Here is a 115,343-nt window from a genome sequence, read left to right on the forward strand (position 1 = left end):
AGCTTCTTCGTCACCGGAAATTCCGGATGGACCATGGGCAGCCTCACCATCGGCAGCAATGCGGGGGCGGCGGGCCATTCGGCGATCTTCGATGAGTTCAAGATCGGCACGGAGTGGGCGGACATGCTGTCCACCATCCCGGAACCGGGAACGGGTGCGCTCGCCTTCGTTTCGCTGCTCTTCGCGTGCCGCCGCCGCCGTTGATCCGCACAAAATCCTCAAATGGATTGCACGGCGGGAATTCCCCGCTATCCGGGAACGCGTGTCCGAGCTTACCGGTGCCATCATCCTGCCCCTCATCGGCGCGGCGCTGCATCCTTTCCTGGGGGTGTTCATCCAGCGTTGCTCGCGGGGCGGGCTGGGGCTGACGCTGATCGTCGCGGTTTCCAACCTCATCACCGCCGCCATCTTCGCCACCTACCTGAAGCCGCAGGGCGGATGGGCGCTCCATGGAAAGGACTGGCTGGCGGTGCTGAACGGCATCCTCTTCTTCATGGGCCAGTGGTTTTCCGCCCGTTCCCTGAAGGGCGGCGACCTGGCCGTCCACTCCTCCGCGATGGGGGTGAAGCTGATCATCGTGGCGGCGCTGGCGACCGCCGTGGGCCTGGAAACCTCCCGCCCGTTCCTGATCCCCGCGGCGGTCATGGCGTGCGTCTCCGTCTATATGGTGGCGGGCGGCACACTGGCGGGCTGGCGGGAACACGGTTCCACCGTGGGCTTCACGCTGCTGGCGTGCGTCTTTTTCGGCATCAATGACTTCATGACCGGCTGGCAGGCCCACCACATCGGCGGACCGCGGTGGCTGGTCATCCTTTTCGCCACGGGCGGGGCGCTGTCGCTGGGGCTGCTGTCGTTCCGCATCCCGCAGGTGAAGGCGCTGGCCCACAGCGGGAACGTGAAGTGGTTCCTGGTCGCGGCGGGGGCCACGCTCGGGGTGCAGGCGCTCATCGTGAACATCGCCTTCAGCGAGTTCCGCCAGCCGACGCTCAGCAACGTGGCCTACAGCACCCGCGGGGTGATGGCCGTCATTTTCCTGTGGTGCCTGGGCCAGCGGAAGACCGGCGGCCTGTTCGCCAAGCAGATCGCGGGGGCCGTGCTGATGGTCATCGCGCTGGTGCTGGCCCTGCAAAAATAACTTTCCGGCGGCCACGCTTGCTTTGCGGTGGATGAGGTGCGAGGAAGTTGCAGGTATTCAAACGGATGATTGATTCCACGAAACCGCAGCGTGCCGTTCCGGAGCGCTACCTGTTGCTGTTGCTCGCGTGCGTGCAGTTCACGCACATCATGGATTTCATGGTGATCATGCCGCTGGGGCCGCAGCTCATGCGGGAGCTGCACATTTCCCCGGCGGAGTTCGGCAACATCATCTCCGCCTTCGCCATCACGGCGGGCATCGTCGGGCTGGCGGTGGCCCCTTTCACCGACCGGTTCGACCGCCGGCACACGCTGCTGTTCTGCTATGCGGGCTTCACGCTGGGGACGCTGGCGTGCGGGTTCTCCCAGACGCCGCAGATGCTGATGCTTTCGCGCGCCGTCTGCGGGGCCTTCGGTGGCGTCAGCAGCGCCACCATCATGGCCATCGTCGCGGATGTGGTGCCAGCGGAACGCCGGGCGCGCGGGATGGGCATCATCATGACCGCCTTTTCCGCAGCGGCGGCGCTGGGCGTGCCGCTGGGGCTGAAGATGGCGCAGCTCTGGAAATGGGAGGCTCCTTTCCTGGTCATCGCCGGGCTGGCCGCCGTGGTGTGGGTGATGCTGTTCCGCATCCTGCCGCCGGTGCGCGGCCACCTCCAGGCCAGCCGCAGCGCGAAGCCGGGCCATGATTTCCTGCTGCTGATCCGCGACAGGAACGCATGGATGGGCCTGGTGCTGATGATGGCCGCCGTCGCCGGGCATTTCATGATCATCCCCTACCTGTCGCCCTACCTGGTCGGAAATGTGGGTCTGGCGGAAAAGAACCTGTTCCTGGTCTATCTGGTGGGCGGCGTGGTGACCATCTTCACCGGCCCGCTGGTGGGGAAACTGGCGGACCAACATGGACGGTACAAGGTGTTCATCGTGATGGTGGTGTTCGCCTGCGCCATCATCTTCCACCTCACCACCTCCGGGCCGCTGCCGCTGTGGCATGTGCTGCTGAACGCGGCGATCTTCTTCATCTTCGCCAGCGGACGCTTCGTCCCGGCGCAGGCGGTCATTTCGCTGGCGGTGCCGTCTTCCCGCCGCGGAGCCTACATGAGCCTGGTCTCCTGCACGCGGGATCTGGCGTCCGGGGTGACCGCCGCCATCGGCGGCCTGATCGTGACCACCGGTGCGGGCGGGCAGCTCCTGCACTTCAACCGGCTGGGCTTGATCGCCATCGGCATGAGCCTTTTCAGCCTGGTGATCTTCCGGTTGGTCCGCTCCGCGGAATGACCCGTTTGCGCATCCGCCGATCACGGCGAAACTCCCGCCATGAATCCAGCTCCCATCGACCCCCGTACCACCATCGGCCACGTCCACCTGAAGGTCTCCGACATCGAGCGGTCGCTCGCCTTCTACTGCGGCGTCCTGGGCTTCCGGGTCACCCAGCAGTATGGGAAAGGCGCGGCCTTCATCGCGGCGGGCGGCTACCACCACCACATCGGCCTCAACACATGGCAGAGCCTGAACGGCCAGCCGCCGCCTCCGCATGCCACCGGCCTGTTCCACCTGGCCATCCTCTACCCGGACCGGCCGTCGCTGGCGGATGCCCTGCGCCGGTTGGCCGAGGCCGGTATCACCATCGACGGAGCCAGCGACCACGGGGTGAGCGAGGCCATCTACCTCCGCGATCCGGATGAAAACGGCGTCGAGCTTTACCGCGACCGCCCACAGGAGGAATGGCCGTTCACCCCGGAAGGCGAACTGGCGATGGACACGAGGCCGCTCGATCTGGCGGCATTGCTGGCGGAGGCACCCTGATGGGTCGTGCGAAATGCACAGGATGATATTTGCAATACGTCAAAAAATCGCATTTTATGGTCAGGAACCAGGAACTCCGGAATGGCTCATCCCTGATAATGATGATGTTACAACTAGTGGCATTCCATCTGCGAAAGGGAGAGGAACATCTCCGGCCCGCCGGTAGTCCAATCGAGAAACCATCATGAAAACCTCCAGAATCATCCTCTCCGTCATCACGCTGGGAGCAGCCGGACTGCTCACCTCCTGCGTTGATCCCTACTACACCGGCGGGACCACCACGACCACCACCGTCACCCAATACCGCCCGGGCTACATGGTTGATACCCTGCCCGGTGGCTACCGGACCGAGGTGATCGGCGGCGTGAGCTACTACCGTCACAACGACGTCTATTACCGTCCGCAGGGCCGCCGCTACGTGGTGGTGGATCGTCCGGGCGGCTATAACCGTGGACCGGGCCGCTACGATCACCGCGACCGTTATGACCACCGTGACCGCTACGACCGCGGGCCGGGCCGCTATGATCCCCGGGGTCCACGCGGTGGCCATACCACCGTGATCCGCACCCTTCCCAGCGGCGCCCGCGTGGTCACCCACCGGGGCCAGCGCTACTACGAGTCCCGCGGCACCTACTACCGCCCCGCCAGCGGTGGCTACATCATCGTCGGCAGCCCGTTCTGAACCGACCTCCCGACGATCCGGCAAAGCGGCCCATCACCCCGATGGGCCGCTCCCTTTTATTCCTGAAACATCCATCCGCGCTACGCGTAACTCTCCGTCCAATCCATGAAACTCACGCTCCTCAGCACCTCCCTCGCCACCCTCCTGCTCGCAGGTTCCTCTTTCGCGGCGGAAGCCGTGTCCATCTTCGACGGCAAGACCCTCGACGGCTGGAAGCAGAACAACGGCACCGCCAAGTATGAGGTCGTCGATGGCACCATCGTCGGCACCACCGCGGAAGGCAGCCCGAATTCCTTCCTCTCCACCGAAAAGCACTACGGAGACTTCGAACTGGAGTTCGAGGTGAAGGTGGATGACAAGCTCAACTCCGGCGTGATGCTCCGCTCCCAGACGAAGGACGGGAAGCCGGACGGACGGGTGAACGGCCCGCAGGTCGAGATCGAGGCCAGCGGCGAGAAAGGCGCGGAAGCCGGTTACATCTACGGCGAGGCCATCGGCGGCTGGATGACCCCGAAGGAAAAGCTGGTCCCGCACAAGAAGTTCAAGGACGGCGAGTGGAACCACTACAAGATCATCGCCAAAGGCCCGCGCATCCAGGTCTGGATCAACGGCGAGGCCGTCGAGGACCTCACGGACGAGAAGGTCTTCGCCAGCCACCCGAAAGGCTTCATCAGCCTCCAGGTCCACGGCATCAAGAAAGGCACCGGCCCTTACAAGGTGGCGTTCAGGAAGATCACGATCAAGGAGCTGTGAATGGGTAAGGAGGGAGGACACTCTTGTCCTCCGGCGGCATTGGCGAAATAAGTGCCTTTGCTTCGTTTCCCGTTGCAGCCGGAGGACAGGAGTGTCCTCCCTCCTTACTGGCTCCTTACCGGCTCAGAGCGTCTTCAGATACGCGATGCTCTGCTTGATGCTGGCGAGGGCGTCCGGGGACTGGTCCTGCTCGACGTGGCAGTGCTTGATGCCGGCCTTTTCCGCCGCCACCAGGATCGGCTCGGTCTTGATGATGCCGTTGCCGAGTTCCTTGAAGGCATCCTTCGGCACGCTGCCGAATTCCGGGGTCTTGATGCCTTCCTTGAGGTCCTTGAGGTGAAGCTGCTCCACCCGGCCCGCGAGCCTGGCGATGAGGTCGGTCGGCTCGATGCCGCCGAGTTTCACCCAGAAGAGATCCAGCTCGAACTTCATGTCCTTGGAGAACTCCTCGGTGAAGATGTCGAAGCCGCTCTTTCCGCCTTCCAACGGCTGGAACTCGAAACTATGGTTGTGGTAGCAGAGCTGGATGCCCGCTTCCTTGGCCTTGGCGGCCGCCTTGTTGAGGTTGCCCGCCACGCGCTTGTAGTCGTCCAGCGTCTTGCGGTCACCGTCGTGGAGGTAGGGGACGACGAGATGGCTCAGGCCGAGGCCTTTGGCCTTTTCCACGATCTTCAGGAAGTCGGAGAAGCTGTCGTCCTTCGGCTTGGTGGCGGATTCCCATTGGAAGTGGGTGGAGTTGATCTTCAGGCCGACATCCTGTGAGCCCTTGATGAGCGCGTCGGCGTCCGGGAAGCCGAACGGCTCGACCTGCTTGTAGCCCGCATCGGCGACGGCCTTCAGCGTGGCGGCGGTGTCCGCCTTCAACTCATTGCGGAGGGTGTAGAGCTGGATGCCGATGTTATCCCGATAGACCGCGCCACCTTCCAGCGCGAAGAGTCTCTGGGTCTGCAGGGCGAGGGTGGCGGCAAGGCCGGTGTAGAGGAAGTTGCGGCGGTTCATCGGGGAAACGATGCGCCCGTCACCCACCCCGCGCAAGCGATCTGCAAAGAAAAGCGCGGGGACCGTCCGGCCCCCGCGCTGTCTCCGGTCATGCGTGACCGTCCGGATCAGTCGTCATGGTCAAGCCCGGCGAAGCCGTCGAGCGTCTTCGGCACGAGAACCTTGTCGATCGCGTGGAAGACGCCGTTGGTGGCGACCACATCGGTGCTGACCACCTTGGAGTCATCCAGCTCGATCTTCTTGCCACCGTCATCGACGTCGACCTTCACCTTGTCGCCGCTGAGGGTCTTCACATCACCATCCTTGAGGCTGGAGGAGAGGAACTGTCCGGGGATGACGTGATAGGTCACCAGCGTGCGGAGCTTTTCCTTGTTCTCCGGCAGCAGAAGCTTGTCGAGCGCGCCGGAAGGCAGCTTGCCGAAGGCTTCGTCCGTGGCACCGAAGACGGTGAACGGGCCGCTGCCGCTGAGGGTTTCCTCAAGTTCGGCTGCCTTCACCAGCTTGGCGAGGATGGAGAAAGTCACGCCGTCATGGATGACGGAGGCAACACTGCCGGGAGCAGGGATTTTTTCCTCCGTGGCGGCTTTCTTGTCAGCTTTGTCCTCGTTCTGGGCGAAGGCCGCAGGAGTGACAGCGGACAGCGCGAGGACGAGCATCATTTTTGGGATCGTGTGCGTTTTCATCGGTTGTGAGATGGGTGGTTGCAGGGTCCGCCGTGTGGGGCGTCCCTGTCCTTTTCCATCGCACTGTCCGTGCCAGCGGCCTCCCCGCCGACCTAACCCGTTGATTTTCCAATGCCGGCCATGGATACCAAATGGAACGCGCTGCCACTCGGCCGGTGCAGATCCGCCCGGGATGGTGCAGGATGCCCGCAGTTGGGGCCGGGGAAAGACGGCGACCGGTGATCGCCGCCACGCGGCTATTGCAGCTCGATACGGTCGCAGAGCTTCATGCGGGTGGCCTCACCCGCTTCCGGGATGTCCTGCATCTTCTCCGTCCAGTGGACGCGGATCTTCCTGCCTTTGGCGGCGTCCCCATCCTTGAGGAGCTGCTCCAGAGGGGCGTCCGGTTTCAGGACGAAATAGGTCTCGATGCTGCCGTCCACCTGCTTGAGGTCCAGGTGGAGGTAGTCGCCCTGCTCCGTTCCGGCGAAGATCCCGTCGGAATAGCCCGCGCCGAAGACCGTCCCGGCCGGAGCCTTCGCCCCGTCCGCCTCACCCATCACTCCGGCATAGGCGGTGGAGCCCTCGATCCGCTCGATCAGATCGTCCGACATGGCCGTCAGCGCGGCCTCCATATCCGTGAAGTTCTTCTCCCCTTTCGCCACCGGCTTCTTGTCCGGGCCGATGTAGAGGACGAGGGCGCCATCGGTGAAATCGAACTTCTCCTCCACCAGCGACGCCGGTTTCCCGTCCTTCGCCTCATCCGCGAGGGTGGCGTGGGCGTATTTCAGCTCCCCCTCCGCATTGTAGTAGAAGTCCCTGGTCAGCACCCCGCCGTCGCCCTTCTGGCTGGCCTTGATGCGGCGCAGGACACCTTCGGAAAGCCAGGCCTTCACCTGGAACTCATCGCCGTCCTTCGGTTCATAGATGTGTTCGAGCGACTTGTATCCTCCGAGGTCGCGGTTCACCTCCGCCAGCACCTTGGCGGAGTCCCCTTCCTGTGCGGGGACTATGGCGAGGAGACCCAGGAACATTCCGGCGACGGCGGCTGGCAGCTTCATACCAGCAACCCTAAGGAGGGTGGACATTGCGGGCAAGCCGCTATGTCCTCCCTCCTTACACCCTCCTCACTTCGCCACCGTATGCTCGACTTCCGGCAGGGGCGGCAGCGGGCGCTGCGGCAGCCAGCCGAGTTCCTGGAAGAAGCGGCTGGAGTGGATGAGGTAGCTCTGGAAATGGGGATCGGTCTTCCGCCGCTCGAACAACTTGTGCTCCTTGCCCGCGTAGGTGAGCAGCTCCACGGAGACGCCGGCTTTTTTCATGCGCCCGAGAAAGGCGGTGTTGCTGGCGGGAGGTGAGACGGGGTCCAGCTTGCCGACGAGGATGAGGGTCTTCGGAAAGGTGGCGTCCGCCATGGTGGCGGGGGAGAATTTCAGCGGATCCATGCCCGCTTTTTTGCAACTCCCGATGCCGCCGCCCCAGCCCCCGCTGAGGTCGAAGGCCGGATAGAGCAGGACCAGCGCGTCCGCCTTCGGCGAAACCTTGAGGTCGTCCTTCGGGTCATCGTAGCCGGGGATGGTGTTCAGGGCCGCGGCGAGGTGTCCGCCCGCGGAGCCACCACCGGCTGCGATGCGCTGCGGGTCCATGCCGAACTCCGCCGCGTGGGCGCGGAAGAAACGCATGGCGGACTTCGCATCGGCCAGGCACTCGCCCGGGGACTTCGCCACGGAGTATTTGCCTTTCTTGCCCTGGCCCAGCAGGCGGTAGCGGATGGTCGCGCAGACCATGCCCTGACGGGAAAGGTGGAGGCTTTCGAAGGCATGGACGGACGGCTCCCCGCCGACCCAACCGCCGCCGTGGATGAACAGGACGCCGGGGCGGAGTTTGCCATCGGCTGCGGGTTTATCCGGCAGAAAGACGTGCATCTCCAGGTCGAGGCCATCGACGGTTTTGTAGGTGAGCACCTTGCTCGCCTTCGCCAGAGCCTCCTGCGGGGTTTCCGGCAGCGCGTCGATCGCCGCGGGGATCGGCACGGTGGTGGCCCCGGCGGCGGGTGCCTTCGCCAGCAGCGGTTGCAGGGCGTCGAAGAATTTCGCGCCCATCTTCTCCGCTCCGGAGGCGCTGGGGTGGACCATGTCCTGGATGGTGTCCGTCTTCCAGTCGAAGCCGGTTTCCTGGTCAACTACGGTGACCTTGAGCTTCTCAGCGAGCTTCGCGATCTCCTTGTTCAGCTCCGGGATGTATTCGTACTTCGGCAGCTTGCCGCTGGGGATGACCTTGGCCAGCAGGATGATCACCTGCGGGTTGTCCTTGCGGGCGAGCGTGATCATTTCCTCCGCCGTGCGGATGATGCCGGGGATGGGCTTTTCCTCCACGGTGTGGTTGTGGCCGGAGTGGATGATGACGACGTCCGCCGGGTGCGCGGCGTGGAATTTCCCGTACTCCACGGCGACCTGCTCGATGCTCTTGCCGCCGTAGCCGCCATGGGCCAGCCCGGCCTTGTCCTTTTTCGGGCCGACGAAGACGACGGGGATGCCCGCCTTGTCCAGCTTCTCCGCCAGCACATGCCGGTACACCTTGAAGGTGCTGCCGCCCTCCGTGATGGAGTCGCCGAGGCAGAGGATGCGGGGCTGGGAAAACGCCTGCGAAGCGAAGGTGGCGACGACAAGGACAAGGAGGCGGATCGATCTCATGGAAAAGCTACTCTCCGATACGGAGCTGGAAAAATTTCTTTCCATCACTGAACGGGTCGGAGCCACGGACGGGAATGCCGATGTGGCGGAAATCTCCGGCGGCCTGGAACAAGGAGGGCGACGCCAGGGCGGGAACGCGCTGCCAGCCGGTGAGATTGTCCGACTCCCAAACTTCCATCTTCATGCCGTTGGCCCGCTGGTGGCGGCGGAGGAGGAAATAGAGCTTCCCGTCCTGGGACAGCAGCCGGGGGCGGGCGTCCGGTCCTGCCGCGCCGGAGAAAAACTCCACCAGGTTGGCCACGCCGTCGCCATCCGGGTCCGCACCGGGGCCGGAGATCTGCGGGTCCGCCAGTTGGGCGGCATCGAACCGGGAGAACCTCCATGCGTCGAACGGCGGGTCCACCAGCTTCACGGTGGCGGAGATGTCCGTGCCGAGGAAATAACCGGAGGAAGGGTTGATGGTGACGGTGACCGTCCGTTCCCCGGAGGGGACCGCCACCGCCGGGGAACCAACGGGCACCACCAGCTCCCCAACGCCCGCCGGGATGGTGACGGAGGAGGGAAATGACGGCGACAACTCCGCCGGGGAAGCCGTGCCGCCCCGGGTGAGGTCCACCACCAGCGGAGCGTCCAGCGTGCCGTTCCGGGAGACGATGAACTCCGCCGGGACGCGCCCGCCGCGCATGGTGGATGGGATGAGCGGGGTGACGCTGACGATGTTGTCCGGGCCGGGCATCACCCAGCGGGCGGCGTCCGCGATGACATACTCATCGGCTCCGGTGGTCTCGATGAGGAGGCTGCCGGAATTCGAACTGCCCGCATTGAACTGGAAGCTCCCCATACTCACCCAGGTGTTGCTGTTCTGTTCCTGGTCGATGCGGACGAAATGGCTGCCGCCGTTGTGGAAGACGGTCACGGGCACGTTCTTCGCCCGGTTGGCCTGGGCGGGCCAGCGGAGATAGACGGTGTAGCTCCCGGAGGCGGGCAGGTTCGGGACGAAGCGCACGGATTTCGTACCCTGCCCGGTGTTGCCGTCGGTCAGGTAGTCCTTTCCATAGTAGCCGGACTGGGAGGTGCTCTCCGTCCACTGGCCGATCTTGATCGCGTTGTCGTCGGCGTTGTCAACGATGGTGCCGGTGCCCGCGCCGCCGTCGGAACCGGTGGTGAGCGCCTGCCTGTCCGCACGCATCTTCACCACCAGCTTCGCGTAGGGGACCTGCTGGACGGTGAGGCCATCGTCGATGGCGATGGATGCGGCGGTGGCGGAGGACTGGCCCAACCCCATGAACACCGGCTCCATGCGGATGGAGCCGAACGCCATGTGGGAGGAGGACAGGCACCAGGGGACGAGGAGGTTCTCGCACTCCCCCTGCTTCGGCACGATGGAGCGGTAGGAGATGGGGTAGGGCCCGTTGGTGCGGTCCTGGACGTCGCCCTCGTTGCGGACGAAACCGTTCGCGTTCACGTAGCGCTGCACATGGTGGGAGTCCATGGTGTAGGCGGCCATGCCGACGGAGTCCGGGGCGACCTCCGTGCCACGGCAGTTCTTCGTGCTCATGACGTAGTCGGAGACCATCCGCCGCGCCTCGCGCACGTAGAGCTGGTAGGGCCAGTTGCCGTTGTCGGTGAACTCATCCTTCGGCAGGCCCCAGGTGGGGTAGAGACCGTCGGGGTGGCGGGCGCGCACCCGCGGGTGGTTCTGCAGCGTCCAGATGAGTCCGCGCTGCCAGTTCTCATGCTCCTTCGCCAGCGCGGTCCGCTGGGCGTGGTTCAGGGTGGCCCAGTTCCAGCCCGGCCCGTAGTTCCGCCCGATGTAGTCGGTGGAGACGGCACCCGTATTGTTGGAGTCCGTCTTGCGGTTGGGCATGAGGTCCAGCTTGAAGAAATTGTTGCCCTGCCCGGCCTCCACGGCCCGCAGGAGCAACTCGTAGTTGGCGGCGTCATACCCGGGTGGCTGCGCCACCATCACGCGGTTGTCCGCGCGGTCGGTGAGGCACATGCGGAAGCAATACGCCTGCAGCCGGTGGTCCGCCGTGCCGTTCGTGGCGACGGATGGCTCGATGCCTGGCAGCAGTCCGCTGGCGGGGTTCCCGGCGATCCGGTAGGCGCTGATGCTGGCGAGGTTGTTGGTGAAGTTGTGGCTGCCTTTCCCCACCTGCACGCCGCTGTTATCCTCCCCGTAAACCGCGTTCGCCTCCCGGCCGATGAACCAGCTCACCCCCGCCCCGGCCATCACGTCCCCTTCGTAGGATGCGTCGATGAACATCTTCCCGCGATAGGTTTCCCCACCCTCCATGCGGAGGCCGGTGATGCGCAGGCCATCCATGACCACGCCGTCATCCAGGTCCAGCAGGCCGGTGAAGACGGGCACGTTCCACTCCGACAACATCTCGTTGAACACGGCCTCCGCCACCTTCGGCTCGAAGATGGAGGCGACCTGCGTGGTGTGGTTGAATGCCGCCGTCCCCTGGCCGCTCAGGTTCCGGATGGAGGTCCAGTTTGGCTGCTGGGAGTAGTGCACGTACACCCGGTGGTAGAAGTCCCGGCTGAGGCCACCGAGGATGGCCGTGCTCCCCAGGTCCGTCCAGCCGAGGCCGCTGGAGGTGAGGCCGCCGAGGTGCGCGGTGGGGGAAACCAGCACGACCTTCTTCCCCATCTTCGCGGCCTGGACCGCGGCGGTGATGCCGCCGGAGGTGCCTCCGTACACGACGATGTCGAACTCATCCGGATGCGCGGAAAGCGCACCATGGATGAGCGGGAACAGGAGCGCGGCGAGCGCCCCGGCCCGGCCGGTGGGTTTCATAGGGGTTTTGGGTTTTCCGGCGGGATGGGTTTTTTGCCGGAATCCGGGGATTCTCCGCGAGCGGAGCCGCGGTTCAATGAAAATGTTCCGCCGAAAGTCACGGCGCGCCCGGCGGTCGCGGCCGTTTTTTCACAGCGGCTGCCAGGAATGCCTGGCCCAGAAGGCGCGCAGCTCATCCACGGAACCGTTGAAGGCGTTGTGCTCCAGCGGACGGTCCATGGTGCCGAAATACTCCGGTGCCCTCCATGGGCCGTGGTTGTAGTGCTTCGAGTTCGACCGGCCCCGGCCCCACTCGACGCCACCATACTGCCACATCGCCCACTCATCCCAGATGCCATAGGCTTTCATGAGATCCCTCGGCGTGCGGAAGCCGTTGGTGTGGTTGTAGAGGGCGATCCAATACGGGCACTGGCGGATGCGGCGTTTCTCGGCGGCGCTGGCATTGCTGAGCGTCGCCCGCAGGCCGCCGCTGTTCTCCAGATAGATGACGGGCAGCACGCCGGTTAGCTGCTCGATGCGGTCGATGAAACGCACGATGTCCGACGCGCTGGACTTCGTGTCGAAGTCGCCCACCAGCAGGATCTTCCGGCCCTGAAGCCCGCGCTGCGCGGCGATTTCCCGCAGGCGGCTGACGTAGCGGTCCGCCTGCCACACGGGGTCGCTGGTCTTCAGGACGAAGTAGTAGGTGCCCAGCATCATGCCCTCACGGTTCGCGGCGCTGAGGAAGTCGGCGCATTTCTCGTCGATCAGCGTGCCCTTTCCGGTGCGGGCGATGAGGCCGTGCGAGCCGTTCCGCCGCAGCGCGGAGACGTCATGCGGCGAGTAGGAATCCCCCGCCCGCTGCTTTTCCTTCGGGTCGAAGCTGGAGACGTTCACCACCTTCGGCGCGTCCAGCAGCGCCACGTTGCCGTAGCCGCCGCCACCGCAACTGTTGAGGACAAAGGGGACCAGCGGAACCAGCGCGAGGAGGAGACGTTTCAGCACGGTTCCAACCAAACGGAGCGTCCACCGGAAAGCAAGCGATCCTTCCAAGACACCCAGGGCCATCTCATTTCAGGCGTTGCCAGAGGAAGCAGGTGGATCACCACTGATTTCACTGATTTACTGATTCAGAATCCGGCAATATGGCGGAAGAACGTCCATCCCTCCCTTTCTTCAATCAGTAAATCAGTGAAATCAGTGGTGAATTTTTCCAAATTTCGGGTGGAGCGTCCGAAATGAGGTGGCTCTTCCAAGACACCGCTCACCGCTTCAGGTCCACGATCACCCCTGGCGGCGCCTCCGGCGGGCGGGATGCCTCCAGCCGCGCCCTCACGATCTCGTCCCTCTCGATCCCCCGCACCGTCGTTTCCGCCTGCACCTCCAGCAGGTGGTGCGCCCAGCGGCTGATGAAATACTGGCACAGCATCCACACCCCGGCCCCCAGCATGACGAGCAGCACCAGCCAGGAAATCCAGCCCGCCGCCAACGGCAGCCACTTTCCGGAAAAGCCTTCTCCGAGCTTCACACCGAGGGAGGCGGCACCGGCCAGGATCATCCAGCCCTTGTAGCCGGGGTCGGCCGCTCTCACGGAGTATGCCAGACCGATCGCAACCGTCAGGAAATTCACCGCGATCCAGCCGTTGATCAGCCCGAGGGGCGCGAGCACGAAGTACCATATGACCCCGGAGCCTCCGGTGCTCCCGGAAGCCAGGAATGACGCGATCACGGCCAGCACGCCGACGATGCAGCCGGTCCAGATGGCACTGGCGAAGTAAAGGAGACGCTTGAAGATCGAGCCGACGGCCCCTCCGAAAACATCCAGCGGATCAAAGCTCATTTCCGGAAATCAGGTGGCGTGCATCACGACCGGCGGCGTCCCAGCAGGAGGAGCGCACCAAACGCTCCCAGCACCGCCGCGGCCGGTTCCGGGATGGCGGTGAACGAGACATCATCGATGCCCACGGCGGCGCGGCGGTTGCCGCCGGTGCTGTTATCCGTCCAGCGGAGCCACAGCTCCTGGCCCTGTCCCCATGAGATGCCCGTCACATCGGAGGCCAGCACCACGCGGCCGGCGGTGTTCCCGTTGATCGCGCGCGACGACCCGCCGGAGGGCTCGGTCACCGGTGCGGTGAAGGTCAGCGCGGAAACGGAAGTCCAGCCGGAGGTCGCGCTGAGCGATCCGGTCCCCGCCGCGAAAATCTGGTAGTCGAAGGTGAGGCCGTCCGCGATCTCCCCGACGATGGCCCGCCATTGCTCACCGGCATACTGGAGGTTGAACGCGCTGATAATGCCCGACGTGTCGTTGGAGATGCTCACCCCGTAGCTGATCGCGGAGGTGCCGGAATTGTGGTTCTGTGAACCGAGGGCACGGTCGATATTACCGCTTGGCCCCAGGCTCTGGATGGTTCCGACGGCTGCGGTTCCTCCCGTGCTGACGGTGTAACTGCTGAAAGAGGCGACCGGAGTGGGAATCCGGGAGACGGCATACCAACCGGGAATGGTCGAGTTGTCCGCCCACGCGACCGGGTCGGTGCCGCTGCTGGCCAGCGTGTTGAAGTTCTCCGTCAGCGTGGAGCCGTAGGTGGCATAGCTGATCGCGGCCTGGAGGGGAGTTGCCGACAATGCCAGCAACGCAGTCCGTAAAAGAAAGTCCTTGGGTTTCATCGCAACCAGACCCCTACAACGGAAGTCGTCCCCAAAGCACGGAAAAAATGACAGCGGCCCCCGTGGGGGAGGCCACTGCCCGGTGTGGATCACCGCGCGGCTCCGCCCCCCGCAGGAACCTGTGGCAACGACTCCCCGATCATCTCACCCCAGTGCTGGAGGAAGAATTTCTTCTCCTGGGTGAGCAACCGGTCCGAGCGTCCGAGGATGGGACGGAGCGAGGTGGTCATCTGGAGGGTGACCAGCGCGAAGATGGCCCCCCAGATGAACAGCGGCCCGCTCTGGGAACCGCCGGTCTGGCGGATGGCGGTGAGGAGGAACTTCAGCGCGAAGAAGAGGGAGATGATCCACGCGCCGATGGCCAGGAAGCCCATGAAGCCGAAGGAGTCTGTCGATTCCGCGAAGATCCACACCGCGGGCGAGCAACCGAGCAGCAGCAGCCCGGCGATGGCCAATGACCCGGCGAGGCAGGCCGACAGTTGGGAAAGCGACGCCCGTGCGCCCGCCAGGGTGGCGAAGATGTAGAGGCTGGGGAAGCAGATGGCACCGGAGATGAGCATGCCCGCGGCGATCTTCAACGGAGCGGCCCAGAGTTGTTCGTGCTTCGCGAAGCAACCGAGCACCACGCCAAAGACCAGGCACGACACCAGCATGATGAGCGTGAACTTTCCACCCGCCCCGTGGCCGGGTGTGGCGAGGCGGTCCATCAGCTCGTGCGGCCGGCGGAGCAGTCCCTCGACCAGGTGCTTGAGATCGAGGTGTGCCGGGAAGGCGGCCTCATCGGGGGCTTGCGGCGTGGCATGGGGGATTTCGGGTGGCGTGTTCATGGTCGTTTCTTTCGTTGGTGGAGATGGGTGGCGGCGGCGGCCAGCGACAGGAGGGCGAGGAGGCACAGGACCTGGATCTGGTGGCCGTCCGTGATGCGGCCGAAGGAAGCCCACACGGCCTCATAGAAATTCCCGCGCATGGGCTCCGGCCTGAGGAAGGCGACGTCCAGTGACGGCGAGCCGAAGAACGGCCGCAGGATCCAGGAGAACTGCGCGCCGAGGAAGGCGTTGCCGCCCAGCCAGGCGCAGAGGGTCAGCAGGGCGGCCCTGCGGGTGGGCGCGTGGTGTCCCAGCATGCGATGGAGGTGGATGTTCGCGGAAGCTCCGGCAAAGGCGATCAACGCGGTGTGGGTGAGCAGGTAGGCCGCGTGGGAGATCTCCGCGGCGGGAGAGGTGGGCGGCGGGGCGTTCCACGCCAGCAGGAACGTCACCGGCGCGAGCGAGCCGAGGACCAGCGCCGCCAGCGCGAACGATGACAGCAGCGCGAACAGCGACTGGCGGAAACCGAGGCCGCTGCCGAGCAACATGCCCAGCAGGCCGTTGAGCAGCCCGTTGCAGAGAAGCGTCAGCCCCACCAGCAGCGGCAGCTTCACCGCCACGTAGAGACCCATCACCGGGGAGCGCCAGAAGCCGACGGTGAAGCCATACAACATCAGCCCGCAACAGGCGGTGAGGGCGACCGTCCCGGCCTTTCTTGAGGAGAGGTCATCGAGCCAATGGGTGTCAGGCTGGATCAGCGGCCGCAGGTTCATGGCGAACATCCCATGCCCTCACCGTGAAGGGAGGATGTCGCTTCTGTGATCTTCGCGTGAAATCAGCAGCGGGGAAGAGAAAGACCCCACCACTCAGGGTAATCCAAATCCCACGGTGGAGCCTCCGAAATGAAAAAGGCACCGTCGCTCCGTTTTCCGGAACAGCGGTGCCTTTGTGAAACGTGGGCCGTATCAGGCGACCAGCGCCTTCAGCCTGCGGCAGACTTCCTCCACGTTCGCACGGGAGTTGAAGGCGGAGATGCGGAAGTAGCCCTCACCGGCGGAGCCGAAGCCGGAGCCGGGGGTGATGACGACCTGGGCCTCGCCGAGCATCTTGTCGAACATGTCCCAGGAAGTCAGACCGGCGGGGCAGCCGACCCAGACATACGGGGCGTTCTCACCACCGAAGACCGGCAGGCCTGCGGCGGCGGCGGCTTCGCGGAGGAGTTTCGCGTTGCCCATGTAGTGGGAGATCAGCTCGTTGACCTGCTGCTTGCCTTCTTCCGAGAAGACGGCGGCGGCGGCCTTCTGGACCGGGTAGCTGGCACCGTTGAACTTGGTGCTGTGGCGGCGGGACCATAGCTGGTGCAGCGGCACGCGCTGGCCGTCGTCCGTCTTTCCGGAAACGGTCTTCGGGATCACGATGTAGGCGCAGCGCACGCCGGTGAAGCCGCCGTTTTTCGAGAAGGAACGGAACTCGATGGCGACGTCCTTCGCGCCTTCGATCTCGAAGATGGAACGCGGGATGGCGGGGTCCTGGATGAACGCCTCATAGGCGGCGTCGAAGAGGATGATGGCGTCGTTCTTCTTCGCGTAGGCCACCCATGCCTCGAGCTGCGCGCGGGTCGCGACGGCACCGGTCGGGTTGTTGGGGAAGCAGAGGTAGATGAGGTCCGCCTTCTCCGAGGGGACGTCCGCGACGAAGTTGTTGCCCGCGTTGCACGGCAGGTAGAGCAGGCCCGCGTAGGCGCCCTTGTCATCCGCGTCGCCGGTGTTGCCGGCCATGACGTTGGTATCGACATAGACCGGATAGACCGGGTCGGTGATGGCGATGACGTTGCCCTTGCCAAAGATGTCGAGGATGTTGCCGGTGTCGCACTTCGAGCCGTCGGAAATGAACACCTCATCCGCGGAGATGCCGAGGCCGGAGAACTGGTTGTCCACGATGGCCTGGCGGAGGAACTCGTAGCCCTGCTCCGGGCCGTAGCCTTTGAAGGAGTCGCGGCTGGCAAGCTCATCCACGCCTTCGTGCATGGCCTTCACGACGGCGGAAGGGAGGGCCTCCGTCACGTCACCGATGCCGCAGCGGATGATCCGCGCCGCCTTGTCCGGATTCGCCTCGGTGTAGGCCTTCACCCGACGGGCGATTTCGGGGAAAAGGTAACCCGCCTTCAGTTTCAGGAAATTCGCATTGATGGTTGCCATGGCGGCGGAGGTTTAGCCGCCCGCCCGGCACCGTGCAATCGTTTCGTTGGGGGGGAAATGTGGCTGGGGCGTCCCGCCCCAATGGAGCGCAGCGACATGGCGGCCCTGATTCAAATCTACCTTTGGCCGCAACCCGTTGCAGGGGCATCTTGCCCCTGGCATTCCGGTGGGTCCGCTGTCTTCCGTGGCAGGTGGTTGGGATGCGGGCCTGATTCTTCGCGGAAGACAGAGGCGGGACGCCCCTGCAACGGCCTGGGCCAAGATGGCCCAGCCACATTTCGAAGACTCAGAACGAGAACAGCACCTTCCCGTCGCGGCCGGGCTCGTCCAGGCGGGAGAGGGCTTTCGGAAAATCCCCGAGGGAGAAAAGGGAATCGACCTTCTGGACGATGCCGCCCGCCTTCACCTTCTCCGCCAGGGTTCCATAGACCTCCCGGATCTGCTCAGCGGACGCGCCTTCCAGCCACTTGGTGATCCACAGACCGCGCACGGCGATGTCGCGGAAGATGAGGAGACCGTTGGGCACGGTGACGGGACGCCGCCCCATCGCGCCGTAGGTGATGTGGGAGGCACCCTCCCGCAGGAGCTTCAGCAGGCCCAGCGCACTGTCACCGCCGACGGCGTTGAAGGCCAGCGCGGCGCGTGCTCCGCCGAGCAGCTCGCGGGCGGAGGCGCGGCCCGCATCGTCATCGGTGAAAACGGCATCCCCGCCGAGCGTCTTCAGCTCGTCCACCAACTCCGGCCGCCGGACAAAGGACACCGTGCGGATGCCGGAGTCCCGCGCGAGCTGGATGACGCAGCGCCCCACGGCGGAGTTCCCCGCGTTCTGGACGATCCATTCCCCATCCTCCACCAGGCCGAAGCCGCGCAGCAGCCGCCACGCGGTCGCCGGGTTCACCTTGAGCATGGCCGCCTGCACCGGATCGATGCCTGCCGGGAGCTTGAAAAGCGTAGCCGCCGGGACGGTGGTGTGGGTCGCCCAGGTGGCGGAGCGTTTCAGGAAAATGACGGGGTCCCCTGCGGAAAAACCTTCCGCCGCGCTGTCCTCCACCACGCCGAATCCCTCGATGCCGGGTGTGGCGGGCAGCTCCGGCTTCACGCCGTAGGTGCCCTCGATGGTGTTGAGGTCCGCCGGGTTAAGCGGCGCGGCGACCATGCGCACGAGCACCTCCCCGGGCGCGGGTTCATTGGGTGTGAAATTCTCCAGCTCCAGGACATCCGCGGGCTTTCCCGTGGTGCGGAAGATCAGGCGTGTGCCGCTTTCGGTCATGCCCCAATGTGGAATCCCCGCACGGCTTTGCAACCCTTCCCCCGCCCGACCGCCGGTCGCGCCGGAAGCCCGCTCACTTCGACATGCCGGAGATGGTGGAGAAGATGGCGTTGATCATCAGGTAGGCCATGGTGCCGATGAGACCGGCCATGATGATGAGGACGGTGGGCATGATGAGCGCCATGATGCGCTGCAGGTCCTTGTCCAGTTCCTTGTCGTAGCGTTCCGCGGCGCGGCGCAGGGAAAGGTCGATCTTTCCGGTCTGCTCTCCGACGGCGATCATGTCGATGAGCAGCGGCGGGAACGCACCGGAGCGGATCATCGACTTTGAGAAAGACCGTCCGTCGCCCACCTGGTCGATGACGGTGTTGAGGTAGCCGCGCAGGGAACGGTTCTGGGTGGCGTCACGGGACAACTCCAGCGCCCGGTGCAGGGGCAGGCCGTTGCCGACGAGGTTGGCCATGGTTTCCAGAAACTGGACGTAGAAGCGGCTGGAAATGACCGGGCCGACGAGGGGCAGCCGCAGCTTGATGCGGTCCCACGCGGGCTTGTTCGCCTCGTTGTCCTTCCACGCCTTGAAGAAGAAGCCCACGGCGATCATGCCGATCAGCATGGCCAGCCACCACTTCTTGAGGAACTCCGACGCGCCGATGAGGATGACCGCGCCGATGGGGATCTTCCCGCCCGGGGTGCTCTCGATCAGCTCCGTGAGCTGCGGGATGAGGATGGTGACGAAGACGATGGACACGCCGATGCCCGCGAGGACGAGGAAGGCGGGGTAGATCATCGCGAGGATGAGCCGGGCCTGGAGTTCCGCCAGCGTCTTGAGGTAGTGGGCCTGCCGCTTGAGGATGTCATCCAGCGCGCCGGACGCCTCCCCCGCGGCGGCGAGGGAGCAGTAGAGCGGGCCGAAGGAGGGGCTGGCCTTTTTCAAAGCCACGGAGAAATTCACGCCGTCCCGGACGATCTGGCGGATCTTGAAGGAGACGGCCTTCAGGTTGCCCAGCTCCTGGCGGCCTTCCATGGACTTCAGGGCGGGTTCCAGTTGCAGGCCTGCGCCCAGCATGTCGGACAGTTCCTCGGTGAAGAGGATGACCTCCTGGCGCTTCAGCTTCACCGGGCCGTCGGGGATCTTTTCCTCCGCGTCCGGCTTCGCGGCAGTCTGGCGCAACGGGGGTGCCTCCTCCTTCGCTTTCTTGCCCTTGGCCTTTGAAGCGGATGGAGCGGCGGCGGCGGACTCCCGCAGGTTCACCGGCTGCAGGCCCTTCTTGTCCAGCAGGCGCAGCGCCTCCGGACGGTCGGTCGCATCGATCTCGCCGGTGGTGACGGAACCGTTGGCGGCGAGGGCTTTGTAGGCGAAGACTGGCATCGGTGGATGAAGTTATTCGGCCCCTCCGAGATCCGACGATGTGACGGAGATGACCTCCTCGATGGTGGTGTCCCCTTGCATCACCTTGTGCCAGCCGTAGCTGCGCATGGGGATGTAGCCGTCCCTCACGGCCTGGGCACGCAGGTCGTTGGACGGCGCGCTGTGGGCGACGAGCTCCTGCATCTGCTGGGTGAGCAGGATGACTTCGTAAATGGCGAGCCGTCCCGCGAAGCCGGTGGCGCGGCAGCGGTCGCAGCCACCCGGGCGCGCGCTGTAGGCCTGGCCGTGGAGGTTCAGCGGGATGCCCAGCTCCGTCTTGTCCTCGTCCGTGACCTCGCGCGGCAGCTTGCAGTTCGGGCACAGGCGGCGGACCAGACGCTGGGCGAGGAAGGCACGGACGGCGGCGGAAACGAGGAACGGCTCCACGCCCATATCGACCAGACGGGAAATGCCGCCGAGCGCGTCGTTCGTGTGCAGGGTGGAGAAAACCAAGTGACCGGTGAGGGACGCCCGGATGGCGATTTCCGCCGTCTCCAGGTCCCGGATTTCCCCGATCATGACGATGTTCGGGTCCGCCCGCAGGATCGACCGCAGCGCGGTGGCGAAGGTCAGGCCGATCTCCGACTTCACGGCGATCTGCATCACCCCGGACAGCTTGTTTTCCACCGGGTCCTCCACCGTGACGATCCGCCGCTCCGGGTGGTTCACCTCGCTGAGGAAGGAGTAAAGGGAGGTCGATTTACCGGAACCCGTGGGACCGGTGATGAGGATGATGCCGTTGGGCAGGTGAAGCAGTTGCTCGATCTTGCGCCGCACGAACGGCTCCATGCCCAGCTTCTCCAGGTTGAACTTCTGCTGGTTGAGCAGACGCAGGGAAACGCTCTCCCCCTCCACCGTCGGCACCGTCGCCACCCGGACGTCGATGGTCTGGCCCTCGAACTGGAGGTTGATCCGGCCGTCCTGCGGGATGCGCCGCTCCGCAATGTCCAGCCGCGACATGATCTTCAGACGGGCGATCACGGAACTCTGCAGCGCCTTGATGTTCTCCGGCACCGTCACCTCGATCAGCCGCCCGTCGATGCGATAGCGGATGCGCAGGTTGTTGGCCAGCGGCTCCACGTGGATGTCCGTCGCGCGCTGGTCCAGCGCCTCCCGGATGATCTGGTTGACGAACTTGACCACGCTGGCCTCCTCGTCGTCGTCATTGTCGATGACGTTCGCCTCGTCCTCGTTGTCGGTGATGTTCTCGTAGTCGAAGTCCCGGCCCTCCAGGATCTGCTCGAACGTGTCCGCGCCCACCCCGTAGAGGCGGCGCAGCGCCTCGTGCAGCCGCCGCCGGGACGCCATGCACCAGTCGATGGGCAGGTCCAGCTCCTGCGCCACCGCCTGCCGGGCGACGAGGTTGAAAGGATCGAAAGTCGCCAGTTTCAGCCGCCGGTGCGCGCCCTCACCCGTGATCTCCACGGGCAGAAGCCGGTGCCGCAGGGCGATCCTCGGGCCGCACGCCTCCCGCAGCGGCAGCGTCACCTCCGTGATGGGGATGCTGTCCAGCCACTCGATGCCCAGCTCCCGGGCCAGCTCGCCCAGGTATTTTTCCTCATCCACCAGCCCCGCATCCAGCACGTCGTCAATCGGAGAACGCTGGCGCTGAACGGCTTCCTTCAGCACCTCCGCGAGGGCGGGCAGGTCTTCGCAACCGGTGCGGCGGGCGGGTTCGATCAAAAGCTGGCTCATGCGGTGGATGCAGTCTCACCTGAAACGCCGCCGGGATGCAACCTTGTCGGTGGAATGTGGAAGAGTGCCGAGTGAGCGGTGATCAGAATGGAGCGGAGCGACATGGACGCCAGCGAAGCGGCGCCCGAAGGGATTCGCCGGGAGGCGAAGTCAAATCAGTGAAAGAGGGCCGGCCCCAGTCGGATCATCCGCGCTTCCGCCGCAGGCAGAGCGGCGCGGCAAGGCCGAGCAGGACTGCGGCGACGGGTTCGGGAATCGCTTCCAGATTGACGTCGAAGTTCTGGATGCGGGCGGCGTTGGCGGTCTTGTCGGTTTCGAAGTAGAATCCGACCTCCGTCACATTGGCGATGATACCGTCGCTGACGATGTTGGCGGCGACCAGCGATCCGGAGTCCACCTTGATGCCGGCGGCCGGATTGTAGGCGAACCAGTTCAGGGCCGTGGGTGTGGGTGTGAAGGTGGTGCTGCCGCCGTTGAAGACCTGCTGGGAGACGTAGTAGCTGCCACCGGTGCGGATCACCATCCGTCCGCTGTCGGTCGCGGACTGGGAGGCGTAGGTGGTGGTGGTGAGGGTCACGTTGGTGGCGGAGGTGAAGCCGACATTGCCGGTGTTCAGTCCGTTGAGGAAATCCGCCTGCTTCCAGAGGACCAGGAAGCCGGTGTTGTTGGCGACGCCGTCGATGAGGTCGGATGACTTCAGGGAGATCACATCTCCGCTGGCCGCGTTGTTGATGCTGCTTTGGATGACGCTGGTGCCGCTGAAAGTCTCGATCTTTCCGTAGAGATTGGCACTGGGCTGGCTGGCGGAGTAGCTGGGGATGGAGAAAGCGTCGGGGCTGCCATCGGTGAATCCTCCGGTGTTGTTGAACGTCCGGTTGGCGGTGACGTAGGCCGTCCCGCCCCAGTTGACCGCCAAGGCGGCCCGCGCGGTGCCGCAACAGATGCAGAGCGAAAACAGGAGTAAGGGAAAGCGGGCGCTGAGAGGGGATTTCAGGGCTTTCATGACCAGTTACTCTGGAAAGGCCGGGAGGTCATAGCAAGGGGATTTCCGCCACTTCCCGCTGGCACTTTCATCCCGCAGGGGGTTTCATGCCGGTGTGTCCTATCTGGAAATCCGCGACCTCCACACGCACTTCAGCCGCAGCACCGGGCCGTGGTTCGCCCGCACGAAGCAGGAGGTGAGGGCGGTGGACGGCGTGAGCCTGGAGGTGCAGCAGGGGGAGATCCTCGGGCTGGTGGGTGAGTCCGGCTGCGGGAAGTCCACGCTTTCACGCACGCTCATGCAGCTCATCCCGGCGACGTCCGGCTCCGTCATCCTGAACGGGGAGAACCTGTCCCAGCTCCCGAAGGCCGTGGTCCGCCGCCGCAGGCTGGACTTCCAGATGATCTTCCAGGACCCGTATGCCTCGCTCAATCCGCGGATGACGGTTTATTCCACGCTGGCGGAGGCGGTGCTCCAGCGGCACCCCGGGCTGAAAGGAAAGCCGGAGCTGCGCAAACGGGTGGAGGAACTGATGGCCACCGTGGGACTCGACGCGCGGGTGATGAAAAAATACCCGCACGAATTTTCCGGCGGCCAGCGCCAGCGCATCGCCATCGCCCGTGCCCTCGCCCCGGAGCCGAAGCTGGTCATCGCGGACGAGCCGGTGTCCGCGCTGGATGTCTCCATCCAGTCGCAGATCCTCAACCTGATCAAAAAGCTGCAGCGCGACCTGGGCCTGACCATGATCTTCATTTCACACGACCTCGGCGTGGTCCACTATCTGGCGGACCGCATCGCCGTGATGTATCAGGGGAAGATCGTCGAGACCGGCGGCGCGGAGGAGGTCTTCCACCAGCCGAAGGAGGCCTACACGCAGCGGCTGTTGTCATCGATTCCGCGGCTGGCGGTGTGAACGGAGCGCGGACTTCAGTCCGCTTGGCTTCGCAATGTCGGTTTCTACTGGGACCGCGGGATTCATCCCGCTTGGCTTCGCATGCTGGCTGGATTCCCCGGGGCGGACTGAAGTCCGCGCTCCATCCTGTCACCCACCTCGGGCCCAGGACATGGTGGCTTGAAAGTACGCCGGAAATGGCGTGTATTCTCGGGTCATGAACCCGTCCCCGTCCCTCCGCAGCACCCGCATCGAGCTTCCGGGCGCGGGCATGAGCCGCCGCCGGTTCCTGCGCGCGTCGGGGGTGGCGATGACCTTGCCTTTCCTCGAAAGCCTGCTGCCAAGGGCGCTGGCGGCGGAGACTCCGAACGCATCGCCGGACGGGGTGAAGCGGTTCGTCGCCATCGGCGCGCCGTTGGGATTCCACACGCCGTTCCTTTTCCCGGAGACGGCGGGCACGGACTACAAGCCGGTGAAATACCTGGAACCGCTGCAGGACCACCGGGACAAGTTCACCGTCATCTCCGGCCTCATGCACCCGGATGTGGACGGCGGGCACGCGGCGGAGGCCAGTTTCCTCACCGGTGCGCCGCATCCGTCCGCGCCCAGCTTCCGCAACACCATCTCCGTGGACCAGTATGCGGCGGAAACCATCGGCCACCTGACGCGATACCCCTCGCTGAGCCTGTCCGCCACCAGCGGCAACAGCCTTTCCATCTCCCGCTCCGGGGTGAAGGTGCCACCGGATGTCAGCCCGTCCCGCCTTTACGAAAAACTGTTCCTCGAAGGCTCCGCGAAGGAAAAGGAAAAGCAGGTCAAGCGCCTCCAGGACGGCCGCAGCGTCATGGACCTGGTGATGGATGACGTGAAGCACGTCCAGCGCAAGGTCGGCCGCGACGACCACGAGACTCTGGACCAGTACCTCACCAGCGTCCGGGATTTCGAGCAACGCATGGTCGCCGCCGAAGAGTGGACGAACAAACCGAAGCCGAAGGTCGATGTGCCGAAACCGAAGGACATCGAGGACCGCGCGGACTTCGTCGGCAAGATGCGGCTGATGTATGACCTCATGTTCCTGGCACTGAGCACGGACTCCACCCGCCTCATCACCTTCGTCGGGGCCGGTGGCAATGAAGTCGTCACGCTGGAGGGCGTGGACGACGGCTGGCACAACCTGAGCCACCACGGCAAAGATCCGGAAAAGATCGACATGCTCGCCATCATCGAGCGGGAGGAGTTCGTCCTCTTCGCCGAGTTCATTGGCAAGATGAAGGCGTTCCAGGAAGGCCGGCACTCGCTGCTGGACCAGACCGCCATCGTCATCGGTTCCAGCCTCGGCAACGCGTCCAGCCACAACAATTCCAACCTGCCCATCGTCCTCGCGGGCGGCGGCTTCAAGCACGGCCAGCACCTCGCCTTCGGGGAGAAGGGCGGCCCGCCGCTCTCCAACCTGTTCGTTTCCTGCCTCCAGCACATGGGGCTGGAAGCGGAGAGCTTCTCCTCCGGAAACGGCAGGCTGGCGGGGATCTGAGGCAGATCTTCCGCAGTGAAGGGGACTTCATGGTGAGGCAGCCTTTTTGACCACGGATTGAAGGATTGAACGGATTACACGGATTCAGAGAGAAACGTAGAATCTGGATCCGTGAAATCCGTATAATCCGTGGTTCCAGAAAGGCGGTTTTCCCATCATGCCGCATTCATGGTGGAGCACGCCATGACCGGGCATGCCCACTCACAGGTTGAGCAACCAGCCGATGAGCAGGATCTGTGGCGTGGCGATGAGCGGCAGCGCCAGCGCGATCTTCCATGACTTCGTGGTTTCACGCAGCACCAGCATCTCCGTGTAGTCCGTGGCGGCTCCGGCCATCAGGAACGTGAATGCATTTCCCGGTGCGGCGGCCCGCGCCATCAGGTCCGCCGCGATGGGGCTGGAGCCTTCCGAGCAGACCTCGATGACCGTCGTGGCCAGCAGCGTCAGGAACAGCCCCAGCAACGTCGGGCCGAAGTAGTGGGAGAACAGGTCGTCCGGCACGAAGGCGCGGATGATGCCCGCCAGCACGATGCCGAAGAAGATCCAGCGCAGGATCATGGTGGAATCGCGGAAGCCGTCCACGACCATGCCACGGATGTTCGACGGTGTCGGCTTCACCGCGCGTCCGGCGTCACGCAGCGCGCTGCGCAGGCGGAAGTCATCCGGCAGCGTGAACGCGTTCGGGTTGGCGGGGAGCTTGCCCGCCTTCACCAGACGGTCGGCGGTCCAGCCGGTGATGACACCGATGACCATGGACAGCAGGATGAACAGCAGCATCCACTTCCAGCCGATCATCGCCGCGAGGATCAGCGTCACGGATAGCGAATTCCACGGGCTGGAAATGAGGAAGGCCATGGTCTGGCCGGTGGACGCGCCTTTCTTGTAAAGCTGCGCCGCGATCATCAGCACACCATGGTTGCATAGGTCCAGCAGCGTGCCCGCGAGCACCGCGCGGATGGTGCCCGTCAGCGTCCCGCCCTTGCCCAGCAGGCTGGCGATGATCTCACGCGGGATGCGGCCGATCACCCCCACGGCGATGATGCCGACGAGGATGCCCCACCATGCCTTTGACAGGAACTCGAAGCTGGCGTGGGAAAATTTGTGCCACCACACCGGGCCGCCGCTGACGAAGTGGCCCGCCAGTCCCGCCACCAGCAGGATGAGGGAACCCCACAGCAGCCAGTCGATCCGGCGCTTCGGCGCGCAGCAGTCCGCGGTCTCCGCGGCGGGTGCTTCATCGTGGCAGGAGGGCGCCACGGACGGTTCCGGCGGAGTGGCGGAGCAGCAGCTCCTTTTCTCCGGTTCGGGCTTCGGTGTGCAGCAGGACATGGCTTCGGGAAATGGGAGAGGGGTTCAGGAAAGGCGGCGCTTGTAGAGCGTGACGATCTCCTCCAGCCGGGTTTCGAGCTGGCGGGGGTCCGCAGCGGCATCCGTCACACAGTGACGGACGTGGTCCTCCAGCAGCTTCGCCTCCAGGGCGCGCAACGCGGAGTGGACCGCCGTGATGGTGTGCAGGATCTCCGGGCAGTCCCGGTCCTCCTCGATCATGCGGGCGATGCCCTGCGTCTGCCCTGCGATCTTCTTCACACGGGCCAGCAGCGGTGCTTTGTCAGAACAGTTGCGGTGCATGCTTATACCTATAGGGGGTATGGGTAGAAATGCAAATGGATATTTTTCCACCCATCCGCCGGGCCGTGCGGGGCCTCTCAGTCGAAGCGGTTCCGCAGCAACCGCAGGGCATTGAGGATGACCAGCAGCGTCGCCCCCGTATCGGCCAGGATGGCCAGCCACAGCCCGGTCATGTCGAGGAAGGCGAGGATGAGGAAGACCGCCTTGATCCCCAGGGCGAAGGCGATGTTGAAATGAATGACCTTCAGCGTGCGGCGGCCGAGCAGGACCGCATCCGCCACACGGTTGAGGTCGTCTTTCATCAGCGTGATGTCGGAGGTCTCGATGGCGGTGTCGCTGCCGATGCCTCCCATGGCGATGCCCACGGAGGCGATGGCGAGGGCGGGCGCGTCATTCACCCCGTCGCCGATCATGCCGGCGTGGCCGTGGGTGGCCACCAGTTCGCGGATCTTCACCACTTTGTCTTCCGGCATCAGGTCGCCATAGGCACGGTCGATGCCCGCCTCCGCCGCGATGGCGTCCGCCGTCCGCTGGTTGTCCCCGCTCAGCATCACGACCTCCGCGACACCGGCGCGGTGCAGCCGCCTCACGGCGTCGGCCGCTTCCGGCCTCACCTGGTCCGCGATGGCGATGATGCCGAGCAACTCTCCGGCGCATCCTCCGTGCGGGGCATGGCCGATGACCGCCAGCGAGCGTCCCTTTGCCTCGATCCCCGCGAGTTGTTCCTCCACCTCCGGACCGCAGAGGCCGGTTTCGTGGGTGAGCCTGTGGTTGCCGATGAAATGGGGATGCCCGCCGATGCTGGCGGTCGCGCCCCGGCCGGTGACGGACTGGTAGTCGCCGGCAGCCTCGAAGGACAGGTTCCGCTCCCGGGCCGCCGCCACCACCGCCATGGCGAGCGGGTGGGAGGAGTGGGTGTCGATCGCCGCGGCGCGCCGCAGGACTTCATCGGCGGGGAGGCCGGAAAGCGGGATCACCTCCACGACCTCCGGCCTGCCCCGGGTGATGGTGCCGGTCTTGTCCACCGCCAGCGCCCGCAGCTTGCCGACGGTTTCCAGATGCAGTCCGCCCTTTACCAGCACACCGCGCCGCGCCAGCGCGGTGATGCCGGAAACGATGCTGACGGGAGTGGCGATGACCAGCGCGCAGGGGCAGGCGATGACCAGCAGCACCAGCGAGCGGTAGATCCACGGGCCGAACGGCTGGCCGGAGACAAGGGGCGGCACCAGCGCGACCAGCACCGCCATCACGAAAACCAGCGGGGTGTAGATGGCCGCGAAACGGTCCACGAACCGCTGGGTCGGCGGGCGTTCCTCCTCCGCCTCACCCACCAGCCTGATGATGCGGGAAAGGGTCGAGTCGGATGCGGTCCTGGTGACTTTCACCACCAGCGAGCCTTCGCCATTCACGGTGCCTGCGAAGACCGGGTCACCCGGAGCCTTGTCCACCGGCACGGACTCCCCGGTGATGGGTGCCTGGTTGATGGAGGAACGGCCGGAAAGGATCTCACCATCCAGAGGGACCCTCTGGCCGTTCCGGATGAGGATCTCGGTTCCCGCAGCCACATCGGTGACGGGTGTTTCGGATTCCGTGCCATCGGGGTTCCTCACCACCGCCGTTTCCGGGGAGAGATCGAGCAACGAGTTCACGGACCGCCTTGCCCGGTCCGCCGCCCATGACTCCAGCAGTTCCGAGAGCGAGAAAAGGAACACCACGCTGGCTCCCTCCAGCCGTTCGCCGAGAATCCACGCCCCCGCGACGGCTGCGGTCATCAGCACATTGATGTCCAGTCTCAGCCTGAGCAGGGACTTCACGGCGAGTGGCACCACCAGGATGCCTCCGGCCACCGTAGCGATCCCGTAAAGGATGGCCGTCACCAGTGGCGGCGGACCGAACGCCCAGTCCACCACCATGCCAGCGCCGATCAGCAGGCCGGACAGGATCACCAGCCAGAGGGCCATGGCATTTGACTCCGGGTGTTCATGCCCATGTGTGGCACCGCCGCCTTCATGGTGGTCATGTCCGTGGTCGTGATGTTTTTCGTCGGGAGTGTGGCAATGGCAGGACATGGCTTGTGGATGGACGGTTGGGAAAAGGGCGGAAATGGATGCGCAACGGAGCGTTCATCTCGGACAAAGCGCCGTTAGCCGATTCCGCCGGTTTGTGGAATGATCTGAATCACGCGGGACGGCTGTCGCAGGCTCCCCGCAACATATACTCACTGGTGCTATGGGTTGCGCCTGTGATTCAAACCAGGCCTGAAGTGGCGGGATCCGCTTCAGGCCTTTTTGTATGGTGGAGGCTGGAAGTTCATCGCTGCCGCGTTACGGTAGGGTGCCTGGGCATTGCGCCAGCTTATGGAGTGCGGCGGCCCTCCGCCGCTTTGGGGGTGGATGGCACCTGCCGGACGATGTGGGGAAAATCACCACGCCCCAACTTGCGGATGGCATCTTCACTTCAGGGAAAATCCCGCCCGCGACTGATGGCGGCAGAAGACTGCCGCACTCCATGACGCTGCCGCGCCTATGGAATGCCACAGCCACTTTCCGTCTCCCGCTCAATGCAGGTGCAGCGTCAGACGCTCGGTCACGGTTTTCGCGTCAGGAGCAACCTTGATCTGCAGGACGATGTCCACGTGCTCGCCTTCCGGGATTTCCTTGTCGGAAATGAGGGCGTTCGCGTTTTCACCCTCACCTTTGGCAAAGGTCAGACGCGTGGGGTTGGCGCGGTCGCCGCTGATGGCGGTGACCACCTGCTTGTCCGGCGCGACGACCTTGTTGTCGTCATCGACGAAGACGATCTTCGCCTTGCGGTCCTTGGTGATGACCAGCTCCGCGTGCGGCTCCACGGAGTGGATGAGGATGCCGCCGTTCGGGCCTTTCTTGTTCTTGTCCTCATCTCCGTCGTGGTCGGCGTGGTCGTGCTTGTGTTCCTTTTCAGCGGCGGTCACATGGGGGACGGCGGCCAGTGCGGTGAGGGCGATCAGTGCGGTGATGATGTTGTTGGTTTTCATGCGATGGTTGGTTGTGGGTTGATGGTTGGTGTTGGATTCGGTGAAGCGTGCGCCGCGATGGCGGCCTGGGATGCCTTCCTGCCCAGCAGGCGGAAGAGGGCGGGCGTGACGGCGAAGTCGAGCAAGGTGGAGGACACCAGGCCACCGACGATGCAGACGGCGACGGGGTGCAGGATCTCCTTGCCCGGCTCCCCGGCGGCCAGCACCAGCGGGATCAGCGCGATGCCTGCGGCGAGCGCGGTCATGGTGACCGGCACCAGCCGTTCCAGCGTCCCGCGCTCGATCATCTTGCGGCTGAAGGTTTCCCCCTCATGCGTCATCAGGTGCAGGTAGTGGGAGATCATCATGATCCCGTTCCGCGCGGCGATGCCGCACACGGCGATGAAGCCGACCAGCGTGGCGATGCTGATGTTGCCCACCAGCAGCCACGTCAGCGCCAGGCTGCCCATCAGTGCGAGGGGAAGATTCACCATCACCTGCAGCGCCAGCGCGAGGCTGCGGAAGTAGGAGAACAGCAGGATGATGATGATGCCGAGCACCCCGGCGAACAGCAGGGCGATCCGCGTGGTGGCCGCCTTCTGCGCCTGGAAGTCGCCCTCGTAGCTGATGAACGTGCCCGTCGGCAGCTTCACCTGGGCGGTGACCTTTTCCTGGAGCTGCCGCACCAGCTCGCCCGCATCCGGACGAGTCGGCTTGATGGAGACGACGTAGCGCCGCTGCGTGTTCTCGCGGAAGACGGAGGACGGTCCTTTCGCCTCGCGGATCTCCGCCACCAGCCGCAGCGGGATCGACTTTCCGCCCTGCGTGTCGATGGGCAGTTCGCGGATGCGTTCCGGATGCTCCCGCCATTCCTCCGGCAGGCGGATGGCCAGGTCGATGATGCGCGGCCCATCACGGAGCTGCGCCACCGCCTCCCCGCCCATCAGGGTGGAAAGCGTCTCGTTCAGCTCGCCGGGGGTGACGCCGTAGGCCAGCGCGCGCTCCCGGTTCACCTCGATCCGGAGCTGCGGGATGGGCGCCTGCTGATCCAGCTTCGCGTCCTCCAGTCCGGGGATGGTCTTGGCGATCTTCTGGATCTGCTCGCCGACGTTCTGGTTGGTCTCGAAGTCGGGGCCGAAGACCTTGATCGCGATGGGTGCGGTCACGCCGCTGAGCAGGTGGCTGATGCGGTGGGACAGCGGGCCGGAAAGCACGCTGAAGGAGCCGGGCACCTGCCGCACCTTCTGGCGGATGTCCTCCAGGATCTCCTCGCGGGATCGCTCGGAAACGCCGGTCTTGAAATCCACGTCGAACTCCGCGTTGGAGATGGGCACCACGTGGTCGCTGCGTTCCGCCCGCCCGATGCGGCGACCGATGTGGTTGATCTCCGGCACCGTGCGGAGCTGCTTTTCGATGGAGGCGGCCAGACGTTCCATCTCCATCAGCGAGGTGCCGGGGGCCGCGCCCGTGGTGACGATCACGGTTTCCTCGTTGAAGGCCGGGAGGAAGTCCTTGCCCATCTTCGGATAGAGCGTGAGGGAAAGCCCCAGCAGGATGACCACGGGAATCAGCACCAGCACCGGCTGGTCCAGGCTGGCCTTCAGCAGGGTGTGCTTCACCAGCCACTTCATGCCACGGGTGACGGGACCGTCGTGGTGCTTCGCCTTCTCCTCGTCACCGGGCTTGCGCTTCCGCCAGCCGAGCAGGAACGAACACAGCACCGGAATGGCCGTCAGCGAAACGATGAACGACGCGATCATGCTGATGATGGTCGCGATGGCGATGGGGCCGAACAGGCGTCCCTCCACCCCGCTCAGGCCGAGCAGCGGCACGAACACCAGGATGATGAGGACGGTGGCGTAGAAGATGGAGTTCCTCACCTCGCCGGAGGCGGCGGCGATCACTTCGATCTTCGGCAGCGGATCGGCCAGCACCGCGTTTTCCTTCAGCCGCCGGAACACATTCTCCACGTCCACGATGGCGTCGTCCACCACCATGCCGATGGCGACCGCCAGCCCGCCCAGCGTCATGCTGTTCATGCTGAGGCCCATCAGTTGGAACGTGATCAGCGTGACGGCGAAGCTCAGTGGCATCGCCATCAGCGTGATGAACGTCGTGCGGAAGTTCAGCAGGAACAGGAACAGGACGACGATGACCATGATCACCGCCTCGAAGAAGGCCTTCACCAGGTTGTCCATCGCGCGGTCGATGAAGTCGCCCTGGCGGAAAAGCACGGTGGCCTCCACGCCGGGTGGCAGCGTCTTCTGGACTTCCGCGATGGCGGTCTCGATCTGCCCGGTGAGCTTCAGCGTGTCGAAGCCGGGTGCCTTCGTGACGCTCATGATGACCCCGGGGTCGCCGTTGACGTGGGCATTGCCACGCATCGGCTCCGTGTCCCAGGCGACGGTGGCGACGTCACCGATGCTGATCGGCTGGTCCTTCACCGTCTTCACCGGTGTCTTCGCGATGTCACCGAGGTCGGTGGTCATCGCCAGATTGCGGACCATGATTTCCTGGGAGAAGGAACTGAGGAAGCCGCCGGTGGTGGTGGTGGCGGCCTTCTTCGCCGCGTCCCGCAGTTCGTCCAGCGTCACGCCGTATGCCTGCATCTTCCACAGGTCCGGCTGGATCTGCGCCTGCTTCACGCCGCCGCCCATGTTGAGCACTTCGGCGATGCCGGGGATCGACTGGATGCGCCGCCGGACGTTCCAGTCCGCGATGGAGCGGACCTCCATCGGCTCCACCTTGCCATCCGTGCTGCGGATGCCGACAAGGAGGATCTCCCCCATCAGCGACGCGACCGGCGTGAGGTACGGCTCGGTTCCTTCCGGCAGCGTCTCGCGGACGGACTGCAACCTTTCCTGCACGAACTGGCGGGCCTGGTAGATGTCGGTCCCCCAGTCGAACTCCGCGAAGACCAGTGACAAGGCGATGTCCGACTGCGAGCGCAGCCGGTTCAGCCCGGCGATGCCGGTGAGGGAGCTTTCGATGGGCTGGGTGACCAGCGCCTCGACTTCCTCCGGAGCCAGCCCGGGAGCCTCGATCAGGATGGTGACCGTGGGCTTGGTCAGGTCCGGCAGCACTTCCAGCGGCAGCTTCGTGGACGAGCGGTATCCCATGACCAGCACCAGGATGCACAGGCCGATGATGACCGCGCGGTGCCGCAGGGAAAAACGGATCAGTTTTTCGAGCATGGGTCAGGCTTCCGTTGATGGGTTCCCGCGGCGGATGAAAAGGACGGCGACGAGCGCCAGCGCGAGCACCGCGGTGGTGCCCATGAAGATGCGCTCGCGCAGCGGGCTGGCCTCATGGTCGTGGTCATGTCCGTGGTCGTCGGCGGAGGCATCGCCCTTGTCGCGGGCGGCCTTCTGCTCCGCGCTCATTTCGGACCCGTCTTCGTTGTGTTCGTGGCCGTGGGCGGCATCCAGCGCTTCCTTCAGCGAGACACCGGAGCCGCTGCCGACGAAGCCCAGCGCATACGATCCGCGCGTGACGACGAGGTCCCCGGGGAACACCCCGGAAAGGATCTCCACCTGCGTGCCGTTCGTGCGCCCCGTCCTCACCGCGGAGCGGACGAAGGCGTTCGGGATGTTGAAGTCCTTCAGGAACACATGGCGGTTCGACGGGTCGCCTTGCACCGCCTCCTTCGGGATGGTCAGCACGTTTTCATGGCGCGCGGTGATGATCTCGAACTCCGCGCGCATGCCGGGGCGCAGGCGGTTGTCCGGGTTCTTCACCAGGAAGATCGCGTCGATGGTCGCGCGCTCGCGGTCGGCGGTCGTGCCGAAGCGGACGAGCTTCCCCTCCAGCGGCTGGTCGCCCAGCGCGGAGATGCGGATGATGGCGGTGGTGCCGGGCGGCAGCTTCGACGTCTGGTGCTCCGGCACGCGGGCGATGGCGTGGACGTCCGTCAGGTCGGAGATGTCGAGCAGCTCCTTTTCCGGCTCCACCGGCTCGCCCAGCCGCACGTGGGACTCCACCACCAGTCCGGAGATGGGGGCCTTCAGCTCGATGGTGGGCGGCGGGTCGCCGGGCTGGCGGCTCTCCACGCGGGCGATGGTCTGGCCTGCGGTGACCATGTCGCCCTCGCGGGCTTCCAGGCCCACCACGCGGCCAGGGATGCGGCTGCTGAGGACGGCGTGCTTTTCCGGGATCTCCTCGATCCGGCCGAGCGCGAAGGTGGTTTCCTCAAAGACGGATTCGGACGCTTCGACGGTTTCGATGCCGAGCGACTGCACGCCCGTCTCATCGAGCATGACAGGTTTCTCCGCAGCGTGGGCGGCGGTGAGGAAGGAAAGGAGGCTGGCGGTGGCCAGCGTGAGTGATTTGAAATTCATGGAAATGGAGTGGTTCAGAAGTTGCCCAGCGCGGCCTGGTGGCGGGCGCGGGCGAGGTGGAAATCACGCAGCGCGTCGAGCCGGGTGGACTCGAGCTGGAGGCGCTGTGCGCGGGACTTGAGGACGGTCTGGAAGTCAGCCTGGCCATCGCGCCATGCCGCCTCCGTGTCCGTGGCCTGCTTGGTCGCCAGTGGCAGGAGCTGGCTGTCGATCTCGCGGATCAGCTTCGCCCACTCCGCCATTTCGGAACGTGCGCCGCCCGCCTCATGGCGGATGCTTTCCGCCAGTGCGCGCGTCTCCAGTTGCTTCCGCCGGTGGGTGACCTCCGCCGCCTCGATGTTGCCTTCGTTCTTGTTCCAGAACGGCAGCGGGATCTTCAGCCGCAGACCGACGACGGCCTCGTTCTCATAACCCTCCGGGGCGTCCTCCGTGCGTTCGGCGGAGAAAAACGCGCCGCCCTCGAAGTCCTCGCGCCGCTTCGCTTTCTCCAGCCCGATGGACTGTTCCGCGATGTCCGCCTCCACCTTGGAAAGCTGGAAGTCCGCACGGCGGGACGGGTCCGCTCCGGTGCCCGGCAGGGCGGGGGACGCCAGCGTGCCGGAAACGACCAGCCCTTCATCCGGGCGGATGCCCAGCAGCGGCTTCAGCTCCGCCAGCGCGGATGCTTCCTTCGCATCGAGCTGCCTCGCCTCCGTGTCCGCCTGCATGGCCTCCACCCGCGCCTGTCCGGCGTCGAGCAGGGAACCCTCGCCCTTCTCCGCGGCGGTGCGGATGCTTTCCGCCAGCTCCTTCGTCAGGCCGGACTGCCGGTTGAGCAGGTCTTTCCGCAGGCGGATGGCCAGCACCTCGATCAGCGCGCGGTTCGCGTCGGAGACCAGCTTCTGCTCCACCTGGCGGACTTCCAGCTCGGCGGCTTTCAGCTCGGTGACGGAGATGCCTTTCTCGCGGCGCAGCCGGTCGGTGACCGGAAACCTCTGCGAGATGCCGATCTCGACGCCGCCCTCGCGGAAGTCGCGGCTGTGCTGGAGGGACGTTTCGAGCTGCGGGTTGTCGAGCCGTCCGGCCTGCTTCATGCGGCCGACCGCTTCCGCGATGCGCAGCCGCGCCGCGGCCAGGTCCGGGTTCTGGGCACGGATCCGTTTCGGGATGGTGTCCGGGGTGACGACGACGGCCGGCGCGGCATGGAGCGCCGGGACCATGAGGAGTGAGGCCGCGCACAGCGCGGTGAAATGGGAAAACATAGGGGTGTTGTCTGACGGTTGGGCAGGCGGGAACACGGAGGTTCCTGCGGGGGGCATCCGGCGGAAATGGCCGGGCCACGGTGGGAGCGGGGCGTGCGGAATGGGCACGCCGCTCCCGGGAGGGATCGTCAGATCAACGGTGGCTTGTCCAGCGACTGGAACGGGCCTTCCGGCGGCCGCTCGCTCTCATGCCGGATCACGCTCCGGGAAAATTCCGGCACCGTCAGCCGGTGGAAAACATCCTGGTCCAGGCCGAGCGGGAGATGGTGCAGGCAGGTGCCGCAATGATGGTGGTGGTCCGGCGGGCACGTGTCATCGTGCGTGTGCCCGTGATGGTGGTCATGGCCGTGGCCGTCATCATGGCCGGAGCAGTCGTGGTGCTCGTGCATGCAGACCGGCTCCTGGCCGTGCGCGGCAAGCACACGCGTCCCCAGCCCGGCAATGAAGCCGATGACCAGGAACCATGTCAGGAAAGTGCGCACGCTGGATTCCGACGTAACCGTGTTGCGGATTTATTCAAGAAATTTCAGTTATCCCAAGTATCTTGCGATTGCAACGGAGTAGCGGAGTAGCGGAGTAGCGGAGTAGCGGAGTAGCGGAGTAGCGGAGTAGCGGAGTAGCGGAGTAGCGGAGTAGCGGAGTAGCGGAGTAGCGGAGTAGCGGAGTAGCGGCATAGCTGCGCCATGACGGTTGGGGAGATCCACCCGATCTCACAGACCCGCATGGAAAAGACGCCATCCATGATAACCGGAATCACGGAATGGCACCCATCCGCTCCGCCGTAGTGGCGCAGTCATTACGCTACGTCAGGGTGAGCCGCAGCGATGGCTGCTAAAGATCTAACAAAGATTTATCTCGACGAGTTAGGGGAGATACACCATGTAGATTCCCCATATCTTATGTTGAACCCCCGTATTAAGTATCTCGCCCTCATCTTTCCCTTCCTGCTTACCTCCTGTCCTTGGACCAGTGAAGAACTGGATGAATACCGGCAGGCAGAAGCGGCCCGCAACAAAGAAAGTGTCGCCAATCAGCAAAAGTCCGCTCCGGCGAACAATCCCTTGGACGGACCGTCCGACAGCGGCGGCGCGGGATCAAGCGGTCATCGTTCGCCCGGATCCACCAGCACCTCCAGTGGATCCGGCTCTGTAGGGCCCATGGGCGGCGCGGATTGACAGATGGCTTCCAGAGTCAGTAGCGGCATGGCTGCGCCATGACGGCTGGGGAGATCAACCTCCTCCCCACGGCTCCCTCCGCACGGGAAAGACGCCATCAACGGCGAACCGGAATCGTGGCATGCCCCCCCATCCACTCCGCCGCAATGGCTGTGCCATTACGGAGGGGTGCAGCGATGGCCGCTATACTTTTCACGGATATGCCCTAGTGTCCTCCCATATGATCCGTTTCCTGCTTTCCTCCATCGCCTGTGCCATCGCTTTCACCTCCTGCGGTCCGCTGGATGATGGAGATCCGCTGGACGGAGCTCCCGGCAACGATGGCGCGTCGCTCCACCTCCGCTCCACACCTGAGGAAAGCAGCGTCAACCGCTCCATCGGGGTCGAAGGTCGCTACGACCGCTACTCCCGTTAGCAGTCGGTTGAGGGATCGCGGCTTCCAGCCGGGCCAGGGTCCACTCTGAAACCGGCCCCATAAGCCGATCACCGGCAAGGCCTTCCGCGCAGGCTCCCGCGCAACACCGCCGGGACACCGATGCGACGGCAGGCTGTGGGACGGGGCAGCCACGCTTGCCGGAGAATCGGCCATCATTGGCATGTCCCATGCTCATGGTTGTCAGTCCATTCCATGAATCGCCTGAAATTTTCCCCGTCCCGCAGCCTCGCCGCCGCCAGCGCGGGCGTGCTGGGATTCCTCCCGGCCATCGCCTCCGCCCACCCCGGCCACTATCACCCACCGGGGGAGGAAGATGAATTCGACGCGTTCACCGCAGGCCTGCTGCACCCGGCCACCGGCATGGACCACCTGCTGCTGGCACTGGCCGCCGGGTGGCTGATCTTTTCCTTCCCGAAGGCGAAGGCCGCGCTGCCCTCCGCCTTTCTCGCCGCGCTGGCCATCGGCGCATGGACCGGCCGCGGCCTGCAGGGCGGTGCCTTTCTGGAGATCGCCCTTTCCTGGACGCTGCTGGCCGCCGGAGCCGCCATCCTCATCGGCAGATACCTGAAGGCCGCTCCGCTGGCCGTCGCCCTGTGTATCGCCGGGGCCGTCCATGGCTTCGCCCATGGCGCGGAGACCGCAGCGGGTGTCCCGTTCCTGCCGTATGCCACCGGCTTCATCCTCGGCACGGGCATGCTGGTCGCCGGGGGTGTCGCCCTCCACGCCGCCACCTCCCGCCTGCGCCAGCCGCTGGTGCCCCGCATCGCCGGAGCCGCCCTGCTCGCCGCAGGCACCGCATCCCTCATCCACGCGATCTGATGCACCTCTCACCGCGCGAACAGGAGAAACTGCTGGTCGTCGTCGCCGCGGATCTCGCCCGGCGCAGGCGCGACCGCGGGGTGAAGCTGAACTACCCGGAGGTCATCGCCCTCATCACCGCGGAGATCTTCGAAGGCGCGCGCGACGGAAAGTCCGTGGCCGAACTCATGAGCTACGGCACCACCCTGGTGAAGCGCGACGAGGTCATGGAAGGCATCCCCGAAATGATCCACGACATCCAGGTGGAGGCCACCTTCCCGGATGGCACCAAGCTCGTCACCGTCCACAACCCCGTCCGATGATCCCCGGAGAAATCATCACCCCCGCAGGCGCGCCCGACCTGGATCTCAACGTCGGCCTCGCCACGAAGACCCTCGCCGTCGCCAACACCGGCGACCGCCCCGTGCAGGTGGGCAGCCATTTCCATTTCATGGAGGTGAACAACCAGCTCGCCTTCGACCGGGACGCCGCGCGCGGCTTCCGCCTCAACATCCCCGCCGGGACCGCCGTCCGCTTCGAGCCGGGTGACACGCGGGAGGTGCCGCTCGTCGCCTTCGCCGGGCGGAGGATCGTCCACGGCCTCAACAACCTCGTCAACGGACCGCTCGACTGATCCATGAAACAGACGCGAAAGAACTACGCCGGCATGTTCGGCCCGACGGTGGGCGACCAAGTGCGGCTGGGCGACACGGAGATTTTCATCGAGGTCGAGCGCGACCTCATCGCGGAGAACGGCGGCTACGGCAACGAGGTGAAATTCGGCGGCGGGAAGGTCATCCGTGACGGCATGGCGCAGCACCCGCTGGCCACGGATGAAGAGGTGCTCGACCTGGTCATCACCAACGCGCTCATCCTCGATGCCGCGCACGGCGTCATCAAGGCGGACATCGGCATCAAGCACGGCCGCATCGCGGGCATCGGCCATGCGGGGAATCCGCTGCTGCAGGACGGCATCACCATGGTCATCGGCGCGGGCACGGACGTCATCGCCGGGGAAGGCTGCATCATCACCGCGGGCGGCATCGACACGCACATCCACTTCATCTGTCCGCAGCAGATCGAGCATGCCATCGCCAGCGGCGTCACCACCCTCATCGGCGGCGGCACCGGTCCGTCCCACGGCACCTACGCCACCACCTGCTCACCCGGCATCTGGAACATCCACCGCATGCTGGAGGCAGCAGACGCTTTCCCGGTCAACATCGGCTTTCTCGGCAAGGGCAACTGCTCGTCCATGGACCCGCTGCGGGAGCAGGTGAAGGCCGGTGCCATCGGCCTGAAGCTCCATGAGGACTGGGGCACCACCGCCGCCGCCATCGACACCTGCCTTTCCGTCGCGGATGAACTGGACGTCCAGGTGGCCATCCACACGGACACGCTCAATGAGGCCGGTTTCCTGGAAACCACGCTCGCCGCCTTCGCCGGACGCACCATCCACACCTACCACTCGGAGGGAGCGGGCGGCGGCCATGCGCCGGACATCATCCGCGTCTGCGGGGAGTCGAACGTGCTGCCTTCCTCCACCAACCCGACGCGTCCGTTCACCGTCAACACCATCGACGAGCACCTGGACATGCTGATGGTCTGCCACCACCTGGACTCCCGCATCCCGGAGGACGTCGCCTTCGCCGAAAGCCGCATCCGCCCGGAGACCATCGCCGCGGAGGACCTGCTGCACGACCTGGGGGCCATCTCCATGATGTCGTCCGACAGCCAGGCCATGGGCCGCATCGGCGAGGTCATCACCCGCACCTGGCAGACCGCGCACAAGATGAAGGTCCAGTTCGGCCCGCTGGAGAGCGCCGACCACCCCGCCGCCGACAACTTCCGCGCGCTGCGCTACGTTTCCAAATACACCATCTGCCCCGCGCTCACCCATGGCATCGCCCATGAGGTCGGCAGCATCGAGGTGGGCAAGCTCGCGGACCTCGTCGTCTGGAAGCCCGCGTTCTTCGGCGTGAAGCCGGAGACCATCCTGAAAGGCGGCCTCATCGCGTGGGCGAACATGGGCGACCCGAACGCCTCTATCCCCACGCCGCAACCGATGATGTACCGCCCGCAGTTCGGCGCGTTCGGAAAGGCCATCCACTCCACCTCCGTCACCTTCGTCAGCCAGTGCTCGCTGGAGGACGGCGGCCTCGACCACCTGGGGTTGAAAAAGCGCCTCGTCGCCGTGAAGGGCTGCCGCACCGTCACCAAGGCGGACCTTCCGTTCAACAACGCCCAGCCCGACATCACCGTCGATCCGGAAACCTACACCGTCACCGCCGACTGCAAGGCACTCCGCTGTGAGCCGCTGGCGGAACTGCCGCTGGCACAGCGGTATTTCCTGTTCTGAACCTATCCACCTGGCATATTGGCAAGGATGAGTTCCAAAGACAAAAGCCCATCTCCCGCGAGAGGAGTCACGCCCACCAGCATCGGCGGCATCCTGCTGCAGGCCATCGCCCGGTGGTTCCGGAGAAAGTGACCATGCACCTCATCCACCGCATGCTCGCGGAAGCGTCCGCGCTTCCAGCCACGGCACAGGTCACGCTTTCCGCCGAGCGCCGCCAGTTCCTCAAGCGCCGCTGGCGTGGCATCGCGCAGGACGGCACCGAGTTCGGCTTCGACCTGGAGGCGCGCCTCACCGACGGCTGCGTCATCCACCAGGCGGATGGGAAGGACTACATCGTCCGCCAGCTCCCGGAGGTGGTGTATGAAATCCCCATCACCTCCCCGGAGCAGGCCGCGCTCGTCGGCTGGAAGTCCGGCAACCTCCACATGCCCGCGCAGATCCTGCCGGACTGCATCCGCATCCTCCATGACGATGCGATGAAGCAACTGCTCGAACGCGAGGGCTGGCCTTTCACCGAGCCGGAGGTCGTCTTCACCCCCATGAAAGCCATGGCCCATGCACCCTGACCCATGGCTGTGGCTGCTGCAGGCGAATGACACCGCCTATCCCTCCGGCTCCTACGCCCATTCCTTCGGGCTGGAGGAACTGGTGGAGTGCGGCGTGGTGAAAACCGGAGCCGACTTGGAGACGCTCCTCGAAAACCAGGTGCTGCCGAACCTCCTCACCTTCGAGATCCCGCACTTCGTCACCGCCCACGCCGCCGCCGTCGCTGGAGATGTCCCGGCCCTCCTCGCGCTCGACACCGAACTCGACGCCTGGCGCATCCCCCACGAGCTGCGCGACGCCTCCCGCCGCATCGGCTCCCAGCGGCTGGATCTTCTCCACCAACTCGACCCCACGCCGCTCATCGCGGAAATCCGCGCCGCCAGCCCGCGCTGCCACCACCTCGTCGTCACCGCGCTGGAGCTGTCCTCGTTGCCGGTGGAACAGGCCGCACGCGCCTTCGGTTTCCAAACGGTCGCCAGCCTCACCGCCGCGTCCATGAAGCTCATGCGCATCGGCCAGACCGCCGTGCAGAAGATCTCCCGCAATACGCTCGCCCGGCTGGGCGAACAGATCGACGCCTCCCTCTCAAAACCCGCCGATGGCTGGTTCAACCCGCTCCTCGAAATCGCCTCACTCCGCCATGCCCGCGCCAACCACCGACTCTTCATTTCCTGAAACCCCGCGCCGTCCGTTCCGCCTCGGCGTCGGCGGCCCCGTCGGTTCCGGAAAGACCATGTGCGTCCTCCGCCTCAGCCAATGGTTGAAGGACGAGATCTCCCTCGCCGTCATCACCAATGACATCTACACCCGCGAGGACGCCGAGTTTCTCCTCCGTGCCAACGTCCTGCCCGCCGACCGCGTCATCGGCGTGGAGACCGGCGGCTGCCCGCACACCGCCATCCGTGACGACACCAGCATGAACATGGCCGCCGTCGTCGATCTGGAGAACCGCCACCCGGACCTGAAGCTCATCCTCATCGAGAGCGGCGGCGACAATCTCTCCGCCACCTTCTCCCCCGAGCTGGTCGATGCCTACATCTACGTCATCGACGTCGCCGAAGGTGACAAGATCCCGCGCAAGGGCGGCCCCGCCATCCGCACCAGCGACCTCCTGCTCATCAACAAGACCGAGCTGGCACCCTACGTCGGTGCGGACCTCGACATCATGGCCCGCGACGCGAAGATCCAGCGCGGCGACCGGCCCTTCCTCTTCGCCGACCTCAAGTCCGAGAAGGGGAAGGACGACCTCATCCACTGGCTGAAGCACGAGTATTTGTTTGTCTAGGCATCACTGGGACCGCGGAATTCATTCCGCATCTTCTCTTCCACCGGCTATCATCTCGCATCATGTCCCACAAAGGCATCCATGACCGGGGTTATCTGCCCCACTGGGATTTCGATGGTTCCCTCCAGGCGGTCACCTTCCGGCTCGCGGATTCCGTGCCGGCAAAAGTCATCTGCGGTTGGCGCTGCGAGCTTCAAACCCTGCTGGAGAGTTCTGACAAGCCGACTTCACAGAAAGCGGCCCTCGAACTCCAGCGACGGATCGCCAAGTATGAGGACGCTGGCTATGGATCATGCCTCCTCGCCCGCCACGCCCCCATCATCCAGAATCTCCTGATCGCGGATCACTATTCCTCCTACAAGCTGATTGAGTGGTGCATCATGCCCAACCATGTCCATGTATTGATCCGGCTTCTTGATGGCCAGCCGTTGGGCAATCTGGTCAAGAAGTGGAAGGCGTCATCCGCGATCCAGATCAACCGGATCGAGAACCGGACAGGTTCGCTATGGGCACCCGACTACCATGACCGCTTCATCCGCGATTTCGACCACTACTACAATGCCATCGCCTACATCCGCAACAACCCGGTGAAAGCCCGCCTCTGTTCTTCACCCACCGACTACCTTTGGAGCGGCATCGGCCAAAATTGGACCGCGGAATTCATTCCGCCCCTCAACCGAAGCAATGCGGAATGAATTCCGCGGTCCCAGTCACCAACACCGCCCTCACCGGCCACCTCCAGCTCCGCTGCGAGGCGCGGGCGGATGGCACGCCCTACATCCCGCAGCAGAGTTTCCGCGCTCCCATCCACCTCAGCAAATCCCACGTGGACGCGGGGTGCGTGGTGCAGACCATCGTCAACCCGACCGCAGGGTTCTTCGACGGCGACCTGCTTGAATGCGACATCTCTGTCGGCGAAGGCGCGCGGCTGGTCCTCAGCACGCCATCCTCGTCCCGCGTCTATCCCACCCGCACGGGAAAGGCCGCCCGCAACCTGCAGCGGTTCCATGTGGAGAAAGACGGCTTCCTGGAGTGGATCCCGGAGCCGTTCATCCCCCACGCGGGCGCGAGCTATTTCCAGAAAACCGACATCCATCTCCATCCGGATGCCTCGCTGTTGCTGTTCGACTGGATCGCCCCCGGGCGGGTGGCGATGGGCGAGATCTTCGCCTACCGCAACCTTCGGTGGGAGCTGGACCTGCATGTGGACGACGTCCTCATTTCCCGCGAGCGATACGACCTCGATCCCGCCACACAGAGCTTGGAAGCACTGAAGGCGAAGTTCCCCGCCGCCCACTACCTGTCCGTCTACGCCGCCGGGGATTTCTCGAAAAACTGGCCCGCCGCCGAACTCGACGCATTGGGCGGAGATGACACCTACCTCGGCCACGGTCCGTTGCCGGGAAATCTCCACGTCATCCGCGCACTCTGCCGTGACAGCCTCGCGGCGCGCCGCCTGCTGGAGAACATGCGTGGCATCCTCTACGCCGCCTCCGGCCATGACGCGCCTAAGCTCGGGCGGATCTTCCTCTGACGGCTACTCCGCCAACTTCGTCCGCACCTTCTCCAGCCCGTCGAGATTCCCTTTCAGGATCACCTCCGCGTCCTGGTCGAGATGGCACAACACACCGACCGGACCTTTCCAGCCGCTGGCCAGCACCGCATCGATCATCGCCTGCTCCCGGTCCCCGTCGCCGATGGGCAGGATCTTTTTCCCGACCTTGTCACCATCCTTGACCATCCCGTTCAGGTTCAGCGCCAGCAGGTGCGGCTTCATCGCCGCGAACAATTCCGGGAACCGCTCCATGTGGCCGTGGGCATGGTGGAAATTATAAACGATGCCCACGTTCTCCATCCCCAGCTCCTTGATGATGGCGAGCTGGTTCTCCGGCTCGCCGAACCAGCCACCGTGGTTGTAGAGCGCCACCTTGCAGCCCAGCCGCTTTCCTTCCTCCGCGATCGGGCGGATCTGTTCCGCCGCCGCCTTCACCTTCGCCTTCTGGCCGTCCACCTTCGGCTCATCGATCAGCACCCAGAGCTGCGGGTGGATCTGGTGGCGGGCGATGACTTCGAAAATGCGCTTGTTCGTCTCATCCGTTCCGCGGGACATCCACCACGCGCTGATCTCTATGCCATGGGCCTTCATCGCCTCCACCTCCGCATCGAAGGTGGGCAGGTGTTCCACCCTCCAATCGTAGGCCAGCTTCGTGATGCCCAGCCGCTCCAGCATCTCCGCCCGCTCCACCGGCCCGCGCTTCTTTGAGTCGAAAGGGACGATGCACCACGCCGCGAGGTTCTCCTTTGCGAGCAGGGAAAGATCCCGCGCGGACGCGGCGAGCGACGAACACAGCAGAAAGACAGCGAGCAGGATTCTCATGGGATTGGCACCATGCCATCCGTTCTTCCCCGCATCGACAAGCGATCTTTCGGCGCCCCCTACGGGGTTTCCTCCCCACGCGCGGCAGCCTCATGGAGTGCGGCAGTCCCTGCCGCTATCAGTCGCGGGCATAACCCACCCTCAGTGCAGATGCCATCCGCAAGGCGTGAGCGTGGCCATTTCCCCCACATCGTCCGGCAGGTGACATCCTCCCCCAAAGCGGCGGAAGGCCGCCGCACTCCATAAGCTTGCGCAATGCCCGGGCACCCTCCCCACACGCGGCAACGTCACGGCGCACCTCCCACCCTCACTGCCCATCCGCAGCCGGGGCATCGACGGCTTTCACCACGATGTCATCCAGATCGAACGTGCCGGCCTCCACCTGGAACAGGCTGGGCATGAACTGGAGGAACGCCGCGTATTCCGGCACATCGATGGTGATGCTCTTTTCCTCCCAGCCGTTGGTGTCCTTTGAAATGTTCGGTGCCTTCGGCTTGCCGGAAATTTTCACCCGTTCGGCATTCGCCCACTCCAGCAGGATGCGCGCGTCGAACCACGGCTGCGCACCGCGCTTCAGGCCGGTCACGCGCTGTTTCCAGGAAAGCTCCAGCTTCTTCGTGCCGGCGGGGATCTTGAACTCCTGGTAGAGCATCACCATTTCGCCCGGGGTGGCGGACTTCAGGGAGAGGAAGCGGTTCGTGCCTTCCTTGCCCCACTCACCGCCTGCCTTCGGCTTCGCCCAGCCCTCGGGCCAGTCTCCGGCGGCAGCCGCTTTCTCAAAGTCGCCGTTGGCAACGACGTTGTCGCCCGCGTGGACGGGGAGGGTGCCCGCGAGGAACGGGAGGCAAAGAAGCGGCAGTCTGGAAGCGATGGATTTCATGGCAGTGGGATGGCTGTGGGTTTCAGGCGGAACGGCGGCGCAGCAGGCCGAGCAGGCCCAGCGAGGCGATGACGGAAATGGCTGCGGACGGCTCGGGGATCGTCTGCGCGGTGAGCAACACGTTGTCGATCCGTACGGAGGTGTTGTTCTGCACCCCCGCTTCGTTGGCGGGGATGTTCGGCACGGAGAACCGGATCTGCACGGAGGCAGCGTCCTCGATGGCAGCCAACGATGTCAGGTCGAGGCTGAAGGCACCAAAGCTACCCGCCGCGGGGAAGTTCAGGCCGCTCCCCGTGGTGGCCGCGGAAAAGGCGGAGCCGTTCACGCTGTATTCGATCGCACTGAACGCACTGACGACCGTTCCCAGTTCCGCCGCGGTGCGGATGGCCATGGCGATGGTCAGATCCTGGAGACCCGCCATGTTGATCGTGATGGTGAGCGAGTTGTTCGCCGAGCCGTTTACCCAGTTGAAGGACCGCCCCGTGGAACTCGTGCCGCCGTCCCCCACCCACACATAGCCATTGAAGTCCGTGTAGCTGGAAGCTCCGCCATTTCCCTGGTTCCCGGAGGAATTACCGCTGCCCGCCCTCACCAGCGTGGGCGCGACGGGGAACGTGTTCGCGGACACATTGGCGGAGTAGCCGGTAACGGCCGTGTTGCTGGAATTCTGGGTCTGCGCCGTGAACAGCGCCTGCACGGTGGCCGCACGCACGGCGGCGGAAGCACAGAGGAGGATCGACAGCGGAACGATAACGGCTTTCATGAGGCGCGGACTGGATTCATATGGCAGCCGGACATCGGGAAACGCCGGGCTGCGCCATTTGACCCATGGATGAAACCACCTGCCCGCTGCTTCCGTCCACTGCCCGGACGGTTAGTGAAATACCGGTCATCATCCGCCCTCCGACACCGTAATATCCCTTCCGCCGAATGCCCCGCCCCTTCCATCTCCTGGTCTGTCTCGCCATCACGGGCGCGGTCCAGGCGCAGCCTGCGGCACCGCTGCCACTCATCACAGAGGCGAAGGAACTCCACCGGCTGACCCGCGCGGAGATGCTCCTGCCGCGGCAGGTGAAGATCAGGGGCATCATCACCTACAAGCGGGGGGACGAGTTCAATGACTTCGCCATGCAGGACGCGACCGGCGGCTTCATCGGGGATTTGCAGACCGCCATCCCCATGACCCAGTCCCTGCAGCCCGGGCAGGAAATCGAGATCAGCGGCTACACCGTGATCGATCCACCGCCCGCGCCGCGGATCAGCATCACGGAAATGAAGCCCGGCCCCATCGTCGGGCTTCCGGCTCCGCTGCCCGTCACCCCCCAGTCGCTGCTCGGCGGGGCGGGCCTTTTTTCCTACGTCGAGTTCAGCGGGGTCATCCGCAGCACCCGCATGGAAAGGGATCTGAATCCCCACCGGCTCGTCCTCGACCTCGGACCGCCGGAACAAAGGCTGGCGGTGAGGATCGCCCGCTTCGATGACGACACGATTTCCCGTCTCACGCCGGACACCCGCGTGCGCGTGCGCGGGACCGCACTGGCGTGGACCAGCGTGAACCTCCAGCCCTACTCCATCTTCATCGGCGTCCATGATGCCGCACAGGTGGAGGTGCTGGATGGCACACGGGACCCCGCCCACATCCCCCTCACGGAGTTCGGGAAACTGGTCTCCGCCCATCCGGAGGGCTTCGACGCCCGCCGGGAAAAGCTCCGCGGGATCGTGACGCTGCATTGGCCCGGGGAGGCCGTCGTCGTGCAGGGCAGCGGCGGTGCCATCCGGGCGATCCCCGCCGGTGACACCCACCTCCAGGTCGGTGACGAGGTGGATGTCGCCGGGTTTTCCACGGCGGCGAGCGGCCGCGTGTATCTGGATGAGGCGGTCTTTGAAAAGGTGGCGCCCGGCAGGCTGCCGGAGGCGGAGGAAATCAACGCGAGCCGCCTGAAGGTGGAGGCCGGGGTGGCGGACCGCGAGGCCCACCGCGTGCGGGTCACCGGCACGCTGATGGAGATCACCCGGCGGGATGACAACCCGCTGCTCAAGCTGGAATGGCATGGCCGCATGTTCGACGTGCTGATGCGCGCGGGCGCGACGGTGCCGCCGGACCTCCGTGCGGGCGCAAAGCTGGAGGTCACCGGCGTCTGCCACTACCAGGTCGGGGAAACCGCGCGCAAGTTCGCCATCCGGCTGGATGGGGTGGAGATCCACCTCGCGGACGTGGCGGATATCCGCCTGCTGTCCGCGCCTCCGTGGTGGACGCCCGGGCGGCTGGCCATGGTCATCGCCGTCATCCTTTTCATCCTCGGTCTTTCGCTGCTGTGGGTGGTCGCGCTGCGGCGGCGGGTGGCGGTGCGCAGCGCCATGCTGGTGCGGGAGATCCGCGCACGGCATGACACGCAGCTCCTGGTGGCGGAGCGGTCGCGGCTGGCCGCGGACCTGCATGACACGCTTTCCCAGACGTTGTCCGGTGCGGCCCTGCAGATGGAGATCGCCGACTCGCTGGATGAACCGACGGCGGTGTCCCACCGGGAACTCGCGCGCCGCCTGCTGGACCGCAGCCGCGAGGACCTCCGCCGCGCAGTGTGGGACCTGACGCCCAGCGTGCTGCTCAACCAGGACCTCGGCGGGGCTTTCCACTCCATCGCGGAGGAAGTCTCCGCGGAACATACCTGCGAAGTCCGGATCGATGCCGGCGGGCCGCTGCCCACGCTGCCGGAAAGAACGCGCTCCCACCTGCTGCGCGTCGGCCAGGAGGCCATCCACAACGCCATCCGCCACGGCGGCGCGGAAACGGTCACCGTCTCCCTCCTGCACGATGACGGCGTGGTCTTCCTCCGGGTCGAGGATGACGGCGCGGGATTCGACCCCGCGCAGGCACCCGGCCCCACGGACGGTCACTTCGGCCTCAGTTCCATGCGCAACCGCATCCAGCGGCTGGGCGGCACTTTCACCATCCGGTCCTCACCGCGCGGCACCACCGTCACCGCCACCGTCCCCATCCCCACGATGTCAGAAGATCCATGAAAAAGCGCATCCGCCTCCTGCTCGCGGATGATCACGCGATCGTCCTCGCCGGCCTCACCACCCTGCTCTCGCTCGAACCGGGCATCGAGATCTCCGCCACCGCGGAGAACGGTGAGGAAGCGGTCACCCGCTACCGCGAAGCCCGGCCGGACGTCGCCCTGCTCGACCTCCGCATGCCCGGCATGGACGGCGTGGAAGCCGCGGCCCGCATCCTGAAGGAATTCCCCGACGCGCGCATCCTCATCCTCACCACCTTCGAGAGTGAGGAGGACATCCACCGCGCCCTGCAGGCAGGCGTGCTGGGCTACCTGCTGAAGGAGTCGAAGCGCCCGGACCTGCTGGCCGCCATCCACGCCGTGCTCGCCGGAAACCGCTGGCTGCCCCAGCCCATCGCCCGGCTCGCCGCGGAACGGGCGAAGCAGCCCGGACTTTCCGCACGCCAGCTCGAGGTGCTGGATCTGGTCTCGAAAGGCCTGACCAACAAGGAGATCGGTGCCATCCTCGGCTTCAGCGCGGAGGGGGCGAAGCAACATCTTCATCAGATTTACCAGAAACTCGGCGTATCCACCCGTGCCGAAGCCACCGCCGAAGCGCTCAAGCGCGGCATCCTCAGACCCGACTGACCCACTCCGAGAACCCATGAGAAACACCATCGCCCTCCTCACCGCCGCAGGCATCGCGGCCGCAGCCGCCCAACAGAATGCGGAGACCGACGTGCTGGTCTACAGCGGCGTCCCCTGCGGCATCGCCTCCGCCATCACCGCCGCGCGCGAAGGAGCGAAGGTCATCCTCATCGAACCGGAAAAACACGTCGGCGGCCTCTCCACCAGCGGCATCAACACCGCCGAGTCGGAGCATATGCTGAAGTGGACCATCGGTGGATTCGCCGACGAGTTCTACCGCGAGTTGGGCAAGCACTACGGCAAGGGTGACAAGCCCGAATACTACTTCGAGTCCAGCATCGCGCAGCAGGTCTATGACGCCATGTTGAAGAACGCGGGCATCGAGATCCGCTACGGCTCCCCCGTGGACAAGGTGGCGAAGGATGGCACGCGCATCACCTCCATCACCCTCACCGACGGCTCCGTCATCTCCGCGAAGGTGTTCATCGACGCCAGCTATGAGGGCGACCTCATGGCCCGCGCCGGGGTGGACTACCGCATCGGCCGCGAGGCGAAGGCGGAGTTCGGCGAGGAAGCCGCCGGCATCCGCTTCGACAAAACCCCGCGCAAGGCACCGACCGTCGATGCCGACGGCAAGCTGCTCCCCGGCATCTCCGCATGGGCGAAGGACCTCAAGGAAGGCGATGCCCACCCTGCGCCGATGAACTACAACTTCCGTTTCACCATCGCCCGCGATCCCGCCCTCCAGGTGCCCTTCCCGGAGCCGAAAAAATACGACCCGAAGCGCTACACCATCCTCGCCAACTGGCTGAAGCAGCAGACCGCAGCCGGTGAGAAAACCCAGTTCCGCGACATCATCGACCCCTACAAGCGCCGCAACGGCAAGTTCGAGATGAACAACCGCCAGGCCGCCATCTTTTCGCTCGGCCACTTCGGCGGGCAGTTCGAATGGGCGGATGCCAGCTATGAAAAGCGGAAGGAAATCTTCGACGACCACATGGAATACTCGCTCGGCCTGATCCACTTCCTCCGCAACGACGAATCCGTTCCGGAAAACATCCGCGAGGAAGCGAAGTCCATCGGCCTCCACAAGGACGAGTTCAAGGACAACGGCAACATCCCCTACCAGCTCTATGTCCGTGAGGCACGGCGCATGCGAGGCGAGTATGTCGTCCGCCAGCAGGACGTGCAGGATGAGCGGAGGAAGGAAGACAGCATCGGCATCAGCAGCCACTTCATCGACAGCCACCACGTCCAACGCGTCGCCCTTTCCGAAACCGAGTTCGTCAACGAAGGCCGCATCTGGCGCCTGGGCTACGCCTACCAGATCCCCTACCGCTCCATCATCCCGAAGGCCGCACAGGCATCCAATCTGCTGGTCCCCGGTGCCGCCAGCTACACCCATGTCGCCTTCTGCACCCTGCGTCTCGAAAGCGTGTGGATGATCACCGGCCACGCCGCGGGCATCGCCGCCTCCATGGCCGCCAAGGACAAGGTGGACGTCCAGAGCGTCCCGGTCGCGAAGCTCCAGGAAAAGCTCCGGACGCAGAAGCAGGTCGTCGATTTCATCGAAGGCCAGCCCGAGAAGTGCGAGAAGCTCAACGGCCCGCCGGAGTTCTGAGCGGCGTATCGCAAATCTCCACGCTCCTGTCCCCAGTAAGGAGGGAGGACACTCCTGTCCTCCGGCGGCATTGGCCAACAAAGAAGGAGAAGTTTTCAGTGTTCAGTTTTCAGGGAAGAGAAGAAGGCTGACCGAGAATCCTCCGAGCAAAGCGAACCTGAAGAGGTCCACATGGAATCTTTGCGCATTCTTCGCGACCTTTGCGGCTTTGCGGTGAATCTTTGATGATTCGCCAATGCCGCCGGAGGACAAGAATGGGAGCGAAGCGGGCATAGCGGCTCTGCCGCAATGTCCACCCTCCTTACTTCCCCACGCCAGGCAGCTCGAGCAGGAGCTTCCTGACTCTCTTGGGAAGCCCGCTCTCCGCAAGCTTCCTCAGATCCGCGAGTTGCACTTCCATCCTGCGGCCGAGTTCCGATCTCCGCTGACGGTGATGGGGCGCAGCCCGTTCCGGATCCATTACCGGCGGCGCGCAATCCCGCATGGTATCCTCCAGCGTGGCGAGAGCCTCCGGGCCACCGCTCGTCCAGAATACGATGCCGTCCCGCGAGCACAGCCCGATCATCGCGGCGGTGCCTTCGAGGAGATCCTGGAAGACAGTCTCCGGCGGTGCCTCGTCGATCGAGATTTCAATGTTCGACACCACAAGCTCCCTGAAGTTCACGAGCAACCTGAGCGCCTCCTGGGCGCAGACCCGGAAGATATCCGCATCCTCGCTTTCGACGACGTCTTCGTGTCCCATCCTGCACTCGAGGTGCCAGAGATGCTTGAGACCGATGAATTCGTCCCACTTGTCCCGGTAGCCCTTGGTGAGGTCCCCGAAATTGCACAGATGCCAGCAGGCCGACCACTTCGGCATCCTGACGCCATTGAAGTAAAACGGCGGCGGCCAAGCGTCTTCTTCTTCCCCGCTCATGGTTCTTCCTCCCCCATCGCCACCGCCTGTGACCCCATCTTGTCGAGACCGTTCCAGTCCATTTCCTCCACCGCCTGCTTCCTCGCAGGCATGAAGTCCACCACATCCCCTTCCGGTGCGGTGGCGATCCATCCCCGCTCCTGCCAGCTTGTGAACCATGCGGAAATTTCCTCCGGCTCCGGTTCGCGGCTCGCGGGTTCCGCGAAGAGGTCCACCAGCGTGCCGCCTTTCCGCAGCCGCAACAGCAACTCGTACTCCACATCGTCCAGACGGCACTGCAGCCGCCCGCGGTTCTCCCCGCGCCAGATGGCCAGCCGGGTAACGGCTTCCTCCACCGGAGCGAACGACTCCCACTCTTCGCACAGGTCCGCGCGCACGGGCAGCTCCAGCAGGATGACATGCGGCTGCAGGCCCAGCACCGCCATGGCCAGTTGCTCCGGCGCGACCGGCTCCCAGTCCGCCGCCTCGAAAATCTCCATGTAGGCGTACTCGATCCGTGCGAGCGCGGAAAACCACCGCCGCTCCGTTTCATCCAACGCGTCCCAGCCCGCGACGAACTCCGGCATCTTCCGCCCGAGGTGCCGCAGGGTGAAGCTGCCGGACGGACATGCCATCATGTACGCCTCCATCAGGTCCCAGAACACCTGCTCCCCCGCCATCTTCCGCAGCACCGGAAAATCCTCCGCCACGGAATCCAGCACCCGGAACCAATACTGGCGGTGGTAAAGCTCCAGCCGTTCCTCCGAGGAAAGGTTCTGCCCCGGCTTCATCAGCTCCCGCGCCTTCGCCAGGAACTCCTCCGCGTGGCCCTCGTCGCTCGGAGCCAGCTCGGTGCTTTCCCGGCTGGTGCCGCGCAACGGCATCTGGATGGCGGCGAAAAACTCGCGCTGCATTTCATCAAGCGGCTTCATAACCCCCTCTCTTCTCCATCGCGGACGCCCGCCATGTTTCCGACTTCCGCGCCTCCGTCCACACTTCCTCGAACGAAGGGATCCGTCCGTCCCACTCCAGCAGCGTGGCGACATGCCCGCACCGTTCGATGGCACGTTCATAGAGCTTCCACACCGGATCGATCACCGGGTGGTCATGCGTGTCCACGATGAACCTCTCATAACGCGAGTGCCCCGCGATGTGGATCTGCGCCACCCGCTCCGGCGGCACGAAATTGACATACTCCAGCGGATCGAACCCGTTGTTGATGGACGAAACATAGATGTTGTTCACGTCGAGCAGGATGCCCACGTCCGCCAGCTCGCACACCTCCGCGAGGAATTCCCACTCGGTCATCTCGTTGCCGTTGAACTCGCCGTAGCTGCTCACGTTTTCCATCGCCAGCGGCGTCTCCAGAAAGTCCTGCACCATCTTCAGGTTCTCCGCCGTCTTCCGCGCGGCCTCGAAGGTGAACGGGATGGGGAGCAGGTCATGGCTCATGCGGCCATCCACACTGCCCCAGCAAAGGTGGTCGGACACCCAGGGTGTCTTCGTCCGTCGGACCAGCCGCTTCAACCGCTGCAGGTGGTCCCTGCTCACGCCGCCCGCATTTCCCGGGTACAGGCCCACCCCGTGCTGGACCACGCGGTACTGCTCCAGGATCATGTCCAGCACCTCCAGCGCGCGCCCGCCCTCCACCATGTAGTTTTCCGAAATGATCTCGAACCACCCGACCGCCGGTTTTTCCGAAAGGATGTGCTGGTAGTGCGGCACCCGCAGGCCGATGCCCGTGGCAAGCTCCACTCCGCCGGTGAATTTCGACGCGCTCATCCCTGTTGGTGGTTCCGGGAAAAAAGAAACCCCGCGGCACGGTGGCGCGCCGCGGGGTCTCCGCGAAAATCAGAGAATGGTGCCCTTCTTCTCTTCTTCCTTCTTCTTGCCCGGGCAATCATCCTTGTCCTTCTTGTCCTTGCCGGCGAGGAGGGTGCCTTTCTTCTCCTCTTTCTTTTTGCCGGGGCAGTCGTCCTTCTCCTTCTTGTCCTTGTTCGGGCAGTCGTCCTTTTTCTTTTCAGCGGCGACGGCCTTCTCCTGGAGAGGAGCGGCGGTGACGACGTTGGAACCGGCGGCGAGGACTCCGGCGACGGCGGCTGCAACGAGTGCGTTGGTGGCTTTCATTTGGGTTCGGTTGTTTTCTTTGGTTTTTAGCGTGAAAACCGGACGCTCATCGCCTCCGATTCCATCCGGACTATTAGCACGAATTTTCCCGGCGCGAGAGATTTCCTCAGAAGTTCCCGGAAAAAAATTTCACTGGATGGGGGCCAGCAACCGGGCCAAACGCGCGGCAACCCGGAAGTGGAACGGCCGGCGGGTGAAGTCCTCCACGCGTTCTTCCTTACACCCGGAGAAGTCCTCCTCCAGCATCTCCGCCACCTCACGGAGGAACTTTTTGTCCGAGGAAAACGCCATGATCTCGAAGTTCAGGCGGAAGGAACGGTTGTCCAGATTCGCCGAACCCACCGCGGCCAGACGGCTGTCCACCAGGACGACCTTCTGGTGCAGGAAGCCGGTCTGGTAGCGGAAAATCCTCACCCCGAACGGGATGGACTGCTCATAGTAAGTGAACGCCGACAACCAGACCAGCAGGTGGTCAACCCGCTCCGGGATCATGACGCGGACATCCACCCCGCGGATGGCGGCCGCCTGCAGCGCGGTCATCACCCCTTCGTCCGGAACAAAATACGGCGAGGCGATCCACAGCCGCTCGCGGGACGAGTTCGCCGCCTCCGCCACCATCAGTTGCCAGGAGTCCATGTCATCCGCAGGTCCCGTCGGGATGATGGCGGCGATCTGGTCCTCCGCCTCCACCTCCTTCTCCCAGGTCAGGTCCAGCATCTCATCCGTGGCCCAGAACCAGTCCTGGAGGAAAACCAACTGGAGGGCCTCCACCGTCGGGCCGCGCATCCGCAGGTGCGTGTCACGCCATTTCCCGAACTTCTGGTTCCGTCCGAGATACTCATCCCCGACATTGATCCCGCCGATGAAGCCGATCTCCCCGTCAATCACGACGAGCTTCCGGTGGTTGCGGAAATTCACCTGGAGGCGGGAGTACCACATCCGGTTCGTCCCGAACGATTCGCAACGCACCCCGGCCTCCTTCAGTTCCCGCAGGTAGCGGCGCGGCAGCTTGCTCGACCCGATCTCATCGAAGAGAAACCAGACCTTCACCCCCTGCCGGGCCTTTTCCATCAGCAGGGCCTGGAACTTTTTCCCGATCCGGTCGTTTTTGACGATGTAGAAATTGACGCACACATACTCCTTCGCAGAACGGATGGAGGTGAAGATGGCCTCGAAGATCGCCTCGCCGTCGATCAGCAGCTCGAGCGCGTTCCCCCGGGTGAACGGCAGCCCGCCCAGGTAGCGCGCGGTTCTGGCGAAGGCGTCATCCCGCGGAATCTCCACCTCACGGATGGCCAGTTTTTCATACATGGCGGAGGCCAGCCGGCTCATCCGGTTGTCATCATCCCGCCGCGCTTTCACGTAGCCCTCGAACCGGGTCCGCCCCAGCATCCAATACAGCGGGATGGCGACGTAGGGGAACGTCAGCAGGGAGATCACCCACGCGATGGTCCCCTGGGAAGTGCGGACGTGCATGACCGCGTGGATCACATGGACGATGCCCAGCACATGGAGGGTGACCACCCCCGCGACACCGAGCCACGCCATCACCTCCGGACTGATCACTGCCATCACGGCCCAGCCTAAGCCATGCCATCCTCCGCACAAGGAATCTATCAGAGGTCTGTTGGAGCGCGGACTTCAGTCCGCCTGGCTTCGTAAAGACCAGATTCCATGGATGCGGACTGAAGTCCGCGCTCCATTTCCAATCTAACCACCCTTGGCTATGCGGTGGAAATGCCAGCGGATCTCTTCGTCATAGGCGTGCAGCGAAGGATAGAGTATTTCCGAACTGCGGATACCAGTATTGGTCCGCTCCACCGGCAGCACAGCCCGGATTTCCGCCACCGTGGTTGCAATATCCTCCTCCTTGTGGAGCTGGATGTGCCTGCCATTCACAAAAATCGCGTTGGTGGCGATGAGCGAGAGCTTCATCCGCTGCGGCGTCGTCCAGAAGAAGAACTCGATGCGGAACTCTTTCTCCGGCTCCTCCCGGTAAATCCGCTCCACGCCGTCCTCCCCGTAACCTCTCTGCCGGCCTCTGTTCGGGTTCAGCACGTTCCCGGGCTTCACCCGCGTTCTCATCAGGTACCCGCCCGAGAGGAAAACCAGATCCGCCAGCGCCCGGGAGGTCACCCGTCCCATGGAGTCCGTGAAACGCAGCCATTCATCCGCCACCTCCACCCGCTGCACCTGGAAGTCCGCAGGCAGCGGCGGAAGTTCCGCATCATCCACGATCTCGACCGGGAATCCGCGCGCGTCCAGCGCCGCCTTCATCCGCACGGCATCGCCATGCGGGAGCCTCGAAACCACGATGCCGAACAGGTCCCGGTGGTGCTGCACCAGATCCGCCTTCGCCACGGTCTCCGTCCCTTCGGCGGTTTCCAAAAAAGAATCCCGCCCGATCATCTGATCGAGCGAGATTTGCAAAAGGCTGAAGGTGGGCATGCCCCCCACTCAATCCATCCCCGGAGGGAAGTTCACCTCAAAACTTGAAGACTTCGCCGGGCTGGAAGAAGCGCTTGATTTCGGCTTCCGCAGCTTCCGGGGAATCGGAGGCGTGGCACACGTTGCGCATCTTGGACTCGCTGTCCTTGAAGCCGAAGTCACCGCGGATGGTTCCGGCGGGGGCCTGGGTGGAATCCGTCGGTCCGAGCAGGTCGCGCACGCGGCCGATCACGTTCTCGCCTTCCAGGGCGAGGGCGATCACCGGGGACTCCTGCATGAAACCGCGCACGGACGGGAAGAACGGCTTGTCGGCGATGTGGGAGTAGTGCTCCGCGAGAACCTCGTCGCTCAGCGCGAGCATCTTGATGCCGCGGATGACGAATCCTTCCTTCAGGAAGCGTGCAAGCACCTCGCCGGTGAGGTTTTTCTGAACCGCGTCCGGCTTGAACAAAATCAAAGTGGTCTCAAGAGCCATGCCGCGAAGTAGGTGGCGGAACGCGGGGTGGCAAGCCTTTCTTCAAGGCGGGTCCAGGGCATCCGCCCGTTGTTTCAGGGCTTTCGCGGCCTCCGCGTTCCGGTTTTCCCGATCCCACAGCCCGGCCAACCGGCGCAGCGCGGCGGCGGTTTCCTTCTTCTGTTCCGGGGGAAATGACCGGATGGCGGTGCGCATGCGTTCCTCCGCCGCCTTGCTCTGCCCCTCTTCCAGCAGGCAGTCCGCGGACTCCATCAGGAAGGCGGCGTCCGGCTTCATGTCGCCCATGGCAGCCTCCGCCTCGCGGAACAACCGGCCCGCCTTTGACTTCGTCTCCGGGTCCAGACGGGTGGCGACCGCCAGCTTCATCGCCAGCTCCGGCCGTGACGGATGGTCGAAAACGCCCTTCTCCAGCAGCAACCTCGCCGCCCGGGGATCTCCGGCGGCCAGGAACTCGTCCGCCAGGATGACGAACTCCCTCGGCGAGCCGCCGCGTGCCTTCAGCAGCTCCGCCCCGTAGTGGCGGGCTTCCTTTTCGTTCCCCTTCAGCCGGTGGAACTTCGCCAGCGACTGCAGTGCCAGTTCGCTCTTCGGGCGGATGTCCACCACCTCCTTCAGCGCGGCCTCCCCCTCGGCATCCCGCTTCGCGGAAAACAACAGCACCCCCAGCCGGGTCCGCAGGTCCAGCGACCACGGCGCGGCCTTCACATGATCCGACAGGATCCGGATCGCGTCATCCGGACGCCCGGTGGTGCGGAAATACTCCGACGCCGCCCTGGCAAGACCCGCGTCCTCCGGGTGCGCCTGCAACGCGGTAAGGTAGCGGCGGTCCACCCGGTCCCGAGCAACGATGTCATCCCCCTTGAACAAGCCCCGCGCGGTGGAGGCGTAGATTTCCGCCGCCTGCGGATCGGAGTCCGGGAGCTGCTCCATCAGGGTCATCGCCTTGTCCATCTCACCCCGGGTCCGGAAAATGGTCAGCAGCCGGGAAATCAGCGTCAGATCCCCCGGATGTTTCTCCAGCGTCTTTTCCAGGATCTCCACCGCCAGCTTCTGCGCCACCGCGTCACCATGGCCCGTCTGTTCCAGGATGGAGGCATAGGCCAGTTGGACATCCGTCCGTTCCGGCGCGCCCTGCGCCAGGTCACGGTAAAGTTTCACCGCACCCGCACGGTCGTTCGCGGCCAGCCGGTATTCCGCCAGCTTCCGCACCAGAGGGAGCGCCTGCGGGTCCAGCTTCCACGCCTTTTCAAAAGCCGTCTGCGCCGCCGCGTCATCCCCGCGCTCCTCCGCCCGCACGCCCATCGCATATTCCACACGGGGATCCGCCGCGAGCAGTGGGGATACCATCGTCATCACCACAACGGAAACCTTGTTCATGCGGATTTCCTACGGTCCGTATAAAATCCCAGATCCCTGGCTTTGTCCAACCGCTCTAGCGCGCACCGCACCTCATTCCAGCCTTCGTCCTCATCCTCCGTATCCAGCCGGGCCATCGCACCTGCGAGCATCATCTGGAATTGGAAATCCGACAGCTCGAACACCGATCCCAGCCGATCTTCAGGTGATGCACGCCTCGCCCGCATCACCTTTTCCCGATAAATCGAGTCCTGCAGATCGAGCAGGGCGGTCGGGTAATCATGAGGGTTCATGGTGTCGGGAGAATAAACCTCTCCCGGTACACCGGCAAGCCGTCATGCGGAGGAGGCTTGGAGAGTCTCCCGTCCCGAAAAATGGTGAATTATGACGGTCCATCACGCCGTGGTTGGGTAGCGAATTTCGTGAGAAATTCGGTGGGGAGGATGGCACCTCACGGATAAGCGTCGGCTTTTCGGGGACTTCCCCACAGCCGGAAGTCTCACGACTTCCGCTACCCCACCGCGCCCGGCTACTTCACCGGGATCCGCCGGTGCAGCTCTCCCGCAACCTTTCCGTCCTTCTCCAGGACGATGGTGACGGGCAGCTCCCGCACCGCCGTGGTGGCGGGCGGGGTGAGCGTGAGGTTCCCCGCCGCCTTCCAGCCGGGCGGGACGACCACCTTCGTTGTGACGCCGGAGGAAACGGTCACCGGGATGGCCGTCTCCGCACCGCGTGAAACGGATGCCGGCACCTCGCCGAATCCGGTGCCGCCCTTGCCGAGCGTCGCCGCCAGATCCCCGCCGCCGTCATACACCAGCAGGATGGGATCCGCGCCGAGGCTGAGCGTGAGGGCCTTTCCGCCCGCATCCAGTTGCGAGGTCGTGCCATCCACCCGCACCAGCTTCACCGCGCCCACACCTTCCAGCGGGATGTCGAGGTCATCGGTCCCGGACTCCTTCCACAGGAACTGCAGCGACCTGCCCTCCCGGTCCCGGAAAAGGAACGCCTGCACCCCGCCGTCATAGGTCTTCTCCGCGACGAACTTCTTGATGCCGACGGCGTTGACCGTGTGGTACCACGCCACCGCATCCAGCCGCGGCGCGTAGCGGTTGAAGCGGCAGTCGAACAGGTTGTGCGAGTCTCCGGACGAGCCGTGGCTTTTCCCCTCCGGGTCCGGATAAAGAATGCCGAACCAGCACATGTTCGCCCCGCCTTCGGCGAAAAACGCCGCCGTCTTCTTGAAGACCTCCACCGCCACCACATGGCGCGTCTGGCCCTGGCTGTTGAGGCCCAGTTCCGTGGACCACAGCGGCTTTTCCACGCCGTGCTGTTTCATCAGCTCCTTGTATTTCACCATCGTCCGCCGCACGTCCGCGGGCCGCTCGTAAATGTGGAAGTCAAAGGCGTCGCAGTATTTCCCATAGTCCAGACCGAAGTATTCCGGGTTCGGCTCCACGGAGGTGGCCACCACCGGGATGGTGGGGTCGGTTTTCTTGATCTCGTCGTAGAGCACGCGGTAGGCCTCCACGTTCGCCTTCACCCGCTCGCCCGTGCCGTGTGGCTCGTTGCCCAGGTTGATGATCATCGGCCGGTAGCCGCCGAACTCATTGATGAAATTCCGCACGCCCTGCCGCAGCGCTGTCTCGTCGTAATCGCGCTTTCCATCCTCGATGAACTTGGCCGGGGTGGTGGTCAGCCAACCGAGGCCGAGTTCCTTCACCAGCTCGATCCGCGGAAGCTCCGGCTTGTAGGGCGGCTTCGATGACCACCCTCCCCACAGGCCGACGATGCGGATGCCCATCCGGTCGCTGAGGCGGATGTATTCGGCCACGCGGTTGTCCCAGTTGCGGGCGGTGAAGGGCACCTCATCCGGCTTGTACTGGCGGTTGGGTGATTCCGGCAGGATGGCGAAGGATGTCTGGTGGAAGAACGGCTTCGCGCCCGCCTGTTCGCTGGTCGCCTCGATCTCATAGTAGCGGCCGATCTCCAGCGGTGCCTGGGAAAGGTCGAGCGTGGCGGTGTAGGTGTTCTTTTCCCCTGCGGTGAGCTTCAGCTTCACCGGGGACATCTGCTCCGCGCCCCAGTAGTCCCGCACCACACAGGTGATTTCATGATCCTTTGGCAGCGGCTTGCCCGCCGCCACCGTGAGGGTGACCGTCCGCGGATCCTCCGGCTTCAGCAGGTTCCCCAGCGCCGCCGTGGAAAAGAGGATGCGGGTAACGGCGTTCGGCGTGCCACTGGCCGGGGTGAGGAATCCCGCGCTCACGTTTCCGATCCAGAATGACCCCCAAGTCTTGTTGAGCTGCGCCACGAAACGGGCGGAGACCGCGCCTTTCGGCAACTCGATGGCCTGCTGGATCTCCGTCATCGGCTTCGGCCCGTACACATCCGCGACGGTAAAATTCCCCATCACCTTTCCTGCGGCGTCCGCCACCTCCAGCACCATGGTGCCGCTGTAGGAACTGTCCGGCGACTTCAGCTCCGACCGGACAGAGGCGGATACCTGCCAGTTCCCGGGCGTCACCTTGAACGACGGGCTGGCCGCCGTGGCGGGTTGGTTCGCCTCATTCTCCGTGCGGGAAAATTTCAGGCTGTCCCCGTCCACGGTCACCCCGCCCTGGGTCTTCCACGGGGCGTTGGCGAAGTCCACCTTGAACGCCTCCGCCACCACCGACGCACGCGTCCCTTCCACGGAGATGTCCTTCAGCAGGATGACCGGTTCCTTTTCCGCCCCGCTGTTGAGGGCGATGGAAATGAGCTTGGCGGGCGCATGCCACTTTCCGTCCTTCGCGCCGCCCCAGTGTTCGCCACCGGCGATCTTTGACGGCAGGATCTCCAGGTCATTCCACTGCCCATCCGCGTTGATCTTCATCCTCGCCTGGTGCGTCTGGCCGGTGCCGTCCACGAGCTGGATGCGGATGCCGGCTGCGTTCGACGTTTTATATTTCAACCGGAATCCGGAGGTGTCCTTGAAAGCGAGATCCTCCAGACGCTTCACCGCCGCCACGTAGGCACCACCGCCGGTGAAGTCTCCGGAAAGTTTCATCGCCCCATCTTCATCGTTGAGAGAGCCTTTCGCGCCCTTGAACTCCGGTCCGTTCGTGAAGTTCCAGGCCGCGCTGCCCCCCTCACTGAGCGGGGCGGTTGCTTTCACCAGCGTCTCCGGCGGGGTCGGCAGCAGGTTCACTTCATTCAGCCAGAGCGTCCGGACCGGTTGCTTCTCCGTCTTTCCCAGCAGGAGGTAGATCGCGGACGCGGGCTGGTGCCATTTGCCATCCTTCGCTCCGCCCCAGGATTCATACTTCGCCACCCCGGGGATCGCGTCCGACTGTCCGCGCTTCGAGAAAAATTCCTCGATGGGGAACTCGATCTTCTGCCAGTCGTCGGAGGTATCCGTCACCAGCGCGAGCTGGTGGCACTGGCCGGAGCCGTCGATGAGCCGCATGGTGAAGCGGTCGGAGCCGGGATTTTTCACCCACATGGAGACCCCTGCGATGGGAGTCTTCGTGAACTGCTTCCCCGCCTGCACGTACATCCCGGCCTTGGAGAAATCCCCGCTCAGTTTGAGCGACGGCTTCCCGTCACGCGGGGCGGTGGCATCGATCTCCAGCCCGCCTTTCGCCCCGCCGCCGAATTCCTGGCCGTTGTTGAACGACCAGCCGTTGGACGGCTGCGCGTCCTCGATGAGCGGAACCGGTGGCTGCGCGGCGAGCAGTCCGGCGCTCAGGATCAGGAGCAGGGCGGCTTTTTTGATCATGCGGCCACCTGATACGTGGCCATGCGGCGCTTTCGTTCGCGGATCAGCCGTTCCGCCGCCGGACCAGCAGGAACGCCGCGGCCCCCGCCCCCAGCAGGGCGACGGATGGCTCCGGCACGCTGGTGATCTCCATCGCTCCGATATAGAAAAATTTCTCCGTGGTCGTATTGTTCGCCCCGGGACCCACGTTGATGACGATCTTTCCTTCCGCGTCCGGAGTCAGCCCGGTGACGGTGACCGACCCGTTCGTGTTCGTGGCGTTCAGAGCCTCGGATTGGGAGCCGTTTCCTCCGATGGCGGTATAAACGGTTTCACGGTTGACCCCTGCGCCGGTACGCGAGGCGTAGAACAGGATGTTGTAGGTTTCGGAGGGATTCAGCCCGCTAAGTGTGAACTGCCCGTTCGGAAAGGTCGGCGCAGGGAAGGATCCGCTTGCCACCGTGTGCCCGAAGAAACTGTCTCCGGTCGCACTGGCTGGAAACAGGGTCGAATTGGTGGCCCCGTTATTGTTCACTCCGCGGAAAGCACCGGTGACCTCGAGCCGGATGCCTGTCGCCGCATTTCCGATGTCGCGCAGATCCGCGATGTTGGAGTTGACCGTGCTTCCGGTGAGATTGTTCCACGTCACACCGGCCTCCGTCGTCGTGTTGCCCGTCCCGCCGAAGTCGATCCGGATGACGGCGGCTCCGGCGGTGGAAGCGAGGGCGAGTGCGGCGAATGGGGCGAGGAATCGGCTCATGGGAAAGAACGGGGGCGGGGAGGCAACGTGGCCTCCCCACCGGATATTTCAAGCCCGCAGCAGATTCCACGCGGTGACCAGGGCCTTCAGGCCCGCCATCTCGATGGATGGATCGACACCCGCACCCCAGATCAGCCGGCCGTCATCCGCCTGCAGTTGGACGTAGGCCGCCGCGTTCGCGTCAGAGCCTCCGCGCACCGCGTGGGAACGGTAGTCCGTGAGCTTGAAGTTCTTCAGTCCCGCTTCCTCCAGCGCATGGACGAAGGCATTGATGGGGCCATTGCCAAGTCCGGTGATGTCGCGCTTTTCCCCATTCAGCTCGACGGTCGCGTTGCACTGCACCTGCCCGCGCTCCGTGGTGTGGTGGCCCAGCTCATAGTCCAGCACGGCCAGCGGCGCGTCGATGTTCACGAACTCGCGGAAGAACGCGTCGCGGATCTCATCCGTCGAAAGCTCACGGCCCAGCTCGTCCGCCAGATCATAGATGCGCTTGCCCACCTGCGGGTGCATCGTCTTCGGCAGGTCGAAGCCATGCTCGCGGTCCAGCACGTAGGCGACGCCGCCTTTGCCGGACTGCGAGTTGATGCGGATGATCGCCTCATATGAACGGCCGATGTCCTGCGGGTCGATGGTCAGGTAGGGTACGCCCCACGGCACGTCCGGGTCCGCGGCGGTTTCCTTTTCCCGGCGGTCCAGGCCCTTCTTGATGGCGTCCTGGTGGGAACCGGAGAAGGCGGTGAAGACCAGCTCGCCCGCGTAGGGCTGCCGCTCCGGCACCACCAGCCGGGTCATCCTTTCATAGACATTGCGGATCGACTGCAGGTCGGAGAAGTCCAGTCCGGTTTCGATGCCGTGGCTATTCATGTTCAGTGCCACGGTCACGATGTCCAGGTTGCCGGTCCGCTCCCCGTTGCCGAAGAGGGTGCCCTCCACGCGGTCCGCGCCGGCCATCAGGCCCAGCTCGGTGGCGGCCACGCCGGTCCCGCGGTCGTTGTGCGTGTGCAGGGACAGGATGACGGACTCCCGCCGGTGCAGGTGGCGGCCCATCCACTCGATCATGTCGGCATGGATGTTCGGCGTGGTCCACTGCACGGTGTCCGGCAGGTTGATGATCATCTTTCTCTCCGGGGTCGGTTCCCAGACGTCGATGACCGCGTTGCAGATCTCCGCCGCGAAATCCAGCTCCGTGTCCGAGAAGGACTCCGGGGAATACTGCAGCACGACCTCCGTACGCGGGATGGTCGGCACCAGTTCCTTCACCAGCTCCGCACCCTCGATGGCCACCTGCTTGATGGAATCCCGGCTCGCGTCCCCGAAGGTCACGCGGCGCTGCAGGGGTGAGGTGGAGTTGTAAATGTGGACGATCGCCCGCTTCGCGCCGTCGATGGCCTCGAAGGTGCGGCGGATCAGGTGCTCCCGCGTCTGCACCAGCACCTGGATGGTCACATCCTCCGGGATGCGGTTTTCATCGATCAGGCGGCGCAGGAAATTGAACTCCGTCTCCGCGGCGGACGGGAAGCCCACCTCGATCTGCTTGAAGCCGACGCGTACCAGCAGGTCGAAGAACTCGAGCTTCTCCTCCACGGACATCGGCTGCGGCAGGGCCTGGTTGCCATCGCGGAGATCGACCGAACACCATTCGGGGGCGGCGGTGATCGTTTGGTCCGGCCACGTGCGGTCGGGCAGGGACACCGGCGGGAATGGCCGGTATTTCTTCAGGGAAGTCGGATTCATGGAAAAATGGAAATGAGACGGATTTTGGAAAAGGAATGGCCGCGCCGAAAAGATGGGCGTGCCGGGGAACGGAAGTGAAGGAAAGAAATGGTCAGCGGGAGGCCAACCCTAGAAGAAGGGTGAGGCTGCTTGGAAGTGTCCCGGTGAAATTCACTGCGCCGCCAAGGTAAGGAGGCCCGGCCGCCCCGTCCATGAGAATTTTCCGGGGCCTGCCGCCTTCGTGGATTCTCCTTTGGCGCGGCAGCGTCATGGAGTGCGGCAGTCCCTGCCGCTATCAGTCCCAGGTGGGACTTTCCCTGAAGTGAAGAAGCCATCCGCAAGTTGGGGCGTGGTGATTTCCACCACATCGTCCGGCTGGTGCCATCCACTCCCAAAGCGGCGGAGGGCCGCCGCACTCCATAAGCTGGCGCAATACCCGCGCACCCCCATGACGGGGCAGCGCGCCTTATCTCGTAATCCCCCGCTCCGACTGCTCGATGAACTTGATGAGATGCGCCACTTGTGGCACGGAGGCTTCGTGCGTCGCCTTCAGGGAGCTGAGGGCGTTCGCCATGTTGCCGTCCTTTTTCAGGAACAGCTTCTTGTAGGCGAACTTCAGCGCCTTGATGTCCTCCTCCGGGAAACCCCGGCGCTGCAGGCCGATGAGGTTCACCCCGCGGGTCACGCCCGGATTGCCGTCCACGATCATGAACGGCGGCACGTCCTGGATGATCTTCGACAGGCCGCCGACGATGGAGTGCATGCCGATCCGGCAGAACTGGTGGAAGCCCGCCATGGCGGAAAGGATCGCGTGGTCCTCAACCACCACGTGCCCGGCGATGCCCGCGGAGTTCGACAGGATGATGTGGTTGCCGAGCTGGCAGTCATGCGCCACGTGGGAGTAGCACAGGAAAAGATTGTGGTCGCCGATGCGGGTCGGCGTCTCCGCCACCGTGCTGCGGTGGATGGTCGTGTTTTCCCGGAACACGTTGTGGTCGCCGATCTCCAGGAAAGTCGGCTCCCCGAGGTACTTCAGGTCCTGCGATTTCATCCCGATGGCCGCGAACGGGAAGAACTCGTTGTGCCGGCCGATCTTCGTGTGCCCCTCCACCACCACGTGGGAGTGAAGGATGCTGTCGTCACCGATCTCCACATTCGCCCCGACCACGCAATAGGGACCGATGCGGACATTGTTGCCGATGTGCGCGAGCGGGGAGACGATGGCGGTGGGGTGGATCACGCGCCAATCAGGCAAAACCCCGGCCCCTGTGGCGAGTGGAAATTTCCGACCGGTCAGGGATGCTTCAACCGATAGAACGCCTTCGGCTGGGGAGGCTCCGGATCGGTGAAATCCAGAAGACCCTCCGCATCGGGGGTGGAGGTTTCGACATCTTCCCAGAAGATGAGATCCACGGAGCGCTGGATCTTGTAGGGCCGGGCGGGGATCGCACTGAACCTCACCTTCTTCGGCCCTCCACCCAAGGTGGAGATTTCGGCAGGCCGTGGGTTGAACCCGAAGGGGCCGCTTACCTCCACCATGACCTGAAATGCGGAGGTCGCCCCGTGGGAATCCCTAACCGTGATCGGAAACTGGTCGGCACCGGAAAAACCGGCTTTCGGCTGGTAGGTGAGATTTCCGGAGTTGAGGGCGATGCTTCCGCCCATCGCCGAGCTGGCTCCTGTCTCCGCGATGGTCACGGGATCCCCCTCAGGATCCGAAATCCCGAGCGCGGCGGTTCCGGCGGACAGGGACAAGCCAGTCTGGTAGTGGGTGCCCAGCAGCCCGCCGGTTGATACGGGAGGCAGATTCGGGTCCGTCGTAAAGGAGCCAACCGTCGTCGTGGACGCGCCACCTTCATTGTTCGCCGTGAGCCGGTAGTGATAGGTGCGGCCCGGCAGCAGCCCGGTGAGGGGTAATGAGAATGGTGTGGCGGATGAGGCATTGTCAGGGGCCAGCTGGATCTCCGCGGAATGCTCCCACGGCTGGTTGACCCCATACTCAATGTAGGCAAGGCTGGCGGACCCATGCGGATTCACGCTGCCTTCCGCATTCGCGGTGAAGCGTCCGGTGGCCGCCACCCCGCCGTTCACCAGCGCCGGTGGCGCCGGGGCCGCCGGATCATAGACATACCACTCCCTTCCTTCCCTCTCCGTCATCGCGGTGAAATAAAGTTTCTGCCCGATGACCGTAAGGTCCAGCGGCCTCGAACTCCCCGAGTCCCCCGTGATGTCATGGACCATCCGCGTGCCTGCTTCGGTGCCGTCGGTCTGCCACAGCTCCGCACCATTCACCCCGTCGTCGGCGATGATATATGCCAGAGAACCGAGGACGGCGAACTGTTGCGGGGTGTACTCAGGCGTTGAGGTGGCGGGGCCTGGGTTAACGTCCTTGATCATTCTGGTTCCCCCTGGTGTCCCATCGGTTCTCCAGAGTTCCCGGCCATTCCGGTCCTCATTGGTGAATATGACATAGGGCCCCAAGGAGGCGGGCGTACGTGCCCGGGCGGAGTATTCGCCCGGCTCATCGGTCGGGATGGAGGTGAGGGGAAAGGTGCCAACTCCCGTTCCATCGCTTCTCCAGAATTGCCAGTCATTCGGCCCCTTGAGTGCGGTGAAGTAAATAATCCCGTCCTTCAGAAAAGGGTCGCTGATCACACTCGACTGATTACCCGGATAAACATCCACCACCATGGTCGTCCCGGCGCTGGTTCCGTCCGACTTCCAGAGTTCGTTCCCATTTGCGGCTGTTGTGGCGGTGAAGTAGATCGTACTCCCGATGGTAGCGACATAGGATGGCGAACTGGACGCGGATCCGGAGTTAACATCTCTCACGATCACGGTTCCCGCCGATGTTCCATTGCTTTTCCACAACTCAGTGCCAGATGAAGTGGTGCAGGCGAGGAATAACGTGCTTCCCACGGTCGCCAGCAAAGTGGGGTTTGATGCGCCGGAGCCCGGACTGATGTTTCTGACCATCACCGTCCCGGCGGTGGTTCCGTCGGTTTTCCAGAGTTCTCTGCCGTTGGTGCCGTCGTCAGCGCTGAAGTAGAGCGTGGATCCGATGACCGCCAATGCGGCCGGATAGCTGGGGGCGCTGCCAGGATTGAGATCCTTCAATAGCACGGTTCCCGCTTCGGTGCCGTCACTTTTCCAAAGTTCTGTACCGTTGGTGCCATTGTCCGCGCTGAAAATCACAAGGCTCCCTAATCTGGTGAGGTCTCTCGGATTGCTTGCCAAGCCACCTGGCCGGATGTCCTTCACCATCAGTGTTCCCGCAGCCGTGCCATCTGTCTTCCAGAGCTCGACCAGTGATCCGCCCCCGGAGGCCGCGAAGTAAAGATGGGTTTCGGTCAGCAGAATCGGAGGGCTCGGGAGCGCGATACTCCCGCTCTCCCCATTTTGGATATCCTTGAGCATCATGGTGCCTCTCGGAGTTCCGTCGCTTGTCCAAAGCTCCCTGCCGCTCCGGCCATCGTTGGCGGCAAGAAGCACTTTTCCTCCCAGCGAACCCAGGAAGGTGACGTTACCGGAGTTTGCCCCGGGGTTGATGTCCCTGAGAAGATGCGTGCCCTCAGCCGTTCCATCACTCGTCCATGGCTCGAAGCCCGTCCCCACGTTCCCATTCAGAAATAGTCTCGTTTTGGTCGCCATCATCGTCCTGGTTTCCCCCCCATTCGGATATCCCAAGCCGGTATTCCTGACTATCCTTGTACCGTCTTCGGTACCGTCCGAACGCCATAGCTTGGCGTCCGATGCGCAGATAAAATAAACGACCGATCCCATGGCGGACAAAAACAACGGACTACTACCTGAAGACCCGGAAGCGATGTCCCTGACCATCATGGTTCCATCCGGCGTACCATCACTCTTCCAAAGCTCGGCTCCGTTGAGATTGGTCGTGGCGCTGAAGTAGAGCTGATCTCCCACGGCGGCGAACGAACCCGGCGAACTGGCGGCCGCGCCCGGATTGATGTCTTTCAGAAGTGTGGTCCCTTCCGGGGTTCCGTCGGAAATCCAGAGCTCGTGACCGGTGGTTCCATCGCTCGCCGAGGCATAGAGAAGGGACTCCGTTGCTATGAGGTTGTGGAAGGATGCAGTTGAGACAGTACTCGGGAATTCCTTGACCAGCACCGTACCGTTAGGGGTCCCATCGCTCTTCCACAGTGTTTTTCCACCGTTGCAGATGAAGAAAATCCGTGATCCCACGACACTCAGGGATTTGGGAAAGGACGCATTTTGTCCGGGCGTGATATCCTTTACGATAAAGGTGCCTTCGGAAGTTCCATCGCTGCGCCACAACTCGGTTCCACTGGTGGCGTTCCTTCCCGCGAAATACATGATGCCATCAAGCAGCACGATGTTCGACCCCTGCCCCGATGAACTCAATGAATTCGTCAGGCTTACGTCGGAACGGACCAAAGTGGTCCCTTCGACAGTTCCATCCGATTTCCAGAGACCACCCGCATTGAAGAAGAGCTGGCCTCCCACACACGTCAACAATGAGGCATCGTTGAAAGCCCCGAGCTTCACGGTTCCCTCGGCTGTCCCGTCGGTTTTCCAGAGGTTACGATAATAAGTCCCATCCGATGCGACGAAAAATAGGCTGCTCTCCACTGCGGTGAAATACCCCGGACTACCCGAAGCGGTCCCGGGCAGCAGATCTTTCAGCATTACGGTTCCCGTGGGGGTACCATCGGACTTCCATAGTTCCGTTCCGTGAGTAACCGTGGTGGCGGAGAAGAAAACGTAGCCCCCCATTTCGCAATAGCCTGCCGGGTTGGAGCCTGCCGCGGTTCCACCGGGAAAGATATCCTTCACCATACGGGGAATGGGAGCCCCCGTCGCGATGGCTGAAGCAAACACGGCAATCAAACAGATAATTCGGCGTAAAAAACAGGCTCGGTTCAGCATGGATTGGGAACCGACATACAATCAGGACGCCAATTGATGTCAACCCCACGAAGATCTCACGGTCTTCCGAATGATGTCATACCAACAGATGCATGTCGGATGCGTCACTTGCATGCTTTCCGCAGCCGGACGGCATTATGTCAGAATCTGACCGCCCGCGCCACCATCCCCATCACCACGAATACGACCAGCATAAGGCAGGGGACGAGAGCGAGCTGGAGGAGAAAGAATTTCAACACGTGCCAACCGTCATCGGACCGGTCGTTCTCCCGGGAGATCTTCTCCTGTTGCCGCTTCAGTCTGGCATCAAAGTAGCCGAGGCCGAGAGTCCCTACCATGGATCCGATCATCCAAAGTAAGAGCACCAAGCCATGCATTTCCCGAAAGTTGCCAGTCACCCCCAATTTCCGGAGTACGACAAACGCCCCGCCCACCAGCAGGATCAACCCAGAGACAAGGGCCGTCGGCATGAGCCATACGAAAACGCGGAACCATGCCACCGCCGCGTTGCCCTCACCCGCTGGCGCGGGCTCATCCTGTGGTGGCTCCTCGATCATATCTCCCGACCGGAGATCATTGGCCGGGGCGGATGCGGCAGGCAAGAACTCGATCGGTTTGGTGAGAGGTGGGATGACTCCGCCGTAGCGCCATGACGGCTGGGAAGATGGCGGGGAGTTCGCCGGGCAAGGGATTGAAAGTTCATCGCGTAGGGGGGAGATTCGGCAGGTAGAGCGGGCCGCTGCGGCCATGGGGGCCGCGTCTGTCAACCGGGAGACCGGCAAGGAGGGCGAGCCACGTTCAGGGGGTGGCAACCTTCACGCGGGCAAAGCGCCGGTTGCCGCCGGGGTCAGTGTCCTCAATGATGACCCGTTCCCAAGTGGCGTCGATGGAGTGCACGGTTTCGTTGCCTATGAAAGTCTCCCATGAGCCGGGGCCGGAATCGGTGAGGTTGGTGGAGAACTGGGGAAGATAGGCGATGCCCGGCTGGGTGCTGGCTTTCCGCCGGATATATTCGAGCCTCAGGCGGGGCTCGGAGTTGCCGCCGGTGCTCTGGATCACCGGCAGCCCGCTGGTCCCTGAGCCAGGAGTCAGGATGGATGTTCCGGCGGTTGTGGGGTTCATGTTGAAAGCGAATTCCTGGAGATTGGTGATTCCGTCCTTGTCATGGTCAATGGCGGAGGCCGCCTCCGTCAGAGCCGGATTGATGAAATGCAGGCGTTTCCAGGCGACCAGCGGCGTATCCGGCCCGGTGATGATGAAATTGTCCGCGAACAACAGCCCTCCCGGAACCGTGGTCCCATCGCCATATGCCCAGATCGCAACCCGAAAGGCCTGGGAACCGGACATTCCCCAGGAACGGTTGGCGGTGGCTCCACCGGTCCCTGCGATACCGTAGGAAGCGAACTGGTTCCAGGTGTACCCCCCGGCAGCGCCATCCGGATCATGAAAGCAGGCAATTACCTTCGTGCTCGCTTTGTAGGTGATACGAAGCGAGGCAACCGTCGAATTGCTCAGGGACGAAGTTTCCCCCCCACCGTTGATGCCCGCATAGACACCATTGAATATGAACGTTCCGTTGCGATAGGCATAGAGGGCGGTTTCCACCCGGTTGGTCGTCCCGGTGGGAGAGAATACGGCGATACCAATCCCGGTTTCCGAACCGGTCAGCGAAGGTGAAGTGAGATTGCTCACATCGATCACCGTTTCCCAGTCCTTGTCGTATCCAGGAGGATTCAGTATCCAAGGACGGTATAGATCACGGTCCGCGGCCGTGGCGCTGAACTCCAATCTACCGTTGACCTCGGAAAGGGTTCCGGAGGATCCGAGATCAGCCCCCCACTTCTCCGGTGACTTCAGATTGTCATTGAAGTTATCAGAATACTCGGCCGGCGCGGGAAGAACATGGAGAACAAACGATTCCCTCGTTCCCAACGACGCTGGATTGGAGGTGACTTCCACGGAGATGCGGGTGGTGCCAACCACGGAGGGTCCGGAAAGGATCGACAATGTGCGCTCAGCGGCGCTCCCGCCGATCTGCAGATTGGCGTTGGGAAGGAGTGCCGTGTTGGATGATGTGGCGGTGACGGTCAGCTCCTCTTCGGGTCGGGTTTTGCTGTCGATGGTGAAAGCGATCGGGGGGATGGTTTGGTTGGCGTAGATGGTGATGTCCGGGAGGTCGCTTATCCGGATGTCGGGCACGGGAGTTCCGGGCGGATCAGGAGGCTCCGGCTCCAGTGGGGCCGAAAAGCTTGCCGACTGGTCCAGATCGAACAAAGCATATGGGGTAGTGAGAGGGAGGTATCCGGCTTTATATACCCTCCAGCGGTAGTAGCCGTTCTCGGATGCGCCGGGAAACCCCTGTTGCTTACCGTTGGGTAGGGTGGTCAAAACGTAGATATCCCCCACGGACGCTTGTTCGAACGTAACCCGGGCTCCTTCGATCGGGAGGCCGGTGGTTCTGTCCGTGACCTGGATGGCGGTATTCTGGTGGACGCCGAAGCCCATGGTGGCCGGATGGCTCTGGTCGAAACGGACGGTGATTTGATATTGCCCCAAACCCTTCTCCAATACATTGGGAAGATCTCCAATCGTATCGCTCAAAAGGCTGAAACTCCGGCTATGACCCGGCTGAAGGGTAATCTTTTCCCCGGTGTAGGAGAAAAAACGGACTCCAGGAAAGGCATCGATCGAAAGATAGCCTGAAGCGGGATAGTGTCCCTGGTTGGTGAGTTTGATCTCCTCGCTGAGGCTTGATTGCGGCTCGTAGGTGAGATTGCTCTCATCCGTGATCACGACGCTCAACGGAGGGTTGTAGGAGAAGGTGCCGCTCCCGGTGAAGGTGCCGCTGTAGCTGCCCTGGCCGCCCTCACTTTCGGAGTAGGTTCCTTGGAAAGTTCCGCTGGAGGAATAGGTCCCTCCGTTCGCACTGGTGAAGACCAACGAAACATTTCCGGTTTCGGTCCCTACGCCGCCTTCATTGTCCGGAACCGTGTAGCGGAGCGTCGCGGCGTCCGGCCCGGTTCTGGTGAATGAATACGTGCCGCCTGCCACGGAGTTTTCTGAAACGAACCGTAGGCTGCGGGAGTCGGCGTAGGTTTCTGTTTCACTCGATGAGCCCCCTTCGCTGGAGACGTAGGTGATCTGGTCGGTGGCCGTCCCGGAAAATGAAACATCAGATCCCAGGGCAATGGAATCCGGAGCGAACCCCGCGGCCCCCGCCCGCAGCATGGCGGCGAGGATAAAGGGAATGATGTAGGTGACGGTGGATTTCATGGAAGGAATCAGGATGGCCGGGATGGCCGGTTTCTGCGCACGACAAGCGCCAGAGTTGGTCCGTACAGCAGGAGTGCCGAAGACTCCGGCACCGCGTTGAATGTCATCGTGAAGGAACCGGATGCCGACGCACCCGCCCCGGTGGACTGGCTGCCGAGAGATGCAGGGAGCCGTCCGCCCACTCCGATCTCGATCTCATAGACACCTGCGCCAAGCGTGCCGGATGTTCCATCCCCGGACAGAGGAAACATCGGAGCGCCCGTGGCGGGATTCACGGCACTCACTGCCTCCGGGCTCCAGATCAGTTGCGGGATATCCACCCTCCGGAGTTCGACCGTTGCGGTGGAGATATGGGAACCATTCGCCGTGTCACGTGCGGAGCCTGTCGCCAGATAGGCCTGTGCGGACATCTCCACATCAAGGGTGAAGCCAAACGTGCCATCCAGGATGAAGCGATAAATGCTGGTGGCCTGGGCCTCTGAAAACACCCTGCCCGACTGCCCCGTACTCTGTCCTGCCGCAAGGACGGATGTCGATGCCTGCAGGGTGAAATCCGTCCCCCCAACCGTGAATGAGCCGCTGGCCGAATGGGCGGCCCGGACCAGGATTCCTCCCGTCACCACCGCTTCCTGATCGTTGGCGAACCCCGTTGTGCTGACAGCCGGGGAATCGGTGGACGGCATCGGGGTGATGCGTTCCGCGGCCAGTGTTCCGGAGTGGCTGACGGAATCCAGGGTCACCGAGGCGGCCTGGAGGGAAAGTGAGCTGGTCAGGAAAAAGACCAGCGCAGCGGCCGGGAGGAGGGGATTTTTCATCGGGAAAGGAGGCTCAAGGATTCTAGGATTAGATCCTCTCATGGTGAACTTTGGGAACCCCCCAAACCATGGGGGTGCCACGACGCCGTTCAGCAAACCCGATGCGGGAGCGTCATGACTGCGCCACGCCGCTACGGAAACTCACCTCTCCGCCAGCGTCCCCTCGGTCACGCCGAGTTTCTCGATGGCCTCCACGTCATCCAGCAGCTCGGTGGCGGTGGATTTCCCGGCGAGCAGGGCCTGGTAGGCGCGGATGGTGCGCCCGGCGGTGGTGCCGTCCTCGTCCAGCAGCTCGATCCGGAAATTCGACAGCCCCGTCACGCGGAGGTCACGGTAAAACCTGGCACCGGTCTGGGCACGGCCGTTGAAGAGGGTGTTGCGGCAGCCGACGTCCGCCTGCAGGCGGTGGAGCTGGCCGACGCGGTCGCGCAGGTGGACCACGTGGCTTTCGCACGGGCGGCCGCAGTCCTTGTAGGTGGTGCCGGTGCTGAGGAAGGTGCAAAAAACACAGTGCTCCATATGGAACATGGGCATGTGCTGGTGCAGGGTGACCTCGAACCAATCCGCCGGCGCGCCGTTGAGCAGGTCCAGCACCTGGCCGATGTTCAGGTCATAGGAAACGGTGAGCCGGTCGAGGTTCGCATGCTCCTTCAGCAGCCGCGCGGTGATCGGGTTGGCGACATTGAGCGAGAAGTCGCCCGTCTTCACCAGGTCACTACGGTCCTTGTAGTATTCCAGCGACGACAGGTTGCGCAGCAGCAGGCCGTCCGGCTCCGCGCGCTCGATGAGCTTGAGGTATCCTCCCTCGCCCGGCTTCAGGATGCGCGGGGTGGCGAGGTGGATGGTGGAGTCCGATCCGCGGACGAGGGCGACGGCGTCCTTGTAGCGGCGCGGATCCTCGAAGTCGCAATAGATCTTCCCCACCCCGGCGGCGATGGCGGATTCCACCTGGCCCTCGGTCCGGCAGAGGACGCTGAGATCGGGTGATGCGGAGGGTGCCGGGGCTTTTTCAGGGAAGAGGTCCCTATGGGAAACGGGCGAAGAGGTGCGGACTGAAGTCCGCGCTCCATTCCCAGCGTCCAGTGCGGTGACCAGGTCGCGCCGCAGTTGGTTGAGGGCGGAGAGGGGGAAATGGCAGTCGCCTTCCAGTTGGTTGTCGAGGGACGCCAGTTCGTACGACGTATCCCCGAGGCGGCCGAACTGCGCCGTCAGCGTTTCGGTGGTGAGAGCGTGTTTCGCGGCAGGCTGGAGGTCGATGGCGCTGCTCACGGAGACAGGCGAGCGGCCGGATGCCCCAGCCACTTTCATCGGCTCGCCCGGCTTTCCGCTCACGGTGAGGTGCAGCGGCGTCTTTTTCTCCGCCGGGCGGGCGTTCTGCCAGAACTTGCGGATGTCGGACTCCAGCTTCGGGTCGGACGTTTTATAGACGGTGTCGCCCGGCTTGATCCGCTCGAAGTTGATGCCGCTGTAGGTGCGGTGGAAGACCAGCCGGTCCCCTTCCACTTTCCAGACGGACGCGCCTTGCTCCAGGTCGCGGTTTTCCCCCGCGTCGAACACCACGCCGTCGCCCGGCTTCACCGGGATGCCGGAGGTGTTGTGGAGGATGATCCAGCCGTATCCGCAGTCGGTGATCTCACCGAGCAAGGGGCCGCGCTTTTTCCCGAACCGGCCGTGCGTGAGGTAAGGGTGGTTCGTCCCGCCCAGCCAGCCGTTGGTCAGGCCGCGGGAAAATGTCATCTCCAGCTCATAGCGGTCTTCCGGGGTGATGGGGGACGGGCCAGTGTCGCTGCCATCGGAAAGCGCGGCGTCGATCGCCTTACGGTAGACCCGCGTCACGGCGGCCACGTATTCCGGGGACTTCAGACGGCCTTCGATCTTGAAGGACTTCACGCCCGCCTTGATCAGGCCCGGGATGAAGTCCACCGCCGCCAGATCCTGTGGACTCAGCAGGTAGCGCTTTTCGCCCATCTCGCGTTTCACGCCATCGACGATCAGCTCATAGGGCATGCGGCACGCCTGCGCGCATTCGCCGCGGTTCGCGCTCCGCTGTCCCAGCGACTCGCTGGTCAGGCACTGACCGGAATAGGCGACACACAACGCACCGTGGACGAAGACTTCCAAAGGCGTCCTGTGGTCCTCCGAGTAGGCCTGGAAGCGCTCGATCTCCTTCACGGAAAGCTCCCGCGCCAACACCGCGCGCTCCATCGGGAAAAGGGACTCGATGAACGACAACCCCTCGGGAGAGGTGATGGTCATCTGGGTGGAGGCGTGCAGTTCCACCTTCGGCGTGATCTCGCGCGCCATCTTCGCCAGACCCAGGTCCTGGATGATGAGGGCGTCCACCCCGGCCTCCGCGATCAGCCGGAGCTGCCGTTCCGCCGCCTCCAGTTCGCGGGTGAAGACCAGCGTGTTCATCGTCACGAAGCCCTTCACCCCGTGGCGGTGCAGGTAGGCCATGAGTTCCGGCAGGTCTTCCTCCGTGAAATTGTCCGCCCGCAGCCGGGCATTGAACTTCGGCATGCCAAAAAAGATGGCGTCCGCCCCCGCCGCGACGGCGGCACGCGCACAGTCCCAGTTCCCCGCGGGGGAGAGCAGTTCAGGCGTGGTATCGGCGGCGGGCATACGAGGACTAAACCACGGGCCGCAGCGGAAAAACAGGCGGGATTCCAGAGAAATCCGCCCCTCATCCGCGGAATTTTTCCCAAAAATGAGCAACTTCCCCCCTGAAAGCGGGTTATTGTCAGCAACCCACCCCTTTTCCTTCCCATGCTCACACCAGCACCTGATTCCTGGACCGTTTTCGAGGCGGCGCACCTGCTGAACCGCGCGGGTTTCGGCGGCAGCCCTGCCGAGATCAAGACGTTCCACTCGCTCGGCCGGACCAAGGCCGTCGATTCCCTGCTGAATCCCGGCGAACCCGCCGATGCCATCGCCCCGCCCGAATGGTCCCGCCCGGAGAAAGCCGTCGAGATGTTCCGGGAGTACCGTGAGGAGGCCCGCGAGGCGGCGGAAAAGGCGAAGTCGATGCCCACCTTCGAGGGCTCCCAGGTGAAACGGGCCGTGCAGAGGAAATACCAGCGTCTCCGCAACGACCTGGGCCGGGAAGCTGAGGAATGGTGGCTGGGCAAGATCCTGGCGACCAAGGCACCCCTGCGGGAAAAGATGACCCTTTTCTGGCATGACCACTTCGCCACCTCCTTCCAGAAGGTGAAGCAGCCGCCCATGCTCGTCCGCCAGAACGAGCTGTTCCGCACGCATGCCTTCGGCGATTTCAGGGCGCTCACCCAGTCCGTGGCGAAGGACCCGGCGATGATGTCCTACCTCGACTCCCAGAACTCGAAGAAAGGCTCGCCGAACGAGAACTTCGCCCGGGAGGTCATGGAACTCTTCACCCTCGGCGAGGGCAACTACACCGAGGACGACATCCGGGAGGCCGCGAAGGCCTTCACCGGCTACCGCATCGACCGCACCTCCGGCACCATGGTCTTCCAGAAAAGGCAGTGGGATGACTCCCAGAAGACGGTCTTCGGGAAAAAAGGCGCGTTCACCGGTGAGGACGTCATCGAACTCATCTTCCAGCAAAAGGCCGCGGCCACCTACGTGCCGTCGAAGCTCTGGGCCTACTTCGTCACGGATGAGCCACCGGCGGCGATCGTGGATGCACTTGGCAAAAGTTTCCGTGCCGGAAACTTCAACACCGGTGCCCTGCTGCGGGAGATTTTCCTTTCGCAGGACTTCTACGCGGAGGCTGTCATGCGGACCCAGATCAAGCCGCCCGTGCAGTTCATCACCCAGTTGCTCAAGCAACTGGAGGTCACCGCCCCGCCGTCCGGCTTCGAACTCCGCGCCGGACGCGAGCTGGGGCAGCAGCTTTTCTCCCCGCCGAATGTCGCGGGCTGGGACTGGGGAAAGGCATGGATCAACACCAACACCCTGCTCACCCGCTACAACCTCGCCGGATACATCACCAAGGGCGCGGATGACCGCCCCATGGCGGCGGATGCCGGCGGCGGCAACATGATGGAGATGATGGATGAGGACGCGCCGCGGAAGATCGCCATGAGGAAACCCGCCCGTACTGCCCGCGGATGGAATGGCCCGGACTACGAGAAGATCGCCCCGCGCCAGCTCCGGGAAAACCCGGCCGATCTGGTGGATGCCCTCATCTTCCGTTTCTTCCAGGGCACCGTGCCTGACAAGGCCCGCGGCTCCTTCATCGAATACGCCACCGCCAAGCAGGGCGTCGTCTTCACCAACAAAGAGGTCGCGGAACTCGTGCACCTCATGCTCAGCACACCTTACTACCAACTCTCCTGAAACCATGAGCTTCCCGGACTTCATGAAAACCCGCCGCGACTTCCTCTGCTCCACCGTCCTCGGCGCTTCCGCCGCTTGGACCGTGCCGATGTTCGTCGACAAGACCTTCGCCCAGCTCAACGAGAGCACCCGCGACAAGGCCACCCAGTTCGCCACCGGGAAGGATGACACCATCCTCGTCGTGCTCCAGCTCGCGGGCGGAAATGACGGCCTCAACACCGTCGTCCCCTTCGCGGATGACGCCTACCACAAGGCCCGTCCTGTCATCGGCAAAAAGGAAAAGGACCTCATCCGGCTCTCGGACCACGTCGGGTTGAACGCCTCAATGCCGTTCCTCGGCTCCCTGTTCAAGGAAGGAAGCCTCGGCATCGTCCAGGGCGTCGGCTACCCGAACCCGAACCGCTCCCACTTCGTCTCCACCTCCATCTGGGAAACGGCGGATCCGGCGAACCGCTCCGCCACCGGCTGGCTGGGCCGCTACTTTGACAACGCCTGCTCCGGCTCCGACCCCACCGTCGGCATCAGCTTCAACAAGACGCAGCCGGAGAGCTTCGGCGCGGTGAAGAACCCCGGCGTCTGCTTGAACACCCCGGAACTCTACCGCTGGATCTACGGTGGCGGCGACCGGGCGCAGGCGGAGGAATTTTTCGCCGACCTCAACTCCCCGGAAGACGATGCCATGTCGAACCAAGGCTCATCCATCGACATGCCCGCGGGCGGAAAGACCGGCGGTGTGGTCGGTGAAACGAACCTCGCCTTCCTGGAGCGCGTCGCCCTCGACGCCCGTGTCAGCTCGAAGCAGATCCTGGAGATCGCCGCGAAGCACAAGACCACCGTCCAGTATGACGGCACCCCCATCGCGCGGAACCTCAACCTTGTCTCCCGCATGATCGCCGGGGGCATGCCCACCCGCGTCTATTACGTCAGCCATGGTGGATTCGACACCCACAACCAGCAGGTCAACTCCCACGACCGCCTGCTGGGCAGCCTGGACAGCGCGCTGAAGTCCTTCTTCGCCGACCTGAAGCAGCAGGGGAACGACAAGCGCGTGGTGCTGATGACCTTCTCCGAGTTCGGCCGCCGCGTGGAGGAGAACGACAGCGAAGGCACCGACCACGGCAAGGCCTCCTGCCTCTTCGTCGCCGGTCCGGGCGTCAAGGGTGGCCTCCATGGCACCTACCCCAGCCTCACCGACCTGTCCGCCGGGGATCTGAAGCACACCGTCGATTTCCGTGGCGTCTATTCCACCCTCATCGAGGACTGGCTGAAAGCCCCGTCCGCCAAGCCGATCCTCGGCGCGTCCTACGACAAGCTGAAGCTGGTGTGAGGAGGGAGGACACTCCTGTCCTCCGACGGCATTGGCGAATCATCAAAGGATGGAGGGGAAATCATTCTTCATTCGCCGGATTCGCATGATTCGCGGTCGGCCTTCTTCTCTTCCCTGAACACTTCTCCTCCCTGGCTTGCCAATGCCGTTGAGGAATACGGAGTCTTCCTCTTCCTTACCCTTCCCTAAAATTCCTTATTGCAAATGCGTCTCAATAAATAATAGTCGCTCCAGCAACCTCTTCCCCAGCATGCTCGTCCTGTTCGCAACCATGACCGGAAACGCCGAAGACGCGGCGGAAAACATCGCCAAACGTCTCCGGAAGTCCGGCCATGACGTCTCCGTCGCCAACATCGAAAAACACACGCCGCAAGGCCTCCCCGCCCGTGGCGAGCCGGTGCTTTTCGTCGTAAGCACCTGGGGCGATGGCGAGCCGCCGGATGAAGCGATCGACTTTTTCGCCGATCTCGAAGGCCTCTCCGCCGGTGACCTCGATGGCTTGCTCTACTCGGTCTATGCGCTGGGCGACTCCGGCTACGATGAGTTCTGCGGCTTCGGCCGCAAGCTGGATGCGGAACTGGAGGCAAAGGGAGCGGTGCGCATCGCCGCCCGTGCCGAGGCGGACATCGACTACGAAGAATTCATCGAAGACTGGACCAACGACGTCCACGCCGCGCTGCAGGACCAGTTCGCCGCCTGAAATCTTTCCCCGATCCCATTCCCAACCCAATCCCATGAAAAGCAAGATCCCTTTCCTTCTCGCGCTCACCCTGTCCGGTGCCGCATTCACCCACGCCCATGAAGAAGGAGGCGGTGGTGGTGGCCCCCGTGGGGCTGGCGGACCTGGTGGTGCCGGTGGCTTCATGGCCCGCCTGCCCGTCATCAAGGCTCTGGACAAGGACCAGGACGGAGCCCTTTCCGCCGAGGAGATCGCCGGGGCGTCCGCCGCCCTGCTCACGCTCGACAAGGACGGCGACGGCAAGCTTTCCGCCGAGGAGATCCGCCCGGTGATGCCGCCGCGTGGCGAAACCCCGCACCAGATCGCCGAGCGCACCTTCGAGGCCTTCGACAAGAACAAGGACGGCAAAATCACCGGAGACGAGCTGCCGGAACGCATGAAGGCGATGCTCGGCCGCGCGGACGCCGACAAGGACGGCGCCGTGACCCATGAAGAGCTGGAGAAGCTCATCGAGAAAGAGACCCCGCCGCCCGCCCCGCGCGGAGAAGGCGGCCCGCGCCCGGAAGGCGAAGCACCGAAACCCGGCGTCTGATTTTCCCCGAAGTCCATGAAGGCACTCATCCCTTTCCTCGCCCTTTCGGTGGTGGCCGCGCATGCGGAAACCTTTTCCTTCCACCATGAGAACGTGCTCGGCACGTCCCTCGACCTTCGCGTCTCCGCGGACTCGGAAGCCACTGCCAGACAGGCGGAGGCTTCCGTGCTCGCGGAGATCGACCGCCTCACCACGGTCCTCAACACCTGGTCAAAGAACAGCGAAATCTCCCGCTGGCAGACCTCCGGGAAGCCGACGGTCGTTTCCGCCGACCTCGCCGCGGTGCTCAGCGCCTGCGACCGGTGGGCGAGGGACTCCCAAGGTGCCTTCAACGCCCGCGTGAAAGCCTCCGCCGCCGACATGGATAGGCCCGCCTGGACGCTGGACGGCACCACCGCCACCTTCACCGCGAAGGCCGGTGAAATCACCGTGGATGCGCTGGCCAAAGGCTACATCATCGACCGCGCCATCGAAAAAGCGGCGGGCGTCACCGGCATCGCCCTCAACATCGGCGGGGACCTGCGCGTCATCGGGGAACAGCCCATCATGATCGCGGATCCGCGGGACGATGCGGAGAACGCCGTGCCGCTGGCCACCGTGACGCTGCGCGACCAGTCCCTCGCCACCAGCGGCGACTACCGCCGGGGGAACCACATCATCGACCCGCGCAGCGGAAAGCCGGCGACGCACATCGCCAGCGCCTCCGTCATCGCCTCGGACGCCACCACGGCGGATGCACTTGCGACCATCTTCAACGTGCTGGAGCCTGCGGAGAGCATTACCATGGCGGACTCCATCCCCGGCGTGTCCTGCCTCATTGTTTCCCATGACGACGGTGTTTTCCGCAGCCGTGGCTGGCGTGAGGACCACGCTCAGAACCTGCTCATCGCCGCGGACGCCGCGCCCGCCTTCGAGATGAAGGTGGACTTCGAACTCGATAAGCCGGAGGCGGAGCGTTACCTGCGCCCCTACGTCGCCATCTGGATCGAGGACAAGGACGACTTCCCCGTCCGCACCCTCTCCCTGTGGCTGCTGAAGGGCGAGAAAGGCCTCCGCTGGCTGCCGGACCTCAAGCGCTGGAACCGCTCTGACAAGACCCGCCGCCTGGCGGACAGCACGGACATCGTCCCGCTCATCACCTCCGCCACGCGGAATCCCGGGAAATACTCCGTCACCTGGGATGGTCTGGACGACAACAAGAAGTCCCTCCCCGCCGGGGAATACACCCTCTACATCGAGGCCGCGCGCGAAAAGGGCACCTACCAGATCATCAAGCACCCGTTCAAGGTGGGCGAGGCATTCAAGAAAGACCTCGGCGGGAACGTCGAGATCAAGTCCGCCTCCGTGGACTACCAGCCCAAGGCCGCCGCGAACTGATGCCGCAGGACAATCCCCCGGAGCGCCCCGTGCGGCGCTCCGTTTCCTCCGAACCGAGGCCCCGCCACAAGCCGGGCCTCAAGCAGCGCCTGGCATCGCCCATGCGCTGGCTGCACATCTATTCCTCGATGTTCGGCCTGCTCGCCATCCTGTTCTTCAGCGTCACCGGCATCACCCTCAACCATCCTTCCTGGACCTTCGGCAGCGAGATGAAGGAGGACACCGCCAAGGGCACCATGCCCATGGAGTGGATGGGCGACTCCGCGAAGGAACCGGCGAAGCTGGAGATCGTCGAGCACCTGCGGAAGGAACACCGTGTCCGCGGGCTGGTGGATGACTTCACCGTCGATGAAAGCGAGTGCTCCATCACCCTGAAAGGCCCTGCCTACTCCGCCGATGTCTTTCTCGACCGCGAATCCGGCAAGTATGAGGTGACCCAGCGGTTCGCCGGTGCCACCGCCTTTTTCAACGACCTTCACAAGGGCCGTGACTCCGGAAAGGCATGGTCGCTGGTCATCGACATCTCCGCCATCCTGCTGATCATCGTCTCCCTCACCGGCATCGCCCTGCTACTGTACATCAAGCGGCGGCGGCGTACGGGGCTGCTTTCCAGCCTCGGCGGCCTCGCGGTCCTGTTGCTGATCCTCTGGTGGTGCGTGCCGTGACCGCGGGTTTCATCGCCTCGCGGATCCGCCAATCGCCAGTATCTTCGCTTCCACGTGATAACGGGCGGTGGCTCCATCTGCCCGCAGCCACTCGTTTTCGGCGGTGTTTTTCCAGGGTGATGGTTTCCCATCGGCGGTCACCGCGTGCTTCTCCAACAGTCCGGCCAGATCCTCCTGCGACAGCGGCTGCAGGGTCTTCACGACTTTCTCCGTATCAAGAACCTTCATCGCTTCCAGAAACGCCGCTTTGTCGGAAACCTTGTGGAAGCTGAGGTTCGCCAGCACGGGCATGCTGTAGTCCGCGTACAGGAAATATTGTCCGTCGTAAAAAATGTCGGAAGTATGATCCTTCTGGAGCGGTGGTCCGCAGCTTTCCCATACTTTCGCGCGCTCCATGCCCAGCCGCGGTGTGCCGGTTGCCGGTTTCAGCTCCTGCGGTGGGGGAACGGTCAGATCCGGAGTGATCCGGAGGCCGGAGAGGCTCTGCTCCAAGGAGGGAAAAAGGTCCACTCCGACGGCGGTGAGATTCACCTCGAGTATCTGGTCCGGCCGGATGCGGACCCATATCGTGGCATTGCGGGAAACCGCGCCTTCACGGAAGGAAGGAACATCTCTGTCGTAGTCGATCCTCCATCCGCTTTGTCCTCCCACCCGGACGGCTTTCGGGGCAACCTGCACGCCGGAACGTGCCTTCAGAATCCCGGCGATCTCAGCATCGCTTGAATGCGTGATGTGAACGGAAAAGTTGACTTGCCGGTGATTCACGCCCGGATGGTTGTCGGCGGCCAGATACTCGGCGACAGGCCCATGGTACCCCTCGGGGACATCCGGAGGGATGGGTTTGGGCCCGGATGGCATGAAAAAGTCAGGCAGATCATATTTCACGATGCCCGGAATGATCTCCTCCGCTTTCAGGAAGGGACCCACCAGGAATACCAGCAGGAGGATTCGGATAACGGATGCCACGGATCGCATGATCCATCACCGGCACGCGGAGCGCAAGGCGGCGATTCCCCGCATGGACATCCCCCGGGTTCCATGTTCTGCTGCCACCACATGATGGATGGATCCCTATTGGTGCTCGGCATGGCCGGGCCGGAGCTGACGGTGGAGGAAGCGGACCTTTTTCGCCGCCTGCAGCCTGCCGGTTTCATCCTCTTTTCCCGCAACATCGTTTCCAAGGAACAGACGCGTAAGCTCACCGACGACCTGCGGGACCTTTCCTCGGACATGCCCATCATCGCCATCGACCAGGAAGGCGGCCGCGTCACCCGGACCAAGGAGATCGCGCCGGTCGCCCCATCCGCTCCGGCGTTGGCCGCACACGGGAAAACGCTCGAAAGCGCGAACGCCGGTGCCTTCACCGGAGACCTGCTCCGCCTGCTGGGGGTCAACATGGACCTCGGGCCGGTGCTGGACCTGGACTACCATCCGGGTGCCCAGAACGCGCTGCGTGGACGCTGCTGGGGGACGGACCCGCAGCGGGTGATCGACCACGCGGGAAACTGGAACCGCTGGCTGCGGAAACGCTCCATCGCCAGTTGCGGGAAACACTTCCCCGCCTGCGGCCGCGCCCTTTCCGATCCCCACCACGACCTTCCTTCCTCGGACGCCACCATCGAGGATCTGCTGAAAGAGGACGTCATCCCCTACACCGCGCTCGCCCCGGAGCTGGACGCCATCCTCCTCGCCCACATCGAGTTTCCGAACATCGATCCGGAGTTCCCAGCCTCACTTTCCCCGCGCATCATCCGCCGCTTCCTCCGTGACCAGCTCGGCTTCGACAAGCACGTCGTCCTCACCGACGACCTGGACATGGGCGCGATCACCAAACGCTACGGCCGCGGGCCGGATGTGAAGCTCGCCATCGAAGCGGGCAACGACCTCGCCCTCATCTGTCACAACATCGCCAGCGCGGAGACCGCCGCACGCGCCATCGCCGAGCTGCCCATCTGGATGGTCGATGAGGCGAAAGAGCGCGTGGACCGCTTCCGGCGGAAGAAGCTCCATGATCCCGCCCCGTGGTCGGACAAGAAGTGGAACGAGACCTGCGCGGCCATCGCCGCCCTCGCGGAGCGCGTCCCGGAGATCCCGGAACAAACCGCCACCAGCCCGGTGGCGGAGTATTGAGGGACTGGAAACGGGGCCAACCGGACAGCGGGGGTCAACCCGCCACCTTCAGCCAGATCCACATCGTCACGTAGGCGACGCCTGCGGCGGCGGGGAGGGTGAGGAACCAGGCACCCAGGATCTTCTTCACGATCTTCCCGTCGATGGCGCTGAAACGCTTCGTCGCACCCACGCCCATGATGGCGGTGGTGATGGCGTGGGTGGTGGAGACCGTCATGCCGAGATGCCCGGTGACGGCGAGGAGGGTGGCGGCGGTGCTTTCCGCTGCGAAGCCGTGGACGGGCTGCAGCTTCACCATCTTGTGTCCCATGGTCTTGATGATCCGCCAGCCGCCGGAAGCGGTGCCAGCGGCCATCACGATGGCGCAGATGATCTTGATCCACGGCGGCACGCCGGGGGTGAGGTCGTTCACTTTCGTCGCGGCGGCTGGCAGGCCCGGCTTGCCGCGGTCCTCGGCGGATTTCATCGCACCGGCCAGAACAACGTCCCACTCCGTGGGCTCCGCCGCGGCGAAGGTGCCGATGAGCGGGATCTTCGGCAGGATGCGCGCGTTCTCGATGGCGATGTCCTGCTCATGGATCTCACGCGCCTTCGCGCGGACGGCGGCGGCGGCGGTGTTGTCACCGGCTGCTTCGTGCACCATTCCTGCCAGCACGTAGAAGGATTCCTTGAACTCGCCCGGCTTCAGCTTGTCCGCCTCCTGCTCCAGGATGACGGCGGCCTCCTGATCGACGGTGCCGTTCACGAATTTCATGATCTGCTCCTCAGCGACGGCGGATTTGTCCATTTTCAGGAAGTTCAGCCAGTTCGGGAGATCGTTGAAGGTGCCCGCGCTCGTGGCCGTCACCAGCGCGAGGGTGATGATGCCCATGGTTTTCTGCGCATCCGCAAGACCGTGCGCGAAGCCCATGTAGCCGGCGCTGAACACCTGCGCCCGGCCGAAGAAGCGGTTCACCCACATCGGCCGCGAGTTCCGCAGCAGGACGTAAAGCAGGGTCATCACGACGAATCCGCCCACCAGGCCGATCATCGGGGAGCTGAACATGGGGATGACCACCTTGTGCAGGATACCCTCATGGACGATCTTGCCGTCCTTGATCTTCTCCGTGGACCAGAGGATGGAGTCCCAGTTGTTCTGGGCGTTGGCGAGCGTCGCACCGACCAGACCGCCGACGAGGGCGTGGGTGGAACTGGAAGGCAGCCCCAGCCACCAGGTGAGCAGGTTCCAGACGATGCCGCCCAGAAGCGCGCAGATGATCGTGGCCGTTGTCACGAACGTGGCGTCCACCAGTCCGGAGGAGATGGTCTTCGCCACGGCGTGGCCGACCAACGCGCCGATGAGGTTGGTGATGGCGGCCAGCATGATGGCCTGCCGGGGGGTCAGGACTTTCGTCGAGACCACCGTGGCGATCGAGTTCGCGGTATCATGGAAACCGTTGATGAACTCGAACGTCAGCGCGACGAGGATGACGATGAGGATGAGCGTCATGCGGGGGCGGCTCAGGAGTTCTTATAGGCGATCTGGGTCGCCACGTTGCCGACGTCCCGGCAGCGGTCGATCACCTTTTCGAGGAGATCGTAGAGCTTTGAGATGATGTGGACGTCCAGCGGATCGTATTTGCCGGAGTAGAGGTCCTTCAGGCAGTCCAGCATCAGCTTGTCCGCGTCCCCCTCGATGGTCTGGATGCGGTCGTTCAGCTCCTTCACCCGGACGATGTCCATGCCCTTCTTCAGGGTCTTGATGAGGTCCACGACGTGGACGGTCGCCTCATCCAGCATGGCCGCGTGTTTCTTGAAGTCCGTGCTGGCCACCCGGTCCGCGGAGATCATGTAGCGTTCGACGAATTTCTCGACGGTCTTCGGGATCTTGTAGAGGGCGGAGGAGAGGGCCTCGATGTCCTCGCGCTCCAGCGCGGTGACGAAGGTTTTCACCAGCAACTCGCTGATTTCCTTGGTGATCTGCTTGTCCTTCTTCCGCACCGCGGCGAACTCGTTGAGGGAGTGCTCCTTTTCGTGCCGCAGGATGTCGGTGAGGAAGTCGATGCTTTCGTGCGCCTCGTTGGCGCTGGCGAGCAGCAGTTCGAAAAACCGGTCTTCTTTCCCGAAAAGGCGTTGGATGGAAATCATGGCAGGGCCGGGATTGTGACGAAACCGTCACCCATGGCAAGCGGAAGGAAACACCCCCCGGATCAAGCGTTGCCGATGTGGGATCTGATCCAGCTCGGACGTTTCCGGCAATCCACCACGGACCGGACCCTCACCAGATCGCCCTCAAGGGTGTAGCAGATCGCGAAAGGGAAGCGTTTCGACAGACTCCGGTGGAGGTTTTATAAGCCCTGCGGTGGATTCCTCCGAAAATCCTGAGAGAATCAATGTCCGAGTAGAGGGAATCGAGGAAGTAGGCCCCCAAGACAACCGATGATCTCCCACGCTGGCCGCTTGCCCGCATCCCGGTATCCGGCTAGGCTCCGGCGCATGGCTATCGAGGGTTTTGAAGGCATCCATCCCACCATCCATGAGTCCGTGTTCATCGCCGCCAGCGCGGATGTGGTGGGCCGGGTGACCATCGCGGAGGAATCCAGCATCTGGTACAACGCCACCCTCCGTGGTGACATCAACGAGATCACCATCGGCGCGCGCTCGAACGTGCAGGACAACGTGGTGATCCACCTCGCGGACGACCTCGGCTGCCACATCGGGGAACTGGTGACGGTCGGCCACTCCGCCATCCTGCATGCCTGCCAGGTGAAGGATGAGGTCCTCATCGGCATGGGGGCGATCGTCCTCGACGGCGCGGTCATCGGGGAAAGATCCATCGTCGGGGCCGGGGCGCTGGTCACCGGCGGGACCATCATCCCGCCCGGCTCCCTGGTCCTGGGGTCCCCGGCGAAGGTGGTGCGCACCCTTTCCCCGGACGAGCAGGCGAAGGTGAGGCACTGGGCGGACAAATACGTGGTGAATTCGCGCAAATACCTCGCCCGCTGATTTTCTCCCCTTGGAAATCGACCGGTTGCGGCGGATAGTCCGCCCGATGCCAGACCTTGTCCGAGTCGAACCGATCGCCCTGCTGCCCACCCAGGCCGGATGTGCCGTTTTCCTGGGGGACGGGGAAAAGTCGATCGTCTTCTACATCGACCCGGCGGTGGGGATCTCGATCAACGCGTCCATGACCGGCCAGCTCCCGCCGCGGCCGCTGACCCATGATCTGTTCCAGCATACGCTGAAAGCCTTCGGCGCAAGTGTCTCCCGGGCCGTCATCGTACGGATGGAGAATGAGGTCTATTTCGCCCGCCTGATCCTGGAGGCGGAGAATGAGATCATGGAGCGGAAGATCGTGGAACTGGACGCCCGCCCGTCCGACTGCATCGCCCTGGCGGTGCGTTCCGGCGCGCCCCTCTACGTGCTGCGGGAGCTGTGGGACTCTCTGGAGGACATGTCCGGTACGCTGGAGGACATGCGGCGGGAAAACGGGCAGGAGGACGACAGCTTTCCCGGTTGAGGAGAAATTTTGATTGGAACCCGCCGCAGGCAGGGTGAGGTTGCGGGGCCGGAAGCCCGGCTTTTCCCTGATGAAGCACTTCTCCGTCCTCACCGCCGCCTGCCTCGCCTTTCCCGCCGCCCTTCATGCCCAGGGATTCGGTGTGCCCGCCAAGCCCGTTTTCGAGGGGAAGGCGGAGAACATCCAGCTCAAGCCCAGCTCCGCGCAGGTGACCGCGGAAGCGGGTGGGGACGGCATCACCGTCCGCATCACACCGGGTGAGGAAGGCTACCCCGGCCTCTCCCTCACCAAAAAGGACGGCACTCCCTTCGATCTGTCGAAACACGGTCATGTGGAGGCGAAGATCGCCAACACCGGGACGAAACCACTGGCCCTGGGTCTGCGCCTGGACAACCCGGACGACTGGAAAAACAACCCCTACAACACGGAAAATCTCCACCTGAAGCCCGGTGAGACCGGCGTGGTGAACCTCATTTTCGGCCACTCCTACGGGAAGAAGAAGTCCTACCCGCTGAAACCGGAGAACATCTCCCAGATCCTGTTTTTTGCCACGAAGAACGATGCGGAGCAGTCGTTCCGCATCGAGTCGATGATCGCGGGCGGCACTCCCGGAGAACTCCCCGCCGTGGATCCCGCCACCATCCGGGTGAAGCCACAGGGCGAGGTGGTCTATGACGCCTCCTCCAAGATCAACGCGGAGAAGCAGATCGACACCTGGAACAAGGCGGCCGCCACCGTGGTTTCCGACGGCATCCGCGCGGTCTATCCTGGCGGAAAGGAAACCGGCTCGCTGGTCTTCCGGCCGGAACAGGGACGCTGGGACCTTTCCCAATCCCTGCAGGTGGTGGTGAAGATCAAGAACGACGGCGCGACCGAGGTCTCCCCGAACGTCAGGCTGGAAAGCAACGGCGGTCCTTCCGACACCATCGACGCCGGCACGCTGGCTCCGGGGGCATCGAAGGAGGTCGTGATCCCTTTCGCCGCCAAGGAAATCTGGGTGGGCGCGAAGGACGCGGGCCACAAAGGCGACAAAGGCACCGGCGGCAAGCCGGGAACGAAGATCGCCAGCGATGCCATTTCCGCGGTGATCGTCGCCGTGCCGAACATCGACAGCGAGCGGTCGCTGGTGCTCCAGTCCGTGAAGGCGAACCTTCCGCCCACGCCGCAAATGCCGGAATGGCTGGGCAAGAAGCCACCCGTCGATGGCGAGTGGGCGGTGACCTTCGAGGACAACTTCGACGGCACGTCCGCGGACGCCTCCAAGTGGAACATCTACGCGGAGAACTACTGGGACAAGGCCAGCGCCTTCTCCAAGGACAACCTGCTCGTCGAGGGCGGCTTCGCGAAGCTCCGTTACGAACGGAAGACCAACCACCACAACGACGACCCGAAGGCCAAAAAGTTCGACTACACGACCGGCTTCCTCGACACCTACGGCAAGTGGACCCAGCGCTACGGTTACTTTGAAACCCGCGCCAAGCTCCCCACCTCCCCCGGCCTCTGGCCCGCATTCTGGCTGATGCCGGACCGCGGTGCCGCCGCTGGCGAAAAGTGGCAACGCCAGGACACCGGTAACGGTGGCATGGAGTTCGACATCATCGAGCACCTCACCCGTTGGGGTCCGTACCGCTACAACGTCGCCATGCACTGGGACGGCTACGGCAAGGAGCACAAGGCGATCGGCAGCAGCAACATCTACGTCCAGCCGGACAAGGACGGCTTTGTCACCGTCGGCCTGCTGTGGCTCCCCGGTTCCGCCACTTACTATTTCAACGGCGTGAAGATGGCCCACTGGGAGACGGACCGGATGTCCGCCATCCAGTCCCACCTGATGTACACCCTGCCCCAAGGCGGATGGGACAACAATGCGGTGGATGACAAACAACTGCCCGCCGACTTCGTAATCGACTACGTCCGCGTCTGGCAGAGGAAGGATCTCGCCACCGACGGAGACGGACCGAAATCCCCTGCACCCGCCCAGTGAAATCCCTGCTCGCCGGAATCTTCCTCACCGCCACCTCCCTCGCCTCGCACGCGGCGGAGCAGCTCTACCTGCGCCAGTCCATCCCGGACAGCGTGCCCCTGCCGACCACGGTGAACCGGACCTACCGCCTGCTGGTGCCGGCGGGCGCGGCGGAAAAGCCGGACCAGAAGTTCCCGCTGGTGGTCTATCTCCACGGCGGCGGCTCCCGCGGGGAGGATGGCCTGAAGCCCGTCAATGAGCCCCTGCCAAAGTTGCTGGCAACGGAGGACATGCGGGGGAGCTTTCCCTGCTTCGTTCTCGTTCCGCAGTGCCGGGAGGGACTGTATGAGGACGGCCGCCCCTACAACTGGACGAAGTGGGAGAACCAGACCGCCGCTCCCGCGCTCTGGCTGAAAAGCGACGACGAGGCGAGCGACCAGCTCCGCGCGGCGATGGCCGCCTTGAAGGACGTGCTGGACCGCCAGCCCGTCGATCCGGCCCGGGTGTATCTCTCCGGCGTCTCGATGGGGGGAAGCGGCTCATGGTCGTGGGCGGCGCGGCAGCCCGAACGGTTCGCCGCCTTGCTGACCGTCTGCGGACTGAGCGAGGTTTCCCGCGCGGAACCCATCTCGAAAGTGCCCGTGTGGACCTTCCATGGCGCGAAGGATGAGGTCGTGCCGGTCCAGCGGACACGGGATCTGGTGAAGGCCTTGGAAGGATTCGGCGGAAAGGTGAAGTACACCGAATACCCGGAAGGCGGGCACGGTGTCGCCGGGCAGGCGTTCACGGAAGACGACCACGCCGCCATCCGGTGGTTGTTCGAACAGCGGCGCTGAGCACTCAATCAATCTCCAGCCGGCCGAACGATATGCGCTCGTAGGAATCCTTCGCGCCATTCTCGAACAGTACGCCCAGCTTTCCGTCAGCCGTCCGGACGATGTCCGCATAGGCGACCGGCCCGGCTGAGATGAGGCGGTCCACCGCCCAGGTGCCACCTTCATCCGTGGACTTCCACAGCGTCAGGTTCTCCCGCTTCGTGCCGCGTGGGGCGGTGAAAAAGATCCGCTTCTCATCCCAGCGGAGGATGCTGCCCTGGCAGGCGGGTGCGTCGATCTCCGGGATGCCCTTGTAGGTGGAGGTGAACGTCACCCCTCCGTCCCGGCTGATCGCGGAGGCACGGCCCAACGGGTTGGTCCCACGGTTGTTGCGGGTGTTGAAGAGGATGCGCGAGCCTCCGTCCTCCGCCGGAGGAAGTTCGACGGCGGTGGTTTCGTTCGGGTGGATGCCGTCCGCCTCGCCATTGATCGCGCCGAGGTTCCATGTCTTCCCCGCGTCATCGGAGTGGATGACATGACTGCCATAGGTGCCCTTGTCATCACCGGGGACGCCCTGCCGGTGGTTGGCGGGAATGACCAGCCGCCCTTTCTGCTTTCCGGAGGAAAGCTGGATGCCGTGGCACGGCCCGGTGGCATACCATCCCCAGCCTTCTTTCTTCAGGCCGGAAGTGATCTCCACCGGCGCGGACCAGGTGCCGCCGTTGTCGTTGGAGGAAATGTGGAGCACCTCGCTGTTGTTCCGGCAGAAGACGAGGTGGACGGTTCCCGATCCGGCGTCCATCACCGGCACGGGATTCCCCATGGTGATCTCCGCGTTTCCCCCTCCGTCATGGATCATCCGGAGGCTGGACCAGGTGAGGCCGTGGTCGGTGGACCGTTTCATCACCAAGTCGATGTCACCGTGATCCCTGCGGTTGTTTTTCCTCGCTTCGCAGAATGCGAGAAGGGAGCCGTCCTTCGCCATGATCGCCGCCGGGATGCGGAAGCTGTGGTAGCCGTCATCCCCGGCGGTGAAAACCGCGACCGCCTCCCCGTTGGCGGAACAAAGGGTGGCGGCCAGAACCAAGGCGGCGGAAAACCGGAAATCCATGCTGGAAAAACGTGGGAACCGGGTGGATTCCTTCACCAATCTTCTCTTTCCCTCCGCCGGGATGGCGAATAGGTTGCGGAACCGCCGGAAGCCATCCGGTCCCTCCAAACCCGATTCATTTCCGATCATGAAAAAGTATCTTCTCCCTCTGGTCCCGCTTCTCGCGGCGGGTCAAGCATTCGCCCAAGCCCGGCCCCTGTTCAATGGCAAGGACCTGACGGGATGGAAAGGTGAGGGCTATGTCGTCGAGGACGGCGCGATCGTCGCCACCCCGCAGGCGCGGAACCTGGTGACGGAAGATACTTTCGCCAACTACGTCCTCGAGTTCGACTTCCAGCTCACGCCGGGCGCGAACAACGGCCTGGGCATCAACTACCCCGGCGAGGGGGATGCCGCCTACACCGGCCTGGAACTTCAGATCCTGGACGACTCCGCGGAGAAGTACAAGGACCTGAAGGACGCCCAGTTCCACGGCTCCATCTACCTCCTCGCCGCAGCGAAGAAGGGCAGCCTAAAGCCCGTCGGCGAGTGGAACCACCAGAAGGTGACCGTCACCCGCTCCAGCGTGGTGGTGGTGGTCAACGGCGAGGAAATCCTCCGCCGCGACCTGGATGACCTTTCCCTGCGCAACCGGAAGCACAAGGGCGCACAGAGGATCGCCGGGCACATCGCGTTCCTGGGCCACGGCGACAAGGTTTCCTTCAAGAACATCACCATCGAGGAAATGCCGCTCGACGCGAACATCGCGGGAGTGACGGCCGCCGGTTTCAACCAGATATTCAATGGCAAGGATCTGGCAGGCTGGAAGCACGACCCGAACACCACCAACTGGGCGGCGGTCAACGGCATCCTCAAGCACAACGGGAAGGCCGCGGAGATCAAGGATCTGTGGACGGAGAAGGAATACGGCGACTTCCAGATGGCCTTCGACTGGCGCTGGACCGGCCGCGGGGAGAAGAAGGCGCAGCCGGTGGTCCTGCCGGACGGCAACCACAAGGTCGGGCCGGACGGAAAACCGGTGACCGAAGAGATCGAGGAAATGGACAGCGGCATCTACCTGCGCGGCTCCACGAAGGCACAGGTCAACCTCTGGAACTGGAGCGTCGGCTCGGGTGAGGTCTATGGCTACCGCATGGACAAGAACCAGCCGGAGACGGTCCGCGCCGGCGTCACCCCCAAGGTGAAGATGGACCGCCCGCAGGGGGAATGGAACCGGATGATGATCACCCTGCGGGGTGACGTCCTCACCGTCCTGCTCAACGGGCAGAAGGTCATTGAACAGGCCCAGCTTCCCGGCATCCCCGCCAAAGGCCCCATCGGCCTGCAGCACCATGGACAGGCCATCGAGTTCGCGAACATCTGGGTGAAGGATCTTTGATGGGGTGTAGCGAAGCTCGTGAGAGCTTCGGCTGGGTGGACGTTCCATCCATGAAACCACTCCGCTTCTTCATTTTCCTCCCCACCGCCGGAAGTCTCACGACTTCCGCTACTCCGGGCGGACCGCCTCGACCACCATGACCTATCCTGAAGCCATTGCCTGGCTCTTCTCCACCCAGATGTTCGGCATCAAGCTGGGGCTGGACGGCCCACGCCGCCTGCTGAAGGAATACCTGGCCCACCCTGCCCACGGGGTGACGGTGATCCATGTGGCGGGCACGAATGGCAAAGGGAGCACCTGTGCCATGATCGACAGCATCGCCCGCGCCAGCGGAAAGCGGACAGGCCTGTTCACCTCCCCCCACCTCATCGACTACCGGGAGCGGATCAAGGTATCCGGCGTGGACATTCCTGAAGATGAATGCGCCTCCGGACTCACCGAGCTGCGCGGCCTCTGCGAACGCCTGGAGACGCATCCGACTTTTTTCGAAATCACGCTCGCGCTTGCGATGCGCTGGTTCCGGGAGCGGGAGTGTGAGGTCATCATTCTTGAAACGGGCATGGGCGGCCGGCTCGACGCGACCACGGCCGTTCAGGCGGACATCGCCGTCCTCACTCCCATCGGTCTCGATCATACGCAATGGCTCGGAGATACCCTGGAGAAAGTGGCGGCGGAAAAGGCGGGCATTTTCGTCCCCGGGAAACCCGCCGTTTCATCCCCGCAGGATCCCGCCGCCCGCCGCGTGCTGGAGGTGGAGGCGAATGAATCCCGCAGCCTGCTGGAATTCGTGACCGAGCCTCTGCTCGGCTACGGTGTCGCCTTGCCGGGAGAGCACCAGAAATGGAATGCCGCGCTGGCCGTCGCCGCCCTCTTCAAATGCGGCCTGCACTTGAATTCCGACATCATCCGCCACGGCCTCGCCAGCGTCCGTTGGCCCGGACGCTTCGAGCGGTTCGAAGTGGATGGCCGGACCGTCATCCTCGATGGCGCTCACAATCCCCACGCCGCCAGAGTGCTGGCGGAGACCTGGACGTCCGATTTTCCAGGCCAAAAAGCGGCGCTCGTTTTCAGTGCGGTTTCCTCCAAGGACATCGCGGGCATTCTGGAACCCATCGCACCGCTCGCTTCGGAGATCTTCATCTGCCCGGTGGACACGCCACGGGCCACACCGGTGGAGGAAATCGCCGCAGCCTTGCCCGACGGAGCGCCCCCACACCGTCTGTTCCCGGATTTCCAAAGCGCCTTCGCCGCCGCAAAGGAAAGCGGACCTCCGGTGCTGGTTGCCGGATCACTCTTCCTCGTGGGAGATGCCCGCGCGGTTCTGACAGGAAGCACGTTCCAAGGGTGCTCGCAGTGAATGTCGAGCGAAGCGGGGTGACTTTATCACGATGTCAGGCGCTCAATTCCATGATCCGGGCACCTTCTGTCGTGCCTGAGCACCACCAGGAAAATCGCTTCATCATCGACTTCGTATAGCAAGTGGATATGGAAACTTCCGCAAATTGGCTCTGCGAAGGCCACACGAATCAAAATGGTTGCTTCTGGGATTTCTCCCAACCGAATCAAGCACCAGATCCAACTCACTCCAAAAAGCGGAAAGAACCCGCTCCGAAATCCCGGCATCATGCGAGGCTACCTCCCGGATGTCATCGGCAAGCTTTGGATGTCGGATGACCTGCATCAATCACGGACGTCCGCAAGCCCTCCAAAATTCGTCTTCGGACAGTCCCTCGACCCTGCCGGATTTCAAGTCCTGGAGCCGTTGCAAAGCCTCTTCGTCACTGACGTGATGAGGGCGGGAATCAAGATCCTCGAGAAGCGACGAAACCAGCTCCGTGCGATACAGCAGATCAAGCTTTGAGGCCTCTTTGAGCAACTCTGCGACTTGCGACATGGGGAATGATAGCGGAAATGGGTAGAAAGTGCCACCTTGATTTCCAGCCGGACGCCAAAGAGCGGGCAATCCAGGAACCTTGGGCTTCCGAACCGTGCGATCATCTATTCCTCCCTGATGCCGTTTCTCATCGGCTGCTGACGAACATGGTTCACCGGCATGTTTCCGCAAAGCGGCGGAAGACCGCCGCACTCCATGACGCTGCCGCGCAAATGGGGAATGTCTCCGCCCGGACCAAAGCCTCCCTTCCTGGCTGCCAAGAAACAAAATCGGGAGGCAGGCCCAAAAGCCCCCTCCCGTCCGGGAACGCGAACTCCTCGGAAATCCTTACCTCTTCTTCCTCGTTTCGAGGCCTTCCTTCACCTTCTCCTCGATGTCCGCGTAGATGGCGGAGTCCGACTTGAGGAGTTCTTTCGCGGCATCGCGGCCCTGGGCGAGCTGGGTGCCGTTGTAGCTGAACCAGGAGCCACGCTTCTGGACGATGTCCATTTCCAGCGCGAGGTCGAGCAGGGAGCCGGTGGAGGAGATGCCCTCGTTATACATGATGTCGAACTCGGCTTCGGTGAAGGGCGGTGCGACCTTGTTTTTGACGACCTTGATCTTCGTCCGGCTGCCGGTCACGACGCCATCGGTCGCCTTGATCTGCGCGATGCGGCGGATGTCGATCCGGACGGAGGCGAAGAACTTGAGCGCACGGCCGCCCGGGGTGGTCTCCGGGTTGCCGAACATGACGCCGATCTTCTCACGGATCTGGTTGGTGAAGATGCAGACGGTCTTCGCCTTGGAAATGAGGGCGGTGAGCTTCCGCATGGCGGCGCTCATCAGGCGGGCCTGGGCGCCGACGGTGGAGTCACCGATCTCGCCGTCGAGTTCCTGCTTCGTCACCAGCGCGGCGACGGAGTCGAGGACGATGACGTCGATGGCATTCGAGCGGACGAGGGCCTCGCAGATCTGGAGGGCTTCCTCACCGGAGGATGGTTGGGAAACGAGCAGGTCATCGAGATTCACGCCGAGCTTCTTGGCATACTGCGGGTCGAGCGCGTGCTCGACGTCGATGAAGGCGGCCAGTCCGCCCTTTTTCTGGGCTTGGGCGATGGCGGTGAGAGTGAGGGTCGTCTTACCGGAAGACTCGGGACCGAACACCTCGATGATCCGGCCACGGGGGAATCCACCGACACCCAGCGCACGGTCGATCAGCAGGTTGCCGGTGGGGATGACATCCACATCCACGCGGTGCTCATCGCCCATCCGCATGATGGCAGCTTCTCCGAACTCCTTCTGGATGTTGGAGATCGCCAGATCCAGGTTGCGCTTGCGGGCTTCGGCGAGTTTGTCGGAAACGGAGTCGTCTGGAGTGATGCGTGCGGCCATATGGGAGTGATGTGAGTTGGGATACCGATGGATGCTTCACGTGTTCATGACAAGAAAAAAGATGTTCACCCGAACAAAAATTATAAAATGGATGAAAAACGCGGATCTTGATGCCTGATTTCAGCGCGGGCTTGCCAAGCGGACGCGATCGGGGGAATGATCCGGACACGTGAACACTTGGCGACGGTGGCTTTTATTGATCGGATTCTGGTTGGGATCGTTGCTTTCTGGATCCGGCCAGTCATTCACGTTGCCCGTGAGTGAAGACCTGGTGGGACCGCCGCCTGCGGATGGATTGGTGGACCGCGCAGGGCTGGGGCACCGGAATGCGGCGCTGGTGGCGAAACTGAGGGAGGACATCCGCCAGTTGCGGGACGATCACGGTTTCCAGCTCTATGTCCTGCTGGAGTCGGTTCTGGTGTCCGGGGACCCCCAGTTGCTGGCGAGCCGCCTGAGAAGGAACTGGATTCCGAAAGGGGATGGAATGGTGCTGGTCTTCGAGATGGACACGCGGAGCCTCGGCATCGGCCAGAGTTTCGAACAGGAGGCGGATCCGACGAAAGCCCCCCCCGGCCAGGTTCCATCCTATGAAACGAACCTCATCCTGGAGAAGGCGAGGATGAATGTGGACGCGGCATCGGCGGAGTCGATGCTGGAAACCTTCGCAGCCCAGGTGGTGGACGGCTACAATGAGTATTTCCTGAGGAAGAACCAGCCGGTGCCCGGGGAAAGGTCGGTCAAGATGGGCCTCATCATCGTGGGTGGCGCCGCCGCGCTGGCCTTGCTGGGCCTCATGGCCGCCCTGCTGGTGCGCCGTTCCGACAACCGTGGGGGCGGGAGATGCTTCTACTTCCCCGACGTTCAGGTTTCCGAGCGGCTGGGGGCGCCCTATGGCGGCGGAGAGGTCAGTTCCCGCCGGTTTGGGACGGGCGCGCGATCCTGACCGGCTTGTGGCGGAGCGCCGGCAGATGGTGCGGCATGAGCGCGGAGAAAAGATGGACGAGCGGGTAGGAGATCAGTGAGAGGATCACCCCGGACGCGACGACGCCGAGGATGATCGTGGCGGCGCTCACCAGTCCCACGCCCGGCACCTTGAAGTGGCCGGGGATGAGGTCATCCGGAATGGGGAGCAGGTGATACAGCCAGGAGCCGAGCTTCACCTGGGCGGCCCAGATGGGCAGGTTCGTGAAGGGATTGCTGACAAAGCAAGCGGCCATCGCAAAGGGCACGTTCGCCTTCGCCCGCATGGAGATGATCGCGGAGACGATCGCCTGCGGAATCATCGGGATCATGGAGAAGAAAAGGCCGATGGCCAGGCCGTTGGCCACCGTGTCCCGGCATGGCATCCACAGTTCCCGGGCGAAAAGTGGCTTGGTCATGCTCCGCCACCACGGACGATGGCGCAGCTTCCTGTGCCGCAACGCGCGGAAGGCGCTGCGGACCAGTTTCAGATAGCGTTTCTTCATCGGTGAGGGAACGGGCGCGGGAAGGTTCGTCGTGTTCGCCTTTGAATCAACCGCAAATGCCTTGCCGGGGGTGTTTTCTGCCCGCAGGTTCGGCGCGGCTTATGGAACCTTGGCAAGCATTCGTCCTCGGCGTGATCGAAGGGATCACGGAATACCTCCCGATCAGTTCGACGGGGCACTTGTTGCTGGCGCAGCATTTCATGGGCATCGGGACGGCGGGGGCGGTGGACAAGGCGGCGGCGGACGCGTTCGCCATCTGCATCCAGGGTGGCGCGATTCTGGCGGTGCTGGGCCTCTATTTCAAAAGAACGCTGCAAATGGCCATGGGCTTTCTCGGAAAAGACCGCGAAGGCCTGCAACTGGCGTTCAACATCCTGGCAGGGTTCCTCCCGGCCGCCGTGCTGGGGATGCTGTTCAACGACTGGATCGAGGAAAAACTCTTCTCTCCTTGGCCGATCACGGCGGCACTGTTCATCGGTGGCGTGGCGATCCTGCTGGTTTCCTTCCGCAACAGGAAGGAAGCCGTGGGCAAGGGCAAGGAGCTGATGGACCTGACGTGGAAAATGGCGCTCGTCATCGGCCTGCTGCAGTGCGTGGCAATGTGGCCCGGCACCAGCCGCAGCCTCATGACCATCGTCGGTGGCCTGCTGGTGGGCCTGTCCCTGCGGGCGGCGGTGGAGTACTCCTTCCTGCTGGGCGTGCTGACGCTGACGGCGGCGACGGTGAAAAAAGCCATCTGGCCGGTCTCCGGCGAGGGCATCCCCGCCCAATACGACACGCTCTTCGGCGGCTCCATGCTGATGCACAGCCAATACGGGACGCTGGCACTGGTGATCGGCATCGTTTCCGCAGCGGTCGCGGCGGCGCTGGCCGTGAAATGGCTGGTCAGCTACCTGCAGAAGCACGGGCTGGCGGTCTTCGGCTGGTACCGCATCGCGCTGGGCATCGTGGTCGGTGCATTGTTCGCGACCGGCATGCTGGCGGTTTGATTGGAGGGGAGGAATTTCCCTGACTTGGGCGTCACAAGTGATAGACTGGTGCCATGAGTCTGGCACAGGTGCTTGAAGAGCTTCCGACACTCACCGTCGCTGAAAGACAGGTGCTGGTCCTGCGGGCCATGGAACTGGACGATTCCGGCCTTTCTCCGGAGGACGAACGTCTGATCCTTTCCAGGCTGGAAGACCACCGGCGTGATCCGTCCTCGGCCATCCCAATGGAACGGATGAAGATGTTGCTCCGGGAGGAGTCCGGAGAATGAGCTGGCTGGTGGAATTTCGTCCGGAAGTTCGCTCTGACGTGAACCAAGCTGCCACTTGGTATGAGTCGAAGGAGCCAGGCCTCGGCAGCGATTTCATCGAGGAAATCATCAAAACTTGGGATGAACTCAGTGAGCTTCCGCTGATAGGTACCAAACGTCATCCAACCTTGGATCTGCGATGGCGTTACCCAGCCAGATTCCCCTATCGCGTCATTTATATCGTGGATGAAGCAGCACGAACGATTCTCGTCATCGCCGTGCTACATGCCGCACGGCACGATGCCGGGTGGAAAAAACGGATTTTCTGAACCGCGTTTCTCCCAATCAACCTTCAGCAGCCTTCTTTTTCTTCTCCTCCCGGATACCAGCGAAGAAGAGGGTGAAGGCGGCGATGAAAATGCAGGAGTCCGCCACGTTGAAGGATGGCCACCAGCCACCGCTGGCGGGAACGATCTTTTCGTAGAAGGGCAGCTTCACCGAGATGAAATCGACCACGTAGCCTTGGGAAAGCCGTCCCCAGAATGAGGCGGCCTTGAACTCATCGAGCAGGAATCCCTGGACCAGGCGGTCGGTCAGGTTGCCGAAAATGCCGCAGAGCAGGAGGGCCACGGCGACCTTCGACGCCGTATTGTCGAAAACACCCTTCTTCCAGAAGATCCGGATCATCGTGAGCGCGATGATGGGCACGAAAAGAAAGACGACCGGCGCCCAGGAGGTTCCGTTGCCGAAACCGAAGGCGACGCCCTGGTTGTGCACCCGCACCCAGTGGAAAACGTCCTCGATGACTTTCCACTGATGGGCGTCGTATGACCACGGGGGCGCGAATTTCTCCACCGTCCAGAACTTCGTGATCTGATCGATCACGTAGAGCGGGAGGGTGACGAAGAGCAGGAGCTTTTGGAAGAAGGTCATCGTTTCTTTTGGATCACACCACGGCGTCGCAGCGGGAGCAGAGGCCGCTTGCCAGAAGCGGCTCGTGCTTGCGGCAGCGCGGGCAGAGGCAGAGTTCGGTTTTCGCGGCGGTGGCGGAAAGGCTGTCGCCCGATTTCACATCCAGTCCGGCGATGATGAAGAACTCCGTGGCGAAGTCCCGGTCACCCAACAGCGCGACCAGACCCTCATCCTCCGCAGGCAGCGTGAGCGTGACATGCGCCTCGTTGTTGCGGGTGAATTCCTTCGCCTGGATGCGGGCTTCGATGGCGGTCTGGATGACGGACTTGATGGCGAACAGGCGCTCCACCGTCTTCGTGGCTTCACCGGGGGCGAAGGCGGGATTCGCGGTGGGGAAGTCCTGCTCGTGGACGGTGCCCTCGGTGAAAGTCGCGTGCTCCCACGCCTCGTCCGCCGTGTAGGCCAGGATGGGGGCGAGCAGCTTCGCCAGCACGGTGAATACCTCATGCATCGCCGCCTGGGAGGCGATCCGGCGCGGGGAGCCTGCGGCATCGCAATACATCCGGTCCTTCAGCGCGTCGATGTAGATGGCGGAAAGGTCGGTGGTGCAGAACTGGTTGAGCGAGTTGAAAACCTTGCGGAACTCGTAGTTCTGGTAGGCCTGGAGGCACTCGGCGGTCACTTCATGCAGGCGCTCCAGAATCCAGCGGTCCAGCAGCGTGTAGGCCGGTGCCGCCGGGGCGGTCTTCGGATCGAAGCCGTCCAGATTTCCGAGCAGGATCCGCAGCGTGTTGCGGAGGCGGCGGTAGGGCTCCGCCACCTGCTTGAAGAGCTCCTCACCGAACGGCACTTCGTTCTGCCAGTCCACGGAGGACACCCACAGCCGGACGATGTCCGCGCCGTATTTGTTGTAGAAGTGGGCGGCGTCGATGGGCTTTCCGGCCTTTTCCGCCTCGGACTTCGAGAGCTTCTTCTTGTCCTTGTCCACGACGAAGCCGTGGGTCATCACGGACTTGTAGGGGGCCACGCCGCGCCAGCCCACGCTCATCATGAGGGAGCTCTGGAACCAGCCGCGGTGCTGGTCGGTCGCTTCCAGGTAGAGGTCGGCGGGGGCATGCAGCTCAGGGTGGCGTTCCAGCACGGAAACGTGGGAGCAGCCGGAGTCGATCCAGACGTCCAGCGTGTCGCGGCAGCGGGTCACGTTCGCGGGCAGGTCCAGCAGCGCGGCCAGCTCCGCGTCGGTCTTTTCAAACCAGATGTTCGTGCCTTCTTTCTCGACCAGATCCGCCACCTTGCGGGCGACTTCGGCGGAGAGGATCGCCTTGTTGTCCCCGTCGAAGAACACGGGCAGCGGCACACCCCAGGTGCGCTGGCGGGAGATGCACCAGTCCGGGCGCGCCTCCACGGTGCCGTAGATGCGGTTGCGGCCCCACGCAGGCAGCCACTCCACCTTGTCGATCTCCGTCAGCGCGAGGCCGCGGAGCGTGTCGAGCGAGATGAAGAACTGCTCGACGGCGCGGAAGATGATCGGCGTCTTGGAACGCCAGCAATACGGGTAGGAGTGCTTGTAGACTTCCCTGCCGAGCAGGACGCCCTTCTCTTCGAGGATCTCGATGATGCGCTCGTTCGACTTGAAGACGTGCTTGCCGACGAGTTCGTCGAGGCCCGCCTCGGCGGTGAAGTTGCCTTCGTTGTCCACCGGGGAAAGCACGGCCAGGCCGTTCTGCTGGCCGGCGACATAGTCGTCCGCACCGTGGCCGGGGGCGATGTGCACCGCGCCGGTGCCGGTCTCCGTGGTGACGAAGTTGGCGAGGATGAGCTTCGACGTGCGGTCCAGGAAAGGATGCCGGGCCAGCAGGCCGTCGAACTCGCGACCGCGGATCTCCTCCAGCGGCTTCGCCAGCTTGAAGCCGGTCTTCTGCTCGAAGGCTTCCACCAGCTCACGGACGATGACGAGGGTCTCTTCGCGTCCGTCTTTCTCGAAACGTCCGACCACGTAGGTGAACTCCGGGTGCACCGCGATGCCGAGGTTGGCAGGCAGCGTCCACGGCGTGGTGGTCCAGATGACGATGGAGGCACCCTCCAGCGCACAGACGGACTCCGGCACATCCTGCAGCGGGAACTTCACGAAGATCGCCGGGCTTTCCTTGTCGTGGTACTCGACTTCGGCCTCGGCCAGCGCGGTCTGCGCGCCGTAGGACCACTGGACCGGCTTCTGGGATTGGTACACGCAGCCACCCTCCACCAGCTTGGCAAAGACGCGGAGGATGTCCGCCTCATAGGCCGGGGCCATGGTGAGGTAGGGATTGTACCAGTCCCCGAACACGCCCAGGCGGCGGAAGGAATTGCGCTGGATGTCGATGAACTTGTTGGCGAACTCGGCCGAACGGCGGCGGATTTCCACCGGCTCCAGGCCGGCGGCTTCCTTCACCACCTTGAACTCGATGGGCAGGCCGTGGCAGTCCCAGCCGGGGATGAAGGGCGCGGTGTAGCCGGCCATGGTCTTCGACTTCACCACCAGGTCCTTGAGCACCTTGTTGAGTGCGGTGCCCATGTGGACGTCCCCGTTGGCGAAGGGCGGGCCGTCATGGAGGATGAACTCCGGCGCGTTCTGTTCGCGGCGGCGGGCAATAATCCGTTGGTAGAGGCCGCTCGATTCCCAGCGCTCCAGGCGCTTCGGTTCGTTCTCCACGAGGTCCCCGCGCATCGGAAATGTCGTCTGCGGCAGGGTCAGCGTGTCCTTGTAGTTCTTTGCGGAGTCACTCATGACGGGGCGCGGACGCTAGCAACGCCGGGGGGGAGGGTCAACCATGGGAAATCGGGCGGAAAAATGACCGCCTGCGGCCGGAAAAACGGGAACTCACCACGCGGCCTGCAGGGGCGGATCAGGAAAGGAATGACTGGCATATATCATAAAATCATCAAAATGATAAATATCAGGTTGACCTTTATCGTCCGAATGCCTATCTCTCGTCCGTCTTCCATTCAGATGAACACAGCAAGCGCACATCCAATCCAGCTTTCCCCGACCCGATGGTCGGCGGGCATGGGTGTGTCCTTCCGCCAGACGGGCTTCATGTCCTGGCGCAGACCTGTGGGGATGTTCGCCCAGGGGCAGATGCATCATTTTACCCACAAGGGGGCAGGCTGGTAGTTCACGATCGCAACCGATCATCGAATTTTTCGAGAACCCCGCCCGCCGCACCTACCGGCGGGCTTTTTGTTTTCCTGCCGGATTCCATCCAGAGATCAGGAAATCAATGAATTACAGATCAAATCAATCCACTTTCCATCCATCGCCATGAAACAGAAATAGCCCCCATTTTCAGCCCGGCTCCCTCCGGGAGGTGAAAGAAGCCCGGCCCGAACCCTGGCCCTCCTTTTCTTCCTCCCCGGGGAGCCGGGACTTGGAAGAACCTTCCCTGACCCGTGTCCGGACACCGGTGGCGCATCCCGACGCAAGGGGAAAACTCCCTCCGTCAAACCATCCGCCCACCCCGGACCAAGCGATCCGAATGATATGTTTCCATATCATCAGGAAGGCTTCGTTTCGATATTACTCCATGACATATGTGAAACCATGATCCGGGAATGACCTATCACCCCGGATGAGGCGGAGCTTTCCCGATTTCCTGCGGCCATCGTTCAAGAGCAGGATCCCTGGCTTCCAACCAGGAGATGCCGGTGCGATTCCGGCTGGCCGCTCCATTTTCCAGAACCAGAAAACGCGGCGGGCGCCAGCCTGCGCAGCGGAGTCTCCAAAACTCCGGCTCCCCGGGGCAGCACCGGGACGCCGCGCCAAACTCCCCCGGCGGGGTAGCCAAGCGGTAAGGCAGCGGTCCCATACGCCGCCCAGCGCCGGTTCGACTCCGGCCCCCGCCACCATCCCACCATCCATCCCACAAACCAAGGCTGTGTAGCTGAGAAAGATCAGCGCCTCGCTGAAGACGAGGAGAGTCCGGCGCGCTACCGGACGCAGCCACCATTTTCCATAATACGTTGGCCATGATGTAAGAGCAGCATCCCGCCCTGTGAAGGCGGCCGTACGGGTGCAAGTCCCGTTGGCCAACCCATTTTCCCATTTCCCGATAGCCCCGTAGCTCAACCAGCAGAGCTCCCGACTTTGACTCGGAAGGTGGCGGTGCGAATCCGCCCGGGGCCGCCATTTCAAGGACCTGAAGCTTAGACAGCGAAGCTCCCGGCTTTTAACCGGAGGAGCAGGGCGCAAGTCCCTGCAGGTCCACCATTTCCGTATGGAAACTCCATCTCCGAGTGGAATGGACGCGCGGAGGATGGTCCTATATTACCAGTTCCATGAAATGCCACAGTTGCGGTGGTGCCCTGAAAGGCCCGATGAACTTCTGTCCCTACTGCGGGGTGCGGCAGGACATCGACCTGCGGCAGATGCATTTCCGGGACCTGAGCGTGCCGGACGCCGCACTGCCATGCCCGACATGCACGAAACCGCTGCAGGTCATCCAGGTGGGGACCTCTCCGCCGATGAAGGTGGAACGCTGCGGCGGGTGCTTCGGCATGTTCTTCAACCCCGGGGAGCTGGAGGCGGTTCTGAACCAGCAGACAGAGGCGGCCGTGCGCTTCGACGCGGAGATGCTCGACCAGGTCACCGCCGACTACGGCTTCAACCACGAGGTGATCTACAAGCCATGCCCGATGTGCTCCGAGCGGATGAGCCACCTGAATTTCGGCGGCCGCAGCGGCGTGATCCTGGATCGCTGTGGCACGCACGGCCTGTGGCTGGATGGCGGGGAACTCCGTCGGCTGGCGGAGTGGTGGCGTGCCGGAGGAAAACTCATCCACCAGCAGTCGGAGTCCAAGCGGGTCGGACGGCTGTTCGTTCCGGAGCCGCGCAAAAGCAACCCCACCGGGGGGAGCATCGAATCCCCTGAAAAGCGGGACGACTGGACGTGGGGCAAGCCCGCGGACACCGTCCTGAATACCTTCGACGGCGTGGAGATTGCTTTTGAGGTGATACGGGTCATCGGAAAGGTCGCCGCGGCGGTCATCAAAAGCTGATTTCACCGCTCCCTGCCCGGGAGATTGCGCGCAGAATCCTCCGCCCCCGATTGCTTAGAGCATCCTAAATAAATAATTAGAATTATTCTTGATATCGGTTGCTGGTGGGAGGACTTTCCCGCCGAAATGGTCAGCGAAGCCTCATCCAACCCATCGGACTCCGGGCTCCCCGAGGAGATTTCCGGCCTCCGGATGACGCGCCAGCGGCAGGAAGTCTACCGGATCCTGATGCAGGAGCCGGACCATCCGACGGCAAACGACGTGTTCATGCGGGTGAAGGACCGCCTGCCGAACATCTCTCTGGCGACCGTCTACAACTGCCTCGAAGCGCTTGTCCAACACAACATCATCCGGCAGGTGAACTTCGAGCGCGGCCCGTCGCGCTACTGTTCCAACCTGCAGGAACACGGGCATTTCCACGATTCAGCGACCGGATCGATTCTCGACGTGCATTTCAAGCCGGGGGTGAATCCCGCGGACTTCCTCGACCTGCCGCCCGGCGCGCTGGTCGATGAGATCGAGATCACCGTCAGCGGGAAAATCACCGCCCAACCAAACGCCTGAACCTCTCCCACCACACATGAGCCTCCACATCCAAGACCTGCACGCCACGCTCGAAGACGGCACCGAAATCCTCAAGGGCGTCACCCTCGAAATCCCGAAAGGTGAAGTCCATGCCATCATGGGACCGAACGGATCGGGCAAGTCCACGCTTTCCAAGGTGATCGCCGGCCATGAGGGCTACGTCGTCACCTCCGGTTCCGTGACGCTCGACGGTGAGGAGATCCTGGAAAAGTCCATCGACGAGCGTTCCCGCGACGGGATCTTCCTCGCCTTCCAGTATCCGTCCGAAGTCCCCGGCGTCTCCAACGCCAACTTCATCCGCGCCGCGCTGCAGGCCCGCCTGCCGAAGGGCGAGGAACTGGACGCCGTGGCCTACTACAAGCACCTCTACTCCAAGATGGACCTGCTGGAGATGGACCGGAAATTCACCGCCCGCGCCGTGAACGAAGGCTTCTCCGGTGGTGAGAAGAAGCGCAACGAGATCCTCCAGCTCATCATGCTGGATCCGAAATACGCGATCCTCGACGAGACGGACTCCGGCCTCGACATCGACGCCCTCAAGATCGTCGCCAAGGGCGTGAACTCCATGCGCTCCCCGGACCGCGGCTTCCTCCTCATCACCCACTACCAGCGCCTGCTCGACTACATCAAGCCGGACCACGTCCACGTGATGGCCGAAGGCCGCATCGTCCGCTCCGGCGGTCCCGAGCTGGCGCTCGAACTTGAGAAAGACGGCTACGAATTCCTCAAGGAACCTGCCCTCGCCTGATCATCCATGGCAACGCCCGGCCAACTCACGGAAAAACTGTCCCGCCTCCAGGCCCTCCGGCCGCTGGAGCCTGCGGCGGTGCGTGCGTTGGAAGAAAAGGTCGTCGCCGCATTCGAACTGGAGGTCATCGCCACCAGCAACCAGATCGAGGGAAACTCCCTCACCATCCGCGAAACCGAAATGGTGCTGTCCAAGGGCGTCACCATCGCGGGCAAGCCACTGAAGGACCACCTGGAGGCGGTCAATCTGGCGGCGGCGTTCGGTTACCTGAAAGGCTTGGTCCGTTCGCAGGAGCCGATTACCGGCCGTCTGGTGCGTGAACTCCACCAGATGGTGCTCAGCCGGATCGATGAAGATTGGGCCGGTGTTTATCGCACCGTCCCCGTCCGCATCGCCGGAGCGAAACACCAGCCTCCCGCCTTTCTGGAGATCCCCGGCCTGATGGATGACTGGGAGCGGCAGATCGCCGGTTCCGCGGATCTCCATCCGGCGCTTCTCGCGGCGGATGTCCATGAGAGGCTGGTGACCATCCATCCTTTCGTCGATGGCAACGGACGCACCGCCCGCCTGCTGATGAACCTGGTGTTCCTCCGTGCCAGCTATCCGGCTGTGGTCATCCCTTCGGACTCCGCGTCGCGGATCGCCTACTACGATGCGCTGGAAGCGACCCAGACGGGGAGCGATCCGGAGGCATTCCGGAACTTCGTCGTCCATGCTGCCGACGTGATGCTCGACCGTTATCTGGAAACCCTGGATCCGGCCAAACTCTGATACTTTCACCTTTTCCTCATACTTACCCGAAATGTCCCAAGAAGATCTCGCAGTCCTCGATTCCGAAACCCGCGATGCGATCGACATCGACCGCACGAAGGGCGACTTCACGTTCCCGGAGCGCAACAAGTTCGACGCTGGCCGCGGCCTGACGGAGAAGACGGTGGACTACATCTGCGATGTGAAGGGCGACCCGCAGTGGCTGCGTGATTTCCGCCACCGCGCGCTGAAGGTTTTCAACGACAAGCCGATGCCCACCAACTGGGCGACGAAGGATCTGGAGAACATCGATTTCGACGTCATCCGCTACTACCTCTCCGACGGTGAGAAGCCGAAGCGCTCATGGGACGAGGTTCCGGCGGACGTTCTGGAGACTTTCGAGCGTCTCGGTATTCCGCAGCAGGAGCGCGCGTTCCTGGCCGGTGTGGAGGCCCAGTTCGACTCCGAGGCCGCCTACTCCAACGTGAAGGAGGAGCTGACCAAGCAGGGCGTCATCTTCGTGAACTCCACCGAAGGCCTCCACAAGCATGAGGAGATCTTCCGCCCCTACTTCGGCAAGGTCATCCCGACCGGTGACAACAAGTTCTCCGCGCTCAACAGCGCCGTGTTTTCCGGTGGTTCGTTCATTTACATTCCGAAGGGTGTGAAGCTGAAGCAGCCGCTGCAGGCTTACTTCCGCATCAACTCGGAAAACTTCGGCCAGTTCGAGCGCACGCTCATCATCGCGGACGAAGGCGCCGAGGTGATGTACATGGAAGGCTGCACCGCACCGAAGTTCGAGACCTCCACGCTGCACTCCGCCGTGGTGGAGCTGGTGGCGCTGAAGGGCGCGAAGATCCAGTACGTGACCGTCCAGAACTGGTCCTCCAACGTGTTCAACCTGGTGACCAAGCGCGGTCTGGCCATGGAGGACGCTGAGATCCGCTGGATCGATTGCAACATCGGCTCCCGCCTGACGATGAAGTATCCGGGCGTGGTGATGAAGGGCAAGGGTGCACGCGGCGAGGTCATCTCCATCGCGCTGGCGAACAACGGCCAGCATCAGGACACCGGCGCGAAGATGATCCACGCGGCGGACTACACGACCTCCAACGTGGTTTCCAAGTCGATCTCCGTCGGCGAAGGCCGCTCCACCTACCGTGGCCAGGTCCACATCCCGAAGCATCTCAAGGGCTGCAAGAACAACACCGAGTGCGACGCGCTGCTGATCAACACCAACAGCCGCACGGATACCTACCCGGCCATCACGGTGAAGGGCAACAAGCACTCCACCCAGCACGAGGCGTCCGTCTCCCAGGTATCGGAGGACATGCTGTTCTACCTCATGCAGCGCGGCCTCAACGAAGGCCAGGCGATGTCGCTGGCGGTGAACGGTTTCATCAACGACCTCGTCCGCGAGTTCCCGATGGAATACTCCGTCGAGCTCAAGCGCCTCATCGACCTCGAGATGGAAGGCTCCGTCGGCTGATCCCGCACCCGCCGTTCCATGATTTCCGTCACTCCGCCTGATTTCCTCAGCTCTCCCGAAATGTCCACTACGCTCGCTCCGGCGCCACAGACTTCCGCCTCATTCCCCGCATGGTTCGCCGACCGCCAGAAGGCGGCATGGGAACGCTACCTGGCCACCCGCGCGCCGAAGCGCGGTGACGAGCCATGGCGTTTCGCGAACCTCAAGCAGCTCGACTTCACCGGCTTCGAACGCGCCGGAAAAGTAGAGTCCGCGGAGTTGGTCGCGAAATCCACCGGTCTGGAGGCCCCGGCGGCGAAGCTGGTGTTCGTGAATGATGAGCTGGTCAGCTCCGAGTCCCCCGGTCTGCCGGAGGGCGTCGTCTGCCTCCCGCTCGCGCAGGCGCTCGTCTCGCACGGCGACCTGGTGCAGGAACATTTCATGAAGCAGGAAACGCGTCTCGGCTCCGCCAAGTTCGCCGCCCTGCACGAGGCATCCCTGACCAACGGCCTGTTCGTCCATGTGCCGGACAATGTCGAGGTGGCCGGCACCATCGAGGTGCACCACTGGATTTCCGGAAAGAACGTCGTCGTCTATCCGCACACCCTCATCGTCACCGGCAAGCACGCCAAGGTGCGCGTGGTCGATATGTTCCGCTCCGCGGATGACGCGGAGCCGGGCGTGGTGATCGCCTTCAACGACCTGCGCACCTCCGCCGGATCGAAGCTCGACTACGTCGCCCTGCAGGCGCTCAACGAGCAGACCCGCATGATCCAGATCAACGAGACCGGCACGGCGAAGGACGCGTCCACCATCGGCCTGATCGTGAACACCGGCGCGTCATGGGTGCGGAACGAATCGCTCTCCCGCCTCGAAGGCCCGGGCGCACGGTCCGAAATGCTCTCCGTCTCGATCCCCTCCCACGAACAGGAATACGACCAGCGCACGTTCCAGCACCACGCTTCGGACCACGCCTACTCGGACCTGCTCTACAAGAACTCCCTCTACGACCGCACCCGCACGGTGTTCTCCGGTCTCATCTTCGTCGATGAGGGCGCGCACTACACGGACGCCTACCAGACCTGCCGCAACCTGCTCATGAGCGATGACGCGGAAGCCAACTCCATGCCCGGTTTGGAAATCAACGCGGACCAGGTGAAGTGCTCCCACGGCAGCACCTCCGCCCAGATCAGCGATGAGGAGATCTTCTACCTCCGCGCCCGCGGCATCGACCCGGTGAACGCCCGCCAGCTCATCGCCCGCGGATTCTCCGTGGAAGTGGTGGAACGCCTGAAGGATGACGCGACGGAAGAACTGGTGCTGCGCTTCATCGACGACAAGTTCGCGAAGATCGCCGCGGCGGTGTGAGGCGGTGGAGCGCTGGCTTCCGCCGGCACTTTCATTTCACGAAGCCAAGTCGGCTGAAGCCGGCGCTCCATCCCCGGAGAAGTTCACTACCCCACGATTGTTGCGCGGCTCCGCGTCTGTTATAGAACGGACACGATGAACCGCATCGACCGTCTCACGGGGATGATCCTCCTGCTGCAGAGCCACCGTGTCATCACGGCGGAGAAGATCGCGGCGCACTTCGAGATCAGCGTGCGGACGGTCTACCGTGACCTGGCGGCGCTGGGGGAGGCGGGAGTGCCCATCATAGGCGAGGCGGGCATGGGTTACTCGCTCATGCGCGGCTACCATGTGCCGCCGGTCATGTTCACGGAAAACGAGGCGGCTGCCCTTTTCCTAAGCGGGGAGGTCACGGATCAGATCGCGGATGAATCGCTTCGCGGTGCCCTGCGGGATGCGCTGCTGAAGATCCGCGCGGTGCTCCCGGCGGAGAAGCGTGACTATGTGAACCGGCTTTCACGCTCCGTCCGGGTGTGGCTGCCGGTGCCTTCCTCAGGCGAGGAGGAACGGCAATCGCTGATGCCGCTGCAGCATGCGGTGGTGCGGAAACAGTGCGTGGCGCTGACGTATGACGCCGGGAGACGCGGGTTGGTCACGGACCGGATCGTGGAGCCGCTGGGGGTCGTGTTCTACGGCAGGCAGTGGCACCTCATCGCCCACTGCCGACTGCGGGGAGCGGTGCGGGATTTCCGCCTGGACCGGATGGACGGCTGGCAGGTGCTGGAGCAGCGCTTCCATGGCCATGATGATTTCTCGATGAAGGACTTCCTGGCGGAACAGATCCGTGCGCACGAGATCATCCCCATGGCCATCCGGTTCCGGCAGGAGGTGATGGAACGCGTGCGGACGGAGTGTTATTCCGCCTCCCTCACAGAATGCCCGCTGCAAGATGGTTGGGTGCGGGTGGAGGGACTGACCTCCTGCACGAAGTGGATGGCGTCCTGGGTGATGGGCTTCGGCCTGGATGCGGAGGTGGAGGAACCCGCGGAACTGCGGGAGGAAATCCGCTCGCTGGCAGGGCAGATGGCGGAGAGATACCGGGCCGCGGAAATTTTTTCAGCCTGCTGACATAGGGTTGTCAGTAGGGGGTGGTTGGATGGCTGCGTGTCCGGGATGACTCCGGATGTTCCAACCCCAACTACCCGAAAAGATGAAAAGCAACGCAGTGAACTGGTTTGAGATCATGGTGGCCGACTTCGATCGCGCGAAGACCTTTTACGAAACAATCCTCGGCGCGCCGATGGAGGTGACCGATTGCGGCTGCAAGATGGCGCTCTTCCCCGCGGAGTATGACAAGGGCGTGGGCGGTTGCATCACGCTCATGGACGGCTGCAAGCCCGGCGAGGGAGGCACGCTGGTCTATTTGAATGCCGAAGGTGATCTCGATGCCATCCTGTCCCGGATCCCGGGCGCGGGCGGCGAGGTGATCAAGCCGCGCACCGCCATCCCACCACACGGCTTCATGGGTCTGTTCAAGGACACCGAGGGCAACGCGGTGGGCCTGCACAGCATGATCTGAGGCAGAAGACCTACGGGACCCGGACGGCAAACTCCCGTCCGGGCAAGCTCCCACGCGGCCATTCCGGCTTGCCGTGGATGGCGGGGTTTTCTAGCCTCCGCATTGACCTGCCAATGCCCAGCGCCTCCACTCCCACACCCGACCGGATCCGTGATCTGATCGACGGCCAGTTGATCGAGCTATCACCCGGGTTCGGCGCGAAAGACGACCTGTTCGAGGCGGGGCTGGACTCCATGGCGATCATGCAACTCCTGCTCCTGATTGAGGAAAACTTTGGCGTCGAGATCCCCATGGGCGAGGTCACGCGGGACAACTTCCACACCACCACGGCGATCGCGCTGCTGGTGGCGGAGAAACAGACGGCGTGAGCGCGGCGATGGGGAAAAAGCTGGTCAAAATCGGTGAAACCGACGCCTACGTACTGGCCACCGAAAGCCGGATGGGCCGTCGGCAGGGACGCCACGTGAGCTGCACCGTGCTGGAGCTTTCCTCCGTGCCGGACTTCACCAGGCTCCGGAAAGCACTGGAGGAGACGATGCGCCGCCATCCCATCCTCGGGTCCGCCGTCAGCCGCCCGATTCCCTCGCTCCATGCATGGTATGTCCGCTCAAAGCATGCGGCGGACACCATCCCCCTCCACCTTCATGAAGGCGGCTCAACCTCCGCGCTGCTGGATTTCCTCCTCAATGACGCCGGCCCGGAGCTGGAAAAACCGCGCCGTTGCCATGTGCGGATGGACGCGGTGATCCATGCCGGTGGCACCTGTGATCTGATCCTGACCTGGCGGCACATCGTGCTGGATGGCGTGGGGGCGGAATGGCTGGTCCGGGAGATCGCCGCGCTGTGGGAGGATCCGTCCGCGGAATCCGTGGCTCCGGGTTTCTCCCATCCCACCGGCTCAAAAAGGAACAGTCTGCACGAACGCTGGCAGGCCACCAGACCGATGCTGGACCATCTCATGGAGCTGCTGAAAACCGGCATCCGCTCCCTGACACCGCCGGGCGCGAAGGTTGGAAGGCTCAGGTTTTCCCGCCAAGTGCTGACGAAGGAGGAATCCAACGCGGTGAAACAACGGGCCGCCACCATCGGCGGGCCGCTGGTGCAGACACACTTCTACCTGGCCGCCGCCATCCTGGCACACCACGCCGTCTGGCGGGGATTCCGCGGAGGGCTGCCGGAGCAGGACGTGGTCGCCCTGCCGCTGCAGGACCGGCCCCGCGGAAAACCCGGCCCCATCTTCCGCAACAATGTTTCCGTGATGTTCCTCCATACCCGGAAAGATGAAGCGGACGACATCGCGACGCTCACCACCGCGCTCATCCGCAGGCAGCAGGAGGCCATGCGCGCGAAGCTGGTGGACTCCTTCGCCGAGATGCAGCGGTGGATGATGGTCCTGCCCTCCCCGGTGTATGCGAAGTTCCTGGACATGCAGATGAAGGGACAGACGACTTCCTTCCACCACAGCCACACCGGACTGTTCGCGGGCGGCCTGGAGACTTTCGCCGGGGCCGCCATCACGAACGCGTGGCATGTTCCCGGATTCTACGGCCCACCTGGTACTGGGGTCTTCGTAGGAGAGCATCGCGGCCGCATGACCATCACCACCTCCTGGCGCGACGGCGTCCTGACCCAGGAAGAAGCGTCCGCCCTCCAGACCGCTTTCATTTCATCCCTCACCGGCAGTCCATGAACATCACCGATGAAATCTTCCGCCGTTGTGATCCCGCAGCCACCGCGCTGGTGGAGGGGGAAACCAGGGTCACCTACGGCGCGTTGCGGGACATGATGCAGCGGGCCGCCGCATCGCTGGAGCAGTCGCCGTTATTCCCTGAGCACGCGCGCGTGGCCATCAGCATCCCCAACGGGATCGACCACATCGTCTGGTCCCTGGCGGTGCTGAAGGCGGGCGGCACGCTAGTACCGGTGCCGGGGGAGCTGGCGATGCCGGAGCGCGCGAAACTCACCGCCACCACGGCGGTCCACTGCCTCATCGCCACCGCCGGCCAACCATGGACCGGTCCGTCCGGAGCCAGCGAGGAGATCGACGGGGCCACCCTTCACGGGGATTTCGGACATGTGCCGTCGTTCGATGAACCCACCCTCAATGCGCTGAATCCCGCGCTGATCCGCTTCAGCTCCGGCACCACCGGCCGCAGCAAGGGCGTGGTCCTATCCCACGAGACGCTGCTGGCCAGGGTCACCGCCTGCAACAGCGGCTTCGGCATCGGCCCGGCGGACCGCGTGCTGTGGATCCTGCCGATGGCGCATCATTTCGCCGTCTCCATCGTCCTCTATCTGCTCCACGGCGCGACCACCCTGCTGGCGAAGTCCCACCTGGGTGAGGACCTGATGGACGAGCTGGAGAAAACACGGGCCACCGTCCTCTATGCGGCTCCGTTCCATCACGGGTTGCTCGCCTCCTGCCCGAACGCCCGCCCTCTCCCCCACCTGCGGCTGGCCGTGTCCACCGCCGCCGCCCTGCCCGCCACCGTGGCGGAAAAGTGGCTCGCCCGGTTCGGCATGCCGCTCACCCAGGGTCTGGGCATCATCGAGGGCGGGCTGCCTCTGCTCAACCTCCGCCATGCAATGGACAAGCCATTGTCCGTCGGCAATCCGCAGGCCGGGTTCCAGATCCGCATCCAGGATGCCGATGAAAACGGCATCGGCGAGCTGCTGCTGAAAGGCCCGGGATTCTTCGACGCCTACCTCGATCCCTGGCAACCGCGTGACGCGGTGCTGGAAGACGGCTGGCTCGCCACCGGGGACCTCGCATCGATTGATGGGGACGGCAGCGTGAGCCTCGCGGGACGGCTGAAATCCGTGATCAACGTGGCCGGACTGAAATGCTTTCCGGAGGAAATCGAAGCCGTGCTCAACGAGCAGCCCGACGTGCGGGAATGCCGGGTCTACGCCCATCCGCATCCGGAAACCGGCTCCATCCCGGCGGCGGAGATCGTATTGCGCGATCCCTCCAATCCGCCGAAGAACCTCAAGCTCATCACCCACTGCCGCGAGCGGCTGGCCGCCTACAAGGTGCCGCTGAAGTTCACCTTCGTGGAGAAGCTCCAGCGGACCGCATCCGGCAAGATCCAGCGGTAGGGGGTAAGGTATCCCGGGATCAGTCCGTGCCTTGTCAGTGAATCCGTCGATGCTCGCCGCCCGAGAATGAGGGTGCCCTTACTTTCTCCTCCACACGGTCATCATCGAGCGGGTCCACTGGAACTTGCGGGCCGTTTCGCGGATCAGGAAAGGCTCCTCGCCGCGCCGCAGCAGGTCGAAGGTTCCGCCGAGGCGGTCCGCCAGCCAATCGAACGTCTCCCCCTCCGGCCAGTTGCCGATGGGGGTGAAATCTTCCAGCCAGGTGCATGGGGTGGCCAGCACCAGCTCCCCGCCGCTTTCCACCAGGGAGGGCAGGCGTGCCAACAGCCGCTCCGGCTCCGGCAGGCGGCACAGCAGGTTCGCTGCATGCACGCGGTCGAAGGTCCCGAGGGATTCCGGCAGGGACATCGCGTCGCCCTGTTGGAAAGTGAGGTTCTCCGCCGCGAACGGTGCGCGGGCGGTGAGGGTGGTTTTCAGCCGCCCTTCCTCCAGCCGTTGGTAGGCCAGTTCCTTTCCGCCGCGCAGCGTCTCCGCGGCGGCGATGAAGGCATGGGAAAAGTCGATGCCGATGACCTCCGCGCAACCGCGTGATATTTCAAAGGCGGAGCGGCCGACGGCGCATCCCAGGTCCAGCCCCCGGCGGGCATTTCCCGGCGTGAACCATTTCACCGTGCGTTCCGCGAAGCCCAGGGAGGCCCGCATTTCCGCAGGCCAGTCCCCGCCGTCCGGCAGGATGTCCGCCTCCGTGCCGTAGTGGAACAGCAGGTATTCATCCACCAGCTTCGTGGTTTCATAGACCGCGCTCATTCCCCACCTCCCGGCAGTTGGTCCGGCTCCATCCGGGAAAGTTTCTTCTTCTCCCGCGCCTCGCGGAAAAAACCCTGGATCAGACCCAGGCACTCCTCGCCCAGAATGCCCGCCGTCACGTCGCAGCGGTGGTTCAGCGGCGGGTTCGACTCCAGCAGGTTGATCCACCCGCCAGCGGCCCCGCCCTTCGGGTCCGGGCAGCCGAAGACGACCCGTTCCGGCCGGCAGTGGACGATCGCCCCGGCGCACATCGGGCACGGTTCCTTCGTCACGTAGAGCGTGCAGCCCTCCAGCCGCCAATCACCCAGCACGTTCTGTGCGGCGGTCAGTGCCAGCATCTCCGCGTGGGCCGTCGCGTCCTTCAGCGTTTCCACCTGGTTCCACGCCCGGGAAATGACGCGGCC

General features: G+C 63.7%; 105 protein-coding genes and 3 tRNA genes (2 of these 108 only partly in view). 54 read left to right on the plus strand and 54 right to left on the minus strand.

Going from position 1 to position 115,343, the window contains the following annotated elements; translation table 11 throughout:
• The 6 genes from KF712_06210 to KF712_06235 all read left to right on the plus strand — a co-directional run.
• Window positions 1-204 carry the 3' portion of a hypothetical protein gene (locus KF712_06210; protein ID MBX3740564.1) on the plus strand. It extends 765 nt beyond the left edge of the window, so only the last 204 of its 969 coding nucleotides appear in the window; its start codon lies off the left edge, out of view; it ends in the stop codon at window positions 202-204.
• A gap of 58 nt (window positions 205-262) precedes the next feature.
• Complete coding sequence (locus tag KF712_06215) at window positions 263-1,135, plus strand: hypothetical protein (GenBank protein MBX3740565.1); 873 nt, start codon at window positions 263-265, stop codon at window positions 1,133-1,135.
• A 65-nt stretch (window positions 1,136-1,200) separates the two neighbouring features.
• The gene (locus KF712_06220) at window positions 1,201-2,412 is read left to right on the plus strand and encodes an MFS transporter (GenBank protein ID MBX3740566.1); all 1,212 of its coding nucleotides are present in this window, start codon (window positions 1,201-1,203) and stop codon (window positions 2,410-2,412) included.
• Between the two features lie 39 nt (window positions 2,413-2,451).
• Entirely contained in the window at window positions 2,452-2,940 is a 489-nt protein-coding gene (locus KF712_06225; GenBank protein ID MBX3740567.1) for a VOC family protein, read from the plus strand.
• A gap of 184 nt (window positions 2,941-3,124) precedes the next feature.
• Window positions 3,125-3,622, plus strand: a complete 498-nt coding sequence (locus KF712_06230; GenBank protein ID MBX3740568.1) for a hypothetical protein — start codon at window positions 3,125-3,127, stop codon at window positions 3,620-3,622.
• 105 nt (window positions 3,623-3,727) lie between these two features.
• Entirely contained in the window at window positions 3,728-4,375 is a 648-nt protein-coding gene (locus tag KF712_06235) for a DUF1080 domain-containing protein (protein MBX3740569.1), read from the plus strand.
• A 123-nt stretch (window positions 4,376-4,498) separates the two neighbouring features.
• Here KF712_06235 and KF712_06240 read toward each other — a convergent pair whose 3' ends face one another.
• The 15 genes from KF712_06240 to KF712_06310 form a co-directional block, all read right to left on the minus strand.
• Entirely contained in the window at window positions 4,499-5,374 is an 876-nt protein-coding gene (locus KF712_06240) for a sugar phosphate isomerase/epimerase (GenBank protein MBX3740570.1), read from the minus strand.
• A 107-nt stretch (window positions 5,375-5,481) separates the two neighbouring features.
• The gene (locus KF712_06245) at window positions 5,482-6,057 is read right to left on the minus strand and encodes a fasciclin domain-containing protein (GenBank protein MBX3740571.1); all 576 of its coding nucleotides are present in this window, start codon (window positions 6,055-6,057) and stop codon (window positions 5,482-5,484) included.
• A gap of 236 nt (window positions 6,058-6,293) precedes the next feature.
• On the minus strand, window positions 6,294-7,124 hold the full coding sequence (locus tag KF712_06250) for a hypothetical protein (GenBank protein MBX3740572.1): 831 nt from the start codon (window positions 7,122-7,124) through the stop codon (window positions 6,294-6,296).
• Between the two features lie 39 nt (window positions 7,125-7,163).
• Entirely contained in the window at window positions 7,164-8,729 is a 1,566-nt protein-coding gene (locus KF712_06255) for an alpha/beta hydrolase fold domain-containing protein (protein MBX3740573.1), read from the minus strand.
• 7 nt (window positions 8,730-8,736) lie between these two features.
• The gene (locus KF712_06260) at window positions 8,737-11,532 is read right to left on the minus strand and encodes an FAD-dependent oxidoreductase (GenBank protein ID MBX3740574.1); all 2,796 of its coding nucleotides are present in this window, start codon (window positions 11,530-11,532) and stop codon (window positions 8,737-8,739) included.
• A 129-nt stretch (window positions 11,533-11,661) separates the two neighbouring features.
• Window positions 11,662-12,516, minus strand: a complete 855-nt coding sequence (locus KF712_06265) for a hypothetical protein (protein ID MBX3740575.1) — start codon at window positions 12,514-12,516, stop codon at window positions 11,662-11,664.
• Window positions 12,517-12,775: 259 nt separating this feature from the next.
• A complete protein-coding gene (locus tag KF712_06270; GenBank protein MBX3740576.1) occupies window positions 12,776-13,351 on the minus strand; it encodes a hypothetical protein in 576 nt (191 codons plus the stop codon).
• 23 nt (window positions 13,352-13,374) lie between these two features.
• Complete coding sequence (locus KF712_06275; GenBank protein MBX3740577.1) at window positions 13,375-14,178, minus strand: hypothetical protein; 804 nt, start codon at window positions 14,176-14,178, stop codon at window positions 13,375-13,377.
• A gap of 89 nt (window positions 14,179-14,267) precedes the next feature.
• Window positions 14,268-15,005, minus strand: coding sequence for a hypothetical protein (locus KF712_06280; protein MBX3740578.1), 738 nt, complete (start codon window positions 15,003-15,005; stop codon window positions 14,268-14,270).
• Window positions 15,002-15,757 carry a hypothetical protein gene (locus KF712_06285; protein MBX3740579.1) on the minus strand — a complete coding sequence of 252 codons (756 nt, stop codon included), beginning with the start codon at window positions 15,755-15,757 and terminating at the stop codon, window positions 15,002-15,004. The genes KF712_06280 and KF712_06285 overlap by 4 nt, the downstream gene beginning before the upstream one ends.
• A 192-nt stretch (window positions 15,758-15,949) precedes the next feature.
• Complete coding sequence (locus tag KF712_06290; protein MBX3740580.1) at window positions 15,950-17,182, minus strand: LL-diaminopimelate aminotransferase; 1,233 nt, start codon at window positions 17,180-17,182, stop codon at window positions 15,950-15,952.
• Between the two features lie 286 nt (window positions 17,183-17,468).
• Entirely contained in the window at window positions 17,469-18,452 is a 984-nt protein-coding gene (locus KF712_06295) for a 2-enoyl thioester reductase domain-containing protein (protein ID MBX3740581.1), read from the minus strand.
• A gap of 73 nt (window positions 18,453-18,525) precedes the next feature.
• A complete protein-coding gene (locus KF712_06300; protein ID MBX3740582.1) occupies window positions 18,526-19,821 on the minus strand; it encodes a type II secretion system F family protein in 1,296 nt (431 codons plus the stop codon).
• Between the two features lie 12 nt (window positions 19,822-19,833).
• A complete protein-coding gene (locus KF712_06305; protein MBX3740583.1) occupies window positions 19,834-21,555 on the minus strand; it encodes a type II/IV secretion system protein in 1,722 nt (573 codons plus the stop codon).
• A gap of 184 nt (window positions 21,556-21,739) precedes the next feature.
• Entirely contained in the window at window positions 21,740-22,558 is an 819-nt protein-coding gene (locus tag KF712_06310; protein ID MBX3740584.1) for a hypothetical protein, read from the minus strand.
• A gap of 94 nt (window positions 22,559-22,652) precedes the next feature.
• On the opposite strand from KF712_06310, the gene KF712_06315 reads away from it, so the two are divergent.
• Both KF712_06315 and KF712_06320 read left to right on the plus strand, forming a co-directional pair.
• Window positions 22,653-23,450 (plus strand): ABC transporter ATP-binding protein, encoded by a 798-nt coding sequence (locus KF712_06315; GenBank protein MBX3740585.1) that lies wholly within the window; start codon window positions 22,653-22,655, stop codon window positions 23,448-23,450.
• 196 nt (window positions 23,451-23,646) lie between these two features.
• The gene (locus KF712_06320) at window positions 23,647-24,960 is read left to right on the plus strand and encodes a DUF1552 domain-containing protein (protein ID MBX3740586.1); all 1,314 of its coding nucleotides are present in this window, start codon (window positions 23,647-23,649) and stop codon (window positions 24,958-24,960) included.
• Between the two features lie 201 nt (window positions 24,961-25,161).
• Here KF712_06320 and KF712_06325 read toward each other — a convergent pair whose 3' ends face one another.
• The 8 genes from KF712_06325 to KF712_06360 form a co-directional block, all read right to left on the minus strand.
• Window positions 25,162-26,289, minus strand: coding sequence for a permease (locus tag KF712_06325; GenBank protein MBX3740587.1), 1,128 nt, complete (start codon window positions 26,287-26,289; stop codon window positions 25,162-25,164).
• Between the two features lie 24 nt (window positions 26,290-26,313).
• A complete protein-coding gene (locus KF712_06330; protein ID MBX3740588.1) occupies window positions 26,314-26,589 on the minus strand; it encodes a metal-sensitive transcriptional regulator in 276 nt (91 codons plus the stop codon).
• A gap of 77 nt (window positions 26,590-26,666) precedes the next feature.
• A complete protein-coding gene (gene cadA, locus KF712_06335; protein MBX3740589.1) occupies window positions 26,667-28,658 on the minus strand; it encodes a cadmium-translocating P-type ATPase in 1,992 nt (663 codons plus the stop codon).
• A gap of 488 nt (window positions 28,659-29,146) precedes the next feature.
• Window positions 29,147-29,602 carry a hypothetical protein gene (locus tag KF712_06340; protein MBX3740590.1) on the minus strand — a complete coding sequence of 152 codons (456 nt, stop codon included), beginning with the start codon at window positions 29,600-29,602 and terminating at the stop codon, window positions 29,147-29,149.
• Window positions 29,599-32,775: an efflux RND transporter permease subunit gene (locus KF712_06345; GenBank protein ID MBX3740591.1), complete on the minus strand. Its 3,177-nt coding sequence runs from the start codon at window positions 32,773-32,775 to the stop codon at window positions 29,599-29,601. Before KF712_06345 ends, KF712_06340 begins: the two co-directional genes overlap by 4 nt.
• A 3-nt stretch (window positions 32,776-32,778) precedes the next feature.
• Entirely contained in the window at window positions 32,779-33,918 is a 1,140-nt protein-coding gene (locus KF712_06350) for an efflux RND transporter periplasmic adaptor subunit (protein ID MBX3740592.1), read from the minus strand.
• Window positions 33,919-33,932: 14 nt separating this feature from the next.
• Window positions 33,933-35,159, minus strand: a complete 1,227-nt coding sequence (locus KF712_06355) for a TolC family protein (protein ID MBX3740593.1) — start codon at window positions 35,157-35,159, stop codon at window positions 33,933-33,935.
• Between the two features lie 128 nt (window positions 35,160-35,287).
• On the minus strand, window positions 35,288-35,641 hold the full coding sequence (locus KF712_06360) for a hypothetical protein (protein MBX3740594.1): 354 nt from the start codon (window positions 35,639-35,641) through the stop codon (window positions 35,288-35,290).
• Between the two features lie 417 nt (window positions 35,642-36,058).
• Here KF712_06360 and KF712_06365 point away from each other — a divergent pair, with 417 nt between their 5' ends.
• From KF712_06365 to KF712_06415, 11 genes are all read left to right on the plus strand, one after another.
• Entirely contained in the window at window positions 36,059-36,334 is a 276-nt protein-coding gene (locus tag KF712_06365; protein ID MBX3740595.1) for a hypothetical protein, read from the plus strand.
• A 220-nt stretch (window positions 36,335-36,554) separates the two neighbouring features.
• The gene (locus KF712_06370; protein MBX3740596.1) at window positions 36,555-36,749 is read left to right on the plus strand and encodes a hypothetical protein; all 195 of its coding nucleotides are present in this window, start codon (window positions 36,555-36,557) and stop codon (window positions 36,747-36,749) included.
• Window positions 36,750-36,962: 213 nt separating this feature from the next.
• Entirely contained in the window at window positions 36,963-37,589 is a 627-nt protein-coding gene (locus KF712_06375) for a HupE/UreJ family protein (protein ID MBX3740597.1), read from the plus strand.
• A complete protein-coding gene (locus tag KF712_06380) occupies window positions 37,589-37,891 on the plus strand; it encodes an urease subunit gamma (GenBank protein MBX3740598.1) in 303 nt (100 codons plus the stop codon). Before KF712_06375 ends, KF712_06380 begins: the two co-directional genes overlap by 1 nt.
• On the plus strand, window positions 37,888-38,202 hold the full coding sequence (locus KF712_06385; GenBank protein MBX3740599.1) for an urease subunit beta: 315 nt from the start codon (window positions 37,888-37,890) through the stop codon (window positions 38,200-38,202). Before KF712_06380 ends, KF712_06385 begins: the two co-directional genes overlap by 4 nt.
• A 3-nt stretch (window positions 38,203-38,205) precedes the next feature.
• Window positions 38,206-39,927: an urease subunit alpha gene (ureC, locus tag KF712_06390; GenBank protein MBX3740600.1), complete on the plus strand. Its 1,722-nt coding sequence runs from the start codon at window positions 38,206-38,208 to the stop codon at window positions 39,925-39,927.
• 134 nt (window positions 39,928-40,061) lie between these two features.
• Window positions 40,062-40,493, plus strand: a complete 432-nt coding sequence (locus tag KF712_06395) for a hypothetical protein (GenBank protein MBX3740601.1) — start codon at window positions 40,062-40,064, stop codon at window positions 40,491-40,493.
• Window positions 40,483-41,148, plus strand: a complete 666-nt coding sequence (locus tag KF712_06400) for a hypothetical protein (protein MBX3740602.1) — start codon at window positions 40,483-40,485, stop codon at window positions 41,146-41,148. The genes KF712_06395 and KF712_06400 overlap by 11 nt, the downstream gene beginning before the upstream one ends.
• Window positions 41,114-41,758: an urease accessory protein UreG gene (gene ureG / locus KF712_06405; GenBank protein MBX3740603.1), complete on the plus strand. Its 645-nt coding sequence runs from the start codon at window positions 41,114-41,116 to the stop codon at window positions 41,756-41,758. Before KF712_06400 ends, ureG begins: the two co-directional genes overlap by 35 nt.
• A 62-nt stretch (window positions 41,759-41,820) precedes the next feature.
• On the plus strand, window positions 41,821-42,453 hold the full coding sequence (locus KF712_06410) for a transposase (protein ID MBX3740604.1): 633 nt from the start codon (window positions 41,821-41,823) through the stop codon (window positions 42,451-42,453).
• Window positions 42,450-43,292, plus strand: coding sequence for an urease accessory protein UreD (locus KF712_06415; protein ID MBX3740605.1), 843 nt, complete (start codon window positions 42,450-42,452; stop codon window positions 43,290-43,292). Before KF712_06410 ends, KF712_06415 begins: the two co-directional genes overlap by 4 nt.
• A 3-nt stretch (window positions 43,293-43,295) precedes the next feature.
• Here the strand turns inward: KF712_06415 and KF712_06420 are convergent, their stop codons facing one another.
• The 3 genes from KF712_06420 to KF712_06430 form a co-directional block, all read right to left on the minus strand.
• A complete protein-coding gene (locus tag KF712_06420; protein MBX3740606.1) occupies window positions 43,296-44,135 on the minus strand; it encodes a TIM barrel protein in 840 nt (279 codons plus the stop codon).
• A gap of 307 nt (window positions 44,136-44,442) precedes the next feature.
• Complete coding sequence (locus KF712_06425; GenBank protein MBX3740607.1) at window positions 44,443-45,015, minus strand: hypothetical protein; 573 nt, start codon at window positions 45,013-45,015, stop codon at window positions 44,443-44,445.
• 22 nt (window positions 45,016-45,037) lie between these two features.
• A complete protein-coding gene (locus KF712_06430; protein MBX3740608.1) occupies window positions 45,038-45,778 on the minus strand; it encodes a PEP-CTERM sorting domain-containing protein in 741 nt (246 codons plus the stop codon).
• Window positions 45,779-45,945: 167 nt separating this feature from the next.
• On the opposite strand from KF712_06430, the gene KF712_06435 reads away from it, so the two are divergent.
• Genes KF712_06435 through KF712_06445 form a run of 3 tightly spaced genes read left to right on the plus strand, consistent with a single transcriptional unit; the run spans window position 45,946 to window position 50,280 of the window.
• Entirely contained in the window at window positions 45,946-48,036 is a 2,091-nt protein-coding gene (locus KF712_06435) for a sensor histidine kinase (GenBank protein MBX3740609.1), read from the plus strand.
• A complete protein-coding gene (locus KF712_06440) occupies window positions 48,033-48,659 on the plus strand; it encodes a response regulator transcription factor (GenBank protein ID MBX3740610.1) in 627 nt (208 codons plus the stop codon). Before KF712_06435 ends, KF712_06440 begins: the two co-directional genes overlap by 4 nt.
• Before the next feature lie 16 nt (window positions 48,660-48,675).
• A complete protein-coding gene (locus KF712_06445; protein MBX3740611.1) occupies window positions 48,676-50,280 on the plus strand; it encodes an FAD-dependent oxidoreductase in 1,605 nt (534 codons plus the stop codon).
• Window positions 50,281-50,581: 301 nt separating this feature from the next.
• Here the strand turns inward: KF712_06445 and KF712_06450 are convergent, their stop codons facing one another.
• The 18 genes from KF712_06450 to KF712_06535 form a co-directional block, all read right to left on the minus strand.
• Complete coding sequence (locus KF712_06450) at window positions 50,582-51,196, minus strand: hypothetical protein (protein MBX3740612.1); 615 nt, start codon at window positions 51,194-51,196, stop codon at window positions 50,582-50,584.
• Window positions 51,193-52,107 carry a putative DNA-binding domain-containing protein gene (locus KF712_06455; GenBank protein ID MBX3740613.1) on the minus strand — a complete coding sequence of 305 codons (915 nt, stop codon included), beginning with the start codon at window positions 52,105-52,107 and terminating at the stop codon, window positions 51,193-51,195. Before KF712_06455 ends, KF712_06450 begins: the two co-directional genes overlap by 4 nt.
• Complete coding sequence (locus tag KF712_06460; GenBank protein ID MBX3740614.1) at window positions 52,094-52,957, minus strand: DUF692 domain-containing protein; 864 nt, start codon at window positions 52,955-52,957, stop codon at window positions 52,094-52,096. The genes KF712_06455 and KF712_06460 overlap by 14 nt, the downstream gene beginning before the upstream one ends.
• Before the next feature lie 69 nt (window positions 52,958-53,026).
• Window positions 53,027-53,302 carry a hypothetical protein gene (locus KF712_06465; GenBank protein ID MBX3740615.1) on the minus strand — a complete coding sequence of 92 codons (276 nt, stop codon included), beginning with the start codon at window positions 53,300-53,302 and terminating at the stop codon, window positions 53,027-53,029.
• Between the two features lie 129 nt (window positions 53,303-53,431).
• The gene (cls, locus tag KF712_06470; protein ID MBX3740616.1) at window positions 53,432-54,874 is read right to left on the minus strand and encodes a cardiolipin synthase; all 1,443 of its coding nucleotides are present in this window, start codon (window positions 54,872-54,874) and stop codon (window positions 53,432-53,434) included.
• 138 nt (window positions 54,875-55,012) lie between these two features.
• Window positions 55,013-55,690, minus strand: a complete 678-nt coding sequence (locus KF712_06475) for a hypothetical protein (protein MBX3740617.1) — start codon at window positions 55,688-55,690, stop codon at window positions 55,013-55,015.
• A 97-nt stretch (window positions 55,691-55,787) separates the two neighbouring features.
• Window positions 55,788-56,225 (minus strand): nucleoside-diphosphate kinase, encoded by a 438-nt coding sequence (gene ndk / locus KF712_06480; protein ID MBX3740618.1) that lies wholly within the window; start codon window positions 56,223-56,225, stop codon window positions 55,788-55,790.
• Window positions 56,226-56,267: 42 nt separating this feature from the next.
• Entirely contained in the window at window positions 56,268-57,602 is a 1,335-nt protein-coding gene (locus KF712_06485; protein MBX3740619.1) for a tetratricopeptide repeat protein, read from the minus strand.
• Window positions 57,599-57,874, minus strand: coding sequence for a hypothetical protein (locus KF712_06490; GenBank protein MBX3740620.1), 276 nt, complete (start codon window positions 57,872-57,874; stop codon window positions 57,599-57,601). The genes KF712_06485 and KF712_06490 overlap by 4 nt, the downstream gene beginning before the upstream one ends.
• Before the next feature lie 236 nt (window positions 57,875-58,110).
• Window positions 58,111-61,338 (minus strand): hypothetical protein, encoded by a 3,228-nt coding sequence (locus KF712_06495; GenBank protein MBX3740621.1) that lies wholly within the window; start codon window positions 61,336-61,338, stop codon window positions 58,111-58,113.
• Between the two features lie 43 nt (window positions 61,339-61,381).
• Window positions 61,382-62,077 carry a hypothetical protein gene (locus KF712_06500; GenBank protein ID MBX3740622.1) on the minus strand — a complete coding sequence of 232 codons (696 nt, stop codon included), beginning with the start codon at window positions 62,075-62,077 and terminating at the stop codon, window positions 61,382-61,384.
• 48 nt (window positions 62,078-62,125) lie between these two features.
• The gene (gene leuA / locus KF712_06505) at window positions 62,126-63,811 is read right to left on the minus strand and encodes a 2-isopropylmalate synthase (protein MBX3740623.1); all 1,686 of its coding nucleotides are present in this window, start codon (window positions 63,809-63,811) and stop codon (window positions 62,126-62,128) included.
• A 445-nt stretch (window positions 63,812-64,256) separates the two neighbouring features.
• On the minus strand, window positions 64,257-65,045 hold the full coding sequence (gene lpxA, locus KF712_06510) for an acyl-ACP--UDP-N-acetylglucosamine O-acyltransferase (protein MBX3740624.1): 789 nt from the start codon (window positions 65,043-65,045) through the stop codon (window positions 64,257-64,259).
• Window positions 65,046-65,083: 38 nt separating this feature from the next.
• Window positions 65,084-68,611, minus strand: a complete 3,528-nt coding sequence (locus KF712_06515) for a cadherin-like domain-containing protein (GenBank protein ID MBX3740625.1) — start codon at window positions 68,609-68,611, stop codon at window positions 65,084-65,086.
• Between the two features lie 230 nt (window positions 68,612-68,841).
• Window positions 68,842-69,039, minus strand: coding sequence for a hypothetical protein (locus KF712_06520; protein ID MBX3740626.1), 198 nt, complete (start codon window positions 69,037-69,039; stop codon window positions 68,842-68,844).
• 460 nt (window positions 69,040-69,499) lie between these two features.
• Window positions 69,500-71,974: a hypothetical protein gene (locus tag KF712_06525; GenBank protein MBX3740627.1), complete on the minus strand. Its 2,475-nt coding sequence runs from the start codon at window positions 71,972-71,974 to the stop codon at window positions 69,500-69,502.
• Between the two features lie 8 nt (window positions 71,975-71,982).
• Window positions 71,983-72,789 (minus strand): hypothetical protein, encoded by an 807-nt coding sequence (locus KF712_06530; GenBank protein ID MBX3740628.1) that lies wholly within the window; start codon window positions 72,787-72,789, stop codon window positions 71,983-71,985.
• Between the two features lie 141 nt (window positions 72,790-72,930).
• Complete coding sequence (locus KF712_06535) at window positions 72,931-75,411, minus strand: U32 family peptidase (protein ID MBX3740629.1); 2,481 nt, start codon at window positions 75,409-75,411, stop codon at window positions 72,931-72,933.
• A 144-nt stretch (window positions 75,412-75,555) separates the two neighbouring features.
• Here KF712_06535 and KF712_06540 point away from each other — a divergent pair, with 144 nt between their 5' ends.
• The 6 genes from KF712_06540 to KF712_06565 all read left to right on the plus strand — a co-directional run bounded on the left by KF712_06540 (window position 75,556) and on the right by KF712_06565 (window position 81,746).
• The gene (locus KF712_06540; protein ID MBX3740630.1) at window positions 75,556-77,106 is read left to right on the plus strand and encodes a DUF1800 domain-containing protein; all 1,551 of its coding nucleotides are present in this window, start codon (window positions 75,556-75,558) and stop codon (window positions 77,104-77,106) included.
• A 4-nt stretch (window positions 77,107-77,110) separates the two neighbouring features.
• Entirely contained in the window at window positions 77,111-78,433 is a 1,323-nt protein-coding gene (locus tag KF712_06545; protein MBX3740631.1) for a DUF1501 domain-containing protein, read from the plus strand.
• Between the two features lie 250 nt (window positions 78,434-78,683).
• A complete protein-coding gene (locus KF712_06550; protein MBX3740632.1) occupies window positions 78,684-79,133 on the plus strand; it encodes a flavodoxin domain-containing protein in 450 nt (149 codons plus the stop codon).
• Window positions 79,134-79,167: 34 nt separating this feature from the next.
• Complete coding sequence (locus KF712_06555; GenBank protein MBX3740633.1) at window positions 79,168-79,704, plus strand: EF-hand domain-containing protein; 537 nt, start codon at window positions 79,168-79,170, stop codon at window positions 79,702-79,704.
• Between the two features lie 15 nt (window positions 79,705-79,719).
• Window positions 79,720-81,081 carry a DUF2271 domain-containing protein gene (locus tag KF712_06560; protein MBX3740634.1) on the plus strand — a complete coding sequence of 454 codons (1,362 nt, stop codon included), beginning with the start codon at window positions 79,720-79,722 and terminating at the stop codon, window positions 81,079-81,081.
• Complete coding sequence (locus KF712_06565) at window positions 81,081-81,746, plus strand: PepSY-associated TM helix domain-containing protein (GenBank protein ID MBX3740635.1); 666 nt, start codon at window positions 81,081-81,083, stop codon at window positions 81,744-81,746. The genes KF712_06560 and KF712_06565 overlap by 1 nt, the downstream gene beginning before the upstream one ends.
• A 9-nt stretch (window positions 81,747-81,755) precedes the next feature.
• Here KF712_06565 and KF712_06570 read toward each other — a convergent pair whose 3' ends face one another.
• Window positions 81,756-82,712: a hypothetical protein gene (locus tag KF712_06570; GenBank protein ID MBX3740636.1), complete on the minus strand. Its 957-nt coding sequence runs from the start codon at window positions 82,710-82,712 to the stop codon at window positions 81,756-81,758.
• 90 nt (window positions 82,713-82,802) lie between these two features.
• Between KF712_06570 and KF712_06575 the strand changes: the two genes are divergently transcribed.
• Window positions 82,803-83,876 (plus strand): glycoside hydrolase family 3 protein, encoded by a 1,074-nt coding sequence (locus tag KF712_06575; protein MBX3740637.1) that lies wholly within the window; start codon window positions 82,803-82,805, stop codon window positions 83,874-83,876.
• Window positions 83,877-83,910: 34 nt separating this feature from the next.
• Here the strand turns inward: KF712_06575 and KF712_06580 are convergent, their stop codons facing one another.
• Together KF712_06580 and KF712_06585 are read right to left on the minus strand one after the other, a co-directional pair.
• Window positions 83,911-85,365 (minus strand): inorganic phosphate transporter, encoded by a 1,455-nt coding sequence (locus tag KF712_06580; GenBank protein MBX3740638.1) that lies wholly within the window; start codon window positions 85,363-85,365, stop codon window positions 83,911-83,913.
• Between the two features lie 11 nt (window positions 85,366-85,376).
• Complete coding sequence (locus tag KF712_06585; protein ID MBX3740639.1) at window positions 85,377-86,003, minus strand: DUF47 family protein; 627 nt, start codon at window positions 86,001-86,003, stop codon at window positions 85,377-85,379.
• 348 nt (window positions 86,004-86,351) lie between these two features.
• Between KF712_06585 and KF712_06590 the strand changes: the two genes are divergently transcribed.
• The 4 genes from KF712_06590 to KF712_06605 all read left to right on the plus strand — a co-directional run bounded on the left by KF712_06590 (window position 86,352) and on the right by KF712_06605 (window position 90,174).
• Window positions 86,352-86,861 carry a gamma carbonic anhydrase family protein gene (locus tag KF712_06590; GenBank protein ID MBX3740640.1) on the plus strand — a complete coding sequence of 170 codons (510 nt, stop codon included), beginning with the start codon at window positions 86,352-86,354 and terminating at the stop codon, window positions 86,859-86,861.
• 46 nt (window positions 86,862-86,907) lie between these two features.
• A complete protein-coding gene (locus tag KF712_06595; protein MBX3740641.1) occupies window positions 86,908-87,375 on the plus strand; it encodes a bifunctional nuclease family protein in 468 nt (155 codons plus the stop codon).
• 70 nt (window positions 87,376-87,445) lie between these two features.
• Window positions 87,446-89,359, plus strand: coding sequence for a glycoside hydrolase family 16 protein (locus KF712_06600; GenBank protein ID MBX3740642.1), 1,914 nt, complete (start codon window positions 87,446-87,448; stop codon window positions 89,357-89,359).
• Entirely contained in the window at window positions 89,356-90,174 is an 819-nt protein-coding gene (locus KF712_06605) for a dienelactone hydrolase family protein (GenBank protein ID MBX3740643.1), read from the plus strand. The genes KF712_06600 and KF712_06605 overlap by 4 nt, the downstream gene beginning before the upstream one ends.
• A gap of 4 nt (window positions 90,175-90,178) precedes the next feature.
• Here KF712_06605 and KF712_06610 read toward each other — a convergent pair whose 3' ends face one another.
• Window positions 90,179-91,264, minus strand: a complete 1,086-nt coding sequence (locus KF712_06610; protein MBX3740644.1) for an exo-alpha-sialidase — start codon at window positions 91,262-91,264, stop codon at window positions 90,179-90,181.
• A gap of 127 nt (window positions 91,265-91,391) precedes the next feature.
• Here KF712_06610 and KF712_06615 point away from each other — a divergent pair, with 127 nt between their 5' ends.
• The 3 genes from KF712_06615 to KF712_06625 all read left to right on the plus strand — a co-directional run bounded on the left by KF712_06615 (window position 91,392) and on the right by KF712_06625 (window position 94,503).
• Window positions 91,392-92,642: a DUF1080 domain-containing protein gene (locus tag KF712_06615; GenBank protein MBX3740645.1), complete on the plus strand. Its 1,251-nt coding sequence runs from the start codon at window positions 91,392-91,394 to the stop codon at window positions 92,640-92,642.
• Between the two features lie 136 nt (window positions 92,643-92,778).
• Window positions 92,779-93,999: a bifunctional folylpolyglutamate synthase/dihydrofolate synthase gene (locus KF712_06620; GenBank protein ID MBX3740646.1), complete on the plus strand. Its 1,221-nt coding sequence runs from the start codon at window positions 92,779-92,781 to the stop codon at window positions 93,997-93,999.
• Window positions 94,000-94,266: 267 nt separating this feature from the next.
• Complete coding sequence (locus KF712_06625) at window positions 94,267-94,503, plus strand: hypothetical protein (GenBank protein MBX3740647.1); 237 nt, start codon at window positions 94,267-94,269, stop codon at window positions 94,501-94,503.
• Window positions 94,504-94,863: 360 nt separating this feature from the next.
• Here KF712_06625 and recA read toward each other — a convergent pair whose 3' ends face one another.
• Complete coding sequence (gene recA / locus KF712_06630; GenBank protein MBX3740648.1) at window positions 94,864-95,907, minus strand: recombinase RecA; 1,044 nt, start codon at window positions 95,905-95,907, stop codon at window positions 94,864-94,866.
• A gap of 256 nt (window positions 95,908-96,163) precedes the next feature.
• On the opposite strand from recA, the gene KF712_06635 reads away from it, so the two are divergent.
• The gene (locus KF712_06635; protein ID MBX3740649.1) at window positions 96,164-96,850 is read left to right on the plus strand and encodes a TPM domain-containing protein; all 687 of its coding nucleotides are present in this window, start codon (window positions 96,164-96,166) and stop codon (window positions 96,848-96,850) included.
• On the opposite strand, the gene KF712_06640 is transcribed toward KF712_06635, so the two are convergent.
• Window positions 96,813-97,373, minus strand: coding sequence for a DUF2062 domain-containing protein (locus KF712_06640; GenBank protein MBX3740650.1), 561 nt, complete (start codon window positions 97,371-97,373; stop codon window positions 96,813-96,815). The two genes, KF712_06635 and KF712_06640, sit on opposite strands and share 38 nt — an antisense overlap.
• 101 nt (window positions 97,374-97,474) lie before the next feature.
• On the opposite strand from KF712_06640, the gene KF712_06645 reads away from it, so the two are divergent.
• The 3 genes from KF712_06645 to KF712_06655 are packed head-to-tail and all read left to right on the plus strand — an operon-like array spanning window position 97,475 to window position 98,939.
• Window positions 97,475-98,362, plus strand: coding sequence for an undecaprenyl-diphosphate phosphatase (locus tag KF712_06645; GenBank protein MBX3740651.1), 888 nt, complete (start codon window positions 97,475-97,477; stop codon window positions 98,360-98,362).
• Window positions 98,363-98,415: 53 nt separating this feature from the next.
• Entirely contained in the window at window positions 98,416-98,631 is a 216-nt protein-coding gene (locus tag KF712_06650) for a hypothetical protein (protein MBX3740652.1), read from the plus strand.
• A complete protein-coding gene (locus KF712_06655) occupies window positions 98,628-98,939 on the plus strand; it encodes a type II toxin-antitoxin system RelE/ParE family toxin (protein ID MBX3740653.1) in 312 nt (103 codons plus the stop codon). The genes KF712_06650 and KF712_06655 overlap by 4 nt, the downstream gene beginning before the upstream one ends.
• Window positions 98,940-98,955: 16 nt before the next feature.
• Here KF712_06655 and KF712_06660 read toward each other — a convergent pair whose 3' ends face one another.
• Together KF712_06660 and ileS are read right to left on the minus strand one after the other, a co-directional pair.
• Complete coding sequence (locus tag KF712_06660; GenBank protein ID MBX3740654.1) at window positions 98,956-99,543, minus strand: signal peptidase II; 588 nt, start codon at window positions 99,541-99,543, stop codon at window positions 98,956-98,958.
• A gap of 13 nt (window positions 99,544-99,556) precedes the next feature.
• Window positions 99,557-102,289, minus strand: coding sequence for an isoleucine--tRNA ligase (gene ileS, locus KF712_06665; GenBank protein MBX3740655.1), 2,733 nt, complete (start codon window positions 102,287-102,289; stop codon window positions 99,557-99,559).
• A gap of 867 nt (window positions 102,290-103,156) precedes the next feature.
• Here ileS and KF712_06670 point away from each other — a divergent pair.
• The 14 genes from KF712_06670 (at window position 103,157) to KF712_06735 (ending at window position 114,132) form a co-directional block, all read left to right on the plus strand.
• A tRNA-Gly gene (locus KF712_06670) sits at window positions 103,157-103,230 on the plus strand.
• Between the two features lie 102 nt (window positions 103,231-103,332).
• Window positions 103,333-103,407, plus strand: a tRNA-Met gene (locus KF712_06675).
• A gap of 286 nt (window positions 103,408-103,693) precedes the next feature.
• A tRNA-Lys gene (locus KF712_06680) sits at window positions 103,694-103,768 on the plus strand.
• Between the two features lie 68 nt (window positions 103,769-103,836).
• Window positions 103,837-104,556: a zf-TFIIB domain-containing protein gene (locus tag KF712_06685; GenBank protein MBX3740656.1), complete on the plus strand. Its 720-nt coding sequence runs from the start codon at window positions 103,837-103,839 to the stop codon at window positions 104,554-104,556.
• Between the two features lie 126 nt (window positions 104,557-104,682).
• The gene (locus KF712_06690) at window positions 104,683-105,120 is read left to right on the plus strand and encodes a transcriptional repressor (GenBank protein ID MBX3740657.1); all 438 of its coding nucleotides are present in this window, start codon (window positions 104,683-104,685) and stop codon (window positions 105,118-105,120) included.
• A gap of 16 nt (window positions 105,121-105,136) precedes the next feature.
• Entirely contained in the window at window positions 105,137-105,889 is a 753-nt protein-coding gene (sufC, locus tag KF712_06695) for a Fe-S cluster assembly ATPase SufC (protein ID MBX3740658.1), read from the plus strand.
• 6 nt (window positions 105,890-105,895) lie between these two features.
• On the plus strand, window positions 105,896-106,660 hold the full coding sequence (locus KF712_06700; GenBank protein ID MBX3740659.1) for a Fic family protein: 765 nt from the start codon (window positions 105,896-105,898) through the stop codon (window positions 106,658-106,660).
• Window positions 106,661-106,691: 31 nt separating this feature from the next.
• On the plus strand, window positions 106,692-108,128 hold the full coding sequence (gene sufB, locus KF712_06705; protein ID MBX3740660.1) for a Fe-S cluster assembly protein SufB: 1,437 nt from the start codon (window positions 106,692-106,694) through the stop codon (window positions 108,126-108,128).
• 60 nt (window positions 108,129-108,188) lie between these two features.
• On the plus strand, window positions 108,189-109,475 hold the full coding sequence (locus tag KF712_06710) for a SufD family Fe-S cluster assembly protein (protein ID MBX3740661.1): 1,287 nt from the start codon (window positions 108,189-108,191) through the stop codon (window positions 109,473-109,475).
• Between the two features lie 135 nt (window positions 109,476-109,610).
• A complete protein-coding gene (locus KF712_06715; GenBank protein ID MBX3740662.1) occupies window positions 109,611-110,582 on the plus strand; it encodes a YafY family transcriptional regulator in 972 nt (323 codons plus the stop codon).
• 82 nt (window positions 110,583-110,664) lie between these two features.
• Window positions 110,665-111,033, plus strand: coding sequence for a VOC family protein (locus KF712_06720; protein MBX3740663.1), 369 nt, complete (start codon window positions 110,665-110,667; stop codon window positions 111,031-111,033).
• A 113-nt stretch (window positions 111,034-111,146) separates the two neighbouring features.
• A complete protein-coding gene (locus tag KF712_06725) occupies window positions 111,147-111,401 on the plus strand; it encodes a hypothetical protein (protein ID MBX3740664.1) in 255 nt (84 codons plus the stop codon).
• On the plus strand, window positions 111,398-112,723 hold the full coding sequence (locus KF712_06730) for a hypothetical protein (GenBank protein MBX3740665.1): 1,326 nt from the start codon (window positions 111,398-111,400) through the stop codon (window positions 112,721-112,723). Before KF712_06725 ends, KF712_06730 begins: the two co-directional genes overlap by 4 nt.
• Window positions 112,720-114,132, plus strand: coding sequence for an acyl--CoA ligase (locus KF712_06735; GenBank protein MBX3740666.1), 1,413 nt, complete (start codon window positions 112,720-112,722; stop codon window positions 114,130-114,132). The genes KF712_06730 and KF712_06735 overlap by 4 nt, the downstream gene beginning before the upstream one ends.
• Window positions 114,133-114,210: 78 nt before the next feature.
• Here KF712_06735 and KF712_06740 read toward each other — a convergent pair whose 3' ends face one another.
• Together KF712_06740 and tadA are read right to left on the minus strand one after the other, a co-directional pair.
• On the minus strand, window positions 114,211-114,939 hold the full coding sequence (locus KF712_06740; protein MBX3740667.1) for a methyltransferase domain-containing protein: 729 nt from the start codon (window positions 114,937-114,939) through the stop codon (window positions 114,211-114,213).
• Window positions 114,936-115,343 carry the 3' portion of a tRNA adenosine(34) deaminase TadA gene (gene tadA / locus KF712_06745; protein ID MBX3740668.1) on the minus strand. 261 nt of this gene lie beyond the right edge of the window, so 408 of the gene's 669 nt are visible here — the last part of the coding sequence; the start codon falls outside the window, past its right edge — the gene reads right to left on this strand; the stop codon is at window positions 114,936-114,938. Before tadA ends, KF712_06740 begins: the two co-directional genes overlap by 4 nt.

Source organism: Akkermansiaceae bacterium, assembly GCA_019634595.1.
GTDB lineage: Bacteria > Verrucomicrobiota > Verrucomicrobiia > Verrucomicrobiales > Akkermansiaceae > Luteolibacter.

Excerpts from the sequence above, each read along its gene's own strand:
- KF712_06350 (MBX3740592.1), bottom strand. The coding sequence starts at position 33,918 with ATGAATTTCAAATCACTCACGCTGGCCACCGCCAGCCTCCTTTCCTTC.
- leuA (MBX3740623.1), bottom strand. The coding sequence starts at position 63,811 with ATGAATCCGACTTCCCTGAAGAAATACCGGCCATTCCCGCCGGTGTCC.
- KF712_06280 (MBX3740578.1), bottom strand. The coding sequence starts at position 15,005 with ATGAACACGCCACCCGAAATCCCCCATGCCACGCCGCAAGCCCCCGAT.
- KF712_06595 (MBX3740641.1), top strand. The coding sequence starts at position 86,908 with ATGCCAGACCTTGTCCGAGTCGAACCGATCGCCCTGCTGCCCACCCAG.
- KF712_06450 (MBX3740612.1), bottom strand. The coding sequence starts at position 51,196 with ATGAGCGGGGAAGAAGAAGACGCTTGGCCGCCGCCGTTTTACTTCAAT.
- KF712_06495 (MBX3740621.1), bottom strand. The coding sequence starts at position 61,338 with ATGATCAAAAAAGCCGCCCTGCTCCTGATCCTGAGCGCCGGACTGCTC.
- KF712_06710 (MBX3740661.1), top strand. The coding sequence starts at position 108,189 with ATGTCCACTACGCTCGCTCCGGCGCCACAGACTTCCGCCTCATTCCCC.
- KF712_06650 (MBX3740652.1), top strand. The coding sequence starts at position 98,416 with ATGAGTCTGGCACAGGTGCTTGAAGAGCTTCCGACACTCACCGTCGCT.
- KF712_06395 (MBX3740601.1), top strand. The coding sequence starts at position 40,062 with ATGCACCTCATCCACCGCATGCTCGCGGAAGCGTCCGCGCTTCCAGCC.
- KF712_06370 (MBX3740596.1), top strand. The coding sequence starts at position 36,555 with ATGATCCGTTTCCTGCTTTCCTCCATCGCCTGTGCCATCGCTTTCACC.
- KF712_06445 (MBX3740611.1), top strand. The coding sequence starts at position 48,676 with ATGAGAAACACCATCGCCCTCCTCACCGCCGCAGGCATCGCGGCCGCA.
- KF712_06740 (MBX3740667.1), bottom strand. The coding sequence starts at position 114,939 with ATGAGCGCGGTCTATGAAACCACGAAGCTGGTGGATGAATACCTGCTG.
- KF712_06660 (MBX3740654.1), bottom strand. The coding sequence starts at position 99,543 with ATGACCTTCTTCCAAAAGCTCCTGCTCTTCGTCACCCTCCCGCTCTAC.
- KF712_06355 (MBX3740593.1), bottom strand. The coding sequence starts at position 35,159 with ATGTTTTCCCATTTCACCGCGCTGTGCGCGGCCTCACTCCTCATGGTC.
- KF712_06545 (MBX3740631.1), top strand. The coding sequence starts at position 77,111 with ATGAGCTTCCCGGACTTCATGAAAACCCGCCGCGACTTCCTCTGCTCC.
- KF712_06515 (MBX3740625.1), bottom strand. The coding sequence starts at position 68,611 with ATGGTGAAGGATATCTTTCCCGGTGGAACCGCGGCAGGCTCCAACCCG.
- KF712_06425 (MBX3740607.1), bottom strand. The coding sequence starts at position 45,015 with ATGAAATCCATCGCTTCCAGACTGCCGCTTCTTTGCCTCCCGTTCCTC.
- ureC (MBX3740600.1), top strand. The coding sequence starts at position 38,206 with ATGAAACAGACGCGAAAGAACTACGCCGGCATGTTCGGCCCGACGGTG.
- KF712_06260 (MBX3740574.1), bottom strand. The coding sequence starts at position 11,532 with ATGAAACCCACCGGCCGGGCCGGGGCGCTCGCCGCGCTCCTGTTCCCG.
- KF712_06530 (MBX3740628.1), bottom strand. The coding sequence starts at position 72,789 with ATGAAAAATCCCCTCCTCCCGGCCGCTGCGCTGGTCTTTTTCCTGACC.
- KF712_06500 (MBX3740622.1), bottom strand. The coding sequence starts at position 62,077 with ATGAGCCGATTCCTCGCCCCATTCGCCGCACTCGCCCTCGCTTCCACC.
- KF712_06640 (MBX3740650.1), bottom strand. The coding sequence starts at position 97,373 with ATGAAGAAACGCTATCTGAAACTGGTCCGCAGCGCCTTCCGCGCGTTG.
- sufC (MBX3740658.1), top strand. The coding sequence starts at position 105,137 with ATGAGCCTCCACATCCAAGACCTGCACGCCACGCTCGAAGACGGCACC.
- KF712_06455 (MBX3740613.1), bottom strand. The coding sequence starts at position 52,107 with ATGAAGCCGCTTGATGAAATGCAGCGCGAGTTTTTCGCCGCCATCCAG.
- KF712_06700 (MBX3740659.1), top strand. The coding sequence starts at position 105,896 with ATGGCAACGCCCGGCCAACTCACGGAAAAACTGTCCCGCCTCCAGGCC.
- KF712_06430 (MBX3740608.1), bottom strand. The coding sequence starts at position 45,778 with ATGAAAGCCGTTATCGTTCCGCTGTCGATCCTCCTCTGTGCTTCCGCC.
- KF712_06550 (MBX3740632.1), top strand. The coding sequence starts at position 78,684 with ATGCTCGTCCTGTTCGCAACCATGACCGGAAACGCCGAAGACGCGGCG.
- KF712_06440 (MBX3740610.1), top strand. The coding sequence starts at position 48,033 with ATGAAAAAGCGCATCCGCCTCCTGCTCGCGGATGATCACGCGATCGTC.
- KF712_06245 (MBX3740571.1), bottom strand. The coding sequence starts at position 6,057 with ATGAAAACGCACACGATCCCAAAAATGATGCTCGTCCTCGCGCTGTCC.
- KF712_06415 (MBX3740605.1), top strand. The coding sequence starts at position 42,450 with ATGAATTCCGCGGTCCCAGTCACCAACACCGCCCTCACCGGCCACCTC.
- KF712_06290 (MBX3740580.1), bottom strand. The coding sequence starts at position 17,182 with ATGGCAACCATCAATGCGAATTTCCTGAAACTGAAGGCGGGTTACCTT.
- KF712_06610 (MBX3740644.1), bottom strand. The coding sequence starts at position 91,264 with ATGGATTTCCGGTTTTCCGCCGCCTTGGTTCTGGCCGCCACCCTTTGT.
- KF712_06540 (MBX3740630.1), top strand. The coding sequence starts at position 75,556 with ATGCTCACACCAGCACCTGATTCCTGGACCGTTTTCGAGGCGGCGCAC.
- KF712_06220 (MBX3740566.1), top strand. The coding sequence starts at position 1,201 with ATGATTGATTCCACGAAACCGCAGCGTGCCGTTCCGGAGCGCTACCTG.
- KF712_06305 (MBX3740583.1), bottom strand. The coding sequence starts at position 21,555 with ATGAGCCAGCTTTTGATCGAACCCGCCCGCCGCACCGGTTGCGAAGAC.
- KF712_06285 (MBX3740579.1), bottom strand. The coding sequence starts at position 15,757 with ATGAACCTGCGGCCGCTGATCCAGCCTGACACCCATTGGCTCGATGAC.
- KF712_06625 (MBX3740647.1), top strand. The coding sequence starts at position 94,267 with ATGCGAGGCTACCTCCCGGATGTCATCGGCAAGCTTTGGATGTCGGAT.
- KF712_06565 (MBX3740635.1), top strand. The coding sequence starts at position 81,081 with ATGCCGCAGGACAATCCCCCGGAGCGCCCCGTGCGGCGCTCCGTTTCC.
- cls (MBX3740616.1), bottom strand. The coding sequence starts at position 54,874 with ATGGCAGTGATCAGTCCGGAGGTGATGGCGTGGCTCGGTGTCGCGGGG.
- KF712_06375 (MBX3740597.1), top strand. The coding sequence starts at position 36,963 with ATGAATCGCCTGAAATTTTCCCCGTCCCGCAGCCTCGCCGCCGCCAGC.
- KF712_06600 (MBX3740642.1), top strand. The coding sequence starts at position 87,446 with ATGAAGCACTTCTCCGTCCTCACCGCCGCCTGCCTCGCCTTTCCCGCC.
- KF712_06240 (MBX3740570.1), bottom strand. The coding sequence starts at position 5,374 with ATGAACCGCCGCAACTTCCTCTACACCGGCCTTGCCGCCACCCTCGCC.
- KF712_06400 (MBX3740602.1), top strand. The coding sequence starts at position 40,483 with ATGCACCCTGACCCATGGCTGTGGCTGCTGCAGGCGAATGACACCGCC.
- KF712_06590 (MBX3740640.1), top strand. The coding sequence starts at position 86,352 with ATGGCTATCGAGGGTTTTGAAGGCATCCATCCCACCATCCATGAGTCC.
- KF712_06330 (MBX3740588.1), bottom strand. The coding sequence starts at position 26,589 with ATGCACCGCAACTGTTCTGACAAAGCACCGCTGCTGGCCCGTGTGAAG.
- KF712_06300 (MBX3740582.1), bottom strand. The coding sequence starts at position 19,821 with ATGCCAGTCTTCGCCTACAAAGCCCTCGCCGCCAACGGTTCCGTCACC.
- KF712_06585 (MBX3740639.1), bottom strand. The coding sequence starts at position 86,003 with ATGATTTCCATCCAACGCCTTTTCGGGAAAGAAGACCGGTTTTTCGAA.
- cadA (MBX3740589.1), bottom strand. The coding sequence starts at position 28,658 with ATGTCCTGCCATTGCCACACTCCCGACGAAAAACATCACGACCACGGA.
- KF712_06275 (MBX3740577.1), bottom strand. The coding sequence starts at position 14,178 with ATGAAACCCAAGGACTTTCTTTTACGGACTGCGTTGCTGGCATTGTCG.
- KF712_06555 (MBX3740633.1), top strand. The coding sequence starts at position 79,168 with ATGAAAAGCAAGATCCCTTTCCTTCTCGCGCTCACCCTGTCCGGTGCC.
- KF712_06560 (MBX3740634.1), top strand. The coding sequence starts at position 79,720 with ATGAAGGCACTCATCCCTTTCCTCGCCCTTTCGGTGGTGGCCGCGCAT.
- KF712_06735 (MBX3740666.1), top strand. The coding sequence starts at position 112,720 with ATGAACATCACCGATGAAATCTTCCGCCGTTGTGATCCCGCAGCCACC.
- KF712_06715 (MBX3740662.1), top strand. The coding sequence starts at position 109,611 with ATGAACCGCATCGACCGTCTCACGGGGATGATCCTCCTGCTGCAGAGC.
- ureG (MBX3740603.1), top strand. The coding sequence starts at position 41,114 with ATGCCCGCGCCAACCACCGACTCTTCATTTCCTGAAACCCCGCGCCGT.
- KF712_06620 (MBX3740646.1), top strand. The coding sequence starts at position 92,779 with ATGACCTATCCTGAAGCCATTGCCTGGCTCTTCTCCACCCAGATGTTC.
- KF712_06685 (MBX3740656.1), top strand. The coding sequence starts at position 103,837 with ATGAAATGCCACAGTTGCGGTGGTGCCCTGAAAGGCCCGATGAACTTC.
- KF712_06255 (MBX3740573.1), bottom strand. The coding sequence starts at position 8,729 with ATGAGATCGATCCGCCTCCTTGTCCTTGTCGTCGCCACCTTCGCTTCG.
- KF712_06465 (MBX3740615.1), bottom strand. The coding sequence starts at position 53,302 with ATGAAAGCCACCAACGCACTCGTTGCAGCCGCCGTCGCCGGAGTCCTC.
- KF712_06410 (MBX3740604.1), top strand. The coding sequence starts at position 41,821 with ATGTCCCACAAAGGCATCCATGACCGGGGTTATCTGCCCCACTGGGAT.
- KF712_06320 (MBX3740586.1), top strand. The coding sequence starts at position 23,647 with ATGAACCCGTCCCCGTCCCTCCGCAGCACCCGCATCGAGCTTCCGGGC.
- KF712_06340 (MBX3740590.1), bottom strand. The coding sequence starts at position 29,602 with ATGAAAACCAACAACATCATCACCGCACTGATCGCCCTCACCGCACTG.
- KF712_06310 (MBX3740584.1), bottom strand. The coding sequence starts at position 22,558 with ATGAAAGCCCTGAAATCCCCTCTCAGCGCCCGCTTTCCCTTACTCCTG.
- sufB (MBX3740660.1), top strand. The coding sequence starts at position 106,692 with ATGTCCCAAGAAGATCTCGCAGTCCTCGATTCCGAAACCCGCGATGCG.
- recA (MBX3740648.1), bottom strand. The coding sequence starts at position 95,907 with ATGGCCGCACGCATCACTCCAGACGACTCCGTTTCCGACAAACTCGCC.
- KF712_06230 (MBX3740568.1), top strand. The coding sequence starts at position 3,125 with ATGAAAACCTCCAGAATCATCCTCTCCGTCATCACGCTGGGAGCAGCC.
- KF712_06295 (MBX3740581.1), bottom strand. The coding sequence starts at position 18,452 with ATGACCGAAAGCGGCACACGCCTGATCTTCCGCACCACGGGAAAGCCC.
- KF712_06460 (MBX3740614.1), bottom strand. The coding sequence starts at position 52,957 with ATGAGCGCGTCGAAATTCACCGGCGGAGTGGAGCTTGCCACGGGCATC.
- ndk (MBX3740618.1), bottom strand. The coding sequence starts at position 56,225 with ATGGCTCTTGAGACCACTTTGATTTTGTTCAAGCCGGACGCGGTTCAG.
- KF712_06420 (MBX3740606.1), bottom strand. The coding sequence starts at position 44,135 with ATGAGAATCCTGCTCGCTGTCTTTCTGCTGTGTTCGTCGCTCGCCGCG.
- KF712_06535 (MBX3740629.1), bottom strand. The coding sequence starts at position 75,411 with ATGCCCGCCGCCGATACCACGCCTGAACTGCTCTCCCCCGCGGGGAAC.
- KF712_06490 (MBX3740620.1), bottom strand. The coding sequence starts at position 57,874 with ATGAACCCTCATGATTACCCGACCGCCCTGCTCGATCTGCAGGACTCG.
- KF712_06720 (MBX3740663.1), top strand. The coding sequence starts at position 110,665 with ATGAAAAGCAACGCAGTGAACTGGTTTGAGATCATGGTGGCCGACTTC.
- KF712_06385 (MBX3740599.1), top strand. The coding sequence starts at position 37,888 with ATGATCCCCGGAGAAATCATCACCCCCGCAGGCGCGCCCGACCTGGAT.
- KF712_06525 (MBX3740627.1), bottom strand. The coding sequence starts at position 71,974 with ATGAAATCCACCGTCACCTACATCATTCCCTTTATCCTCGCCGCCATG.
- KF712_06250 (MBX3740572.1), bottom strand. The coding sequence starts at position 7,124 with ATGTCCACCCTCCTTAGGGTTGCTGGTATGAAGCTGCCAGCCGCCGTC.
- KF712_06580 (MBX3740638.1), bottom strand. The coding sequence starts at position 85,365 with ATGACGCTCATCCTCATCGTCATCCTCGTCGCGCTGACGTTCGAGTTC.
- KF712_06485 (MBX3740619.1), bottom strand. The coding sequence starts at position 57,602 with ATGAACAAGGTTTCCGTTGTGGTGATGACGATGGTATCCCCACTGCTC.
- KF712_06345 (MBX3740591.1), bottom strand. The coding sequence starts at position 32,775 with ATGCTCGAAAAACTGATCCGTTTTTCCCTGCGGCACCGCGCGGTCATC.
- KF712_06325 (MBX3740587.1), bottom strand. The coding sequence starts at position 26,289 with ATGTCCTGCTGCACACCGAAGCCCGAACCGGAGAAAAGGAGCTGCTGC.
- KF712_06655 (MBX3740653.1), top strand. The coding sequence starts at position 98,628 with ATGAGCTGGCTGGTGGAATTTCGTCCGGAAGTTCGCTCTGACGTGAAC.
- KF712_06225 (MBX3740567.1), top strand. The coding sequence starts at position 2,452 with ATGAATCCAGCTCCCATCGACCCCCGTACCACCATCGGCCACGTCCAC.
- KF712_06615 (MBX3740645.1), top strand. The coding sequence starts at position 91,392 with ATGAAAAAGTATCTTCTCCCTCTGGTCCCGCTTCTCGCGGCGGGTCAA.
- KF712_06380 (MBX3740598.1), top strand. The coding sequence starts at position 37,589 with ATGCACCTCTCACCGCGCGAACAGGAGAAACTGCTGGTCGTCGTCGCC.
- KF712_06235 (MBX3740569.1), top strand. The coding sequence starts at position 3,728 with ATGAAACTCACGCTCCTCAGCACCTCCCTCGCCACCCTCCTGCTCGCA.
- KF712_06520 (MBX3740626.1), bottom strand. The coding sequence starts at position 69,039 with ATGGTAGGGACTCTCGGCCTCGGCTACTTTGATGCCAGACTGAAGCGG.
- KF712_06365 (MBX3740595.1), top strand. The coding sequence starts at position 36,059 with ATGTTGAACCCCCGTATTAAGTATCTCGCCCTCATCTTTCCCTTCCTG.
- ileS (MBX3740655.1), bottom strand. The coding sequence starts at position 102,289 with ATGAGTGACTCCGCAAAGAACTACAAGGACACGCTGACCCTGCCGCAG.
- KF712_06435 (MBX3740609.1), top strand. The coding sequence starts at position 45,946 with ATGCCCCGCCCCTTCCATCTCCTGGTCTGTCTCGCCATCACGGGCGCG.
- KF712_06645 (MBX3740651.1), top strand. The coding sequence starts at position 97,475 with ATGGAACCTTGGCAAGCATTCGTCCTCGGCGTGATCGAAGGGATCACG.
- KF712_06270 (MBX3740576.1), bottom strand. The coding sequence starts at position 13,351 with ATGAGCTTTGATCCGCTGGATGTTTTCGGAGGGGCCGTCGGCTCGATC.
- KF712_06575 (MBX3740637.1), top strand. The coding sequence starts at position 82,803 with ATGATGGATGGATCCCTATTGGTGCTCGGCATGGCCGGGCCGGAGCTG.
- KF712_06690 (MBX3740657.1), top strand. The coding sequence starts at position 104,683 with ATGGTCAGCGAAGCCTCATCCAACCCATCGGACTCCGGGCTCCCCGAG.
- KF712_06725 (MBX3740664.1), top strand. The coding sequence starts at position 111,147 with ATGCCCAGCGCCTCCACTCCCACACCCGACCGGATCCGTGATCTGATC.